Here is a 95,289-nt window from a genome sequence, read left to right as displayed (position 1 = left end):
GCAGATCAGGGGCAGATCAGGGGCAGATCAGGGGCAGATCAGGGGCAGATCAGGGGCAGATCAGGGGCAGATCAGGGGCAGATCAGGGGCAGATCAGAGCAAATCCGGGAGGAAGTGGAGAAGCTGGACATGACGAAGATATAACGGATCGGAAAATAGGCTGGATCCCCCCCCAACGAGAACATCATCAATGACTTGTGATGTACGGTGTTATATCACCTCGTTCAGTCATCATTCCCTGAGAAAGACGGACGATTCCCGGGAAACGCGGGCCCCGATGGGCAAGCTTGTAGTTTATTGCCCAGTGTACAACACAAGATAAAGAAAAAGCTCCTTTTGCAAGCATGCTTACGTTTTCCTCGACCAAACCGGGGGGGGCTACGCGTGTGAGGGGGGTACTACCGCTCAGAAAAGCACCTCTATAATGGAAGCGAGCGCTCACTGTTATCGAAACCCTTTAAGTATCGTGTGAATGGTTTCGTTGTTATTCACGTGGGATCGTGTGTCTGGTGCGTTGGCGAGGCGAGGTCCCGCCGGTAGTCAGTTCCCTGAGACAAGGTAGTACAGTATCAAACGCAGAAGCGTGGTTGTTCGGTTGTTCTGGGCGTCTGACCCTAGGGGGGGAGGGGGAGCATCCCCAGAGCGAACGGCTATCATTGCTACACAGCGTCAAACCGGGGGCATATCTGTATCCGGCCTACTAAACCTTAATCTCTGACCCCGATACACTCTATTGACATGTACAAGTCAATCGTCTCCAGCCCTGGGGCTTGTACGAGTGCAAGGATGGCGCGACAGGGCCTCCTCCACATCCATTTTCCTACCCTCAGATCGCCTTTGGGTCACATTTTGAACCAATCACCGACTCTGCGTGCGGGGATTCCTCCTGCCAACCGCTTGAGATGGGGGCGTTAGGTAATCATTTAGGAGCGATTCCCGGTCTGGTTGGGACGTCTAGGGGGCGATAGGGAACCTTAGGGGTGACGAAGGCGACAAAGCATCTAAGGGGGAGGAACTTGCTGGCCGGAAGGGTGTGAAACTGGTTTCATGAAGTATTGTTCCACGTGGAACACTGCATTGGGCAAACGAATAAGCGTTAGAGTGAGTTCACATTGGAGGTGGTAGATACAGCTCCTCCCCTCCTTGAGTGTGTGGTGATGAGTTTCTAGTACCATCAGTATCGACAGAATTGCAGAGTAGGTGTTCCGTGGCTTAAGAAGCTCTTGTTATATGGTTTGTCTACTCGGCTGACATATCTATGAAGCGTATACCTACCTATCTCCGTACAGACCGGCCTTCGTGTCTACGTCAAAACTCCCTAGATCAGTCATCAACCTGCGCAGTGCTTCGAAGTCGACCTAAATTAGAGAAGGGCAAAGACACAGCGATGCGCGACTGGATGGGAGTCCAGGTACCCGCCGAATAATAGCAATACGCTGACCATGTTCTTTCTGTCAGTAGATTCGCCTGCACTGGCGCAGGTAGCTTGTTGGATAGTGTCTTTAATCAACTGACAATATCAGTAGCCTGGCTGGACTAAAGTCTAAAGTCAGGGATGAAAGCAATGCCGCTATCGCATATGGCTTCATGGTCGCGGAAGGAACTAACTGCCAGGTCCGCTGGCGCGGAATGCTCATGCATCCGTGGATTCTGCGCGGATTGCGCCAACGTACGGGTTTGCGGTAAAGACAGGATTGGTTATCTCGCGTATTGCTGTGGCGCAGCTTATTCTATTTGTCTTGGTGTGACACGTGGGAAGGGCTTTTTACGCTCTCATAGGGAAACTAGCGTGCGTGCGCGTTTCCTCTGTTCTCGAGGTTCAGGTCAAGAGAACCCGATGGGTCGTGGTCCTCTTGTCATTATCAGTTGAATTCGTCCGCCGGTTAAATAATATTAGAAGTAAGCGCTCACGTATTACGCAGTAATATGCTGGTCTGTTTGTTGATCGCGCTATTCCGCGTTGTCTACTGGAAACCTGGATAAGTGCGCGCTTGTTTTTCAGTCCTACAGTAGTGCTATTGGTTCTGGCGTGTGGGGGTGATCGCATGAGGACTGCGGATTGTTCCACGTGAAACAGGCCTCTTCTGGAAACCCAAACTCCGTCAGGCTTATGATCGGGAGAGGCTTGCCATGGATGGCGGATGGATTCTAGCTGCATATAGCTTCCTGAAGCAGGAGGGAGCAGAAACTGAAGTCATCGATGACGAAGACGGTGCATAACTGATGATCTCTGTCACGCCAGCGCAGATCTAGCGGAAGGGCGCATAGCGTTGATCATGCACGGGCGGATGGCTGCCATGGATTGTCCAATGAAGCTTCTCTCCCGGCTAAAATCTGAGATCTGTATGCAATGCTCTTGATGCGAAAGAAGAGAGCCCAACACGCTCTTATGGCGTTTAAACTCAATCGCCGGTCGGAAATGGACATGGCTGTATGAGCAATGAACGTGTTACGGTTGCTGTGCTCTCCGTCCGCAGTACATCTCAGTCCGTAGATATCTGATATGAGAAATTTCCCCTTTGGGGCGGCGTCAGTGTGAATTGATGGCTGGGGCGGGGAATAACGTCCACAGATTGTGGGTAAAAAAATTCTCTGCAAATCTGGGGAGTCTATCCTCTCATTATCACTCTACTCCAGCGGCCAGTCGGCACGCCTCCTGGCGAACGAAGGGGATGAAGATCGTTTAGCGCGCGCCTCATCCGCGGGCCATTTCTGGCAGTAATTTCTGGAATGAAACGGTGCGAGCAGGAGGGCGAATCTGGGAGCATAAATGTTTTTGCTTCTGCCCCCTACAGTCATCAAGTCTGATATGACCAGAGACAAGCCCGACAGCCACCGTTAACCGGCAGGAACAATCATCGCAGTTGCTCAGTCAAGGGAAAAGTCCTGCGTAACATTTTGACCTCCGTCCCTCCAGTGCGTTGTCATTTACCGCCGTGGCCCTCGGCCATTGCCACCGAGATTCCGTCCGGCTAATCCTGATCCCAGTCCCTGCCTCAGTCTTTGCCCCAGTCTCTGCCCCAGCCCCGACCCCGGCACAAACCAATTTACAGAGACCGTTCTAGGCAAGAGGACCCACGTGTCGCAGACGTCTCAACGAACCGGCGCGCTAGGCATAAGTACCTGATGACACTGAATGCTCAGATGTTCTGCCGAAGGACTCGTCTTGGAGGTTGCCAAACGCTTGGGGATCTCTGCAAAAGTCCTGCGCAACTTTGATCTCCATGCCGGGCGATGCAGTGCGTTGCCTTTTGCCGCAGGAGCATTCTGGCTCATTCCGACTTTGAACTGACCAGTTCCGAAGCAAGCGATCGATCTGAGGATGTAAAACAAGTCAGCATCCTGAATCAGGCGGCATCCTTCCTTGTGCTGCCGAACGTCTGCCCGGCGCCTTCTCCCTGGGCAGCCAGGAGAGTTTCGTCGTCAGGGTGGGCGGCGTTCCGTAATCACTAACGTGGGGCAGTGGTGAAGCAAACCTAGTGGATGATGCCGCGCGGACGACAAACCTATGGAATGAAGGGCGCAGACAACGAACGTTCAACGTTCACAAGCAGACGATACAGCCGCGACGACGGACATGCGCGGGACGACCGATCACCGCAGACGAACACCCTCAGAAGACAACCACCCTCTTGCAGGAATCTATCAGGAGAGAGCTGAATCCAGCCAAACCCCTGATGCGCCCCTCACGCCCGCCATTCTGTACTTAAAAGTATGCCGTTATAAAGTGAGCGCACACAAACATATAAAAACTCAATTAATCTTTATGAGGCAATAGTCAGGAATGCTGTGCCTATTTTCTTCAGTACAAACTGCCAGCCGTCACCCATTACAAACCAATCGTCAACACCAATACCGACCGCCAGCTGCCAGCCACCAGCCACCAACCGCCCCCCCCAACTGCCACCCCCCCAACTGCAAACCGCCAATTCTGTCTTCCAGCCGCTCTCTCTCCAGCCCTCGCGACTCACACCCACTCCCGGTGTCGTGCAGCCCCTGTCCCTCTATTGCGGTAAAGTGTTCCCGCCCCTGGAATGTGTTCTGGATCTGGGTCTGTTCATCTCCGCCAGAACGAGCGCACCCCGACACGCCCGACACCACACCCACGCCCACGCCCACGCCGGGCCTCCGCCCGTTTCTCAAACGGCCTCTTCTCTTCCCCCATGCCCGTGAGTCTCCCCATGTCCGACAGCCAGCACGCTACCCAACGCACCCCGTCCAGCGTACGACGTCCCGGGAGCAGGGACAGTTCCGCCCGACGCCCTGTTGCCATCACCATGGGTGATCCAGCCGGCATCGGCCCCGAGATCATTCTGAAGGCGCTGCAGAAAGCGCCTGAAATCGGCCTTCAGGGGCCTTTTGTGGTCTATGGTGACCCCAAGTGGCTTGACGCCATTCCAGAGGCTCTTGCGCCCGATACGGGCCTCCTGGAGGTGGTCTCATGTGCCCATGTTCCTGCAGACCTTCAGGTTGGGCAGATTTCGGCGGCAGGAGGGGACGCTGCCTGGCGTGCCGTGCGTCAGGCGGCGCAGGATGCGATGGCCGGAAAGGTGCGTGCGGTGGTGACGGCTCCGCTCTCCAAGGCCGCAATGAACCTGGCCGGGCACGCGTATCCGGGCCATACCGAGATTCTGGCCGAGGTGGCGGGCAATGTGCCGGTGCGAATGATGCTGGCCAACGAGGAACTGCGTACGGTGCTGGTAAGTATCCACGTGCCGCTGCGCCAGGCCATCGAGAGGCTGACGGTGGCGGGGATCGTCGAAACCATCCGCTTGACCGATGCTTTCCTGCGCCGTACGGGCCTCGAGGCGCCACGGATTGCGGTGGCAGGGATCAATCCGCACGCCGGGGAGGATGGGCTGCTGGGCGATGAGGAGATCCGCATCATTGGCCCCGCGGTTCGCGAGGCGCAGGGCCTGGGCATCGATGCACAGGGGCCATTTCCGCCGGATACGGTGTTCATGCGGGCCCGCGGCTTTGCGCAGTTCGACGTGGTGATCGCCATGTATCACGACCAAGGGCTGATTCCGATGAAGTATCTGGGCGTTGAGGACGGTGTGAACCTGACCGTGGGATTGCCGTTCGTGCGCACAAGTCCCGACCATGGGACTGCCTTCGACATAGCCGGCAAGGGGGTGGCCGATCCATCCAGCATGCTGGCGGCCATGCAGATGGCCGAGCGGCTGACAGCGGGCTGCTGAGCGGCTGGGTCCGGTTCTGCAATCGGCGTTGACACCCCAGCCAGTTTCCGCGCTCAGTGTCGGCCTCCGTGTTCCGCCAGGCGCCGACTCCCATGAAAAAACCGCCGCGTGAAAGCCATCGCGGCGGTTTCGTGAATCTAGGGCAGAACCTGATCCCGGCAGCGAAACCGGGTAAGTCCGATCCCAGGCATTTCGCTCGTGCCCGTGGCCCTGATGGGAGGGCCACAGGCGGGTTCTGGATCAGTGCTTGTTCAGCAGCCCTTCCAGATGCAGGCGGGTCTCGCGCAGCACGGCGGGCAGACGTTCACCCAGGCGGGCAAACAGCTCGTCGTGGTGGGCAAACTCGGCCTTGACCTGTTCCGGATCGACGTAGGTGACCTTTTCGTAGGCGTCCTTGCCGAAGTCCAGGCCATTCCAGTTCAGGTCTTCGTAGTGCGGCGTGGTGCCGAGCACGTGCTCGATGCCACCCTGCTTGCGGCCTTCCAGACGTTCCAGCATCCAGTTCAGCACGCGCATGTTGTCGCCGAAGCCCGGCCAGATGAAGCGGCCGTTGTCGTCGGTACGGAACCAGTTGACACTGAAGATCGGGGGAACCTTGGCTCCCTTGGACTTCAGCCAGTCACCCAGGTTGAGCCAGTGCTGGAAGTAGTCGCCCATGTTGTAGCCGCAGAAGGGCAGCATGGCGAACGGGTCGCGGCGCACCACGCCCTGCTTGCCACCGGCGGCCGCGGTGGTCTCGGAACCCATGGTGGCGGCCAGGTAGACGCCTTCGGTCCAGTTGCGGGTCTGGGTGACGAGGGGGATGGTGTCGGAGCGGCGGCCACCGAAGATGAAGGCGTCGATGGGCACGCCGGCCGGGTCATCCCAGGCCGGGTCGACCGCCGGGTTGTTGGTGGCGGCCACGGTGAAGCGCGAGTTGGCGTGGGCTGCCTTGCGACCGTTCTTGCCGTCGGCCGGCGTCCAGTCGTTGCCCTGCCAGTCGATGACGTGGGCGGGCGGTTCGCTCATGCCTTCCCACCATACGTCGCCATCGTCGGTGAGGGCCACGTTGGTGAACAGCACGTTCTTGTTGAGCGCGGCCATGCAGTTCGGGTTGCTCTTCGCGTTCGTGCCCGGGGCCACGCCGAAGTAGCCGGCTTCGGGGTTGATGGCGAGCAGGCGACCGTTGGCGTCGGGCTTGATCCAGGCGATGTCGTCGCCCAGGGTGGTGACCTTCCAGCCTTCGAAGCCTTTCGGCGGGATCAGCATGGCAAAGTTGGTCTTGCCGCAGGCCGACGGGAAGGCGGCTGCCACGTGGTATTTCTTGCCTTCGGGCGAGGTGACGCCGAGGATGAGCATGTGCTCGGCCAGCCAGCCGGGGTTGCCGTTGCCTTCTTCGGCATGACCCATGGCCGAGGCGATGCGCAGTGCCAGGCATTTCTTGCCGAGCAGGGCGTTGCCGCCGTAGCCCGAACCGTAGGACCAGATCTCGCGGCTTTCGGGGAAGTGCACGATGTACTTTTCATCGTTGCACGGCCAGGTCACTTCTTCCACGCCTTCGGTCAGCGGCATGCCCACGCTGTGCACGGCAGGCACGAACTCGCCGTCGGTGCCCAGCACGTCCCACACGGCCTTGCCCATGCGGGTCATGATGCGCATGCTGGCCACCACATAAGGGGAGTCGGTCAGTTCGATGCCGATCTGCGAGATCTTGCTGCCCAGCGGACCCATCGAGAAGGGCACGACATACATGGTGCGACCCTGCATGCAGCCCTTGAACAGACCCTGCAGCGTGGCGCGCATCTTGGCCGGTTCCATCCAGTTGTTGGTGGGGCCGGCGTCGATTTCCTTCTCGCTGCAGATGAAGGTGCGATCTTCCACCCGGGCCACGTCGGACGGGTTGGAGCGGGCCAGATAGGAACCGGGACGTTTGGCGGGGTTGAGCTTGATCAACGTACCGCGGGCGACCATCTCTTCACACAGACGGTCGTATTCTTCCTGGCTGCCATCTGCCCAGACGACGTTGGCCGGCTGGGTGAGTTCGGCAATCTGCCGCACCCAGTCGATGATGCCGGTGTGCCGTACTTCGGACGGGACGTTGCCGATATCGACAGCCGATGATGTCTTTGTCATGTTGTTTCCTTGTTGTGAAGTTGAAAAACACCAGAACCGGGCTCGGGTGAACGGCGGGTCGGGGCCAACAACGCAGTGCATGCACTGCCGGCACTTCGAACGGGCCGTTCACAGGAATGTCTCCTGAAGCGTGCGATGCACCCGGGCAACCCAGGAGCATGGCGCGCGTCAGACATGACACTGTCTCCATGGAGGGAAGAACGGCAAAGACCGTCCGGCCTTCCGGCGAACCCTCCGCCAGTCCCGTCCGGAAGTCGCTGCCCTTGCGGGCCGCACAACCGGCTTCCGGAACCGTTCGGATGGCTCAGGGTTGATCGTATGCCTTTTGCGAGGTTTTCGCCAACAAGCCCCAACAGTCTGTCGGACGCTTTGACGGCAGGAATGGCAAGTCTCCGCAGGCACGGGTCTGACGATGACACGAATCTCCACACGTTTCTCTGATCCAGTACAAGGAATATGACAGTTGCGTGGGGACAACAGGTTCTGTGGGGCAAGGGAATCCTGATGACTCAGGGCATGGGCAACATTGCGCCCCACCCACTACCCGGAGAGCACGGGCAACATGGCCACCCACCATCCAGAGAGTACGGGCAACATAGCCGCTCACCACTCAGAGGGCACGGACAAGATGCGCTGGTGTGGCCGGGAAATCCTGTCTCACGAGTCACCACCAGAGGACACGGACAACATGGTCGCCAGTCACCCAGAGGGGCGCTTCTGGGCTGTCCCTGACCGTGGGCTACCGGCGTTGCCCAGCTTGCCAGGGCGGCCAGCCTTGTCGCGCAGTGCGCCAGGTCTGCTCACGGCTGGGGCCAGTGGCAAAGGTGCCGTTATTGATGTCAAATCAGGAGTGGATCAGCGGGTGCGCACGCCAGCGTGAATGTCGGCTGATTCACGGGATTACTCGGGCGGCGGGCTGTTGGTGGCCCGTTGCTTCTGCAGATGTGTGTACTTGCTTTCGTGGAATGCGGCGCTTTTTCGTGGAATGTGGCTGCCATTCCGTGGGAGTACGTGCCCTGCCGAGACTGACCTGTGCTGCTGGCATCCGCTGCCATTGGTGGGCCTGTGCTGTTGCCGGCCGACAGGTCTGTACCGTCATCGATGGGGGGGCCTGTGTCGTGACTGATGGGGCTGTGCAGCCGTGAGAATGTTGATGCCGCTGTTCTGCCGTGTGCTGCTCTCCGTTTGCAGTGGCCCCAGGGGCGCTTCAGGGCAGGGGAGGGCGGTGAAAGGGTGGGAGCGGTAGCTGGCTACAGGCCAATTGTGGGTATCCAGATGAAAGTATGTGGGTACTCACCGCTGTATTCAGGTGCAGGCCACGTGGATGTGGGCTGCAGCAGATTTTGTTGAAAACAAGGGGAAAGACGTGACCAGAGAAAACGCCGCCGGCCAGACCGGCACCACGACGCAACCAGGAGCAGGGGAGGGCGCCGGGCGTCCTGCTGCCCAGGATCCGGTGCTGGGCTGCCTGCCCATCGAGGCAGGCCACAGCATCAGTCGCCGCATTCGTGTGGTGAATCCACCGCTGATCCGGGCCTCCAGCGTGGTGTTCGATACCGTGCAGGATGCCGTCGAGATGAGCAACCGCACCGATCAGGGTGAGCTGCATCAGTCCAGCTACGGAACGGCGGGTACCGAAACCACCTATGCACTGATGGACGCGGTGGCCGAACTGGAAGGTGCGCCGCACAAGGTGCGTGCCGCCCTGATGCCGTCGGGACTGGCAGCAATCAGCACGTTGATGTGGGCGTTCACTTCGCCGGGAGACGAGATTCTGGTGACCGATTCGGTCTATGGGCCGGCCAGAACCTTCAATGACACACTGCTGAAGAAGTTCGGTGTGAAGACCATCTACTTCGATCCGCAGGCCACGCCGGACGATCTGGAAAAGTTGGTGAGTCCTCGCACACGTATGGTGTACCTGGAAAGCCCGGGCAGCTATACCTTCGACATCCAGGACACGCCGGCCATCAGTCGCTGGGCGCGCGAGCGCGGCATTCTGACCGCCATCGACAACACCTATGCCTCGCCGCAGCTGGCCCGTCCGTTCGACTGGGGGGTGGACATCTCGGTCCTGGCACTGACCAAGTACTGGAGCGGTCACGCCGATGTGCTGATGGGCGCCGTGGTGGTGCGCGAGGGGCTGTGGCAGCAGCTCTGGTCTGCCGTGCGGCAGCTGGGCATGTGCGTGGGTGGGGACGATGCGTGGCTGATCCTCCGTGGCATGCGCACGCTCAATGCCCGCATGCCGGTACACGAACAGAGCGCGCTGAAGGTGGCCCGCTGGCTGGAGAAGCAGCCGGGCGTTGCAAAAGTGATACACCCGGGACTGGAAAGCCACCCCGGTCACGCGCTGTTCAAGCGCGACTTCCTGGGCAGCAACGGGCTGTTCTCGTTCGAGCTGGAGCCGGTGTCGCAGGAGGCGGTGCAGGCGCTGTGCAATGGCCGGCGCCATTTCCAGTTGGGCTTTTCCTGGGGCGGTTACGAGAGCCTGATCATGCCGGCGTATCTGCGGGGCTGCCGCAGTGTCACGCCGTGGCATGGCGAGCAGCTGGTTCGTATCCACTGCGGCCTGGAGCCGGCCGAAGCGCTGATCGCCGACCTCGATGAAGGGCTGAAGGCGATGCGCGCCGCCAACAGGACCTGATGACGCCTGTTGCCTGGCCGGCAATTCGTGGCTTCCCGTGGCTTCCGGGTGCTGCACCCGGAGCCGCTGGATGCGCGGGGGTGGGCAGGAAAAGCGAGGAAGGGTAGAGAAGGGTAGAGAAAGGGGGGCAGAGAAGGGCCGGCAAAGCCCATTTCGCTCTCCGAACAAGTGAAGTGGTTTTGCGTAAGTATGTGCTTACTGTTGAAAATCAGGCATTTCCGGGGGGCCCTGTCTCACGTCGTTTCTGCTCTGCGCCTCTCTGCTTCAAGTGACGACGTCTTGTCCCAGCGCAGCGCTCGCCGTCTGTCTCCTTCCCGGCAATCTCGCTGTTCATGCACCCCAATGCCAACTATTCACGCGCGGGTGACGGCCAAATTGACGATAATCTGAAGAGCGCGCGGATGCCCGGGTGTTAGACCGTTCCGATGCCGTTTCGATGCAGGGTATCCGCGCCATCTTCTTTCGCAGTGACTGACTGAAGTCAGTGCTTACTCTCAGGGTGACACAATGACAACGCCTTCTGGCCTGCTTCCCCTCGACCAACTGATCAATCAGGATCTGGACGACCTGATCCGCAAGGCCCGTTCGCAGTACGAGGCGCTGGCCGGCAACCACCTCTGGCTGACCGGGGGCGCTGGCTTCCTGGGCTACTACCTGGTGCTCTCCATCGGCCACTGGAACAGGACCGCTCCCGCCGACAGGAAGATTCGCCTGACGGTGCTGGACAACTACGTGCGCGGCATCCCCGCCTGGCTGAAGGAAGCCGAATCCGCCGAAATCCGGCTGCGCAAGCATGATGTGACGCACCCGATTCCGGCCGATCTGGAACCGGCCAACTTCATCATCCATGCGGCGTCCATCGCCTCGCCGATGTACTACCGCAAGTTCCCGCTGGAAACCATCGACGCCAACGTCAACGGTCTGCGCCTGATGCTGGACTATGCGGCCGAACGCAACCAGAAGGAGCCGGGTTCGCTGAAGGGCTTCCTGTTCTTCTCGACCAGCGAGATCTATGGCGATCCGACGCCGGATGCCATTCCCACGCCCGAAACCTATCGTGGCCTGGTGTCGTGCACCGGCCCGCGCGCCTGCTACGACGAGTCCAAGCGTGTGGGCGAGACGCTGTGCGTGCTCTATGCCCAGACGAAGGGGGTGCCGGTGTCGCAGGCCCGTCCGTTCAACAACTATGGTCCCGGCCTGAAGATCACCGACGGCCGTGTGCTGCCCGACTTTGCCCGCGACGTGCTGGCCGGCCGTGACATCGTCATGCTGTCGGATGGTTCGCCCACCCGCACCTTCTGCTACATCACCGATGCGCTGTCGGGCTACCTGCGCGTGCTGGTCAATGGCCGCCGCGGTGAGCCCTACAACATCGGCATCGAAACCCCCGAGATCAGCATGCGCGAGCTGGCCGAACGGGTGCAGAAGCTGGCCCGGGAGCTGTGGGGCTATCAGGGCAAGGTGGTGCACAAGCTCTCCGACGAGGGGGAGGTGTACCTGAAGGACAACCCCAACCGTCGTTGCCCGATCATCACCAAGGCACGCACCGAGCTGGGCTATGCACCGGAAGTGGATGTCGATACCGGCCTGCGCCGCATCCTCAACTGGTATTACTTCAATCGTGACGCAGAGGCTGCATGATGAAAATCTGTGTGGTGGGAACCGGCTACGTCGGTCTGGTGTCGGGAACGGGGCTGGCTTCGGTCGGCCATGAGGTGGCTTGCGTCGATGTGGACGCTGCCAAGGTCGAGCGCATCAACCGCGGCGAGCCGCCGATCCATGAGGAAGGGCTGGAAGCGCTGCTGAAGGCCAACGTCGGCCGCCGGTTGCGTGCAACGACCTCGCTGGCCAGCGCCATGGAAAATGCCGATGTTGCCCTGGTGTGCGTGGGCACGCCCTTCGATGGCAAGCTGATCGACCTCAGCTATGTGCTGCAGGTGGCCCGCGAGATCGGCCAGGTGCTGAAGGATCAGGCCGCGGCTGCAAAAGCCGCCGGGAAGCAGCCGCACTATTGTGTGGTGACGGTCAAGAGCACGGTGGTGCCGGGCACGACTGACACGGTGGTGCGTGAGGCCATCGAGGAAGTGTCGGGTCTGAAGGCCGGCAAGGACTTCGGTCTGGGCATGAATCCGGAGTTTCTGGCCGAAGGTGTGGCCGTCAAGGACTTCCAGGATCCGGACCGGATCGTCGTCGGCGGCATCGACGAGCGCAGCACCGAACAGCTGGCCCGCATGTATGCCACCTTCGAGCAGAAGGGTGTGCCGGTGGTGCGGACCACGCCGCGCACGGCGGAGATGATCAAGTACACCTCCAATTCGTTCATGGCCACGATGATCTCGTTCTCCAACGAGATCGCGCGGATCTGCGACGGCATTGGCGGGCTGGATGCGGCCGAGGTGTTCAAGGGCCTGCACCTGATGAAGCACCTGATCTACCGCGATGCCGACAACAATCTGAAGAAGGCCGGCGCCACTTCCTTCCTGTGGGCGGGCTGCGGCTTTGGCGGCAGCTGCTTCCCGAAGGATGTGAAGGCCATTACCGCGCATGCCCAGCATCGTGGTGTGGACACGCCGATGCTCGACGCCGTGCTGTCCACCAACAAAACGCAGCCCGGACAGATGCTGCGCCTGCTGAAGGAGCAGCTGGGCGACAGCCTGGCCGGCAGGCGGGTGACGGTGCTGGGTGTGGCCTTCAAGCCGGGGACCGACGACGTGCGTGAATCGCCTGCGCTGCCGGTCATTGCCGATCTGGTGAAGGCTGGCGCGAAAGTGACCGCTCACGATCCGATTGCCGTCGAGACCGGTCGCAAGGCACTGGCCGACTACGGGGTGCCGGCCGATGCGGTGAGTTTTGCGCCCTCGCTGGACGCAGCACTGGCGTCGGCCGAGGCCGTGCTGCTGGTGACCAGCTGGCCCGAATACAAGGCCGTGCCGGAGCTGCAGTCCAAGGCCGGGCGCTCGGCAGTACCCCTGGTGGATGGTCGGCGGTATCTGGCGCGCGAGTCATTGCCGGCGTATAGTGGGATTGGGCTGTCGCTGGGGCGTTGAACGGCGGCGGCATCCGGTGCCCGCGCCGTGGTGTTTCATCCATAAGGGAGCTTCATCCTGCAGGCGCCGTGATGTCCCATCTGCTGGGTGTTTCATCTTGCGGGTGCGCCGTGATGTCCATCCGAAAAAGGTGGGCATCCCATCGGGGCCGGGTCTCCGGCCCCGTGGGCCTGAACGGTCACCGTCCAGCAGGCCTGCCAGCGACAGGACAGCTTTGGTTTAGCGGGTAAGTACACACTCTCGTGGTAACCGGCTAATCACGCGGTGTGACTCATGCGGAGTTGCAAGGGCTCCGCAGGGCGGCAGACGCTGGTTCGAGGTCTGCCGCTTTTCATTGCCTTGTTGGCGTGCGTCTGTGGACTCATGCGTTCACGCGCTGGCTGGCCCCAGACGTGTGCTGACAGGGGCGCCTGACAGGGACGCCGTTCCGGGAAGAAAGCTGTGGCCCCGTTCTGACCGGGAAGCTGATGTTGCCGGGAAGCTGATGTTGCGTTTCAGGAAAAAATCTTCTTTCCCAGAGCGCAAAAAACCCGCCGGCACCGGAGGTGGCAGCGGGCTTCGGGACACCCTGGCGGACGGACCGCGAGGGTGCCAGACGGGTGCGAAAGTGCTCAGCCTTCGTCGCCGTCGTGATTGCGGACGACCAGCAGGTCGATGTTGGCACTGCTCAGCAGACGGCGGGTGGCGCTGCCCAGCAGCAGGGCGCTCAGGCCGCCCCGGCCATGCGAGGCCACGACGATCAGGTCGGCTTTCCTGTCTTTGGCAATCTTGATGATGCCGTCGGCCGGTTCGTCGGCAATCTCGAAGGCGGTGTCGGCCGTCAGACCGGCCTTGCCTGCCTTGGCCTGGGCGGCATCGAGCACTTCCTGACCGGCGGTGCGTACCTTCTCGTCATGCTCGTTGGCGGTGAGGTAGTTGTTCGGCACCAAGTCACCCGCATAGAGCGGCGGGGCATAGGGGGCACCGACGTTGGCGATGGTGAGCGCTGCTTTCAGCGTGCTGGCCAAGGCAATGCCGGCATCGACGGCGCGTTCGGACAGGGGGGAACCGTCGGTGGCAATCAGAACATGCTTGTACATGAGAAGGTCTCCTTCAGGCCGGGTTGATGTATCTGCTGACAGCATAGAACACTTTGCCCGCTTTGGGGCATGTTCACCCTGTCATAAAGCAAGGACGTTGCTTTTTGTTAAACCCCCTGACATGGGGCGGCGTACAAAATGGGGCGCGCACCAAACCGGGATCGGCTCAGGCCACAGCCGGCTGGAAGCGGGTGCTGGCGCGCAGACGGTCCTGCAGGGCGGGAGCGCTCATCGGCGGGCAGAACAGGTTGCCCTGCAGGGTGCAGTTGGGCAGGTGTTCCTGCAGGCAGGCAAACTCGTCGGGGCGTTCGATGCCTTCGGCCACGGCATCCAGCTCCAGACCCTCGGCCAGCGCCAGAATGGCGTTGACGATGGCGCGGGAGACGGCCTGATGAGGCAGCCCCTGGATGAAGCTGCGGTCGATCTTGATTTCGTCGAACGGCAGCGTGTGCAGGTAGGTGAGGGACGAGTAGCCGGTGCCGAAGTCATCCAGTGACAGGGCCAGGCCCAGTTCCTTGAGCCGGCCGATCAGCTGGCGCGCATGCTCGCCGTTTTCGACCAGCAGGGTTTCGGTCAGTTCCAGCGTGAGGTGTTCGGGGGGCAGGCCGCTGTCGTCGAGGGCCTGCCGGACGGTGGCCACCAGATCACCCCGCTGGGTCTGGGCGGCTGAAATGTTTACGGCCATCCTGAGCGCGGGCAGGCCGGCGTCCAGCCAGGCGCGGGCCTGCCGGCAGGCTTCCTGCAGGGCCCAGGCACCGATCTCGCTGATCAGGCCGCTGCGTTCGGCCACGGGTACGAAGTGCTCGGGCAGGATCAGTCCCCGGTCGCGGTGGTACCAGCGAATGAGGGCCTCGACGCCGGTGATCTCGAGGGTCCGGCTGCAGACCTTGGGCTGATAGAAGAGCTGCAGCTCGTTGTAGCGGATGGCGTGGCGCAGGTGGTTCTCGAGGGTAATGGCGTTGATGCCCACCCGCTTCTGCGCGGGGTCGAAATACTCGATGCGGTGGCCGCCGCGCCGCTTGGCCACGGCCAGTGCCTGTTCGGCGTGCCGGGTGAGCTGGTTGTGGTCGCTGCCGTGGTCGGGAAACACGGCCAGGCCGATGCTGGCCGAGATGAACAGTTCCCTTCCCTCGATGTGCAGGGGCAGCACCAGGCTGCGCTGCAGTTCCTCCAGTGCCTGTTCGTGAGCCGGTTCACCGGGGCGGCCGGGCAGCAGGGCCATGAAGCGGTCGGCACCGGTGCGGGCCAGCCAAGGGCTGGTGGTGATGGCGGGACGGCGCCGTTCGGGGCCGGTATGGTGGCTGATCACGGCATCCAGCCGCTGGCTGACGGCCTTCAGGAAGGCATCACCCATGTGATGCCCGAGGCCGTCGTTGAGTTGGCGGAAGCGGTCGAGGTCCAGCAGCATCACGGTGTGGGCGGTGGCGCGGGCGCGCAGCACCACTTCCAGCCGGCGCATGAAGCCGCTGCGGTTGGTCAGACCCGTCAGCAGGTCCTGCTTGAGCAGCCGGTCACGATAGATCTTGAGGCTCAGGCACTGGCGCAGCTTCAGGTGCAGGGCGGCTTCGTCGAGGGGCTTGCCCAGGACGTCGGACAGGTTCAGTGCCAGGGCTTCCGGCCAGAGCGGGTTGCGCGAGCCAGGCGTGAGCACGATGACCGACAGCCGCTGCCAGGCCGCCGTGCGGATGGCACGACGCACCCACTGCAGTCGCTCGTCATCCGGACCGTCTACCGACAGGAGCAGCAACGCAAGTGTGGGCTCACTGTCGATGAGTTCGTCGGCCTCTTCCAGACTGTCGGCCACACGCAGGGTGCCCAGATGCTGGGTGTCCAGCACGCGCTGAACCGTGTGCCGGGTGGCGGGGTCGGCGTCGAGCAGCAGGACGGTGTTCTGCTGCTGGATCAGGGCGTCTTCGCTGCGGTTTGCGGCGTTGCCCCCGACACTGATGTGTGCCTCTAGGTTCACCGGGATGAAGGTTGCGTGGCGTTGTCAGTCAACAGGGCAGAGATTACCGCATTTGTGAGAACATTTTTCAGAAATGTTCAAAATTCCGTCATGGCGGAAATATGGGCCACCTGGGGTTGAAACCGCTGCCATGACAGCGGGGTCAGACAGGGGGACCTGCGGGTTACGCACATGTGCAGTTGTGTTCACGGCCAGTGTTTTCCTCAACGACAAGGTGCCTATGGGTCTGAACGACTGCGAAGCCGGGCGGGCAGGTGATCCATTGCGCAAAGGTACTGGCCCGTCGTCCGGGGGAGCCTGGCTTGCCGCAGGGAGTGCCTGAGATGAATACAGCCTGGCATGCATCCAACCATCAGATATCCCTGCCATCAATGTGCCTGGCCTGGCTGGCATCCACCATGTCAGGCGTCCAGCGACTCGGCCTCGGGCTGGTGTTGCACCTGATCATGGCCGGTGTTTCGCGTGCCGTGGCCATGACCGCCCTGTGGTGTCTGCGGGCGGGAAGTGCCCATGGTGGCAGCCGTGGTGGATGCACTGCTTGCGACGACGTGGTCGTGCCGGATGGTGTTGACCGTATGGCCCCCTGTCGTGGTGTGAGTATTCACATGCCTGGAAACCGGCTGTTCATGCAGATGATGGCCAGCCATACTGGCCGCACTGGCTGTGCTGGCGGAGGCGGTGCTGCCGTTCGCGGGGGTGTCGCTGGTGTGGTTGTGGCTGACGGGCGTGTTGCTGGCCATGGAGGTGCTGGCAGCGGCGTGGCTGCCGGTGGCGCCTGCGTGGCTGGCCGTGGTGGTGCCGGGCACTGCGCCATGGCTGCCGGCCGTGGAGACCGGAGCGGTGGTGTGCGTGGCCGCGGCAGCAGTGCTGTCCGCCGGCTGCCCGGTTCTGCTGCCGTGTGCGCCGGTTGCGGCTGATGCCCCGGCGGCTTCGACTGCCGCCTGGCTCTGGGCCTGATGGGTGCGCCAGGCACGTTGCTGGGCCGTGGCCTGCAGGTAGACGACCTGTTCGGCTGCCTCGGCATCGCCGCGATGGATGGCCTTCATCAGGGTGCGGTACTCGGCCATGGACTGACGCAGCCGGTTTTCGGGCAGCGGCATCAGGTTGCGCACCATCTGGAGGAAGTGACCGAGGTCGGTGAGCGAGCGGGTGAGCCAGGGGTTGTTGGCCATGGCCTGCAGCCGGCCGTGGAAGGCGTCGACCGCGCGGTAGTAGTCGAGTTCGCGTACGTCGGTGACGGCCTGCTCGATGCGGGCCAGCTGTTCATCCAGCGCCACGATGTCCTCGGGGATCTGGTGGCGGACGGCCTCGCCGGCACAACGGCTCTGCAGCAGGCCCAGCACGGGGAAGAGGCTCTCGACTTCGGCGGACGACAGCTCGATGACGAAGGCGCCCCGGCCCGGCACCAGCCGTACCAGACCTTCATGGGCCAGCACCTTCAGGGCCTCGCGCAGTGGGGTGCGCGAGGTACCGAGGCGGGCCGACAGGGCCAGTTCGTCGATGCGTTCGCCGGGCTGCAGGCTGCGTTCGTAGATCATCTCGCGCAGGCGGTCGGTGACTTCGATGTGCAGGGACGAGCGGGAGATCTTGTAATTGGCGTCCATGGTCCAGACGGTGGAAGAGACGGGTGACAGGAAAACGCCCGGGAACAGGCACGTGGCGCGCGCCATGGCATGCGGCGCGACGGCGCATGCGAGGCCGTGCCTCCGCCCGGGTATCGGGCAGGCCAGCGGCCATGCTGCGCGCTACTGGCCCAACACACCGACGGGGTCGTGAAAGCGCAATGCGGCACCCTGGCTCCCATGCCTGGGTGATCCAGTGCATCGTCACTTGCGGTCAATGGCCTCGCTACTGTGGACAAATGACGTGTTCTGGCTCATCCCGATTCTGGGCCCAAAGTGCCCGCAGACTTTCGCAGCGGCTCCCGTGAGTGCGGGTGGTTTTCCGGTGAGAATTATGTAACGCCCGTATTGTAACGACCCACGGCATACTGCATGCAGGGCGCACCCCGGGGCGTGGCGATTCAGTCAGGTAATCCGACGGGTAGCCGAAAGAGCAAAAGTGTCCTGTCAGCCTGTGGCCATGGCCGGGGCCGGGGCTGGGGCCAGAGCTGGGGCCAGAGCTGGGCTGGGACTGGGCTGGGGCTGGAACTGGTATGGGAACGGGACCGCGGCCGGCGCGGGGGCGCATGTGTCCATGACGTGCCCTGATGCGGCCGGCCGTCGGCAGGACACATCAGCCAGCCTTTCCGATCCGCCCAAACGGCGCGGCAGGCTCTAGAATGCCGGGATGCTTCCCACACAGACAAACGAATTGCGCCAGCTGCTGGCACAGACCATGGTGGCCATCGGCGTGGATGCCGAACAGGCCGCTGCCGTCGTGCCCTCGCTGGAGCGGCCGCGTCAGGCCGAACATGGTGATCTTGCAACCAATCTGGCCATGCAGCTGGCCAGGGCGCTCAAAAAGCCGCCCCGTGCGGTGGCCGAGTCGCTGGTGGCCGCCCTGATGGCCCTGCCGGGTGCCGCTGCCCTCATCGAACAGGCCGACATCGCCGGCCCGGGCTTCATCAATTTCCGGCTCACCCCGGCGGCACGCCAGCGCGTGGTGCACGAGGTGCTGGCACAGGGCCAGGACTTCGGCCGGCAGCCGGCCAGTGGCCGCAAGGTCATGCTGGAGTTCGTGTCGGCCAATCCCACCGGCCCGCTGCACGTCGGCCATGGCCGGCAGGCGGCGCTGGGCGATGTGCTGGCCCGGCTGATGGCCTCGCAGGGCTGGCAGGTGCACCGCGAGTTCTATTACAACGATGCCGGCGCGCAGATCAACAATCTGGCGCTGTCGGTGCAGGCGCGTGGCCGGGGTCTTTCGCCGGACGATCCGTCCTTCCCGGCCGATGGCTACCGGGGTGACTACATTGTCGAGATCGCGCGGGCCTTCGTCGCGAAGGAAACCGTGCAGGTCGACGGCCAGCCGCCCGAAACCGCCACCGGCAACCTCGATGACCTGGAGGCCGTGCGCCGCTTTGCCGTGGCCTGCCTGCGCCGCGAGCAGGATCTGGATCTGTCGGCCTTTGGCGTGCGTTTCGACAATTACTTCCTCGAATCGTCGCTCTACACCGACGGCAAGGTCGAGGACGCGGTGGCCCGTCTCGTTGCAGGCGGCCATACCTTCGAGCAGGATGGCGCGCTGTGGCTGCGCACCACCGACTATGGCGACGACAAGGATCGCGTCATGCGCAAGTCGGGGGGCGGCTACACCTACTTCGTGCCGGACGTGGCCTACCACCTGAACAAGTGGCAGCGGGGCTTCACGCAGGCCATCAATATCCAGGGGTCCGACCATCACGGTACGGTGGCGCGGGTGCGCGCCGGCCTGCAGGCGCTGGAGGCCGGCATTCCGCAGGGCTACCCCGATTACGTGCTGCACAAGATGGTGCGCGTCGTGCGTGGCGGTCAGGAGGTCAAGATCTCCAAGCGTGCCGGCAGTTACGTCACGCTGCGTGACCTGATCGAATGGTCGGGGGGCGGGGATGAGGTTCGCGGGCGCGATGCCGTGCGCTTCTTCCTCATCTCGCGCAAGGGCGACACCGAGTTCACCTTCGACGTGGACCTGGCCCTGTCGCGTTCGGACGAGAACCCTGTCTATTACATCCAGTATGCCCACGCCCGGATCTGCTCCATTCTGGCGCAGGCCGGCGGTGCCCTGGCCGATGCCGACGAGGCAGTGGCGCTGGCGGCGGCTGCAAAGGCCCCCATCGGGCGACTGGTCGCGCCGTCCGAATATGCGCTGATGGCACGCATGGCGGCCTTCCCGACCCTGCTGGCCGATGCGGCACGGGAGCTTGCGCCGCACCAGCTGGCCTATTATCTGAAGGATCTGGCCGCCGATTTTCACGCCTTCTACAACGCCGAGCGCGTGCGTATCGACGATGCCGCCCTGCAGGAGGCCCGCATGGCCCTGCTGGTGGCCGTGCGCACCGTGCTGCGGTGCGGTATGGCGCTGATCGGCGTTTCGGCGCCGGAACGACTGTGAACGAAGCCGGCCGAGGGAGCCGTTTGATGCAACTTGACCATTCCGACATACAGACCGGTCCACGACGACCTGCCCGGGAAGCGGGCCATGCCGCCATGGGCCTGCCGTGCCAGAACGATGCAGTCACGCATGCCGGCGCCGGCAGGGTACCCATGACGTACACCCGGTCGCATCATGTCTGGCGCGGGCCACGCGCCCAGCAGGGCGGCACCTTTCTGGGCATTTTGCTGGGCCTGATGCTCGGGGCCGGGGCGGCTGCCGGCATTGCCTGGTACATCTACCAGTCGCCGCTGCCGTTCATCACCCCGTCCACCCCCGACAAGGGCAAGGTGGTCCAGTCGGCCCCCGAGGTGCCCTCGCCGGTACCCAGTGTGGACGCTCCCCAGGGCAGCACCCTGCCCGATCCCAACCAGGGCAGCAGCCGCCAGCAGGTCATGCCCCAGCCCGATCCGCGCAACGTGGTGCAGTCACAGGGTGTATCGACCGTGGACGTGGCCGCCGGCGATGACACGGCGGCGCTGGATGCCGCCGCCCCCGTGGCGCCGGCCGACGCCCCTGCGGCAGATGCCGCATCTGCCGCGGCTGCGCCTGCTGCCCGGGGGGGTTTTCTGCTGCAGGCTGGCTCGTTCCGCCGCCAAGCCGATGCCGACCGCCTCAAGGGCAACTTGGCACTGCGCGGGCTGGAAGCCCGGGTGGAATCGGCCGCCGTGGGGGGGCAGACGGTGTACCGGGTACGCATTGGCCCCTATGGTTCGCTCGATCAGGTCAACCAGATTCGTCGCGAGCTGGCGGACGATGGCATCGAGGCCGCCGCCGTGCGCATGCGCTGAACGGCGCCCCGATACATGGTTACGTTTGGCTAACGAACGGTGCCGCCCGCGTACGCATGACGTAAACCGGGCGGTTAAGCTTGCCGTTTGAGCTTTTTTGGCTGCGCACGCACCGGGATGTGCGCAGGGATGTTTGGTTTTCGGCGATGTGGATCTCTCTGCCGCCGTTATCTCGAGGATGGTTCCATGAATCGCAAACAGTTTCTCTCGACCGTTTCCGCTGCCGTTGCGCTGGCGCTGATGCCGCTGGCCGCCCAGGCCGCCGACAACCTGTCCGAGGGCAAGAACTTCAAGACCATGTCCGGTCGCATCGCCTCCGACGTGCCGGCCGGCAAGACCGAGGTCATCGAATTCTTCTGGTATGGCTGCCCGCACTGCTACGCCTTCGAGCCCACCATCTCGGCCTGGAGCAAGAAGGTGCCGGAAGGCGTGGTGTTCCGCCGTGTGCACGTGCCGTTCTTCAGCCGTCCGCACCAGCAGATGTTCTATGCCCTGCAGGCCATCAACCGGGAAGACGAGGAAACCCGCAACGCCATCTTCCAGGCCATCCAGAAAGAGCGCAAGCCCATGCAGAAGCTGGATGAAATGAAGGAAGTGCTGGCCAACGTCAAGGTCGACCCTGCCGCCTTCGAAAACGCCTACAACTCCTTCGGCGTGAAAACCCAGATGCAGCGCGCCAACAAGACCACCACCGCGTGGGGCGTGGATGGTGTGCCGACGCTGGCCGTGGGTGGCCAGTACGTCACCAGTCCGGCCATGGCTGGCTCCAACGAGGCGGCCATCGACGTGCTGAACGCCCTGCTGGCCCGCATCCAGTCGGGCAGCAAGGCCGCCAACTGAGGACCATGCCGCGGTGCCGGGCCATGCCAACCCATCGTCTCCACGCGGGGCTGACGTGAAAACCGCCGAAGCTCCCCGGGTGATGGCCGTGTCCGGCAAATCACCGGCGCCGGATCCTGCCACGCCGGCCGGATTCCCGGCGCCCGATCCGTCGGGGCCGGCCGGATCCCCGATGCACGATCCGTCGGGGCCGGCTGCATCTGCCGGGCAGCCGCGGGCCAGTGCGGGCAAGCGCATCGTCATCACCGGGGCCTCCAGCGGTCTGGGCCGCGCCATGGCCCTGGAACTGGCGGCCCGTTTTCCGGGCTGCACCATGCTGCTGCTCGCGCGCCGTGCCGACCGGCTGGCCGAACTGGCGGCAGAACTGCCCGGCATCCGGGCCATCACCCAGACGGTCGACATCACCGACCACGAGGCCCTGAGCCTGCATGCCGGGCGCTTCGTGGCGGCCCATGGCGCCCCGGACATCGTCATCGCCAACGCGGGCATCAGCGTCGGCACCCTCACCGAAGAGCGCGAGGACCGTGACGTGTTCGCCCGTGTCATGGCCGTCAACGTACAGGGCGTCTACGACAGTTTTGCTCCGTTCCTGGCCAGCATGAAGGCCGCCGGTACCGGCACGCTCGTGGGCATTGCCAGCGTGGCCGGCGTGCGGGGGCTGCCCGGCTCGGGCGCCTACAGTGCCAGCAAGGCCGCCGTGGCCGTCTATCTGGAAAGTCTGCGACTGGAAATGCGCCCCCACGGCGTGTCGGTCGTGACCATCGCCCCGGGATTCATCGATACCGACATGACCCGGATCAACCCCTATCACATGCCCTTCCTGATGCCGGCCGACCGCTTCGCCCGGGCGGCCGTCGACGCCATCGTGGCGCGGCGCCGGCGCGTGGTGATTCCCTGGCAGATGGGCTGGGTGGCCCGGCTGCTGCGGATTCTGCCCTGCTGGCTCTACGACCTCGCGTTTACCGGCGCCGGCCGCAAGCCACGTCAGGCCGAGCAGGCCGAACTTGCCCGGCGGCGCGATGCCGGACCGCACGACAGTGCAGCACAGCGCGGCGCAGCACAGCACGATGCGGGACAGCGCCACGCCGGACGGCACGACACGGAACAGCGCCCTGCAGGACTGCACGACGCAGCAGGGCAGGGCAGAACGCCGGAGCAGCGCCCATGAACACCACCGGAAGGACGCTCGGCGCCGTCACCCTGCTGGCGCTGGGACTCAGTGCCGGCTGCGCCAGCCGCGCCCAGTCGGGCGGCGGCTATTACCTGGATGACGGCCCGGGCCGTCCCGACCCCCAGCGGGTGGCCGCGCTGATGAAACAGCCCGATCCCGTCCCGAAGGATGAACCGCTGCGTGCCCGCGCCAACCGTCCCTACGAGGTGATGGGCCAGAAGTTCGTGCCGATGACCGAACGCAAGCCCTATCGCCAGCAGGGGGTGGCTTCCTGGTACGGCCAGCGCTTCCACGGCAAGAAAACCTCCATCGGCGAAACCTACGACATGTATGGCATGACGGCCGCGCACCCCACGCTGCCGCTGCCCAGCTATGTGCGCGTGACTCGCCTCGACAACGGCCGGTCGGTGGTGGTGCGCGTCAACGACCGCGGCCCCTTCCTGCGCGGCCGGCTGATCGATCTGTCCTACATGGCGGCCAGCAAGCTGGGCTATGTGGGCAATGGCCACACCAATGTGGAAGTGGAGCTGCTCGATCCGGCAGCCGGCAGTACGCGCATGGCGGCGACATCCCCTCAGCCCGTCGCGTTGGACAGCGACATGAGCGGTCGCTCACTTTCATCGAATGGTCCCGCCCTGCAGCCCGTCTCGCTGAAACAGGCGGAGGTGGCGCTGCCTGTCGCGGCCACGGCCGATGCGGCCCCCCTTTCAGCCAGCACACCCGCCCCGGCACAGGAGCAACCGGGGGCGCAGAACCAGCGCCAGGCCCAGTCACCAGACCGGCCCCAGCCCCGATCGACCCCGGCGTCAGTATCCGCCGCCTCTCCGGGGGGGCAGCCCTCCGATACGCCTCCGGATGCCCCACCTGCCGAGGCATCCGCGGCAGCCGAGCCGCCTGCTTCGGAACCATCCCGCGAATTGCGTGCCAGTCCGCAGTCGGCCCGGCCTGCGCAAGGAGGTCACTGGTTTCTGCAGCTGGGCGTCTTCCACCAGCTCGACAATGCCCTGCGCGCCCAGCGCGAGCAGCAGGCGCGCACCACACCTGACGACCCACCGCTGGAGCTGGACCAGCGCGGCGAGAACTACCGCGTTCTGCTCGGCCCCTACCGTGACGAAGCGCAGGCCCGGGCTGCTGCTGCCGACATCGGCGCCCGTACCGGCCACAAGCCGGGCGTGATCCGCCGCTGACATTGGTAAGGGAAGTGGGCACATGCTCACTTCTTTCTGGCCAACTGCGCCTGGTACAGCGCATCGGCCGCATCACCGCTGATGCGCGCTGCCAGTTTGGCTGCCTGCCGGGGGGGCATCGCCTCCGACAGCAGCTGCATGGCCTTGAGTCCCAATGATGTAAGTGAGGACTTGCCGCCTTCGTGTTCCCCATCGGCAGGAGGCCCGAACACCAGCAGTGCGAACTCACCCCGGCGATGATTTTCGTCTGCCGCCAGCCAGTCCGGCAGTGCTGCCAGCGGCATCCGCACGATCTGTTCGAAGCGCTTGGTCAGCTCCCGGCCGATCACCACCTCGCGCCCTGCAGTGCCGTTGGCGGGCAGTGCGCCCGGCAGGCTGCACAGCTCACTGGCCAGCGCCTCGATGCGATGCGGTGCCTCGAACAGCATGAACGCCTGTCCGGAGGCCGCCAGCGTTTCGAGCCGCTCCGCACGCGGCTTCGAGCGCGTGGGCAGAAATCCCTCGAAGAAAAAGCGCCCGCCCGGCAGCCCCGCCGCACTGAGCAGTGTGGTGGCCGCACTGGCGCCCGGCACCGGTACAACCATCAGGCCGGCCTCGTGTGCCGCCGCTACCAGCAGCGCTCCCGGGTCACTGAGACCCGGCGTACCCGCATCCGTGATAAGGGCAATCGATGCGCCGTCGCGGATCAGGTCCAGCAGTCTTCCGGTCTGGCTGGCCTCGTTGTGTGCGTGCAGGGCCAGCGTGCGTGCGTGACCGATACCCAGCGACTGCAGCAGCGGCCGGCTGCTGCGGGTGTCCTCGGCGGCAATCCATGTGGCGGCCCGCAGCGTCCGTGCGGCCCGGTTGCTGATATCTTCGAGGTTTCCGATGGGCGTGGCCACTACATATAATGCAGCGGCAAGCGTTGGATACACAGGGGAAGAACCGTCGGCCGAGTGGACGGTGTGCTCCCCGGAACCGGCAGGGCCGGCTAACTGGCATGAGGGCATGATGCAGCGTCGAGACTGGATGAAGGGGACCCTGGCAACGGCAGGGGCGGTGGCACTGGGCACGACCGGATGGCCCGGACTGGTGCGCGCTGCCGGCGTGGACCGGATCGGACTATTGTTACCCAAGTCCGGCAAGACCTTCGGACGGGCCTCGCAGGCCCTGAAGGCCGGCATCGAGACCGCCTTCAGGCGGCTGCCCTCCGGCTATGCCATCGACATCTACGAAACCGACGAATCGCCCAAACAGCTCACCGCCGCCTATCAGGGCATGCTGCGCCGGGGGACTTCGCTGGTCATCGGGCCGCTCACCCGCAATGGTACGGCTGCACTGGCCGGCTTTGGCGAGGTGCCCATCACCACCCTGGCGCTCAACCAGTTCGAAGGCGACGGCAGTGTGCCCTGGAACGTGCTGGTCTTTTCCATCGGTGCCGAACAGGAAGCCGTACAGGTGGCTGATCTGGCCTTCCAGAACATGCGCAAACAGGCCAGCAGCCGCAAGGCACCGCGGGCCATCATCATCACCGCCGCCAACCAGGTGGGCCGCCGCGCTGCCGCCGTCTTCCATGGCCAGTGGCTTGCCCAGGGCGGCGAGGCCGACCTGCCCATCGAGCTGGAAGAAAGCGCCCTTTACAAATTCCGTGAAGTGGCCAAAAAAGAGCAGGGTGACTTCTACTTCCTGTCCATGGCCTCACATCTGGCCAGGCCGGTGCGCCTGCTCACCGGCAAGGGCAAACCGGCCTTCGGTACCTCGCAGCTCTCCATCGGCGGGCCGGACGCCAACAACCCCATTCCGGAGCTGGACGGTGTGAAACTGGTGGAAATGCCCGGCATCATCCAGCCGCAGAGCTTTGGTGCCCAGGGCTTTGCCGCACCGCCGGATGATTTCAGCCTCGAAATGAAGCGCCTCTACGCCCTGGGCATCGACGCCCTGCGCATCGGCCGCGAAATGTTCAGCGGTGCCACCACCCTCGACATGCAGGGCCTGACCGGCAAGCTGCGTTACGACGGCAGCTATCCCGTCATCGAGCGGACGCTGGTCCCGGCCGAATACCGCAACGGTGTGCCGGTGGCCATCTGAAGTGCAGCAGGCGTGCAGCCGGTACAGGGCTGTGGCAAACCGTTCGGCAGCGGATACTTCAGACAGGTGGGGGGCTTTGCTAAGGTAGCCCTTCCCGCCACGGGCGGCAGATGCCGCCCTTTTTGTGAGTATCCGCAGTGGAAAACGGCGACAATTTCACGAACATGCAACCCGCCCTGCCGAGAAGGCGCCGTGCCGTGGCGGCTGCCGCGATGGCCAAGGCCATGGATACAGCGCTATCGGCTGACCCTGCGCCGCTGCCCCGCCATGCCATGCCGATGTCGGGTGGGCCAGCCATGGCCGTTGCATCGCCTCAAACTCCCCGCCAGCGAGCGGGCCAGAAGGCCGAACGGCGGGCACGGAGCATCCTGGAGCAGGCAGGCCTGGTGTTCATTGCGGCCAACGTGCGCTACAAGCTGGGCGAGATCGACCTCGTCATGCGGGAGGGGCCCATCATCGTGTTCGTCGAGGTACGTGCCCGTGCCTCGCTGGGCTGGGGTGGGGCCGCCGGCAGCATCGATGGCCGCAAGCAGCAGCGCATCATTCGCGCTGCCCAGCTCTGGATGCAGGCGCACTGTGGCAGCCACGGCTGGCCGCCGTGCCGCTTCGATGTCGTGGCCTTCGAGGCCGGCCGGATGAACTGGATACAGCAGGCGTTCTGAAACAGCACTTGCCCGGAGGCGAGTGACGGTCATTTGGCCTCTTTCCACCAGTCCGTCTGTGGCGGCTGGCCGATGCTGAAGACCTCACCCGGCAGCGGCGTGGTCACCTTCATCGGCTGGCCATCGAAGGTGGGCAGTTTGCCATCGGCCGGATGCATCAGCCGCCGGTATTCGGCCATGAAGCGCTCGATGGGTTCGCGCCACTCGTGGAAGGCCAGATCGTACTTGCCCCAGTGAATGGGCAGTACCAGCCGGGCGCGCACATTCAGCGCGGCCTGCACCGACTGCTCGGGCTTCATGTGAATCTGCGCCCAGTTGCCGTTGTAGGCGCCGTTTTCCATCAGCACGATGTCGAACGGCCCGAACTGTTCGCCGATCATGCGGAAGTGTTTGTCGTAGCCGCTGTCGCCGTTGAAGAACAGCGAAAAGCCCGGCGATTTCACCACCCACGAGCCCCACAGCGTTTTGTTGCGCCCGTCGAAGGTGCGGCCACTGAAATGGCGTGACCAGGTCAGTGTCAGCTTCACGTCGCCCAGCCCGGCTGTTTCCAGCTGGTCCATTTCCGTGATCTTCCCGTCGGGAATGCCCCAGCGCTGCAGATGCGCCTTCACACCCAGCGGCACATAGAAGTGCCCCACCTTCGGTGCCAGCTCCCTGATGGCCCGCATGTCCAGATGGTCATAATGGTCATGTGAAATCAGTACGGCATCCAGCGGCGGCAGATTGGGCGGCAGTGTGGGATGTTTCTGCCGGAACGGCTGGCCGCCAAAGGGCAGCGGCGTGGCCCGATAGAACACCGGATCCACCAGAAAACGCTTGCCTGCCGTCTGGAACAGCACCGATGAATGCCCGAACCAGGCCAGCGAGCCATCCTTCAGGGCTGCGGTGTCCAGCGCCCGGCTGGGCAGCGGTTCGGTGGGGTTCTTGCCGGTGGGCGGCAGAAAATAGTTGTTCATCCACGACCACAGCGTCATCGGCTCGCCTTCGCTGGTCTGCAGTGTGGTGGGCGTGAGGTTGTGGAACACCTCGCCGGCAAAGGCCCGGGACTGCTGGATGCGTGCCATGCTGGCCGCATCCGGCGTGCCACCGAACACCGGATTGAACTTCATGTAGGCCCAGTAGATTCCCCACAGGACGAGGGCAAACAGGGTGAGCCATTTGAGGACGGAAAGGATGAAAGTCATTGGGAGCGTGGGGAGGGGAGGAAATATCTGAGGCCATTATAGGAACGGCCACTGACCAGATGGCGATGTTCATTGTTGAATGAGGGTTCAGGACGTATTGACCATTTCCGCCTGTATTGATCATTGCTGACCATATTGAGCATTGCCGGCTGTATTGAGCGTTTCCGCCGTTGACCCTGGGGGTGTTTGATGGACTCATTCGTCCCCGTGCCCTCCCACAGGGCGTGAAGTACCGTCTGTCGTTGCGCGCATGCCACGTATCTGCCCGGCCACGGGACGTGTGATGTCTGCGAAGGCCCGCCCGGCGGGGTGGCTGGCATACTGTCAAGACGTTGTTTTTCAGGAGCCGTTCCATGCCCAACCGCCGCGAATTTCTGGTCACTGCCGCGGGTGTCGCCGCCGCCGGAGCCACTGCTTCCCTCAGCCTGTCCGTACAGGCCCGTGAACAGGACAATCCTGCCGACAATGCCACCGCCATCACCGAGGTCTATGGCGACGGCATGCGGTTGATGGGCGTATCGGTCGAATACCGCCGTCCCGTCAATGCGGCCCAGATCAAGGCGGCGGACTACCGCGTGGAAGGTCGCACCATCCGCGAGGTCTATGTCAGCCGTACGCCCGCGGGTACGCCCTACCGTTCGGGGCGCTATGTGGTCATCGAGCTGAACCCCGACGAAGCCGGTGCCCTGCTGGTGGTCAAGCACCCGCCGGCTGGAAAAGACGCCAGCGCAGCGGCTGGCCAGAACGCAGACGAAGCATCCGGCAATGCTGCCGTCACTGGGGCAGGTAGTGCGTCCGGTGCAGCATCTGGCAACGCTGCCGGTGCCGGAGCGGGCAGTGCGTCCGGTGCCGCATCCGGCAACGCTGCGGGCATCGGGGCAGGCAATGCGTCCGGTACCGCCTCCGGCAATACGGCGGCAGCCGATGCGGGTAAAGGTCCCGGCAATGCCGGCGAAAAACAGGAAGCCGCCCCCACGCTCAAGGCTGCCCGTGCCACGGTGATCGTGGAGCCTTCAAACGGTCAGGGGAGTGCGCAGACGCTCACCACCTCCCGCGCCGTCAACCGTGTGTTCGACGATTTCCAGCACTTCGAATACCGGGATGAAGCCACCGGCAAGACGGTGCGCTACAACCTGTTTGCCCCCCGCAACCGCCGGGCCGGCCAGCGCTATCCGCTGGTGCTGTTCATGCACGATGCGGGCGTGACCGGCAGCAATGTCGAAGCCACGCTCTATCAGGGCGATGGCGCCATTGCCTGGGCGCGGCCCGAGGCCCAGTCGCGCAACCCGTGCTTCGTGCTGGCCCCGCAGTTCGACGAGATCATCGCCGACGACGACAACAGAACCTCCGGCTATCTGGATGCCACCATCAACCTGGTCAGGCAGCTGACCAGTGACCTGCCCATCGACGAAAACCGTATCTACACCACCGGCCAGTCGGGCGGCGGCATGATGTCCATTGCCATGAACATCAAGTATCCAGATTTCTTTGCTGCCTCGTATCTGGTTGCCTGCCAGTGGAATGCCGACCTGATCACGCAGAACATGGCCGGCGTGAAATGGTGGATCACTGTCTCGCAGGATGATGCCAAGGCGTACCCCGGCCAGACGGCCATCGTGGAAAAACTGGCCGAATACGGCGCCAGGGTGGCCCGGGGCGAATGGAATGCCCAGTGGACGCCCGCCGAATTTCTGGCCGCTTTCCGGCGCATGGATGCAAGAGGGGCCAACATCAATTTCGTGTCCTTCACCAAAGGCTCGGTGTTCAAAACGGAAGCGCAGGCCAATGCAGGCGGCGCCTCGGGGCACACGGCCACCTGGCAATACGCGTACGACATCGCCCCGGTGCGCGAATGGATATTCCGCCAGCGCCGGGGGTGACGGTTTCCTGCGATGCTTTTGGGGGCCCATAATGTGTACTGGCCTACCCGTGGAGTGAAGCATGCAGCAGGACAGAATCAGCCCCAGCCTGGTGGCCGCCATCGTGGCTACCGGGCTGATGTCGTTTTCCGGGGTGGTGAGCGAGACGGCCATGAACGTCACCTTTCCCACCCTGATGCGTGAGTTGGGCATCGGCACTTCCACCGTGCAATGGCTCACCACCGGGTATCTGCTGGCATTGGCCCTGGTGGTGCCGCTGTCGTCCTTTCTGAAGCGGCGCCATACACTGAAGGCGCTGTTTCTGGTGGCCAACCTGCTGTTTCTGGGCGCCACCGTGCTGTGCGCGCTGGCACCCCACTTTTCGGTGCTGCTGGCCGGGCGGCTGATACAGGGGGCCGCCACCGGTATTGCGTTGCCCCTGATGTTCAACATCATTCTGGGGCAGGCACCGGCCAGCCGGCTGGGCCTGCTGATGGGGGTGGGCTCGCTGATCACCGCCATGGCGCCGGCCGTGGGTCCGGTACTGGGCGGCGTGATCGTCGACAGCTATGGCTGGCGCGTGATTTTCTGGATGCTGGTGCCGGTGCTGCTGCTGTCGCTGGGGCTGGGTGTGAAAACGGTACGCCAGCCAGCATCCGGATCCGTTGCACAGGGCACGCAGCAGACAGCATCTCACCACGAGGGCAACGAAGCGGCCAGCGCGGCCGAAAACGGGGCTTTTTCCGTGGCCGATTACGCCCTGCTGGTGGTGGGATTTTCTGCCTTCATTTTCGCCACCGAGCAGGCTGCCTCGCATGGCTGGATGAGTTCCGTGGTGGGCGGGCTGTTTGGCCTGAGTGCCCTGTCGCTCGCACAGTTCTGCCGCCGTTCTGCGCGCAGTGAAACGCCCCTGATCCGGCTGGAGGTGTTCGGACGCGAGGCCTTTGTGTTCAGCCTGGCGTTCATCCTGCTGATCCAGTTCTGCGTGCTGTCACTGGGGTATCTGATTCCCAACTATTCCCAGCTGGTGGATGGCCAGTCGGCACGCGTGGCGGGCATGCTGCTGCTGCCGGGGTGTGTCGTGGGGGCGCTGATGGCGCCCTTTGCCGGCCGGCTGCTTGACCGGCTGGGTGCGCCACGGCCGGTTCTGGGGGGTACGGTGGTGATCATCGTGTCGCTTGCGCTGTTTGCCGTATATGGCCTGCAGCTCACCACCGTGCTGTTCATGGGCTTCTATACGCTGTATGCAACGGGCCAGGGGCTGGCCGTGGGCAACATGATGACCGATGGGCTGCGCCAGCTGCCCGCAGATCTTTCGGCCGACGGCAATGCCGTGCTCAACACGCTGCAGCAGCTCTCGGGGGCCGTGGGCACCTCGGTGGCTGCCAGCATCGTGGCCGGTACCCAGGCACATTATCCGCAAAGCCTGGCCGAGGGCACCCGCCATGGCAGCCAGTATGCCTTCGTGCTGCTGCTGGTGCTGGCCGTCCTGGCGCTGCTCAGCGCATGGCGCGCCTTTTCGGCGGTGCGCGCACGAAGCGCTTAGCGTCCTTGGCGCCTGTCGTGGGCTCATGTCCCTGCGAACCCCCCTGCAGGGCGTGCAGGACAAGGCGACCGTGCCGCAGAATCCTTTGATGGCTTCAAGGCACGGCCAACACAGTCATGCGTGCCCAAAAGGGCTTTCCCAGGGCTGGCCCCGAATCCGCGCGCTGTTGGGGAAGGCCACGGCATGTCAGTGCCTGGTGCCCGTACCGGCGTCCAGCCGCTGCAACGCGTCGATGGCATCCTTTTCACCCGTCGCGGCGGCCTTGCGATACCAGCCGATGGCCGTGCCGGTATTGCGCGGCACACCCTTGCCGGATTCGTACAGCCGGCCCAGTGCCGTCATGGCCGGTGCCGCAATCAGGTCGCCGCGTTGCGCCGATGTCTCGTACCACTTCACGGCCTGTGCCATGTCCTGTGACGTGCCCGTGCCGTTTTCGTACATCAGCCCCAGCCAGCACTGCGAGGTGATGTCCCCACGGTCTGCGGCCGCCTGAAAGGCGTTGAACGCCCTGTCCGGACTGGCCTGAACGCCCTGACCATTCAGATACATCAGGCCGATGTAGCGCTGCGCCTTGAGGTGGCCGGCTGCGTCGGCCTGTTCGAAAAGGGGTAGCGCCCTTGCATAATCCCCTGCGTCGTACGCCGCAATGCCGGCATCCAGCAGTGCGCGGGCCTTCTGTTTCTGCGGATCATCGGGCTGCTGCGAGGCGGGCGGAGTCGCATGCACCGCCTTGACCCCGTCTGCAGCAACGGGTGTGCAGGAGGGCGCACTGGCTTCCGTGGTGTCGGGCCCCGCGGCGTTCGCATGGATGCCCGGCTGGTCTGCTTCGCTGGCCGACTGGGTTGCGGACGGCGGGGCGCTCAGTACCTGCGGCTTCGAATTGAGCATGACGGCGTGCCGGGAACAGGCGCCCAGCAGGAGCAGCACGGCGCAGCAGATGAACGAACGGGCAGGGTGATGTGATGTGTGAAACATCGGAAGCCTCCATCGGAGAAAGGGTGCTGCCAGCGCTGCCCTGCCGGCAGGGCAGCCAGCCTTGCCTGCGTGGTGTGCCCCGTCGGCACATGGCGGGGCCGGTGTGGGGGCGAATGGATCCATGATCCGCTCTGACGGGCAGCGTGGGGACAACAGGTTCCGGACATGCGTCCATGGTAGCGCCATCATGGGCCTGACCGGACTAGAATTCCCCGCCCGGCAGCCTGCTCCCGGTATTCCACCATCCGCCGAACCGTTTCCATGAGCGTCTTCAACAACCTGATCCAGATCGCCCGCACCCACAAGGCCCGCCTCGTGGGCACCTTTTCGCTGGTGCTGGCCGAAAACCTGTTGCTCGTGACCTACCCGGTTCTGGGGGGCTTTGCCATCAATGGGGTGCTGGAGGGCAACCTCTGGAAGGCACTCGGCTATGCGGGCGTGGTGCTGGTCATGTGGACGGTGGGGTCGGCCCGGCGCGCGGTGGATACCCGCACCTTCACACGCATCTATGCCGAGATGGTGGTGCCGGTCATTCTGCGGCAGCGTGCCGATGGGGAGCGTGTGTCCACCATTTCTGCCCGTGCAGCCCTGTCGCGCGAGCTGGTGGACTTCTTCGAACAGCACCTGCCGACGCTGCTCACCTCCACCATTACGGTGCTGGGGGCGGTGGTCATGCTGCTGATCATCGAATTCTGGTCCGGCGTGACCAGTCTGGTCATCCTGCTGGTGTTCATGGGGGTGGTGCCCCGCTACTCGCGGGTGAATGACCGGCTCTACTTCAGGCTCAACAACCGGCTCGAACGTGATGTGCACGTCATCGAGCATTACGACAGCCGTCTGCTGACGAAGCACTATGGCCTGCTGTCACGCCTGCGGGTGAAAATTTCGAACCGGGAAGCCATCAGTTATGCCGTGATTGGCGTGACACTGGCCATGCTGTTTGGCATCACGCTGGGCATGCTGACGCTGCGCGGTCACGCCGATGCCGGCCATCTGTACGCGGTGGTCAGCTATCTGTGGTCCTTTGCCATGAGCATCGATGATGCGCCGCACCTGCTCGAAGAGTTCTCGAAAATCCGCGACATCAGCGAGCGGGTGCGGGTGGAGGACTGACGGGGCTTCCCTGCACCATCAGCATCGACAGCACCACGAACGCGGTGATCACTACCGACATCGTGCCTGGTGTTCCTGTGGAGAATGCTGCCAGCAGCAACGAGGAAACCATGCCGCTGCCGTACTGCAGGGCGCCCATCAGCGCGGCGGCGCTGCCGGCACTCTGGCTGTCCACACTGGCCAGCGAGGCTGCGTTGCAGCAGGCGGCGATGATGCCGTTCATGCTGAATACCGCAAAGATGGGCAGCACGATGCCCCACAGGCTGCCCATGCCCGTCAGCGCAAATGCCGACAGCAGCAGGGCGGCCGCGGCCGCAATGCGGGTGGACACCTTCAGCATCTGTGCCAGACTGCAGCGCTGCAGCAGCCGGCGATTGGCGGCACTGAGCGCCACCACGCCCAGAATGTTCACCCCGAACAGGGGGCCGTACCAGTTGCTGTCCAGCCCGAAGTATGTGAGGTACACAAAGGGTGAGCCGGCAATGAATGCGTAGATTGCCACATAGAAAAAGGTCACGCACAGCGTGGTGCGCATGTAGGCCCGGTTGCGCAGCAGAGGCCCGTAGGCCCGAAAGGCCGACGCGAGTGAACCCGTGGCCCGCTTTTCGGCAGGCAGCGTTTCGGGCAGGCGGCAGGCCGCCAGGAACATCACCACACCAATGGCCGTCAGCAGCCAGAAATTGGCCTGCCAGCCGCTCACCTTCAGCAGCAGCCCGCCCAGCATCGGGCCGAGGATGGGGGCGATGGCCATGATCATCACCAGCGTGGACAGCATGCGGGCCGCTTCCTGGGGACCGTAGAGATCGCGGATCATCGTGCGCGACAGCATGGGGCCCACACAGGCACCCAGTGCCTGGAAGAAGCGCCAGAGCACCAGCGTGTCCATCGACTGCGCCAGTGCACAGCCCACCGAGCCGATGATGAACAGCACGATGCCGATGAAGAGCGGCAGCCTGCGCCCGATGCGGTCGGCCACCGGCCCCCAGAACAGCTGCCCGATGGCAAACCCGACCACGAAGCCCGTGATGGTCAGCTCGGCGTTGCCATGCAGCGCCGCCTCCATGGCCGGCAGTGCCGGCAGGTAGATGTCGGTGGACAGCGAGGTGATCGCCATCAGGGCGCCGAGAATAATCAGGAAGAACGGGGATTCGGGGTGAAGCGGGGTGAGGCGCATGTTTCCGTGGACCGGACTGGAAGAAGCGGCTGTGGGTAATCTGCTTCAGGTGTGCTAGTGTGGGAGTCAGCGTATGTTATGTGTTCATAACACAATCTGGTGATTCGTGGGAGTTTCCTGTGAGCCGTCTGACCACCAACATAACGGAGCAGCAGCACGAGAGCCTGAAGGCAATGGCCGACCTGCAGGGGAAAACGGTCGAACGGCATGTGCCCGAGCGCCTGTTTCCGGGAGATGTGGGCGCAGATCAGGCATGGCAGGATCTGCAGACTCTGTTAAGGCGGCGCGTCAGCAACACCCGTGCCGGCAGGATCTCGTCCAGAAGCGTTGCCCAGATTCTGGATGAAGAGCATGGCGGAGCGACATGAAAGAAAACCTCAACGACCTGCGCGCATTTCTCGTCGTGGCCCAGCAGGGCAGCTTCACGAAGGCCGCGCGGCAGATGGGGGTCTCGCCCTCGGCACTCAGCCACAGCATCCGGGGCGTGGAAGAACGGCTGCAGGTCAAGCTCTTCAACCGCACCACGCGCAGCGTGTCCACTACCGACGCGGGTGAGCGCCTGTATCAGCGGTTGCTGCCGCTGTTCGACGGGATCGACCGTGAGGTGGACGCACTGAGCGAGGTGCGTGATGCCGTGCGCGGCAAGGTGCGCATCAATGGCACACGCCATGTGTTCGATCACGTGCTGCGGGAACGGATTGGCCGCTTCGTGCAGACGCACCCCGAAATCGAGGTCGAGCTGATGGGAGATTCGCGCTTCGTGGACATCGTGGCCGACCGTTTCGATTTTGGCATCCGGCTGGGTGACGATGTGGAGAAGGACATGATTGCGGTCCGGGTGTCGCCGGACATGCGCATGTGCGTGGTGGCAACACCCGCGTATCTGACTGCACACGGTACCCCGCAGACACCGGCCGATCTCGTCCACCACGAATGCATCCGCATGCTGCTGGCCGATGGCAGCGCACTGGTCTGGGAATTTGCCGATCCGGCCCAGCCGGGACGGGTGGCGAAGGTGCAGCCGCAGGGGCGCCTTGCCTCCAATCTGGAGGGTTGCCTGCGGTCGGCGCTGCAGCACGGCCAGGGGCTGCTGTGGACGCCGCAGGATACGGTGGCGGACCTGCTGGCAGCCGGTGAGGTGGTGTCGGTGCTGGAAGACTGGGCCATTTCCTACCCCGGCTACCACCTGTACTACCCCAACCGTCATCACCAGTCGCCGGTGTTCCGGGCGGTGGTGGAAGCGCTTCGGTATGCGGGCTGAGCGTGGTCTCCGTTCAGCTGTCTTTGGGGCTGTTTGCGCGGGAAACGCTGCGGGCCGCATGCTCAATGGGCAGAATGGTCGCCGTAGCATCGCCATGATTGTTGAATGTGGCTCATCAGTTCATTGAGATGACGGCCGTTTATCTGCCGGCCACCACTGCCTACAATGACGGAACGTTGCTGCCGCGACGCCGGCAGGGTCTGATTTCAGGAGAAAGAACAGATGCAGTACGTGAAGTTTGGCCATACCGGCATGGATGTGTCCCGCATTTGCCTGGGCATGATGAGCTTTGGCAAGCCGGGCAGCGAAAACGGGCTCTTTCCGTGGGCGAAGACCTTCGATGAAGGCAAGGACATCTTCCGGCGGGCCATCGATCTGGGCATCAACTACTTCGATACCGCCAATGTCTACCAGATGGGTTCCAGTGAGGAGATCACGGGCCGCTTCATCCGGGAGTTCGGCCTGAACCGGGACGAGATCGTCGTGGCCACCAAGGTGCATTTCCCGATGCGCCCGGACCGGCCCAATGGGGGCGGTTCATCACGCAAGAACATTCTGGCCGAAATCGATCACTCGCTGCGTCGCCTGCAGCTGGATTATGTGGACGTTTACCAGATTCACCGCCTGGACCACGAAACGCCCATGGAAGAGATCATGGAAGCGCTGCATGATGTGGTGAAGAGCGGCAAGGCCCGCTATATTGGCGCTTCCACCATCTTTGCCTGGCAGCTGGAGCGCATGCAGAACATCGCCGAGCGCCATGGCTGGACGAAGTTTGCCTCCCTGCAGCCGCAGTACAACCTCATCTACCGCGAAGAAGAGCGGGAAATCCTGCCGCTGTGCCGCGACCGGAAAATGGCGGTGGTGCCGTGGAGCCCGCTGGCCGGCGGCCGCTGCTCCCGGCCGTGGGGCACGCAGACCGAACGTTCGAAAATCGATGGCGTCTCGCCGATGGTCTGGCAGTCCACCGAAGCGGTGGACAAACCGGTAGTCGACACCCTGGAGCGCGTCGCGAAGGAACGTGGCAGGTCGATGGCCCAGGAAGCGCTGGCGTGGATGCTGAACAAGCCGGAAATCACGGCGCCCATCGTGGGGGCCACGTCCGTGAAGCACATCGAGGAAGCCGTGGCTGCGCTCGACATCCGGCTGGATGAAGACGAGGTGAAGGCGCTGGAAGCGCCGTACGTGCCCCACGTGAAAACGGGGATGTTCTGACGGACCGGGGCCGATGCTGCCGCGGTGCGGCATCGGCCCCGTCTTCTGTATTCATTGAGCCTTCCCGCCCGGCTCTGTGAGGAAGCGGCGGATACGCTCCTGTAGATGGTTCTCTGGCTGCCCGGGTACCGGGACGTTACGCCAGAACCGGATAGTCCGTATACCCATGCTCGCCACCCCCGAACATGGTGCCGCGATCCGGCTGGTTCAGCTCGGCTCCCAGCTCGAAACGGCGCGGCAGGTCCGGGTTGGCCAGGAAGGTGGCGCCGAAGGCCACCAGGTCGGCATTGCCGGCTTCCAGCTCGGCCTCGGCCGAGTCGCGTGTATAGCCGGTGCCGGCAATCAGCGTTTTGCTGATCAGCGGGCGGAACAGTGCCAGCTCATCGCCCTGCGGGTAGTGCGGCAGCAGCGGGAACATCGGCGCGCGCTTCATCAGCTTGACAAATGAGAAGTCCAGACCGTCCAGCTCCTTCAGAAGATGGGTGTAGGTGGCCACCGGATCGTCGAACGCAATGCCGGCATACGGATGCAGCGGGCTGATCTTGATGCCCACCCGGTCACCGCCCACGGCATCGATGATCGCGCGCATCGCCTCCAGCGTGAAACGGGCCTTGCTGGCAATGCTGCCGCCGTACTCGTCCGTGCGCTGGTTGGTGGAATCCGACAGGAACTGCTGGGGCAGGTAGCCATTGGCGGCGTGCAGCTCCACGCCGTCGAAGCCGGCGCGCATGGCGTTGCTGGCTGCGGTGCCGTAGTCGGCAATGGTCTGGCGGATTTCTTCCACCGTCATGGCTTGGGGCACTTCGAAGTCTTTCGGACCCTGTGACGTGAAGTGCTGCATGCCTTCGATTTTCACGGCAGACGGTGCCGAGGGCAGTTTGCCGTTCCGTTCTACCGAGTGCGAGACCCGGCCCGTGTGCCAGAGCTGGGCGTAGATGAGCCCTCCTTTGGCATGCACGGCGTCGGTCACCTGCTTCCAGGCGGCAATCTGTTCCGCCGTGTAGAGGCCCGGCGTGAGCGGGCTGCCGATGGCGTCCGGCGAGATGTTGATGGCTTCCGAGATGATCAGGCCGGCCGAGGCGCGCTGTGCATAGTATTCGACCGTCAGCGGGCCGACCACGCCGCTGGTGTCGGCGCGGCTGCGGGTCATGGCGGCCATGACCATGTGGTTCCTGAGCGCGTAGGGGCCGAGGGTGGTGGGTTCGAGCAGTTTCATGCGTGTGTCCTGTTGTGTGGGCGCCGACCGTGTGCTGGGTTCAGGGGCAACTTGCGGCGGCGCGGGTTGAAGGAGGCAAGCGGTGTGGACGGACCACAGCGGCGGTGTGCCGGGGGCCTACAGTGCCAACAGTCTGGGGCTGCTGCAGCGGGTTGCTGCACAGGGTATGGGCATTGCGCTGCTGCCGGAAATTGGCGTACGCAAGGACGTAGAGGCAGGCCGGCTGCAGCGTGTGCTGCCGGACTGGGCTGGCAGTACGGTGCCCGTTCATGCGCTGACGGCCACGCGGCTGCTGCCGGCCAGAACCCGGGCGTTCATCGATTTCATGAAGGAAAACGCGCAGAATCCTGACTGATTCAGAAAGCAGTCATCTGGGCTGAAGTGGCGGATCAGCAACTGGCCGACGGTCCATGAATCCTTTCAGGAGCAGCGCTTGCCATCGTAGGAGTTTCGTTGTCCGGGACGCTTTCTGCTGGAGCAGGTGGCTGTGTTCCTGCCTGGTGCGCTGGTGGTATGGGCTGTGGATGATGCCGGCAATGGCCGGCTGGTGCTTCTGGTTACGGCCATCATGACGGTGGCGATGGCCGCGAGCATTGTCCGTTTTGAGCGCCGATACGTTGCCGCTCAGCCCGGCAGTGCATCATAGTCGGCCATGGGCACCGCTTCGAAGAACTCGGTGGCCCCGGCCGTGATGGCCACGTGGCTGAACCAGCTGTCCTTCGTGGCGCCGTGCCAGTTCTTCACGCCTTTGGGTGTGATGACCACATCGCCTGGTTTCATCGCCCGGGCTGGCTGGCCTTCTTCCTGATACCACCCTTCGCCCGCAACGGCGATCAGGATCTGGTAACCATCGGTATGCACATGCCAGTTGTTGCGACAGCCCGGCTCGAAGCTGACATTGGCCACGGCGACCGGAATGTCCGGGTTGGCAGCCAGCATGCTCAGGTAGCTTTGTCCCACGAAGGAGCGGGCGTATTTGTCGTTCTTCTCGCCAAACGGGAATATGCCGTGTTTGACCTGTTGCTCGCTGTTCATGGCTGTTCCTCCTTGTCCGTATAGATCTGTTTGGCCAGATTGAAGGCCGACCAGGCTTTGGGCCAGCCCACGTAGAAGGCCAGATGGGTAATGACCTCGGCAATTTCTGCCTGGGTGATGCCATTTTGCCTGCCGATGCGCAGGTGGGCGGGGAGCTGTTCGAAATTGCCGCCCGAAATCAGTGCGGAAATGGTGATGAGACTGCGCGTGCGGGGCGCCAGCTCCTGCTCGCGCGACCAGACCTGTCCGAACAGGATATCATCATTCAGTTCGGCGAACTTGGGGGCGAAGTCACCCAGCCGGTCGCGGCCAGCCGTTTGTTTCTGGGACATGAGGCTTTCCTCCATGGGATTGGGGAGCTGGGCTTGCAGATGTTTCTGGGTGCCCGCTTCGCTTTTGGGTTGCAACGGGTCTCCACAGGTTGCCTGTGGACGCTCGCCGGATATACGGGGCAAGATAGCATGAGCTTCGGCCCGTATCCATTGATGTCACTTCAGTCTGGACAGCCATTGCCGGACCTGTGCGCGGCTTTCCTCGGCTTTTGTGCCTTCCATGACGAACAGGATGCCATCGCGCTCGCGCCCGCCCTGAAGGGACAGACCCGGAGTCACACGACAGCCCTTGCACAGGCGGTTGATCTCTTCGAAGCCGCTGCCCACGCCGTAGCCGGCATGGGTGTTGAAGGGTGCCACGGTCTTGCCCTTCAGATCATGGCTGGCCAGAAAGCTGCGGATCGGTGGCGGCAGCTGCATGCCCCAGGTGGGAAAACCAATGAATACCCGGTTGAACTGCTGCAGGTTGTCGATGCGGGTTCTGAGAGGAGGCAGATAGCCGCTTTCATCCTCCATCTGCACCTGCGCTACGGTGGCCCGATAATTTTCGGGGTAGGGCTTCTGCAGTTCCAGGGCCACCAGTTCTCCGCCAGTTTCCGTCTGGATCATGCGTGCCACGGCCTCGGTGTTGTGGCTGCGGCTCAGGTAGACGATCAGATCTTTGGCAAAGGCCGATGGCATGACGAATACGGAACAGCCCAGGGCAACGAGGACGCCGCACAGCATGGAAGCCGTGCGGCTGATGAAGCTGGAGTTGAAGGGCTTTCTCATCGGTCGAGCTTTTTCGTGTGCAGCCAGCTGGCCAGATGGTCGGCAACCTCGACGTTGTTCAGGTCGGCCATGGGAAAATGGGTGTTGCCCCGAATGCCCGCGTCGGGCAGGTGAACGACGGTGGCGTCGCCTCCGTGCCGGTTCACGACATCTGCCCACTGCCGGGCCAGGGCCAGGCGGATGCGCCACTGGTCCTCTCCCTGAACATCGGAGGGCTTGTCCCTGATGTTGTCACCAAAGTAGATGACGATGGGCATTTTCGTCAGGTGCGCGAAGTCTTCACGACTGACACGGGCGGGCGGAATGTCGCCAAACTTGCTCTGGATGGTGGGCGGTACTTCGCCTTCGGGGAAGGGGAAGTTTCCGGGCTCGTAGGCGACGATGGCCTTGACGTGTTTCGGGCTCTTGATGCCGGCAAACCAGCCGACGATGCCGCCCTGTGAATGGGTGACCAGCACGCCATCGCCAATGCGGTCGAACAGGGCCTGCAGACTGTCGGAAATGACGCCCGTGTCGAAGGGGGCCGTGTTGGGGGTCATCTGCCGGAAGAACTGGTCCAGCGATGCGCTGTCCTGCGGGAAGGCCACCCCCTTGAAGAAGTTGGGCCAGACGCCGACGCGGAACTGCGCAAACCAGAACTGGTCATCGGGTGTGGCGGGAATGGTTCCATCTACCGTACTGCGACCGGACCAGCCGCGGCGGGGCTGATCCACCAGATAGACCGGATAGCGTTTGCGCAGAAAGATGTTCTGGAAGCCCTCGCGGCCATCCGGTGTGGTCTGCCAGGTACGTATGGACTGGCCGGCGCCGTGCAGGAAGACGAGCGGCAGCTTTCGGGGCTCTGCGGGTATCTGGTAGAACACGGTGGCGTGATCGCCATGCAGGGTCTGGCCGCCGGCCTTGATGGATGCCCGGAAAACGTCCATGAAATCGTTGCCCGATTTGCCTTTGACGATGTCCGGTGTGCCGGTGTAGGTGCCCGGGCTGGTGACGACCTTGCCGCCTGTGGCAAAGCTGCCTTGTTCTTCGATGATCAGGGGAGAAGCCATGGACGCTCCGGAAAGGGTGGCTGCCAGCAGGGCGGCAGTGAGTTTCAGCCGAGTTTTCATGGGGTGATTTCAGGGTGGGTGGATCGGGTATCGGGGCCGTCCAGCACGCGCTGTGCCTTGCCCCTGATTCACCGGTTATCGCAGGTTCCGGTCGAAGAAATCCGTCAGCTTTTCACTGATCTGCTTCACGTACTCGGGCTTCCAGTAGGTTTCGATGTGGGTGGCGCCGGGTACCCTGAACAGTTCCTTGTTATCCGTACCGGTGGCGTTGGCGAACACTTCCTCGGTCATGTAGAGCGAGTCGGCCTTTTCGCCGGCAATCATCAGCAGTGGCTGGTTGATCAGGTCGACGTTGGTGTTCACGTCGAATTCCATCAGGTCGGCCAGGCTGCTGACGGTGCTGTTGGTTTTCGAGTTCGGGTGATAGTGGGTGTCGGCGTAGTATTCGTAGCCCTGCCGGTACAGGTCCACCTCGATGGCGGCTACCTGCTCGGGCGTCATGCCGGCGCCGAATTCGGGGGTGTACTGCACTTCGCCGGTGCGCGCTTCGAGGGCACGGGCCTCGGCGGCCTTGGCCAGGCGTTCCTGAATGGAGTCCTTCTGGCTGCGCATGTAGCTATTGCGCCGGGCATCCCCGGTGTTGAACATGCTGATGGTGGCGATGGACCGAAAACGCTTGTCGGTCTGCGCAGCCTTGATGGAATAGCCGCCACCGCCGCAAACTCCCAGCAGGCCCAGACGGCTGGCATCGGCTCCGGCGTACTGGGTGATGAAATCGGCTGCTGCGCGGATGTCCTCGATGCGGTTCTGCGGCTTGTCGGTGTAGCGTGGCGTGCCGCCGCTGCCGCCCTGATATGCAGCGTCGAAGGCGATGGTGATATAACCCTGCTCGGCAAACTTCTGGGCATAAAGACCCGAGACCTGCTCCTTCACGCCCCCGTTGGGGTGGGCCACCACGATGACGGGGTATTTCTTTTGGGGGTCGTAACCGGCAGGTGTGTAGACATTGGCCACCACATCGATACCGGTCTGGTGCTGGGTGTATTTCACCGGATGGATGTTTACCTTGCCGGGCTCGTTTGCCGTGATGGCATCGGCATAGGTGAGGGTGAAGGGGTTGTTCTGGTAGTTTGAAGCCATGGCTGTACTCCCCAGGGTTGCAGTCAGAAGAAAGGATGAAAGGATGGCCTTGGAACGGCTGAACATGTGCACGGGCCAGTGTGAGTGGACGGGGCGTGCATTTTGTTGTCGCTGCACCCTGCGGGACAAGCCCCAGAGCAGGGTTGCCGTCGTGAAAAAATATCATCGGCCGAAGGCCGGGCTGCTGGTTTCCTGTCGCACCGTGATGTCATGGCGCGCCAGCGAGCGCCTGTGATTCCGGGCGTAAATAGTGGATCAGCGTCTGCGCTGCAAGTGTCCGGTGCCGGTTTCTGGGGTAGTACAGCGCCATGGGCGGATAGGTGAACCGCTGCTCATGCAGGATTTCGGTGAGCAGGCCCTGGTGGATTTCCGCCTCCACGGCGTATCGTGGAATCCACGCAATGCCCAGTCCATCCAGGGCGGCCTGTTTGACCATGGTGGTGTTGTTGAAGCTCAGCGAGGCGGGTACCGTGACGCGGATGAGCTGGCCCTCCTGGATGAACTCCCATGCGGTGATGCGACTGAAGGCGTCGAAGGCCGGCACGATGCAGCGGTGGCGGGTCAGTTCCTGCGGCGAAGTTGGCAGCCCGAAGCGGCTGAAGTAGTCGTCGGATGCCACCACGGCCATCGGGCGTTCGCCGGACAGCTGGAGGGCCACCATGTCCTGGGCGACGTGGTTGATGGGCCGTACCCCGAAGTCGAAACCTTCGGTGACCATGTCCACCATGTTGTTGTCGATGATCACCTCGATGTTCACATCCGGGTGATCATGCAGAAAACGCCGCATGGCGGGATACAGAAAGTGCCAGGCCGGGTTTTCTGCGCTGTTGATGCGCAACCGGCCGCTGACGGTCTGGCTGAAATCATCCAGCGCATCGACGCCGCGCTGGATGCTGTCGAACTGGGGGCGATGTGTTCGAACAGCTGCTGCCCCGCCTCGGTGGGGGACATGGCCCGTGTCGTGCGGTTGATCAGCCGGATGCCCAGCCGTTTTTCCAGCTCGGCCATGCGGTGGCTGAGTGCCGAGGGCTGGACGTTCAGCACCCGGGCGGCCCGGCTGTAGTTACCCTGCCGGATGACCTGGGTGAAGGCGTAGAGATCGTTGAAATTCCGGTTGTCAGTCATGCGCCGCGGGTGAGGGAGCGTTTAGATCCCGGGAAGGGCCACGCATTATGGCATGCAGGGCCGGCGGTGCATCTGGCCGGACGGAACCAACAGCTGTGAGAAAAACTCAGGACTATCTGCTCAGCATGCCCTGGATCGCCTGGTCCAGGTCCTGACGGTACTGTTCGCTTTCTGCACTGTCGGGGACGACGGATTCGAACGCGTGCACACGGCCGGCGACGACCTCCAGCTGCGCGGGTACGCCGGCGGTGGCCGACGCCATGCTGGATCGTCTGCTGCCACAGGCGCGGCGGATTGTGCTCAAGGGGGAGTCACTGCCCGCTGCGCGGGCACGGAAAACGCCTCCATCTGCCAATCAGAGCTGACGCTTTCCCGGAGGCAATGGGGGGCTGAAAGGCCCCCCGGATCAGGCAATCGTACAATTTGCCTGGCAGGCAATGTCTCTGACCACTCGACATCGGTCACGATGACCGGACTGGGCGGTCACGATGCCGGAATCGCTGGTCACGATCATCGGAATATGCACACTTTTCGACCTTCCGTCTCTACCCAAAACAGGCTATCCGTGGCATAGTGAATAGCTCACTCCATGCCCCCATCATGACAACACAAACCATATTTGATCCGCTCCTGTCCATCTACGACAGCGCAGAAGAGGAAGCCGAACACACCGCCTGGCTGCGTGCCAAGCTGCAGGCGAGCATCGATGACCCACGCCCATCGATCACGCACGAAGAGGTGGAACGACGAATGACCCTGCGTCTGGCCCGCCTTTACGAGCAGCACGCAGCCAAAGAGTCATCCTGATGTGGACGGTCATCTGGCGTGAATACATGGCCAGCGTACCGGGTTCATGGCCAACCGAGGTGGTGATGTTGTGCGTGCCCACCCTGTCGTAATCGGCGATCTGTCCCGGCTGGATGCCCAGTTCGAAGATGTTGAAGATGGGGGGCGTGCCGGCTGCAGGGGCGGCGCCGGACGTGTGGGAGGCGTCGGGCGTGGGGGCGGCCTGGAGATTCATGGTGATCAGGCTCGCCATCGCGAGCGCGGCTATTTTGAACAGATTCATGCGTGCCTGTCGGGAATGGGATTCGTGAACTCGCGTGCTGCTGGGGGCTGCAGGCCGGCAGGGAGGAGGCGAACGCGCGGACAGCATGGGTTGCGTACCAGCCGGATGCCGACAGGGATACGTGGAGAATGCGGGGTGAGGTCAGAGCTTGAGCAGCCGTTCGGCATTGCCGTGCGCAATCATCGCCTTTTCGGTGTCGGGGACGGGCAGGCTGTCGATGAACGCGCGGGCGCCGTCGAGGCTCTGGTAGGGGTAGTCCAGCGAGTACAGGATGCGCTCTGCGCCCATCAGGTCGTGGATGAAGCGGAAATGCGGCAGCGTCAGCATGCCACTGGGGGTGACCCAGACCTGTTCGCGGAAGGTCTGGGTGATGCTGCGGGCAAGGCCCGAGGCTTCCTGCGGAATGCTGTCGTCCAGCCGCTGCAGATAGAAAGGCAGCATTTCACCCCAGTGACCGCTGATGACCTGCAGCTTCGGGTTGCGGTCGAATGCGCCGGACAGGATGAGGCGCAGCAGATGGATGCCGGCCTCGTTGTGCCAGCCCCAGCCGAACATGGACAGCCGCGCCGTCAGTTCGGCTGAAAACCCGCCGTAGTATGCCTGCTGCACGGCAGGCACCGGAATACCGGGGTGCAGATACAGCAGTACGTCCAGGGCATCGAAGGCGGCCAGCAGTCCGGCATACTCCGGTGCATCCAGAAAACCTTCGGCGGGGCGGCCGTTGATGAGTGCACCCTTCAGTCCCAGCTGCTGCACGGCGCGCTCCAGTTCCTTCACGGCCAGTGCGGGCTGGCTCCATGGCAGGGTGGCAAAGGCCGCAAATCGGGTGGGGCGGGCGGCTACCGTGGCGGCCAGCCGGTCATTGGCCGCCTGCGCCAGCGACAGTTCCTGCTCCGCCGGGGCAAATTGCGGAAAGCCCCCCAGCGACAGCACCTGCATGTCCACGCCGGCTGCGTCCATGTCGGCCAGGCGCTCCTGCTCCCAGTCCATGCCCTTGCGGGTGGAATCGGTATTGGCAATGACCTGCGGGCGGCTGCGGTCCGGGTTGTTGCCGTCCTTCACGGTGCTGCCCCAGCCGGGCAGGAAGGGGGCTGCCTTCAGGGCAGCGGGCATGGAAGCCCCGGCCGTGGCCGGGTCGAGGATGTGTTCTTCGAGGCAGATGAGTTTCATGGGAGAAGCAGACGGTTGATCAGACTTCCTGCCGGGTCGGCCGGAAGATGATTTCGTTCACGTCCACGTCTTCGGGCTGGCTGATGGCAAACAGCACGCAGCGGGCAAAGCTGGAGGCCGGAATTTCGTTTTTCTCGTAGAAATTCTGCATGGCACCCGAGGCCATTTCGGAGGAGGAACCGTGTTTCAGTTCGCTGGCCACGGCACCGGGTGACAGGATGGTGGAGCGGATGTTGTAGGGCTTGACTTCCTTGCGCATCGACTCGGAAATGGCGCGCACGGCCGTCTTGCTGGCGGCGTAGACGGCGCAGAGCGGCCCCCAGACGTGACCGGCCACGGAGGAGACGTTGATGATCTGGCCGCTCTTCTGTGCTTTCATGGTGGGGAGCACGGCGGCGATGCCGTACAGCACGCCCTTGATGTTGATGTCGATGATCTGGTTCCACTCATCGACCTTCAGCTCTTCCAGCAGTGACAGCGGCATGACACCGGCATTGTTGAGCAGCACGTCGATGCGGCCGTAGAGCTTGAGCGCCCGGTCGGCCAGGGCCTGTACCTGTTTCAGGTCGGCCACGTCGGTCTGCACGCAATGGTCGTGGCCGATGCCCAGTTCGTCGGCCAGCGCATGCAGACGATCCAGACGGCGGGCGCCCAGAATGACCCTGGCCCCGGCCTTGACCAGGTGACGGGCGGTTTCGGCGCCCAGGCCCGACGAGGCACCGGTGATGATGACAACCTTGTTCTGTACGTTTTCCATGAGTATTCCGTGTGGTGGTGGGAGTAAGGGACGGACGCCGGCCCTCATGCAGGGGCTGGTGCCGGCCATCATGCTGGCAGGGCCAGACGCTGGCCTGCTTGTGCTGAGGCCGGTGCCCGGCCTGCATGCCGTTCCTGTGGCCGCTGGAAGCGGGGATGTTCTGGCGCGCTTGTGTGGCGGCCGGGAGTGAGGATACTTCGGCGAGGTCATGTGCCGGGAGGATGGCGCCGAAGATGATGGGGGGATTATGGGCGTTCGATTGCCTGAAGCCAATTTACCCTGTCTTCAAGCACTGTTAGCGTCAGGGAAACAATGGAGGGTCTTGTCCAGCCCTGATGGGGCCTGCTCCATCGGGCGCATGTGACGGAGGCTGTTTGTTTCCCTGGGGGAAATCATGAATTTCTGTTTCCTGAATCTGTCCGGAATGCGCGAAATCCTAGAATGTCAGCCTTTCCGCAAGGCGGGTCGCGTGTTGCCATGGTCCGGTGGCTTGCGGCAGGGCCTGTCGGGGATGTACAGGCCCATGACATGCTCCGCGCCCGGCTTTTCCGGTCGGGGCGTTCGCCCTCCATTGTCATGAACAACGCTCTCTACAACCAGATCCGCATCTTCCAGGCCATTGCGCAGGAAGGAGGCATTACGGCTGCGTCGCGCAAGCTGGAGATCACTCCACCCTCGGTGAGCAAGGCACTGAAGCTGCTGGAGCAGCAGGTGGGGCTGCCGCTGTTTCTGCGTTCGACACGGCGGGTGGAGCTGACCGATGCGGGCCGGGCGCTGCTGGAACGCACGACCGACGCGGTACAGTCGTTGCAGTGGGCGGTGGAAAGCGTGCGCAGCAGCAACATGGCGCCCGCGGGGCTGGTGCGGGTGACGATGTCGCGCTTTGCCTATCAGTTGATCTTCCGCCCGTTGATGGCCGAATTCTGCCGACAGCATCCGCAGGTGCAGCTGGAGCTGTCCATCTACGATGGCACCATCCACATTCTGGACGAGGGCTTCGATCTGGGCATCCGCTTTGGCAACACGCTGGAGGATGGGGTGGTGGCGCGCCGGCTGCTGGCGCCGTTCCGGGAGGGGCTGTATGTGTCGCAGGCGTATGTGGACCGGCACGGGGTGCCACAGCGGCCTCGGGACCTGCACCGGCATGTGCTGATCGGTTACCGGTTCATCACGGCCAACCGCGTGCTGCCGCTGATCCTGCAGGAGGACGGACAGGACCTGACGGTGGAGATGCCCTTCCAGCTGATGAGCAACGACATCGAGGTGATGGCTGACGGCATCCGCGACGGGCTGGGCATTGGCCGGATTTTCGAGCCCATCCGGGCACTGCAGCCTGATCGCGACAGTTTTTTGCCGGTGCTGGAGCGCTGGTGGAAGACGTATCCCGGCGTGTATCTGTACCACCTGCAGCATGCGCAGAAGCAGCGGCGGGTGCAGGCACTGATCGATTTTCTGGTGGCGAGGCTGACGGTGTGAACGGCGTGGCAATGTCATCTGCCGGATGGCCGTGGCATTTCCAGATTATTCGGTGATACCCCATTCAGTGGTACGGTCACGAATCATGACGTGTGCAATGATGCGGTGCGAACCGCGAACCGCGAACCGCGAACCGCGAACCTCGGGCTGAGGGCTGAGGGCTGAGGGCTGTGTGGGCTGTTGGGCTGTGGGTTGAGTGCGGGGATGGGGTGCCGCATAATGACAGGCTGGGAAACCTTTCGCGAGACCATCGTTCATGAAATCCACCCCCCTGTATGCCACACTGGCCAGCGGCGCACTGCTGCTGGGTACGCCGTTCACCCAGGTGCTTGCCGCTGATGCCGACCCGGCGCAGCAATGCGCAGCGCTCAGGGATGTGCCGCTCTATCACACCACCCTCACGCGTGCCGAATGGGTGGCCGATGGCACCATTGCGGCTGATCCCAACTCGGCCTTCACGGGCACCACGGTGCGTGATATGAAGGCGGGGCCGCATTGTCTTGTGCAGGGCGAGATCGAGCCGCGCACCGGGGTGGATGGCAAGCACTATGGCATCAACTTCCAGCTGCGCCTGCCGAAGGACTGGAATGGCAAGTTCCTGTTCCAGGGTGGTGGCGGTGCCAACGGGTTTGTGGCACCTGCGCTGGGCAGCATTCCGGTACAGGCCAGCTCGGCCACGCCGGCGCTGCTGCGAGGCTATGCGGTGGTGAGCATGGACAGTGGTCATCAGGGCACCACGCCCAACCTGCCGGCGGTGTTCGATGTGGCCTTCGCGGCCGATCAGCAGGCACGGCTGGATTATGCCTATGCCGCCATCGGCAAGGTAACGGAACGGGCCAAGCAGCTGGTGCAGGCCAACTACCGGTCGGCGCCGAAGCACAGCTACTACATGGGCTGCTCGACCGGCGGACGTGAATCGATGATTGCAGCGCAGCGTTATCCGAACGAATTCGACGGCGTGGTGGTGGGCAATGCGGCCTTCCGGCTGTCGCGTGCCACGCTGGGCGCCACCTGGACCTATCAGCATCTGATGGCGGCGGCTCCAAAGAATGCGCAGGGACAGAAGATTCTGGCCAACGCACTGTCGCAGAAGGATCTGGACGCCGTGGTCAAGGGGGTGCTGAAGCGCTGTGATGCGAAGGATGGCGTGGCCGATGGCATCGTCAATGCCTGGGAATCGTGCGACTTCAAACCGGAGATGGTGCAGAAGGAAATCGGCGCGAAGAAGGTGGCGTTGCTGAAGGCCATTTTCGGCGGGGCGAAGAACAGCCGTGGTGAGGCGTTGTATGCTGGCTTTCCGTTCGATACGGCCCTGACCGAGACGAGCTGGCGCGAGTGGTGGCTGGGTACGGATGCCTCGGTACCAGTCAATACGTCCAACAACATCCTGAGCATTCCGTTGCTGACCAACTACTTCATGCAGCCCTACAGCACCACACGCGATCCGCTGAAATTCGACTTCGATCGTGATGTGGCCAGCACGCTGAACACCCGCGGGCTGAATGATGGCGACAGCCCCAACCTGAAGACCTTCAAGGCCAATGGAGGACGGATGATCATCTTCGACGGAGTGTCGGACCCGATCTTCTCGGCTTTCGACCAGCGTGACTGGTACCGGGCCATGCACGAGACCACGGGCGATGCCCAGTCGTTTGCGCGCCTGTTCATCGTGCCGGGCATGACACACTGCGGTGGCGGCAGGGCACTGGATGACTTCGATCCGCTGACGGCGCTGGAGCAGTGGCGTGAAGAGGGCAAGGCGCCCGCGCACCTGCTGGCGAAGGGTGAGGCCTTCCCGGGCAAGTCGCAGCCGATCTGCGCGTATCCGACGGTGACCACCTATGTGGGCGGGGATGTGAACCGGCCGGAGAGCTATGCCTGCAAATGAGTCTCCGTGCAGCATAATTTCTGAATTAGAAATTATAAAGTTCCATGTTATGAATTTACACGGAATGATCTGATCCCTAGAATGCCTTTCATCGAACGACGGGCCGGACGCGGGCACGGGCTCCGGCATGCAGCCGGGCCGGTGCACATGACGGGGCCATCCGGGGGCGCGGCACGCTTCCCGGTGCGCCGGTCCGGTTCGCCCGGTGGCAATGGGTGCCCCGGGCACCCCCCTCCGATACACAGGTACGATCATGATGAAACGGCAATTCCTCAAAACCACCCTGATGGCCGCCGCCCTGGCCGCCACGTTCAGCACCTCGGCCATGGCCGACATCCGCGTGAAACCGATGAAAGGAGTTCAGAGAGTGAAAGTGACACAGCAATGGGACAAGACCTTCCCGCAGAGCAGCCAGGTGGAGCACCAGAAGGTGCAGTTCCGCAACCGCTACGGCATCACGGTGGTGGGCGACCTTTACATGCCGAAAGGTGCAAAGGGCAAACTGCCGGCGCTGGTGCTGAGTGGCCCGTTTGGTGCCGTGAAGGAGCAGTCCAGCGGCCTGCACGCGCAGGAGATGGCCAAACGCGGCTTCGTGGCGCTGGCCTTCGATCCGTCCTTTACCGGTGAGAGTGGCGGCGAGGTGCGGGATGTGGCTTCGCCCGACATCTTTACCGAGGATTTCAGCGCCGCGGTGGACTATCTGGGCCTGCAGTCCTTCGTGGACCGCGAGCGGATCGGTGTGCTGGCCATCTGCGGGCTGACTGGCATGGGCATCACGGCGGCTACGGCGGACTCGCGCATCAAGTCGGTGGCGGTGACGGCCATGTACGACATGTCGCGCAGCATGAGCAAGGGATATCAGGACTACTACACGCCGGAACAGCGGGAAAAACTGGTGGACCACATCAGCCAGCAGCGCTGGAAGGATGCGGAGAACGGTACCTTTGCTCCGGGCTGGCACGAGCTGGGCTTTGACGACAAGGGCAACGTGATGACCGGCCCGACGCTGTTCCCGAAGGAAGGCAAGCTGCCGGAAGGAATGCCGGAATTCGTCTACCGCTTCTTCGACTACTACAAGACGCCGCGTGGCTACCACCCGCGTTCGATCAATTCGAACGGCGCCTGGACGGCCACCACGCCGATGGCCTTCTTCGCGTTCAACCTGATGGACAACCTGGACAAATACCACCGGCCGCTGCTGCTGGTGACGGGCGACCGGGCACATTCGCGCTACTACTCGGAAACGGTGTACGAGAAGGCCAACCAGCCGAAGGAGCTGGTGGTGGTGAAGGATGCCGACCATGTGGACCTGTACGACAACCGCGAGAAAATCCCGTTCGATAAATTCGAGCAGTTCTTCAGGAAAACCCTGAAATGATGGAGGCGCACTGACGCTGTGGTTTTGACCGGTCTGCACCCCGTGCAATGGCCGGGAACAGTAGGGACAGGCAGCTGCGATGGCCATGATGCCGGGAGAGGTCCGGGGTCATGGCCGTTTTGTCGTGTCATGAACGGTTGGGGGCGGCCAGTCGCTCCTGAAGCAATGCGGCCAGGGTGTCGAACACCACCTTGACGCGCAGCGGGGTGACGGTGCGCTGGGGACGGTAGACGTAGACAGGCCATGCGGTTCGGGGCAGGTCGGGCAGCAGTTCCACCAGCTCGCCATTTTCCAGATACGGGCGGCACAGCCAGTCGAGCAGCAGCACGGCAGCCCGTCCCGAGCGGGCGATCTGCAGCTGGGTGGATATTTCGTTGGAGACGCAGACGGGTTTGCGGGGCAGGAACTGCAGCTCGCGGTTGAGGTACCAGTTCTGCGGCCGGCCGGTGTTGGCGTCGATGCTGGCGGCCAGTGGCCAGTGCTGCTGCAGCGCCTGCCAGTCGGCTGGCTGGCCATGCCGTTTCACCAGTTCCGGGGTGGCCACGATGTGTTCCCGCACCTCACCCACCTTGCGCACGATGAAGCGGTTGTCGGCCGGCATGCCGATGCGCACGCCCAGGTCTATCTGCTGGTCCACCACGTTCAGGCGGGCCGTGTCCTTGCGCCAGTCGATCACCAGCTCGGGATAGGGCTGCAGCCGTTCCAGCAGGGTGAGCAGGAAGGTGTCTTCATCCGGCAGATCGGGGACGGTCACGCGCACCAGGCCGGCGACGGCCTCGGCCTGCTGTTTTTTGCCAGGCGTGAACAGGCGCTCGCTGTCTTCCAGCAGCTGGATGGCCTGTGGCAGGAACTGCTGGCCGAATTCCGTGAGATTGACCTGGCGGGTGTTGCGCTGAAAGAGCGGCTCACCCAGCCAGGCTTCCAGTTCGGCGATCACCCGGCTGACCACCGGCGGCGATACGGCCAGGCGGCTGGCGGTTTCCTTGAACTGCAGGGTCTCGGCCAGGGAGCAGAAGACTTTCAGGGCTTCGAAGCGGTTGTTCATGGCTGTGCGGGGGAGGGCCTGCCGGCGGGGAAGAAGCGGCGTACACTGCCTGGCTGCGCGCCAGGCTCCAGGCGAGCACCGATGATCCGCGCTCATCGATCCCGCACGAGGAGGTGATGGCCGGGATGCGCGAACGCATCGCCCGAATCAAGGCACGCAAGAGCATGCAAAGTGCCTGAGCCGCCGCACATTTCATGGCGTCCGGCAGCCCGGGAATACCTGGCCGCCATCATTGACCGTTTTTGCGGCGTGAAAGGGATACGCAAGAGAAAAGATGCAACGCCCATCGCAGTGTGTGGTTCCGCGATGGGCGTTGTTCGATGTCTGCCGGAATCTGCGCAGCTTACCGGCAGGTAAAGCTGTTCAGCTTCCCGGGAATGCCCCCCGTGTAAGTGGCCACTTTCGGCCAGGCGCAGAGCGGCATCTGCTTGTTGGGGAAGGCCTTGCCCTGGGCGACGAGGTAGTCGGGGGCGCGGTCGTTGTTGTGCCAGTTTTCCAGTGCGGTGAGCGGGTCGAAGTCATTGAAGGCGTTGCCGCCGCCGCAGTGGTTCATGCCCGGCACCATGAAGAGGCGGGAGAAGTCCTGGGCCTTCGGGGTGTCGGCCTGCATCTGTTTGAACCAGTTGCGCTGGTCCATGGCGGAAAAGACCGGGTCGGATACGCCGGTGATGATGATCAGCCGGCCACCGTTCTTGCGGAAGGTGGAGAGGTCGGTGCTGATGGCGTCGTTGAGGGCGCCGGTCTGGTAGGTTTTGGAGGTGTCGCGGTCGAAGTCGAACTTCGTGAGATCGAAGGCCGGGTTGAATGGCGTCATGAAATACTGGGTAAGCGAGCCGCCGCCGAGGATGACGTTGTTGGCGTTGGGTTTGGCCGTTTGCGAGTCACCCAGTTTCCACTGGCGCCAGTTGGGCTGGTTGATGCCGCTGTCGTAGAACCAGCCGCTGTAGATGGGTTCGCCGTGGCTGTTTTTTGCGCCGCCGAAGATGGCTTTCAGGGCTTGCACCTTGGCGGCGGGGAGGCACTGGGGCAGAGGCGCATCATTGGCTGCGGTTTGTGAGCCTGCGCTCACTTTCGATGTGCCGGCGCTGGAGCCCGTCGTGCTGGTGCTGTGCTGGCGGGTATGGCTTTTTGGGCCAGCGGCAGTGCCGCCGTGCGGGGCGGCGTGTGCCTTTCCGGCTGTCTGTGTGGCTGGTGTGGTCTTGAGGTTGTCGGCGAGGCTGCCGGTGGCGTTGTCTTCGGCGCACTGCAGCACGGCCGGGTCGAAGTCACAGCGCTCCCAGGCGTTGATGACGCCATCCTTCAGGCCGTCCTTGGCATCACATTTCTCTGTCACCGCCTTGGAGACGAGGTCCAGGTCCTGCTGGGTCAGCGCATTGGCGAGGATCTTCTGGCCGTGGGCATTCGGTGGGGCGATGGCCATCAGCTGCTGGGTGTCCCATACCTCGGCTACCGCGGCGCGCGAGAGGCGAAAGCCCGGGTTGGCGGCGATGACACCGTCGAACTCCAGCGGGTAGCGCTGGGCAGCGATCATGGCTTCACGGCCGCCGTTGGAGCAGCCCATGAAGTAGCTGTGGCGGGGGCTGGCCTGATAGAACTGCATGACCAGCTTCCTGGCCACGGCCGTGACCTTGCCGGTGGACTGGTAGGCAAAGTCCAGCCGCGCCTGCTGGTCGGCGCCGAAGTCGGGCGTGGGGGTGGGGTGGCCGCCGTCCATGGACACGACGGCATAGCCGCGCTTGAGCGCCGGGGTGGCCGTGGTCTGCTGGAAGGGGATGTTGCCCACGGCAGGTGCCACGAAGCCGTCGACGCCACCGCCGCCCTGGAAGAGGAAGGCCTTGTTCCATTGTTCCGGCAGGCGCAGCTGGAAGCGCGTGCCGTAGTGCTTGCCGTCGGCTCCGGTGCGGGCACCGATCTCGCCCTCGATGACACAGTGAGCGCCCACTTGCTGGGATGCGGCCTGCCCGCCGGTGAAGGCGGCCATGCTGTCGGCTTCGATGCCGCCCGTGGACCAGCTGGTGCTGGTGATGCGGGTACCGCCAATGTGCATGCTCTTGAGTTCCGCGCAGCGCTGGGACGGGCTGTCGGTCAGGGCGGCGGCCGGGCTGGTGTCGCGGGATGTGGCGGCGGCGAGCAGCTGCGGGGTGGTGGCAGCGGCAAGGGGGACGTCCTGGGCGTTCTGGACGGCCGGCAGGCTGCTGGTGGCGCGGGCAGCCGTGGCCGCTGCCGGGTGAGGGGCGGCGTGAACGTTGAGAGGAACCGCGGCGGCTAGCGGGGTGGCCATCAGCAGGGCCACGTGCAGGGGACGCAGCAGCGGGGCTGGGTGGCAGGGGCGGAGCTTCATGGTCGGTGGCTCTGGAAAACGGGAGAGAGCCTCAACTGTAGCGCGGATTGCCGGACCGCGCCGCACTGCCGGGATTATGGAGGCCCCTGCCGGAAATGGATGCGCAGCCGGGTACGAAAGGATGAAAACAGACTGTCTGCCTTTCGGCACGCCGGGCACGCCGGGCACGCCGGGGTGACGGCGGCCCTGACCTGCGCTGATCGGGTGTGCAAAAGGAGATGTTCGCGTGAGAGAGGGGCGGATCGTTCAGGGCCTGTGATCGGCCAGCGTCCGGATGTCACGGATTTCCAGCACCGGCCGCGGAAAGCCCTGCCGGGTTGCGTTGAGCATGGCCTGGCCGACCAGCGCCGTGGTCAGGATGTGATTGGGGAACAGGGTGCGCACCAGGGGGAAGAAGGGCTTCATCAGCGTGTAGAACAGCTGATAGTTGCCCTGTTTGGAGCGGATGCCACCGAGCGGCTGGATGATGCCCGGGCGGAAGGCGAAGAAACGATGCAACCCGAGCGCCTGGATGTCGTGTTCGGCCATGCCCAGCACACGCTTCCACATGGTGTCGCTGTTGAGGTCGGACCCGGCGCCGGTGATGAACACGAAGGTGAGGTGCGGGTTGGCGTCCTTCAGCTTGCGGGCCACCGACAGGGGCAGGTCGTGCATGAGGGCGGTGTACTCGGCCTCGGTCTTGCCGCTGGAGCTGGCGCCCAGGCAGTAGAAGCAGGCGTCGAAGTCCGACAGCGACGACAGGTCGGCCAGCGCCATGTCGGGTACCTGCAGGGTGTGCAGACGCGGATCCTGCTGGGGCGGGGCTGTACGGCCGACGGCAACGATATGGGTCACATCCTTTGCCTTCAGGCATTCGGTGAGGACGCCCTGGCCGACCATGCCGGTGGCGCCGAAGAGGAGGATTTTCATGGGTGGGGGGCGGTGGATCAGTGTGGCGGAAGAAGGGATGCGGATGCTGGATGGGTGAGGGCAAACAGGTCCATGATGCGCGCTGGCCATGCTGTCTGTTGAACAGCAGGGGGCATTTGGACATTAACACGCTTCTGCCTGTGACGATCCTTATGCCCTGTAACGGTACTGCCAGAGGGAGCGATACGGGCGGCAGAGGGGGCAGACTCCCGGTGTGGCCGCATGATACGGACGTTTGAAATTGCCGGGAGTGAAAGTAGCCGGTTGGCGGCTGTCACATGCCGTACGGGAGGAGGCGTTGGTCATGCAAAACGGCCTTGCATAGGATGGCTGGACATCCGTTTCCACCTTTCGGATACACCATGGCAATCATGTCCAGACATCCTGCTTCGAAAATGGCCTTTGCAGGCCTTGTAGCGGTCGTTACGGCCTCGATCTCCGCCTGCGGGGGGGGGCTGATGACGGCTCCGGATCCCATTCAGTAGCGAAAAAAATCAATTCCGAATCCGTACGAAAACTGTACGAAAGCTGCCCTGAAGTACATAACAGCACGCAAATCAGTTTCCTGTCATGCGCGGCAGGAACCTACAAGGGCACGGATGTGCGGACTGGTGCTGAGTGCACCACCATTTTGACCGAAACGGGTCAGGTGTCGTTCATCAACGGCGCCAAGACGATCAGGACCTTCGATCTGGTCGCTGATTTTGCCTATCACATGGACAAGACCAAGAGTGGTCCATGGGTCTTCCATCTGGAAGGCAAGAACAAAGAGCCCATTTTTTTCATGAGTCGGAGGCTCAAGATCAGCATGGATGTCGATACACGGTATGGCCGCTATCTCGACATCATTCAGAAGAACACGGACCCCGTTTACGGCTCGGACCTGGACGCGACCTGCCGTATCACCTTCTGAGTTTGTTCCTGTCTGCGCGTTTTCTGTCATCTCCGATACAGGCTACAGAAAACTCGCCGGATGATCCGCTCCCCCATTTTTCTTCACCCATCCAACAATCCATGTTGCTCCTTGCGCAGCGTCGCACAGGGCCGCATGTCACACGCGAGTGTTCTCATGATCATCAAGCAATCACATCATTTTACGAAAAAAGCGGGGGCGCTGGCCGTGTCGGCGCTGCTCGTCTCCCTGCTGGCAGCCTGCGGCAGCGGTTCACGGGAAGGCTATGAATATGCCTCCCTGCCGCCGGGGTACAGCAACAGCAAGAACCAGGTGGCACAGAATGGCGACGGCCAGAGTGCGTCTGACGAGAGCAGGGGGCAGCAGTCCGGTAATCAGGCTGGCGTCAACCAGCCGATTGCCGTGAGCCCCTCTGCGCAGGAATCCAGCAAGTTGTCGGAGGAAGAGCTGGCAAAGATCCGCAAGGAAGCGCTGGAGCTGGCGGTGAACAATTACCGCGCCAGCTTCCCCACCGTGACTGATCCGAACAAGAAGGAAGAGCTGAAGATGGTCGTGGTGGGCCTGGATGATGCGACGTTGTTGAAGGCCGCACCCGAGATCAAGGAAAAGTACGTGTCCCTGTACGGGGATACGGTTTATGACTACTACCGGAGTACGTGCCCTATCGAGAATGGTCAGGACAAGAGTGCTGTCTACCGCTGCGTGGCGGGCCTGTATTACGGCAAAACGGCCGAAGGTGAAGTTTGCTATACGTCCATCAAGCTGGACGGCGAAATTCGCCATGTGTCCGGCAACAAGGTGGTGACGGCCTTTACCAACAATCAGCCACTGGAGTTCGTACGGGCTGACGTGGGCGGCAACATGGCGCTGGTGTTCAACAGCCGCAAGTCCTATACCGTGAAGAATGAAGTGGTTGGCCAGCGCGTGGTGTTCCGGATGCAAAGTGACAAGGACAACATCGAAATTTTCCAGCAGAACACCGACAAGGATCCGGCCACAGGTGACGAGATGAACAGCACCTGCGTGATCAAGGTGCGCAATCCTGCCGCGACGGCAGATTCCGGTACATCCGGCGGTGGCACGGCACAGCCCGTGCAGCCGGCCGGCGATACATCGAACAACGGTCAGAATGGCCGCTGATCCGGAAAAAAGCGAAAGCCCTGCGGAGTGTGATCCTGCAGGGCTTTCGCGTGTCTGGGTACCGGGTTTTACTGCGCGGTGCCGCTGGTGATGTTGGCCCGCTTCCCGTCCGGCCGGTCGGTGCCGAGGATGCGCGACAGCTCGGCGTCGGAAACATACTCGAACAGCGTGACCACCTTGGAGACGCCCGATACCTGCGAGGCGACGATGGCGGCGCGCTGGCCCTCCTCGCGGGTGACCACGCCCATCAGGTACACCACGTTGCGTTCGGTGACGACCTTGATGGCGCTGGCGGTGAGGTTGCGTTCACGCACGAAGCCGGCCTTGACGCGGGCGGTGAGGGAGGAGTCGCGGGTGCTGGCGGCGAAGTCCTCCACCGGCTTGATCTCGATTTCGTTGTAGATGTCCTTGATGTTGGGGACACGTGAACGGACGACTTCTTCGGCGACCTGGCGCGTTTCTTCGGAGTCGACCTGGCCGGTGAGCAGCACGCGGCGGTTGAAGCTGGTGATGCCCACGGAAACCATCGGATCCTTGTTGACGGTTTCGTTGAGCACGCGGGCGCCCCGCAGCTCGATGGTTTCGTCTTCGGTCTGGGCGCCGATGGAGCGGCGGTCCAGAACGGCGGCAGTGCCGATGGCGGCGCCGGTGACGGCCAGGCCGAAGCAGCCACTGAGGCTGAGGGTGGCGGCGAGCACGGCGGCAGATACGAGTCGGCGCGAAAGGGCGCTGGGCTGGCTCATTGGGGCATTCTCCATGACGTTGGCCCCATTATAGAAAGGCTGCGGGGCTTTTGACCGTTGGCAGGACAGCCTTTGTGGTGGCGGCATCGAAACGTTGCGCGCTGGATGGCTTCCGCCACGGGCCGACAGGTGGTTTGAGCTGACTGATGGATGGTATGTTCTGTTGCGTGATGGCCACAGTGTGTGGGTTTCCGACGGCAGGGAGTGCGCCGGAAAGCGACAGGGCCATGCTGCAGGTTGCCGGGGCCGGTTACATCGTGCCCGGGCACCTGCGCAGGGAGTCTCGTCGGCACATGGCCGGGGCAGGCGCGGCAGCGAATGATGAGCCCATGATTCGCCCCAGGGGGTGCCGGAACGACCTGAATGCATGACACGGGCCTGTCTCAGGTGTCCGGAGGCGTTGTCCCTGTCTGGGCATCTGCTGCGGGCAGCGTGACCTCGACGCACAGGCCATGGGGGAAGTGCCGGGCGTCGTGCAGCTGCAGTTCACCCCCGAGGTTCTGGATGAGGGTCCGGACGATGGAGAGCCCCAGGCCGGAGCCCTGCTGGCCGGTGCCGAGCACGCGGTAGAAGGGGTCGAGGACGCGGCTGCGTTCGTCGGCGGGGATGCCGGGGCCGTTGTCTTCGACGCCGATGAGTACCCGGCCGGCGCGGGCCTCGGTCCAGAGGTCGATCTGGCCGCCTTCGGGGGTGTAGCGGATGGCGTTGTCGACGAGGTTGCGCAGCAGGGTGTAGAGGCTGAGGTCGTCGGCCTGGACGCAGGGCATCCCGGTCTGGCGGGGGGCGGGCTGGCCCGTCGGAATCGTACGGCTCCGCGCGGCCGGCGTGGTGGGTGGGCTTGCCAGGGGAAGGGAGGGAGAGGCGGTGTGTGCGCTCTCCGGAACGCTGCCATGGGGCGCTGGCGTTTCGAGGAGACCGAGGTTGATCTGCTTGCGGTCGGCCAGGGGGAGCAGGTCTTCCAGGATGCGGTGCAGGACGGGGATGACGGGCGTGCGGGGGGCAGTCGGCGTGCGTTTGCCGGACGGTTGGGTGCTGTCTGGCGTGTGCCGTGTGTCGGGATCGTGCCGGGTACTCCCGGCATGCTGCGCGTTCTGGGCGCGGGCCAGGCTCAGCAGCTGGTCGAGCAGGTGGCGGTTGCGGTCGAGGCCGGCGCGCAGGGTGCCGAGGCGTTCGGCGGCTTCCGCCGACATGGGGGCGGCCTGCAGGCGTTCGGCCTGCAGCGACAGGGCGGCCAGGGGCGAGCGCAGTTCGTGGGCGGCGTCGGCCACGAAGCGGCGCTGCTGGGTCATGGCGGCTTCGGTGCGGCCCAGCAGGCGGTTGATGGCGGTGACGAAGGGCAGCAGCTCACTGGGCAGGTTCTGATGGGGCAGGGGCTGCAGGTCGTTGTCGGGGCGCTGGTCTACCGTGCGGGCAAGCGCAGCCAGTGGACGCAGCATCAGGTGCAGGATGAGCAGGACCAGGCCCAGCAGCAGGGGCACGAGCAGGGCAACGGGCAGGGCGGCGTAGAGGGCGCTGTTGCGGGCGATTTCGTCACGGATGCGGGTGTCCTGGGCAACGGCAACACGCTGGTTGCCCTTGCCGTGGATGTAGACGCGATATCCGTTGCCCCGGTGGCTGATGAGGTGGTAGCCGTTCTTCAGATCGCTGGACAGTGGCAGGCAGAGGGTGTCGCCGTTTTTGCTGGCGTTCTGCCGGTGACGGGGCTTCTTGTCCAGGCGCAGGGCGGCCGGTGCGGCGTCGGCTGGGGGGGTATTTGCGGCATCCGTGGTATGGGGCTGGGGGGATGGCTGGGTGTCATCATCATCGTCATCGTCATCGTCATCGTCATCGTCGGGTTCCCGGTCACGGTTCTGCGCGTGTTCATGTGCGTGCGCCTCGTCGCCAGCCGGTGTATCGGTGCTGGAGGGCAGGCGCTGGACGATCAGGCCTTCTTCGTCGTCGTCGGTGAGGGCGCAGCCCTGGGCGGGCAGGTTGATGAGCGGGGTGCCGCTGCGCGGCTGGACGAGGCGGGCCGCCTGTTCGAGCACTTCATCCTGGAAGTCATGGACTTCGTCGAGGGTGGCGTGCCATGACAGGACGCCGGCACCGGTGCCCACCAGAAGGACGGCCAGCGAGATGCCCCCGGCCAGGCGAAAGCGCAGGGAATGCAGGGGGAGGGACAGGCGCCGCTGGGGGCTGTCGTCGTGCATGCTGGTGGGGCCGGGCATGGTGATGCAGGATGTTGGGGTGGGACAGGGATACACCCGGCTGTGGTGGATGTATCAGGCGTGGGGCATCTGGTACAGGCCGGAAGCGGGTTATTGGCGCAGGCTGGGGCTGGATCGTGCCGGGCGTGCCGGTACGCTTCAGCGCGTGTGATGGGCTCTCAGTCCTGCTTCGTGACCATCCAGCCGGCACCGCGGATGTTGCGGATGGCGTCGCTGCCGAGCTTCTTGCGCAGGCCATGGATGAGGAATTCGATGGCGTTGCTTTCCACTTCCTGGCCCCAGCCGTAGATGCGGTCTTCGAGGTCGGCGCGCGAGAGGATGGCGCCGGGGCGCTGCATGAGGGCGTGCAGCAGGGCGAACTCGCGGTTGGACAGGCGCACGGCGGGTTGCCCCTGGCGGCTGGCCTCGTGGGTGGCCGGGTCCAGGGTGAGCAGGGCGCTGCTGAGGATGGGCGTGGCCTGGCCGCCCTGGCGACGCAGTACGGCGCGCATGCGGGCCAGCAGTTCACTGATCTCGAAGGGCTTGAGGATGTAGTCATCGGCACCGGCGTCCAGCCCGGCGATGCGGTCGTCCAGGGCGTCGCGGGCGGTGACGATGAGCACCGGCAGGGTGGTGGGCTGGCTGCGGATGCTGCGCAGTACCTCCAGGCCGTCGCGGCCGGGCAGGCCGAGGTCCAGCAGGACGAGGTCGTAGTGCTGGGTGCGCAGGGCCGTGAGGGCGCTGTTGCCATCCTTCACCCAGTCGGCTGCCCAGGAGGCATCGTTCAGGGCGCCGTGGACGGCGTTGCCGATCATGGGGTCATCTTCGACGAGGAGGACGCGCATGGTGCAGGGGAGATTTGGGGTCGGAGCGGGGGGATGTACGTGCGGGGTCAGCTGCGGCAGGCGGGATGGCCTGCGGTTGCACCATGGTGCGCCGGACAGGGCTTGCCTGTGTCCGGAGCGGCTCAGTAGTCGGCCCGGTCGGGATGATCCTCCATGACCTGGCCGCTCTGGGCGTCGATGGTGAGTTCGCGCAGTTCGCCGGTGGGCAGCAGGGTTTCGATGACGTAACGGGGTGTGCCGCGTGCGCCGTCGAAGTCGGCATTCAGTGCCTTGCTGCCCGGATGCTGCTGCTGGGCGGTGATGATGGCCTGTTTCAGGGAGATCTGCAGGGATGGGGCAGAGGTGATGCGGGGACCCTGGGCCTTGTCGCGGATGACTTCGCCCGTGATGGGATCGATGCGTACCTTGAAGACATGGTTGCTGGTGGTGACGACCCGCACGTCGTAGTCCATGGTGTCATCCTTGTGGCCGTCGAGATCGGCATCGAGGGCGATGCTGCCCGGATGGACCTTGAGCGCGGTGTCGATGGCCTGTTCGATGCTGACCTTGACGTGCTTCGATGCGGCGATGTCACGGATGTCGGCAGCAAGGCTGGTGCCGGCGCCAGCCAGCAGGGCTGCCGCGACCAGCGCGTGCAGGGCGTTACGGTTCATGAAACTCCCCTTGGGAAAATCCTGAAACAGGTTCGTCCGGAGCGTGTCACGAACAGGATCATGACGCGTGCCGGGAACGGCAAAAAGTTCAAGACTAACCCAGAGGCGTATGTGGGGTACGTCAGATCCGTAACGATGTAGCGAGCTGGTGAACGGGCGCGACAGCCCGGACCGGTGGCCGTCCCTGCCTGCGTGGCGCCTTGCCGGCGCAGGGCTGGGGCCGGCACGGGGACGAATGAGTCCCTGACATGCTCAAGGGGATGGCCCCGCATCCCGGGAATCCGGCAGTTCAACCCATTGCGTCCATGACACGCGCAAGGGGAAGCCCCTTCCCGTGAAGGGGCGGCGGAACCGGTGGCCGGCGGGCTGCCCGGGATCAGTCGTCCAGGTAGTTGGCCACGACCTTGCCACTCTGGCCGTCGATGCGGACCTTGTGGATCTGGTTGTTGCCGGTGGCGATGTCGAACTCGTAGTCGGCGGTGCCATCCTTGCGGCCTTCCAGCTCGGCCTGGAGTACCTTGCCACCCTGATGCTGCTGCAGGGCGGTCTCCAGTGCCTGTTCGAGGCTGATGGTGGGGTTGGGCACCGGCTTGTTGCGCTGGCCGTGGGCGCGGTCGGCGGTGACGTTGCCGCTCTGCGGATCGACGATGACCTTGAAGACCTGGTTGTCGGCGGTGACGAGCTTGATCTTGTACTCGGCGGTGCCGTTCTTGTGGGCATCGAAGTCGGCGTCGATGACACGGGCGCCGGCGTGTTTCTGCTGGGCCGCGGTGATGGCCTGCTGCAGGGTCACCCTGGCCTGACCGAGGGCAGCGATGTCCTGCGCATCGGAGGCAAAAACGGGGGCGGCAGCGCCGGCAGCGATGGCGGAGGCGGCCAGCAGGGAGATGAGGGTGCGTTTGTTCATGGTCGTTTCCTTTGAGTCCGAGAGGTTGGCGGCGCAGGGGCAACCGGGTGGTTGTGGGACGGTTTCCCGAAGGTTGTGGCCCGGTGTTCTGCATCGGTGCGGCAGCGTTGCTGCTGTCGACGGAATGCATTCTGCGCGGGCAGACTTAGTGGCAGGTTAGGAAACGGCGGGCTGGCAAAATTATTGTGAACGATTGAAAAACGGGGTGTTCGTGGCCACGCATGACCCTGTATGCGGGGTGTGGCCCGGAGGGGTTATACGCGGTTATACATGCATATACTTCTGTATAAAAGGGTATAGGTACCTGCCGGGCAGGCATTGCCGCCCGGCGAAAAGAGGGCTCAGGCGGTTTTCTGTTCGCTGTTGCGCACAGCTTCTTCAGCCTGCATGTCCGCGTGGTACGAACTGCGCACCATGGCACCGACGGCTGCGTGCTGGAAGCCCATTTCGTAGGCCTTTTCCTCGAACATTTTGAACGTTTCGGGGGTGACGTAGCGCTCGACCGGCAGGTGGTGGCGGGTGGGCGCCAGGTACTGGCCGATGGTGAGGCGGTCGATGTCGTGTTCGCGCATGTCGCGCATGACCTGCAGGATTTCCTCGTCCGTTTCGCCCAGGCCCACCATCAGGCCCGATTTGCTGGGCACGCCGGGTCGGCGGATCTTGAAGTCCTTCAGCAGCTTGAGCGAGTGTTCGTAGCTGGCGCCGGGGCGGGCCTGTTTGTACAGGCGGGGCACGGTTTCGAGGTTGTGGTTCATCACGTCGGGCGGCATGGCGTCCAGAATGTCCAGTGCCTTGTCCAGACGGCCGCGGAAGTCGGGTACCAGAATCTCGATCTGGGTGAGCGGCGACTGGCGGCGGATTTCGCGGATGCAGTTGGCGTAGTGGCCGGCGCCCCCGTCGCGCAGGTCGTCGCGGTCGACCGAGGTGATGACGACGTACTTCAGGCGCAGCGCCTTGACGCTCTGGGCGAGGTTGTGGGGTTCTTCCTGGTCCAGCGGGTCGGGGCGGCCGTGGCCCACGTCACAGAACGGACAGCGGCGGGTGCATTTGTCACCCATGATCATGAAGGAGGCGGTGCCCTTGCCGAAGCATTCGCCGATGTTGGGGCAGGAGGCTTCCTCGCAGACGGTGTGCAGTTTGTGATCCCGCAGGATCTCCTTCATTTCGTAGTAGCGGCTGCCGAGCTTGGGGGTCTGTTTGCGGATCCACTCGGGTTTGCGCAGCATGTCCTTGATCGGGATGATCTTGATGGGAATGCGTGCGGTCTTGGCTTCGCCCTTCTGCTTGATGCGGGGATCGGCCACCGGGGCGGCGGCGGCCTGATTGGCCGTGGCACGGGCACTGGCCGACGCGGTGCTGCCGGCGGGGGCCGTGCCGGTCTGGGTAGCGGCCGGGGTGGTTGTGGCCGCAGCCGGACGTTCGAGCGCAACGGTCATGGTGTCGGGCCGGGTGGTGGCTGCGCTGCTGGTGACGCTGTTGCCGTTGCCGTTGCTGGAGCCATTGCCGGTGGCGGCCGGGCGTGCCGGCGGGGTGATGGCGGCGCCCCAGGCCGGGATGGTGTCCTGCGGGGTCTGGCCGGTGGCCGGCTGGCTGCGGGCGTGAGCGCCGTGGCCGTGCGGTGTGCTGTCGGGTTCGAGGGTGACGGGAACGACGGGCGGACGCTGCGGCTTGCTGGCAGTCAGGGGGCTGTCGGTCAGGTTCATCGGGAATATCCTTCAATGGCTTGAATGAGCGCGTGGCCCAGATCGAGCGCCAGGGCGTCGAGATCGATGTCTGCAGGGCTGGCCGATTCGCGGTGGATGTCGGTCATCTGCAGGTTCTGGAAGCCGCAGGGGTTGATGCGCGAGAACGGGGCCAGATCCATCTGGGCGTTGAGGGCCAGGCCGTGGTAGGAGAAACCGTGGCTGGCCTTGAGGCCGATGGAGGCAATCTTGGCCACGCCGGGGGCGGGCCGGGCGTGGCGGGCATGGGGGCGCGGGGCCGGTGGGGGCACCACGGCGAGATGGGGGTGGTGGCCTGTGCCGGCTGCGATGGAAGATGTCGTTCCGGCGGAGGGGCCGGTCGATGCGGCAGTGGGCGCAGGGGGGGGGCGGGCGATGCTGCCAGCTTCACCGGAGGCGCCGGCATGGGCCATGCCAGTGATCGTGCTGGCTCCGCTGTTGCGAAGTGCACCGTTGGGGCCGGTGGCGCTGCCGGTGCAGGCTGCTTTGGCGGGGCTGGTCACCTGTGCAGAACCTGCCATGGGCAGGCCCGCGCTGCCCGAACAGGCCTGCAGGGCCTCGAAGGGCTGGACAAAGGCCTGGGCCGGATGGCGGGGCAGGACGTAGATGCCGGGGGCGCCGGCCTGGCGGATGGCGGTGACGCCGTAGTGCATCAGGCACTGGATGAGGGCGTTCTCGATGCGTTCGACTAGGACACGGATGCCCAGTTTGCGGGTGCGCAGGTCCAGCATCAGGTAGGCCATGATCTGGCCCGGGCCGTGGTAGGTGATCTGCCCGCCCCGTTCGGTGGGGACGACGGGGATGTCGCCGGGATCGAGGAGGTGCCCGGGCTGGCTGTTCATGCCCAGGGTGAAGACGGGCGGGTGCTGCATCAGCCAGATTTCGTCACCGGCGGTGGCGGCGTCGTGCAGTTCGGGCCAGTTGAGGCACAGTGCCGGGCGGGTGAGGCTGGTGGGGCTGTCTGCAGCAGGTGCCGCGCCGGCTGCAGAGGGGGTACAGGGGGCATGTGACCACGAGCGCCCGGAGCCCACGAGGGTGAGGTGGGGGCGTCCGCCGGTGCCGGTGGCGTTGCCCGCGCGGCGTGCCGGTACCACGGGAGGCCGGGCAGCCTGGCGGGCGGCCGTCCATTGGCGCATGCGGGTGAGGGCTTCGGTATAGGGCACGGTGCCCAGCAGGCGCAGGCGGATGGGAGGGGCAGCAGTCATTGAAAATGGGCCGTGAAACGGGGCTGCTTCCGTCGGGACGGCGGGGCGTGTTGGATAAGAACCCGGGGATAGCCGGGAATGATAGCCGGTACAACGAACCCGGGGACGCTGTGGTGGGCCAGCCGGGCAGCGTATCAGATTCAGTCACCAGCCACAGTAGGGAAAGCCCTGATGGTGGCCGCTGGCGGGGCGGCCGTGGCAGTGCCCGGTTTGCACCGGCGCGAACGTTCCGTCGGGGACGAAAGGTTCGCGGGGCGTATTGTGCGCAACCCGGGGCACGGGGTTCTGCGCTGGATCAAATGAGGTACGAAACTTTCGGGCTGGCCGACAGTTCGCGATAGAGGGCATCGAGCTGTTCGCGTGACTGGGCGGTGAAGGTGGCGGTCAGCGACAGGTAGGCGCCTCCCTTCGATTCGCGGGCCTCCAGGCTGGACGGGTCGAAGTCCGGAACATGTCTGGCGATGACGCCGGCGACGAAGGGGGTGAAGTCGGCCTCGTTCTTGCCCATGACCTTGATGGGGAACTCCATGGGGAATTCCATCGGGTCGACGGCACTGGGTTCGATGCGCTCACCCTCGTTGGTGAGGTGGCCGGGGTGATGGGGAGGCTGGGGATGGGTGTGATCGGTCATGGGGTTCGGGGGAAAGCATGGAAGCAGCCTGGCACGGCTGTCAGGCGGTGGTCTGACGGGACTCGGCCTTGGCCTGCTGGTAGGCCGCAAACAGTTTCTGGAAGATGGGGCCGGGGGTGCCGTTTCCAACCGGTTTGCCATCCAGCCGGGTGATGGGCTGGACTTCCTTGGTGGCGGCAGTGAGCAGCAGTTCGTCGGCGTGACGGACTTCGGATTCAGGAATGCGGCGGATGTCGAAGGGGATGCCGCACCGGGCGGCGAGGTCTTCCATCAGCGCGTAGCGCACGCCTTCGAGGATGAGGTTGTCGTGCGGCGGGGCGATGAGCGTGCCGTCGCGGACGACCCAGATGTTGGAGGCGGCGCCTTCGGTGAGGTAGCCGTCACGGAACAGGATGGCTTCCTTGGCGTGGGCATCGAGTGCGCTCTGGCGGGCCAGGATGTTGCCCAGCAGCGAGATGGACTTGATGTCGCAGTGCAGCCAGCGTTCGTCGGGCAGGCTGATGGCGCTCATGCCGTTGCCGATGTTCTCGGGCGTGGGGGGCACGAAGGGGTTGGTCATGGCGAACACGGTGGGCGTGATGCCCTGCGGGAAGCCGTGGTCGCGCTTTGCCACGCCGCGGGTGACGTGCAGGTAGACCATCTGGTTGGGCCACTGGGGATGGCGTTCGACCAGTTCACGCACGAGGGCGCTCCAGCCGGCCTGGTCCATTGGCGGGTCGATGCGGATCTGGGTCAGGCAGCGCTTGAGGCGGGTCAGGTGCTGGGCCAGACGGAAGGGGTGACCTTCGTAGACGGGGACGACATCATAGATGCCGTCACCGAAGATGAAACCCCGGTCGAGTACCGGGATGCGCGCTTCGGACAGCGGCAGGTATTCACCATTGAGATAGACGGTCTGTTCTTCGGCCACGGCGGGCTCCCTGTTGGCAAGAGAAAGGGATGATTCTAGAGCGTGCCGCGGATTTGTTTGTTCGCTTCAGCGCCGGCCTGGAAGCCTTGAACAGAACGGCACGTCGTACGCCGTCAGGACTCGCTCCTTTGCAGGGAAGGGGGCGCTGGCATGTCCTTGTGTGCCGCCGGGGCCGGACACAAAAAACCTCGCGGCGTACGGACGGTACGGGCGCGAGGTGTGGCGGGGGGCGTGTCAGGGGCGCCGTTTACTTGACCCAGAGCCGGATGGTGTCCCAGGTGCTCTTGAACCAGCCGGCCGTTTCGACGGTTTCCAGCGCGATGAGCGGACGCTCGGCAATGACGGTCTCGCCCAGGCGGATGCGCAGGGTGCCGATGCGCTGGCCAGCGTGGATGGGGGCGATCAGGGGTTCGGTGCGCTCGATTTCACCCTTGATGTTGCCGATCTGGGCGCGCGGGGCGGTGATCAGCACGTCGTCGGCAAACCCGGCCGAGACGGTGGGCTGCTGGCCCTTCCAGACGGGGTGGTTGCCGACGGGCTGGTTCTTGCGGTAGAGCTGCAGGGCTTCGAAGTTCTGGAAGCCGTAGTTGAGCAGCTTCTGCGATTCGGTGGCGCGGGTGGCATCGGAGCTGGCGCCCAGCAGCACGGACAGGATGCGGCGCGAGAACTGGCTGCCCTGCGGGTCGGTGGCGTTTTTCTGTTCGCGGTGGGCGGAGGCCACCAGACAGTAGCCGGCGGCGTCGGTGAAGCCGGTTTTCATGCCGTCGACGGACGGGTCGATGGCCAGCAGGCGGTTGCGGTTGGGCTGGCGCACGCCGTTGAAGGTGTATTCACGTTCGGAGTACAGCCGGTAGTACTGCGGAAATTCCTTGATGATGCGGGTGGCCAGTACGGCCATGTCACGCGCCGACGAGTAGTGGTCGGGGGCGGGCAGACCGGAGGCGTTGACGAAGTGCGAGTTCTTCATGCCGAGGCGGCGGGTCTCGGCGTTCATCTGTTCGGCAAACTGCTCCTCGCTGCCGGCCACGGCTTCGGCCAGGATGATGGCGGCGTCGTTGCCGGACTGGATGATCAGGCCGTGCAGCAGTTCATCGACGGTGGCGGGACTGCGCGGGTCGACGAACATGCGCGAGCCGGCCGACTTGTAGGCGCGGTTGGATACCGGCGGCCGGGCGTCGGGCTTGAGGGTGCCGTCGCGCAGGGCCTCGAACACCACGTAGGCGGTCATCAGCTTGGTCAGCGACGCCGGCTCGACGCGCTCGTCGGGGGTCTGGCTGTAGAGCACCGTGTTGGTGGTGACATCGAACAGGAACCACGAACGGGCGGCGATATCGGGCGGCGGCACACTGGCGCTCTGGGCAACGGCTGGGCCCGTCAGGGCGGCCAGTCCCAGGCTGGTGCCCAGCAGCAGGGCCGACAGGGCACGGCGCAGCATGGGGCCGGGTGATGAGCGACGCATGGGTGGGATGTCAGGCGCATGGATCGAAGCCATGGCCGGTGGACAGTGCATGCCGTTCGCCGGTGCAGTGGAACGGGGGGAGGGCTGGCGCTGCGGGGCCGCAGGGGGGAGGATGAAGGTGGGCACGGACGGGAAAGGTCAGAGCGGGCCGTGGCGGCGCACGCGGGTGGCGATGCGATGGGCGGCCGCCGGGTTCTTGCGCTGGCCGACCAGGTTGATGAGTTCGCGCAGGACGTGGCGCAGGACGTGCAGGTTGACGCAGTCCTGGACACGGGCCTCGAGCACGGAGGCGTCGGGCCCCAGTTCGGCTTCGAAGGCGCCATGCAGGGCACGCTTGATGGCCTGCAGCTTGAGTTCGGTCTGCGGGTCGGTGGGGGCGGCGTCGTGCCGGGCGATGCCGGTGAGCGCGATCATGTCACGCGAGATGAGTTCCTTCAGTGCCTCGGGCAGGTCGGCCGGGCGGACGATGGCGGGCATTTCGCCCAGCGAGCGCCGGCCGTCGAGCAGGTTGAGCAGCCGCCGCGCCGGCGTGGACATGATGCGGCGCGGGTTCTTGATCGTCTGCATGCCGGTTTCGGTGAGGGAGAATACCATGCGCGGGTTGGGCTGGTCTCGCCCGTCACCCAGGGCCAGATGAATGGCGCGCAGGCGCGCCGAGGGGATGCGCGACGCCGTCCAGGAGCGGGGCGGCTCCCAGCTGTCGGGGTCCGTGTGGCGGACCGGTTCAAGTCTGGCGATTTTGGGCGCGGGCATCGTCACTCACCGGGCCGGAAAACCGGCCCTCTCTGCGCATTGCGCAGATTTGGTTACGTTATGCCAATAATGATAACGTGCCTGCGCCGTTGATTCATCTATGGTTTGCCGTAAATTGGTTTCATTTGCTTACAAAACCACAGTCTCGTAAATCGAGACGATCCGTTCAGGCAGCGCGGGCCTGCCGGGTGGTTTCGGCCGGCAGCAGGTCGGCAAAGGCCGGGGTGAGACGCTGCAGTTCGGCTTCCGACTGGCAGGATTCGATGCGGTCGATCATCAGCGTGCTGAGGCGGCCGATCTGCTGCAGGAACAGGATGCGGGCCTGGGCGCGCTGGCGGGCCAGACGGACGGCGGCCTCTTTGGCCGGATCGATGGGGCGAGTCTCGCCGGCATGGGGCCTGGCGGTGTGTGCTTCGGCCGTACGTGTCCCGGCTGTGCGGACTGTCGGGGTGTGGTCTGCCCGGGTGTGGTCTGCCGTGGTGTGCCTTGTTGCGATGCCGCTTGCCATGTCGTGGCCTGCTGCGCCGTGGGGGGCGGCCGTGGCGCTGGTGCGCTTGGCTGCGATGCTGTCTGCCGTGCCGTGGCCTGCTGCGCCATGTGCGGCGGCCGTACGTGTGCTGCTTGCGGGGGCTTCCCCGACACGGGTCCGGACGACCGGAATGGCGGCTTCGGGCACCGGCTGGGCAGGGGCGGCCTCGACCGGGCACTCGACGGTGGAGCGGCGCACGAGCTTGCGGCGCTCCAGTTCGATGAGGGCCTCGGGCAGCCAGGCTTCGTCGATCATGCTGCGCAGGCCGTCGATGGTCTGCGGCTCTTCGAAGAGCATCAGCAGGCGGGTGGCGTTGGGCGACAGCACGACGCCGGGGTCGCGCAGCTGGGCGCTGCCGGCCGCGGTGCGTTCGAAGCTGAGTACGGTGCGGGTGGCAGGCGCAACGGCTGCCGTGCGGGCGCCGGCAGGGGCGGTGTTGCCCGCTGCAGGGCGCACTGCAGCGATGGGGGCAGGTTTGTCCGTTGCAGACATGCCGGCTGCGACGGGAGCGGGCTTGCCCGCAGCAGGAATACCGGCCGGGGCTGGGGATGTTCTTCCTGCTGCCGGACGTGTGGCCGCGGATTTGCCGGCAGCACGGGCCGTGGTGGCGGCCGTCAGCGTGGCGGCCCTGGCGGCGGCCTGGGCTGCCTGGACAGCGTTCGGGGAAGAGGGCGTCCGGCCGGCAGTGGCCGGACGTTCGATCAGCGTGGTGTCAGACATGTGTTCCTGCCAGGTGTCGCAGAATCAGCGATTTCAGTTGCGGCAGCCGGCCATGGAAGAAGTGGCCGACGCCCGGAACGACGACGACGGAAAGCTGTTGTGGACGGGCCCAGTCCAGCACGCTGGCGAGCGGCACCACGTCGTCCTCCTCGCCATGCACGACCAGCGTGTCGGCCGGCACGGCCTGCACGTCGAAGCGCGAGACGGCCGGGCCGACGAACACCATCGGCCGGTGTTCGACCGGGTGGCTGGCCAGGCGCTGCATGAGGCGGGACTGCACGAAGGTGCCGAACGAGAACCCGGCCAGTACCAGGGGTACCGGGCGCGGCAGCGCGGCGGCACTCTCGTGGGCCAGCGCCTGCGTCAGAACGGCTTCCATGTCATCGGTTTCGCCGTTGCCATGATCGAATTCACCTGCGCTTTCGCCCACGCCCCGGAAGTTGGGCCGCCAGCAGATGGCACCCTGCTGCAGCAGCGCCCGGGCAATGGTCTGGGCCACCTTGTTGTTCATGGTGCCCCCCTGCAGCGGGTGCGGATGCGCAATCAGTGCCAGCAGTCGCGGCTGGGCCGGCACATCGAGCGAGCACTCGATGGGGCCGACGGGACCGGGGATGGACAGGACGCGGGTGGATGGATTCATGGCAAACGGTGTGGTGGCAGCGGGTTGAAGGCCGCCCCCGTGGAAACCATTGTGTGAGTCAGGCCGTGGGACCGTTCACGCTGGCCGCCGGCCGGGGGCGTCTGGCCGATGAGGTGGGGGCTTCGATGACAAAAAAGTACAGCACCGCCAGCGGCCATGTGGCGGCGATGGTACGCAGCAGCCCCCGGAATCCGGGGGTGGCCATGCGCATCCAGGTGGTGAGGGTGCGCCGTGCCAGCAGCGGCTGCAGGTCGGGATCGACCGGGATGAGCAGCGCCAGGCAGCAGATGAACACGACCAGCACGATGGCGAGCTGGCGCTGGCGGGTGTCACTGCAGCGCATCAGGGGGCGCAGCAGCAGGGCCGTCAGCGCCAGACCGGCCAGCAGCACGGGCAGCTGCAGGGCAAACTGGTCGGCCCCGATGTAGATGTGCAGGGCCGCCGTGATGCGCAGGACGAGTGCGGCGGCCAGCAGGCCCAGCCACAGGAGCAGGCGGTTGCGGGGTGTTTCGACGCAGCGCATGACCAGCAGCGCCAGCAGCAGCACCGAGGCGGCGGTGAGCAGGGTGCTGGCCATCGGCAGGGTGGCGTCGGGTAGCAGGTGGGTGAGGCGCTCGAAGGGCAGGAAGACGGACAGCAGCCCTTCGCCCGGCCAGGGGGTGAGGGGGCCGGTGGCCAGCAGCAGGGGCTGGGGCACGGCCTGACTGGCCAGCCAGAGCACGAGGAGTACGGCGACAAAGCGGCGAAGCTTGTGCTCACTTTCACGGCCGAAGACGAGAGAGGCCGCGCGGTCGCGCAGCGCGCGCAGCGGTGCGCAGGTGGTGACCAGCACGACCACCAGGGCACCCAGGACGGCGCCGAACCCGTTGGTGGCCAGATCGACCAGCGAGGGAACCCGTGGCAGCCAGGACTGCAGCGACTCCATGATGAAGGAGAGCAGCGTGCAGCCGGCGGAGGTGATCAGGACGACTGCCGGCAGCGTGAAGCGCCCCTGCAGCTGCCGGGCGGTGAGATAGCCAAAGCCGGCGTAGGCGCCGATGTTGACGATCAGGTCCCCCCACGAATAGTTGAGCCGGTGGTACGCAAACAGCCACGAGAATGTGCCCGGCCGGCGCAGGCTCCATTCGCCAAACGGATAGAGGGACAGGTAGAGAATGGCAACGAAGGCCATCAGCCAGAGCACGGGGTGGGCCGTGGCCCGGGTGTCTGGCCGGGTAGGGTCTGGGCGCATGGGGAAGGTTATAACATGGAAGCCGTGCGGCGGACCCGCCGGTACCGCTTTCATCAACGTGCTGTGGGCCGTGCAGGCATACTGTGCCTGTCCTGCAGCTGTGGCATGGACCAGTAAAAGTGGTTACGGGTCCGGCAGGTGTGAGCACGGCAGGTGCGGCAGATGGGTGTGGCAGGTCAGTCTGGCGGGCGGGCGCGTCAGGCCCGTGCAACAGGCTGCAGCGGACTGATACGGCAGGTCGGTGCGGCAGAAGAGCCAGGAGAAGGCCATGGATACACGCTGGCAGGATGAATACGCGGGGGGGCGGCAGGATGGGCACCTGTGGGTGGAGTGGGTGGACAGCATCGGTTCCACCAACCAGACGCTGATGCAGCGTGAGGTGCTGGTGCCGGAGGGCGATACGGCGCCGGATGCGGCCGGCAATCCACGGGGGCCGGTGGCCGTCTGGCTGATGGCCGGCGAGCAGACGCAGGGCCGCGGGCGCCGGGGCAAGGTCTGGTGCTCGCGGCCCGGACAGGCCATGACGGCCTCGTTCGGCTGCGAGCTGGCGGCTGGCCAGCTGATGTCGCCCGGGCTGGTGCCGCTGGTGGCAGGTATCGTGGTTGCCGAGTTTCTGGGCATGCTGGGCGCGTTGGTGAAGATCAAGTGGCCCAACGACCTCTGCCTGCTGCAGGACGATCCGGCCCGGCCGCTGGTCAAGGTGGGCGGGATTCTGTGTGAGATGCGCAGTCGCAGTACGGGCAGCCGGCTGGTGATCGGCTGCGGGCTGAACCTGTTCGGGCTGCCGGGTGGGCTGGATGCCGACCAGCCGGTTGGCGCGGTGTTCGGCCATGGATCGACTGGCCGGGCAGACGCTGGCGACGGCCCGGATTCCCGGTTACATGATCCGGCGTCAAGGCTGGCCGGAACGGATGCCGGTCCTGACGATGCCCTACTGGCCCGGGTGATGCTGGGCGTGGGGCAGGCCCTGCTGGGCGGGGTGGAACAGCTGGTTACCAGCGGTTTCGAGCCTTTCATGTCGCGCTGGCAGCAGCTGGACGTGCTGGCCGGACGGCCTGTGCGTGTGCACCATGCCGATGGCAGCCGGGATGCGGTGGCGCTGGGCATCGATGCGGCGGGTGGCCTGCAGGTGCGCTATGAGGACGGGGCCGGGGCGGAGAGTCTGGCCACACTGACGGCCGAGCAGGTCAGCATCCGGCCGCGGGGATGATGTGGGGGCTTGATGTGGGGTACTCATGGCAGCGTTCCGGGGCCTCATGGCCGCGCTCCGGGTGCTCCCGGCCCTGCACGGGCGCTGGCGCGCGGGCGCGTCAATGCGCACACCCCCGGTCGGCGCGGGCTTGAAGCGGCCGGGGTGATCCGCTAAGCTGCGATGATCTTACCGCGACCGACCTTCATGTCCTCCCTGCTCGAAGATCCTCCTCTTCCCGCCCGCCGGCGCACCCTGGGCCACTACCTGCTGCCCGCGCTGGTGCTGCTCAACGTGCTTCTGATGCTGTCGCTGCTGGGCGTGCTGCCGCCGCTGTTCGGTGATCAGCCCGATCCGGGCCGCATGGAGCGTCAGATCGACGCCGGGCGGGTGAAGGTGCTGCCGGCCGCCGGGCAGGAGGGTGACCGGCGTGATGCCCGGCCGGGACCGGCGCCGGGGCCTGGCGCGCGCTGACACTCAGTCGGTGAACAGCGTCACCATGCCGGCGTGGTGATGATGGAAGTCGTGGAACAGCTCGGCCTCGCTCTGGTAGCCCACCATCGGGAAGGCGCCCAGCGGGGTCAGCGCCTGGCGTACCCGGAACAGCTCGTCTGCCAGACTCGGGAAAATCGCCGGCACACGGTGACGGCTGCTGATGTACAGCGCACCGCGCACGTTCCGTCCTTCGCGCAGGATGTCCTCGCACAGCAGGCCCAGCACGCGGCCCAGTTCCCCGCGGGCGTGTTCCGGGTCGTAGGTGCAGAAGCGCACCCGGCCGGTACGGGGCAGCTCGGCGCCTTCTTCCAGCTTCAGGCAGAGCGCGCCACTGAGCGGTTCCACGTCTTCCAGTGAAGTCAGCTCGAAGTCGGCCAGATTGTCCATCTGCTGCCGGTTGTTCTGGCTGATGGCCACCCGGACCGGCTCGTACACGCCGGCGTCCACCAGCATCTCCGGTGCGTTGTTGAGTGCCTGCAGCAGCTCGGCGGGACGGTTGCCCGGCTTGACCAGATAGTCGCTGTCGAGTACGGACTTGGCGCCCTTGCCGTCCAGCTCCATGATTACGTTGTCGTGCGTCTCGGTGATCTGGTGCGGTTCACCCATCGGCTGGAAGGCGGTGGCCATGCGCACATGCACGCGGGAACCACTGTCCACCCGGAAGGCCACGCCGCCCAGCAGGCCGGCGGCATTCGATTCCTGGCCGGTGAATACGGGCATCACCCGGCCGGGGCCGGGGCGTCCGGTCAGACCCCCGAACAGGAACCCGCTGCCCAGCAGTGCCGAGATGTGGCGCAGGGTCTCGCGTGCCTCGGTGCGGCCCACGTGGCCACTCACCAGTGCCGTCCACCAGGGCGTGCTCCGGTCGAGCAGGTCCAGTCGCGGCAGGGGTGACACCTCGGAGAAGAAGCGGATGCTGCCGCCCGGGAAGGTACCGAGCATCACGGCGATGCCGGGCACATCCTCGTATGCAGCGTGGCCGGCAATCACCCCGGGTGAGGCCGTGCCGACCCAGCGCTTGACACCGGTGACGGTGCGCAGGGCATGGGCAATGGCTCCCGCATGGGCATGCAGGGAACTGTGCAGGTAGATGAAACCCAGCTCCTCGGCGTCGAGGGGCAGGGGGGGGACGGGGGTGGCGCTCAGCTGAAGGGCAATGCTTTCGACACTGTCCACCCAGGCCGGTTCTGCGGCATGGGCAAACCGGAACGGTTGCTGAAACACCTGCTCGAGGGCTGCCATGGCGAATTTCCTGCGTTTCGATTCTTCATTGTCGCGGGGGCAGCCCCGGCCGGTCGCGTGCTGCCGGGCGAATGGGCGATCGGGGCGGATGGATGGCCAGGTCAGTTCTGCCTGTGCATGAATGTCCTGTCAGCCCGGATCAGGAGCCCGCACAGGGTTCAAGGCCCCTGGGCACGAACCCGGCCGGATTCTGCAAAGGCCTCTCAGGCCACGGTCTGCTGCTCGATGGCGCCGAACAGCGACTGGCCACGGGCATCGGCCATGTCGATACGGATGCGGTCGCCGGGCTGCAGGAAGGCCGGGCCGGGCTGGGTACTGTTTTCCAGACGGCGACGGGCGCGGGCCTCCAGCACCGAGGTCCAGCCGCTGTCGGGGTCGGCGTTGCTGACCGGGCCGGAGGTGAGCAGGCAGCCGGCGCCCACCGGGGTCTGGCGGGCCAGCGCCGCCAGCAGCTGCCGGAATCCGAAGCGCATGTCGGTCCCGCAGTCGATCCGTCCCGTGGAACGTCCGTTGAGGCGGCAGTGCAGCGGCCGGTGGATGCGGCCATCACGCCAGTCTTCGCCCAGCTCGTCCTGTGTGATCAGCACCGGCGCCAGTGCCAGACCACGGTCCCGGCTGCGTTCGCGGCTGACCGGTTCGCTGTCGGGATGGATGCGCCAGGCGCTGGCCAGACCGAGCAGCAGCAGGTGGCGGTCGGCGTCGTCTTCTTCCAGGTCGATGGGCAGATCACCGCAGATGGCCACCAGTTGTGCACTGAAATCCAGTCCACCCCGGGCGGCCGCGGCGGCGGCTGCGGCCTGACGTGCTGCTGCATCAGGGGCGTCGGTGCGGCCAGTGCCCGTGGCAGTCCCGGCCGGGACGCCTTTGGCGGCCGCGCTGGTGCCGGATGGGGCTTCACCCTCCGCCGTGCGGCGGCCTTCCTGTTCGCCGGCTTCGTCCTCGTCCGGCCGGGTGGCGGGCTGCCCCAGCGGAAAGCGCAGCGACACCATGCCGTGGCCGGGCAACAGCACGTGCGAGGGCGCCACGCGCAGGGGCACCATGTCGTCGGGCAGTGGCCCGGTCTGGCTGGTCAGGGCGGCTTTCTGCAGGCGTTTCTCGTGGCTGGGCCAGGCCTGCGCCTCCACCCGCTGGAAGGCGCGCGGCAGCGGTGCCATGTATTCGGCCGGGTCGAAGGGGAAGCTGTTGGCCACCTTGCCGTGGTTGAGGGCGTCGTACAGGTCCTGCAGCTGGGGGGCCATGAAGGCCCAGTCGTCGAGGGCGCGCTGCAGGGTGCCGGTGATCTGGTCGGCCATCACGGCGTGCTTGAGGTCGCGGGAGACGACGACCAGCTGGCCGTCACGGGAATCGTCCTTGCGGGTGGCGAGTTTCATGGCAGGGCGTGAAAGGAAAGGGGGTGAGCCCGGCGGGCGTGCCCGCCCGGCGCGAACGGGCCGGCAGGGGCATGCGCCGGTCGCTGCGGGGACACGCAGACCGGGAAAGGGGGTATTGTGGCCCAGACCGGGCTGCAACCGTATCGGGAGCGTGGTTGTTGATGCGGTACTGCCGTCTGCCCTGTTTGGGTGGGCTGCCCGGCTGGATGTGCTGCTCCTGCTTCGTTGCTGGTCCCGAATCCGTGTGCCGGTGTGTCAGCCTTCTTCCTGTCCTGTCCTGTCCTGTCCTGTCCTGTCCTGTCTTGTCCTTTGTCCTGAGTCCTGTGTCGGCCCGCAGGGTGCCAGGAGCGTTATGGCCTGACATGGACCCGTGCGCCCTCGTGCGGGGGCGACTGGCTGGATGTCGCAGCCGGATGCCTGGCCTGATCCTCGCGCATTCCTGTGCAGGGGCGAATGAGTCCATGACACGCTCCAGGATGACCCGTCGTGCATGTCGTGATGACCATCCCCGGGACTGGCGGTTCCCTGCACGTGCAGGGGCATCGGCTGTCGTGGGGGCGTGTGCAGCGGGTACCATTGAGGGGCCTCTGCAAAAGTCTGCGAGTGCGTTGGACCCAGGATCGGGATGAACCCGGAAGACACCATTTACCGGCAATGGCAGGGCCATTGACGGCAAATGACAACACACGGGGTCGCCCGGACATGGAAATCAGCGTGACGCAGGGCATTTGCGGGGGGGGCTCTGAAAATGGCACGCCGGACCGGGTGTGCATGGTGGGACGCCCGCGCCCTGTCGCGGATGTTCCTGTCTTCCTTCCGACTTTCATCGTGGGTGCAAGGGTCTGGCCGGCTGCCGGTTGGCAGCGGGCGGGGCTGTTTTGGGCACCCCTGTGCGATATGGCTTTTCCCAAAGGACCTCCCAAACCTTCCTCTGCCCTGACCTTCTGGCTGGCCGTGGCCGCCGCGGCGGTGGCCCTGCTGCTGCTGTGGGGCTGGCAGGCCGGCATGCTCAACCAGGCGGGCAACTTCGTGAAGGGGCTGTTCTCGCCCGCGCAGTTCGACAGCTACAAGCGTGCTGGCGGGGCGGAAGAAACGAGCCGTGCCGTGCAGGAGGCCGATGACGCCCGCCGCCGGACGGAGCAGGAACGCAAGGCTGCCGAAGACCGTGCTGCCGCCGAGAGGAACGAGGCGGAAGACCAGGCCGACGCCGAAAAGGAAGCCGCACAGAAAGCCGCTGAAGAGAAGGCGGCCGCCGAGAAGGCCGAAGCCGATCGTCTGGCTGCCGAGCTGGCTGCCATCGAAGAAACGGCGCGCAAGGAGGCCGAGGCCGCCGCCGGCCGTGGCACCGAAGCTGGCGCACAGCCGGACGCCGGCAGGAAGAAACCGCGCCTGAAGCGGGCACCGGTCAATGCCAGCGAGGCGGCCATCAACCGCGAGATTGCCCGCAGCTTCCCGCTGGCCCAGGTACGCAAGTACTTCAACCTGCAGGAGCAGGCACGGCGTACCGTGATCACCGTCGACAACCTGTCGCGCGAGCACGTGCCCTCGCAGATGCGGGTGGCGCGCGGCGTGCCCGGTCTGCTGCGCGTGAAGAAGGAAGGCGACACGATCACGCTGGATGAGGCCAATTACGCGCGTTATGCGCCCATCATCGGCTACGTGGAAAAGCTCAACGTCACGAAACTGGCCCGCCTGTACGCGAAGTTCTACCCGCTGTTGCAGCACACCTACGAGAACACGGGCTTTCCGGGCGAGCGCTTCCAGGACCGCATGCTGGCAGCCATCGACGACATGCTGGCGGCGCCCCGTGTCAATGGGCCGATCCGGCTGGTGCAGCCGAAGGTGCTGTATCGCTTCGAGTCCGACAAACTGGAAAACCTGTCGGCCGGCCAGAAGATCATGATCCGGGTCGGCCCCGAAAATGCCGCCCGCCTGCGCCGGGTGCTGGCCCGCCTGCGCGGTGCCATTGCGGCCCAGGATCCGGACCTGCAGGACGAGCCCTGACGGCTGCGCCTGCGCTGGCCATCAAAAACCCCGCATATCCTTCCATGCAGGCGGAAGGATATGCGGGGCTCTATTTAAGGGCGCTACATCTGGTCAGGGCTGCGCTTGCGAAGGCCGTCAAAAATACCCCGCGTTTCCTTCCAACGGTGGGAGGGGAATGCGGGGTTCTTTTTACAGGTGGCACATCTGGCAGGGGCTGCTCATGACGGGGCGTGTGCGGCCCCGTGCCCCTGGGGAGATCAGTCCTGCGCTGCCCCCAGATTGCCCCCGGCACGCCCACCCCGGCCGCCGCGGCTGCGACGGCGGGCGCCATTGCCAGAGCCGGCCGGACGGGCGCCCGGTTCGGCTGCCCGGGAGGCCGTCCGGCCCCGGCCCTCGCCCTGGAAGGCTGCACCCCCGTGGCCACGGCCTTCACCCTGGGAGGAGGCGCTCCGGCTGCTGCGGCCGTCAGCCGGTGCAGCAGCGCCAGGGGTGCGGCCGGCACCCGTGGTGGCCGGACGAGGCTGACCCTGGCCACGCCCCTGTGGTGCCCGGCCACCCCGGCGCTGGCCCGGGGGCAGCGGCGGACGGTCGTTGATGTCGTCGGCCGAATCGCCCGGCTGGGCTTGCCAGCCGGTGAAGCCTTCCACCTCCACGCGTGGGATCTGGCGCTTGATCAGCCGTTCGATGCCGGTCAGCAGCTTCATTTCCTCGCGGTCGACCAGCGACACGGCCGTGCCTTCACGTCCGGCCCGGCCGGTACGGCCGATGCGGTGCACGTAGTCTTCCGGCACGTTGGGCAGCTCGAAATTGACCACGTGCGGCAGCTCGTCGATGTCCAGGCCACGGGCGGCGATGTCGGTGGCCACCAGTACGGGCAGCGAGCCATCCTTGAAGCGCGACAGTGCCCGGGTGCGGGCCCCCTGGCTCTTGTTGCCGTGGATGGCCATGGCCTCGATGCCGTCCTTGCCCAGCTGCTCGGCCAGGCGGTTGGCGCCATGCTTGGTCCGGGTGAAGACCAGCACCTGCGTCCAGCGGCGCGAGCCGATCAGGTACGACAGCAGCGCCCGCTTGCGTGTCCTGGGCACCAGATGGGCGCTCTGGTCCACCAGCTCGGAGGCGGTGTTGCGCGGCGCCACGTCCACCTCGGCCGGGCTGTCGAGCAGGCCATGGGCCAACGAGCGGATTTCTGGCGAGAAGGTGGCAGAAAACAGCAGGTTCTGGCGTTTTGCCGGCAGTTTGGCAATGACACGGCGGATGTCGTGGATGAAGCCCATGTCCAGCATGCGGTCGGCCTCGTCCAGCACGAAGATCTCGATGCCCGACAGGTCCACCGTGCCCTGCTGCACATGGTCGAGCAGCCGGCCCGGCGTGGCCACCAGAATGTCCACCGGCTGGCGCAGCGCCTGGATCTGCGGATTGATGCTCACGCCGCCGAAGATCAGCACCGAACGGATGCGGGTGTATCTGGCATAGGCCTCCACCGACTCGGCCACCTGGGCCGTCAGCTCGCGCGTCGGCGTGAGGATCAGACAGCGGGGACGGCCCGGCTTGCGGCCCTGCGCCGGTTTTTCGAGCAGGCGCTGCAGGATGGGCAGCGTGAAGCCGGCGGTCTTGCCGGTACCGGTCTGGGCGGCGGCCAGCAGATCGCGGCCGGTGAGCACCACGGGAATGGCTTTGGCCTGGATGGGGGTGGGGCGGGTATAGCCCACGTCGTCCAGCGCACGCAGGAGCGTATCGGCCAGACCCAGGCTGGAAAAGGTTGCTTCAGTATTCAAATCGTTGCTCCAGCCCCGCGGTTCCGGATGCACCGGCTGGCGCACGGAAGGGGCCGTTTGGATAAGGGAGGAGTTGGGGGAGAAGGCGGGTTTTTGATGGGGCGGCCGCTCTGCACGTGGCTGGCAACGGCATGGATACGTTCCGGCCGGCATGCCGTGGCATGGCCCGCATCATCTGCGCCTGTGTCGGGATGGCTGGTTGAGGCCCGGTACGGGCCTCGTCGGAAACAGGTAAGCGGCAGGAGGAATGAGAGAGAAAGAGACTGGCAGAAGGCAGCCCGGCAGCGCACCTTGTCAGTCTACGGATTCGGGAGCAGCGTGGGGATGACTGAGCCCATGACGCGTTCCAAACCCACCATTATAGAGCGTGTCCCGGATCTGTTCGAGCCCGCGCAGCCCCACAAGGGATACCAGGGGGACACTGTGCCCCCTTTGTGTCCCCTTTATGGTGATTCTGTGGTGAATATGCAGCGGCTGCCTGCCGCTGGAGCGAGCTGCCTGTGCCGGCAGATGAAGCCGGCAGGGCGCTGCCTTGCCTGGCCAGACGGCCGCCATCCTTGCCTGCGTGGCGTCCTGTCAGCACATGGCCGGGGGCCAGCGTGGGGGCGATTGAGTCCCATGACACGCACTGCATCACCCCGAACATGGGAGCCAAAGTGCCGCAGGACTTTTGCAGAGGTTCCTGCAGGCAGACGAGGCCGGCAGGGCGCTGCCACTCACAGGAAAATGTTCAGAAAGCCCCCAACCAGACTCAGGAACAGCACCAGCAGGATCAGAAAGCCGATTGCCATGGCCAGTCCCTTCACGACGGCGAACGGCCAGTGCAGGATGCCCCTGGTTTTGAGTGGCTGAGGGACGGGCACGACCGGGCGCCGTGCGTGGGGGGCAGCCGGTGCCGCAGCCTGCGTGCGCCGGGGTCTTGCACCCTCTGGTGCAATGCCTTTACCCGAACCCGAACCCGAACCCGAACCCGAACCCGAACCCGAACCCGAACCCGAACCCGAACCCGAACCCGAACCCGAACCCGAACCCGAACCCAAACCCGAACCCAAACCCGAACCCAAACCCGAACCCGAACCCGAACCCGAACCCGAACCCGAACCCGAATCCGAATCCGAACTCAGGCCAGAACTCAGGCCCGGCCCGGTGCCTGACGCCGGACCCGTGTTCATGCGGGTACCCGCATCGGTACGGGTATCGGCTTCGGCAGCGGCATGGGGGCTGGCGCCGTCATCAGCCGCGATACCGGCAGCAGCACTGACCCAGGCAGCAGGGGCACCGGTCCAGGCCGGGGCACCGGCAGCAGGGCCTGGGTTCTCCGGGCGGACGTGCGATTCGTCCGGCCTGTCACCCGACGCCGGTTCATCCCCACGTCCCGGGCCACCGGAGGTGCCTGGGCCGCCGGGACCATCATCGCCGCCGGGGTTGTCACCGTCGCCAGTGCCGGCATACCCCTGAGCCACCACGCGCTGCCAGCCCCAGCGGATCCACTTCAGTACCGAGAAGGCCAGCCACAGGGCCCACGCCAGCATCATTACCCGGTAGGCCGTCAGCGAGACCGTGATGGCCCAGCCGGATTCGGGCCGGTCGGCAAAGCGGTCCTGGTACCAGTTCAGATTCAGGTGCGTCGAGCCGTTGCCTGTCACCAGCAGGTCCGGATAACCCAGCAGCGAGGTCTTGATGGTGCTGAACAGCACGGCCAGTGCCGCAAACGACAGCAGGCCGAGCAGCCAGGGGACCAGTGTCTTCAATGTGCGGCCACGCTGCTGCGTGACCGGTGTGAGACGATGGGGATTGATCAGACCGTCTGCACGGGCCATGCGCTGGACCAGCCAAGTGCGACGGGGCAGCCAGGCCAGGGCGAAGAACCAGCCGGCCACGAGCAGGGCGCCGAGCAGCGACATCGGCGCCACGCCCAGCAGCAGCAACAGCCAGCCCACCCGGCCCAGTGGCATGTCCCGCACCCGGCCGAAGACCATCGCGCCGGCCACCAGCAGCAGGAACAGCCCCCAGAAGCGGACCGCCGGACCCAGGTCCGGTCCGCCCGTCAGCAGCACCACCCGGCTGGGCGGCAGCGAGAGGCGGGTCACGGCGTTCACGCCCGGCAGCGGTAGCGACAGGGCCTGTGTCCGGAAGTGGTTGAAGATGCCGTCGGTGCCCACCGGCTGGCGCCAGCGCAGCGTCAGCTCGTGGCTGCCGGGCAGCACGGGCAGGTCCACCGTCTGGCCGCTGACCTGCAGGGGCACGTTGGTCCCGTCCAGCGCCAGTTCCAGGAGAACGGCCCGCTCGGGCAGCTGTACCCGCTGGGTGCCGGCCAGACTGGCGCGCAGCACCAGCGTGCTCTTGACCAGCGTACTCTGCGCACCCGGTGTCACTTCGGTCTGCTCGCTTTCCAGTGTCAGTGTCGGCCCGGCAATGGCCACGGGCTGCAGGGCGCGCACGTGAAGCGTCTCGCCCGGCCAGGGGGTCCAGCGGGGAAGCAGCCGGCCACCCTGTACATACTGGGTGGGTGGCACGCCCTGCCAGTGCAGATGCCAGGTGGGGCCGTAGCGCATCGACCAGGTCTCGATCTGGTTCTGCGCGGGCAGTGCCCGCCAGTCGAAGGCGGGGCTGATCGGGAGTGTGCTTTCCACCACCATCTCGCGCAGCAGGCCCAGCGACAGCTCGGCCACGCCGTCACGCACCGTCACCCGCTCGTCGTTCACCGACTCGCCCGGCAGCAGCGCAAAGCGCACGCGCACCGGTGCCTGACTGACGGACCGGCGGCTGATGCGCGTCACCATCCGCCAGCGCTCGTCCATCATCAGCGTGCGGTCCACCTGCACGAAGCCGGGCAGGGCGTCGGGCACGTGGGTCAGCACCTGAATGGCGGTGCCGGCCTGACGCTGCGCCTGGCGGGACAGCGTCAGCACGCCTTCCTGCGGAATGCCCTGGGCGTTCAGTCCCTCGGCTGTCCACGGAGCGCTTTCGATCTGCAGCATGCCGGGGGTCGAGGGCAGCGGCAGCCGGATGCTGGTGCCTTGGCCCAGGGGCCCCTGCAGTTGCACGGTATGAATGCCGGCCGGTACCAGTGCCCACAGCAGGCCATCTTCATCGCGCCGCGTGGTGGCCGGCTGGCCGTCGAGCAGTATTGTGTCCACCCGCCAGTTGTCGGCGGTGTCGTGGGCCGGCAGCGGTACCTGTACCAGCGCCTGCGCGTGCACCAGCAGCAGCAGCGTCATGCGGTCGGTGCCGGCCTGCACGCGCATCTGGGCCAGGGCCGAACAGCGTGGGGCGCAGGCAGGGGCCGGATACAGATGATCGCGGATGGCCTGCAGCTCGCTGGCCCTGTAGCCACTTCGTGCGCTGTCCGCAGTCCGCGACTCACCATCGTCTGCAGCCCGGGCGTCATCGTTACTGGCCAGACCGGTGAACATCAGGCCCGCCAGCAGCAGGGCGGCCAGGCCCGGGGGTGTACCCATTCCTGCCGGAGGCCGCCGTCCACCAGGCAGTGCCCGGAACAGGAACCAGAGGCTGCCGAACAGCACCAGCAGGCGCACCAGTTTCAGCACACGTGTGCCCCAGGGCGAGAGCAGATGCAGCGACACGGTCTGGTCGGGCTGCACATCGCCATGCAGGGTCAGCGTGTGGGCATTCCACGACCAGGCCGGCTCGCCCGGACCGGTCTGCACAGGCATGGCCGGGCGTTGCTGCGCAGCCCGGTTCAGGGTATCCCGGGGGCCGGGAGCACCCTGCAGATGCCCCCCGGCCTTCCCGGCGACGGACAGGGAGCGGTTGCGCGCCGCCTCATCTGCTGCACCGGTGCCGGCCATCTCAACGGTATCCATGGCCGCCAGGGAGGTGGCTGCTTCCGTCCCGTCATCGTCGGCCATGTCATCCGCATGGGCACTGCGCGTCTTGCGCACGGTGTGCCGGGCGCGCGAATCCCCGAAACTCGACGAGAGATAGTCGGAACTGCCGTCCCAGGCCTGATGGTGCTCCAGCACCGGATAGATCATCATCCGGATCTCGGCGGCGGCAAAGGGCAGCAGCACGAGCAGCATCACCATGGCCAGCAGCTGGCCAATGCCCCGCAGCCACGATTCTGCAGGCGAACCCCGCCGCGCCAGCCGCAGGCAGCCCAGCATCACCAGCAGCCCGATCAGCAGGAAGCAGGCCAGTTCCAGGTCGTACCAGCTCAGCAGGGCGGCCAGCATCACCACCGTGGCCGGCAGCGGCCGCAGCAGCTGGAACGCAGCCAGGCTGATCAGCAGCATGAAGAAGAAGTCGTACAGCCGCCAGCGTGAAGTCCAGGTGGGCGGATACACCTCGTCCGTGCCGGAGGCCGACAGCAGCATCCAGCCCGGGGGCAGCTGCAGCTGCGCCTCCATGCCCGTCAGCACCGTGTTCCAGCCATTGGCCGGCAGCATCGTGGCCGGGAAGGCGCTGGCAGGTGTGTCGAGGCGCGACAGCGTCGTGAGCGCCAGCTTCTGCCGGCGGATTTCCACGCCGGGTTCCCCGGGGGGCACCTGGGTGGACGTACCCGGGGTTTTGCGGCCGGTATTGCCGGTTCCCGTGTTTGCCGGTGCTGCATCGTTTGCCGCCGCATCGAGGGTGTCCGCAGCGTGACCGGTTGTGATGCCGTCGGGCTGTGCGACGGGTGTCCTGGCTTCCTGAGCACGGGAGGTCGAAGCGTCCTGCTCATCCGCCGGCAGCGTCCCGATGGGCAGGGCCGCCTGCGGCCCGCGTGCATGGCCGAGCCGGGCGGGTCCCTGCTGCTGCAGTCGCCAGGGGGTGGACATCGTACCGCTCAGTTCGTCCTTCTGTGTCATGCCCTGGCCGTCGAAGTCCAGCCACCAGGTGCGCTTGAGGGCAATCTCGCCGGATGCCGGATTCTGCTGACCGCGGGTCTGTGTCACCAGCCGGAAGGTGTCGCTGTGCGCCACCTGCCAGGCCGGCAGATGCTTCCAGGCTGCCGGCACATGGGCCTGCTGGGCATCCACCGCCCGCACACCTTCCACCTGCACCACGTGCAGGTCGTTGTGATCGACCCACGACCATACTTCCGTATCCGGTGCATCGGCCGGCAGTTTCAGTTCCGTGGCCGGCGCCATCTGCAGCGCCTCCACCTCCAGATGCCAGGTGCCGGGCCGCAGCTGTGCCTGCAACCGTCCATCCGGATAGAGCCGGGCGGGAATGTCACTGGTGAGCCGCTGGGGCACCGTGCCGGCCAGCAGTGCGGCGGGCAGATTCACCTCGCGCGGCAGACCGGCCACGTTCAGCTCGAAATGCGTGGTGATGCGGCGCGGGATGGTGTCGTCGATGCGCCGGCGAATGAGGGTGGTCAGCGTATTGCTGACGGCCTCCGGCGCACTGGCGCTACGCCGCTCCTTCAGCCACACGCGCTGGTTGGCATCCAGCACGGGCTGCACGGTCTGTCCATTGGCCGTGATCGACAGCAGCCCTGTCTGTGGCGGTACCCGCACCAGTTGCGGCGGATGCGAAAAGGTGATCTGCCCGCTCAGGACATGCTGGCCGGCGGACAGCCACACCCGGGGGATGAGCGTTCTCCGGGAGGCATGGTCCTCCGCAGCACCGCCACTCGCCGCAGCACCACCGCTTGCCGCCGGACTGCCGATGGCTGTGATGGCCAGTTGCTGTCCACGCTGGTTGCGTACCTCCACCGGCCAGCTGCCGGTCTCGCCGGGCAGTGACACGGCGGTGGGCGCCCCATAGACCGTCACCACCTGCACGAAGCGTGCCTGGCGGCCGTCGATATCCAGCGTCAGCCGCTCGGGCCAGACACAGGCGCGCGGCGAATCCGGATCTGCCGCGCCCGGGCAGGCCAGCATCTCGTGTCCCTGCATGGCCCAGGGAACCCATTCCTGCAGCGCGCTGGGGATGTCGCCGGTGCGGGGAGCCGGTGCTGCCGGTGGCTGGGATATGGTGAGGGCGGTTGCGGTGGGGGCTGGCCTGTGTGCCTGGCCTGCATGGGAGAGCGTGGCTGAGGCAGGATGGGACTGGCCCATGGCGGCGGGCGCCGTCTGGACGGCCGGCAGTGTCAGGGGCAGGCAGACGGCCAGCAGGCGCAGCAGGCGGGTTTTCGGACCAGCAGACATGGAATCCCCTCGGTGTGAACGCGTGTTCCCGGAAGCACAGATCGCCGCGCCGGCAGCAGGCCGGGCGGATGCCTGTTCATCATGCGCCCATTCAGCGTGGGCGTCGCGTCTGCGGGGATGGACGGGGTGCGGATGTTGCCGGGAGGGGACGGTGGGACAGGGGCCGTTCGTGGGCGGAATTGCTCCACCGCGGATGTCTCAGTGCGGGGACGAACAGGTCCGTACCATGGCTCTCAGGATTCCCGGGCAGGCGGGTGCTGGTCTAGCGCAGACTGGCCCCGTTCCGTGAGGCGGTAGCGTTGCAGGCGACTGGCTGGCTTGAACGTAGTGGAGCAAGCCGATGAACCGTCTTGCGATTTCCCTTTTTGGGAAGTAAGATGCCGGGAGCTTATTTTTGGCGACGTCAGAGCATGCGGATCGTGGGTTTGGACATTCTCGATGCATTCAGGAAGAAGCATGCCGATGCACGGCGGCCGCTGAATGCCTGGCAAACGGATGTCGAATATTCGACATGGCTGTCGCCACAGGATATCAAGGACAAATATGCAAGCGTGGACTTTCTGTCCGGCAACCGGGCCATATTCAACATCAAGGGGAATGCCTATCGCCTTGTCGTGGCAGTCAGGTATCGCAATGGACTTGTGGTGATCGACTGGGTGGGAACCCATGCCGAGTATTCCAAACAAAATTTTCGGGATTGAGGATGCTTTCCGGAAAGGGTGACAGATATGGAAGTGAAGATCATCAAGACTCAGGCGGAGCATGACGATGCCATGGCCCGGTTGAAGGCGCTGATGGCGCTCGACCCGCCGCCGGATTCGCCAGAAGAGAACGAGCTGGAACTGCTTGCGCTGGTGATCGAGGATTACGAGACCAGAACGATTCCGCCTGTCGTGCCTGACCCCGTCGAACAGATCCTGTTCCGGATGGATCAGATGGGACTTTCCCGCAAGGACATGATTCCGTACTTTGGATCGATTTCAAAGGTTTCGGAGGTTCTCTCACGCAAACGTCCTCTCTCACTGTCCATGATCCGCCGTCTCAATGAAGGACTGGGCATTCCGGCAGCCGTCCTGATTCAGGATGCCGCCGGCAGACATGGGGAAAGGTATGCCGACGGGTCCGCGTCGCCGGAGGCCCTGCCCCGGGAGCTGGCATAAGGGGGGTGAACACGCAGATGTCATGCCTTGCATAAGGAGTGAGAGAGTTCTGCACGGCACGAATGCAGGGCTGGCCCAAAGGGGGCTGCGCGGTTGCCGGAATGAAGGAAGGTTTCAGCAAGAGGTGACAGATGCTGCCCCAAAAAGGGGAGCAGCGCGGGAACGCATGCGGTCCCGGCATGCTCTGGACCGGGCGGCATCGCCCGGTCCCGAGGGGGCTGCCTCAGTCGTGCGCGTGCGGCTTGCTGATATCCACCCGTTTGGTGCCGATCTGCATTGCCAGTGTGGCGCTGAGCGAGTTCTCGTGGCACTGCTTCTGGTTGGCAAACGGTGTCTTGTGCTTGACCTTGACCTTCCAGAAACCTTCCACCAGCGGAATGATGTTCACCTTGCCTTCCTTGTCGGTCTTGCCCGAGAAGATCTGCGGCTCGCGGTGATCGTGCGTGGCTTCTTCGTCCATCAGGGCAATGGTGTCTGCCGTGGCGGTGACGATTTCATCGGCCAGCGGCTTGCCCTGGAACAGGATGCGCACCGGGAAGAGCTTGCCCACCTTCGCTGAATTGGGGTTGGCCAGTGGCACGATTTCCAGTTCCTGGCCGATGGGGCGGCTGATCGCTTCCAGATTCTCGCCGCCGTCCACCACCACGATGCTCTTGCCGAACATCTGCGCCTGCTGGCAGGCCACGGCGGTCGGGTTTTTCGTCAGGTCGCCCTGAGCCCACTTGTCATCGGCAAATTCCGACCAGAAGGTTGGCCGGTAGTTGGCGGTGAGCACATAGCTGCCCTTGGTCAGCTGGCTTTCGGACACGTACTGATAGTTCTTGCCCTGCTGGACCAGATCCTTCCTTGTGCCATCGGGCGAGGTGATGTGCAGTGGTTCGAAGATGTGCAGCCGGTCGGCCGGAATTTCATCCGGGTACGGAAAGTCATGGCTGTAGGACAGGTCGGCCTTCAGCGTCTCGGAGGGCGAGAGTGTTGCGGGGGCAGTCACCCACAGATCGTGCGCCTGGGCCAGCGAGGCGGTGCAGAGCAGGGAAGCGACAAGGAGTTTCTTCATGGCTTTCTTTCTCGGTCAGAGGGGTGTGGTCTGAAACGGGGCAGACGGACGCCTGCCGTGCCATGATACAGTGTAACGGATGCGTGTGGTGCAAATGATCCGCCCAAAAATCAGGGGATAGTCGGAGCAGGCTGGCAGGCCATTCGGGTCTTGATGGTCGATAGATTGATGTTTCGCAAAAAATATAAACTATGTTGATCGATCGCAAATCATGACTCGTCATACATCATGATTCATCTCGGAATCAGTGCATGCTTTGTGCAGCACGATATGCTGTGCCTCGATGATTCTGCGAAACCTCTCCTGCGTTGTGGCCCAGTCGACGATATCGACCTTCCAGGGCAGGTCGGACGATGAGAATGCATCCGTCAGCTCTGCCAGAATATCCAATGAAAGGGGCTGCTGGGTGATGATGGCCAGATCCAGATCCGAATAGGGCTTGCTTGTGCCCTTCATACGAGATCCGAAAACCCACACCTCATGCCGGGGAACGTGTGTTCGCAGAATGTCGAGCACGATGGACTTCTGTTCCGGAGTCAGGTCAAGTGTCATTCGATGCCTGCGCGCAGTCGTTGCAGCAGATGGGCTGCTTCCCGCTGGAATGCCGGAATGCCCTTCACGACTTCGATGGCCACTTCTTCGTCATAGGTGTGGCTGGTTCTGGAGCGCATCTCCCGATACTTCCGCCATGCCGGCCAGTCACCCAGCAGCAGGCCGCGCTCGTTGCCCGTACGAATCATGTCCTGAAACGCCATGCCATCAAACTCTGCCGGGTTTGCGGATGTCAGTTCGAGAAAGCGCCGGAGCATCTTGTGGCTGATTTCGTAGGTGAACTCGAAACGCTGGATCAGCCCGTCCCGGATCTGGATATCGGAGACATCCCGCTGGTAGCGCGTCCAGCCCTCATCCAGCCGGGCGATGGCATTGTCCAGTGGGGTCAGGTCGAGTTGAATGCTGCTCATGGGATTCCTCGTCCTGGGTTGTCCATTTTCACTCCTTCCCGCACGCATGTCGCAATGCATCCAGCACTGCATACATCTGCGCACTGCCGTGGGTGGCGCCCGGGTACTCGGTCATCGACAAATCCAGTTCCGGTAGTGCCTCGTGCATGTGCTGCGCAAAGCGGTGCACACGGTCCACCTGGGCACGATTTTTCAGCATCTGCGCGCGCTGGCTGTCGGGGGCGATGCGGGGGGCGTGCTTCTGCTCGTACTCGCCGATGCTCAGCCGCAACCGGGGCAGGGCTGGCGTGGCATGGCTGGTGTCCGGGGAGGTGCTTTCGCGAACTGTCGTGTGGCCCTTTTCCGAATCAGACTTGCTGCCCGGGACAGTGGCCGGGAGGGCAACCGGGCTGCCGCCAGCCGGTTTGCCGGTCAGTGCCGCCCGCATGCGCGTCACGAAGGCGTCGCGCTCCTTCAGGACATACTCGTCGTGCCACCACAGTGACGGGCTGGAGGCAATGTAGCACTGGAAGGCGTCGGGTTGCGTGAACAGCGTGTGCAGCGTGAAGAGGCCGCCAAAGGAGTGGCCAAACAGGCTCTGGCTTTGTGGATCGATGGGGAACCGCTGCGCAAGGGCCGGCTGCAGTTCCTGCTTCAGGAAGGCCAGAAAACGGTCGGCACCGCCCTGGATACGGCCGCGCGGATCGTGGCTGGCGCTGCCGTCGGGAACGGGGGGTGTGTAATCGTCCACCCGGGCATCGGTATTGAGCCAGGCCCCGTCGCTGTAGCCCACCCCCACGATCAGCATGGGCTCGACGCCATTTTCGCCGGTGCGTGTGGTCAGTGCATGCGCGGCCATGGCCGCCACCGCAAACAGGGTGTCGCCGTCGAGCGTGTAGAACACCGGGTAGCCGCTTTCCGGGGCCGGGCCGGTGATGGTGGTCTGGATGCGGTAGCGGCGGCCGGTGTGGCTGGAGGTGATCCAGTGCTGTTCGCTGGTGGGCAGAATGGCCGGGCCACTGCCGGTGAGCGTGCCGTGGGGATGGGGGCTGTCGTTACCGGGTACCGGAAGGGGGGACAGCCCGGGGCTGGCGGGACGATGGGCAGATGGCGTGCTGGACCCCACAGTCCGGACAGTGTGGCCGGCAGATTGCGTGGACTTGCCAGGCGGGGTGGATTCTGCTGGAGGGAGGGATGTCTGAGCCATGGCGGACGAAACAGATGAGGGGGAAACCGTTTCCCCATGGGCCGTCGTGCCGGTGAGCAGCAGTGTGGCCAGCAGCGGGAAGCAGCGCCCGGCGCGGGGCAGGGGTGAACGAGTGAGCATTGCCCGATCATAGAGCATGACACGCCGGTTGCGTGGGCGAGCGTGGCGCGGAACGCCGGGCGGGGCCTGCCGGTCGCAGCGCCATGTTGGAAACCCGACCGGGGCTTGCTATGCTGCGGGCTGTGTCTGTCATGTCAACCCGTTTCCTTCGGGGCAAGCCCGCATGATCCCTCTCGATCACGATACCGAGCACGCAGTCCGGCACTTTCTGGACCGGATTGCCCACGATTACGACATGGCCGGTGCCATTGTCTACGGCAGTCGTGCGCGTGGTGATCATCAGCCCGACAGTGATGCGGATGTGGCTGTGCTGCTTCGGGGAAAACCGCAGCGGCTTCTGCCTACCAAGCTGGACATGGCTGATGTTGCGTTCGATGTGCTGCTGGAGACCGGTATTCTCGTGTCGCCCCTGCCGGTGTGGCTGGAAGAGTGGGAGCACCCGGAGGGGTATTCGAACCCGGCCTTGCTGCGCAACATCGACCAGGAAGGGGTCAGGTTGTGACAGAACCTTTTCAAATGACCAGCCCAACAGGGCCGACACAGGAGACCCCCATGCCCACCTTCACCGAAGAAGCCTGGACCCGCAACGAAGCGTTGTTCCAGAAAACCCTCGCCATGCCGTTCAATCGCGAACTGGCTGACGGCACCCTGTCGGCCGAGCGCTTCCGGCACTACATGATCCAGGACGCGCACTATCTGGTGGCCTTCGGCCGGGCGCTGGCGGTGGCCGCGGCGCGGGCCGATGACGCCGACACGATGGTGCAGCTGGCCGAGGCTGCGCAGGAGGCGGTGGTGGCCGAGCGCGAGCTGCATGGAGGCTTCATGCAGCAGTTCGGCGTCACGCCCAAACAGTTTGCGGCGGTGCCGCTCTCGCCCAGCGCCGAGCACTACACGAGCTTCCTGCTGGCCACGGCCTGGGGTGCACCCTGGCCGGTGGCCATGGCGGCGCTGCTGCCCTGCTTCTGGATCTACGCGGAGGTGGGGCGCGACGCGGTGGGTCGCAGCGTACCGGGCAATCCGTGGCAGGCGTGGGTGGATACCTACGCCGACGAGCATTTTCACGGGTTGGTCACGCGCATGCGTGCCACCATCGACCGCATCGCGGCGGCATCCACGCCGGCCGTGCGGGACCAGATGCACGCAGCCTACACCCAGGCCGCGCGGCTGGAATGGATGTTCTGGGACGCCGCCTATCGCCTCGAACAGTGGCCGGTCTGACGTGACGCTGCCCTGCTGCCTTGTCCCGCACGCCCAAAGGGGGGCGCGGGGATGAATGAATCCATGACACGCTCTGACGGGGCGCATGTGTTGCCCGGCTCCATATCGGGCTCCCGGGTGAGACACCGGGGTCATGGAGCCGGGCAATTTGCCTGAATCACGACGAGGCCAGCTTCACCCCGTTCTCCTTCAGCGCCTCGTGGATGGCCACGCACAGCTCGCTGCGGATGGCGCCGATGCGGTCGGCGCGTGCCGTCCAGGCAAACAGCTTGAACTGCAGGGCGCTGCTGCCGAAGTCGATGAACTGGGCGTTGGGTACCGGGGTGGCCAGAATGTCGTCGTGGCCCCGTGCCACCTCGGTCAGCAGCTTGATGACGGCGGCCGGGTCGCTTTCGTAGTCCACGCCCAGGGCGATCTCGATGCGGCGCTGGTTGTCCGACAGGGTCCAGTTCACCACCTGGTTGGCGATCAGCTGCGAGTTCGGCACGATCACGTCCGCGCCCGCCCCGGTGCGCAGGATGCTGGCACGAATGCCGATGCGCTTGACCTTGCCGCTCTGGCCGGCCATGTCCACCGAATCACCCACGCGGATCGGACGTTCGAACAGCACGATCAGGCCCGACACGAAGTTGTTGACGATGCTCTGCAAGCCGAAACCGACCCCGACACCGACCGCGCTGGCGAAGATGGTGAAGCGGTCGAGGCTGATGCCGGTGGAGGCGATGGCCAGCAGCAGGCCCCCGATCCAGATGGCATAGTTGAGCACGCTGTTGAGTGCGTACGGGATGCCGGGAGGCAGCATCACGCGGGTGAACACCTCCCGGTCCAGGATGTAGCGCATCAGCTGCGACAGCTTCATGGTCAGCCACAGCACCACGCCGAAGCGCAGGATGTCGGCCAGCGACACCGAAACCTGTCCGATGTGCACCGGGGTGGACAGCGTGGCGGCCACCCAGTCGGTGAACGGTGAGAGCAGCATCATCTGCTCGAGCGTGAAGGCGGCCCACATCAGTGCCGCCACCCAGTGAATGATGCGGCGAAGCCGGGCCTCGATCAGCGCGCCATCATCGTTCAGCATCTTCAGCCGGTTCAGCGGACGCAGGTTGCCGGCCAGGCGCAGCAGGCTCAGCAGTACCAGCACCCCGGCCAGCAGGATCACGCCCGCAAACAGCGAGTTCAGGGTCGCCTGACTGACGAAGCGTGCCAGTCGGGTGAAGCCCAGCAGGTCGCTGCCCAGCGCGGTGGCGCAGCCAGCCAGCACCGTGTTGATCACATAGCCGGTCAGGCGCAGCTGCCGGGTTTCTTCCGTGCTGCTGCCGCTGCTGGCCGAGGCATTGTCGTCTTCCGGTGGCAGGGCCTCGCTCGATACCGTTTCGTTCTCGGCGGCGGCCTCGGCCCGCGCCTGCAGGAAGGCGCGGCGCCGGCGTCGCTGCAGATGCACCAGCAGGGCCACCGTCACGAACATCTGGCTCTGGAAGAAGAGACGCTCCCACGCCGCGTCGAACCGGAGAATCTCGGGCGCCTGGTTGAAGGCGTACATGGCCAGCAGCCAGTACAGATAGGTGGCCAGCGATTTCTCCACCACCTTGCGCAGCAGCAGCACGGTGGGCAGCAGGGCCACCAGCCCCAGCACCAGATTGAGGGCGCCGGGCGGATAGGGCAGCAGCACGGCGGCCAGCCCGACCGTCATCAGGACCGAGACCGACAGCGGATCGGCCAGCAGCCAGCGCACCGAGCGCAGCACGGGCTGTTCGCTGGACTTGGCGGCCACCTTCGGCCGCAGGTAGTAGAGCGTGGCGTAGCAGACGATCAGGCAGATCAGTAGACAGGCCGTGCGGGTGCGGTGCGAACGCAGGTAGTCGGCAATGGAACGTCCGTCGGCGCGAAGGCGTGCCACGCCGGTGAGGGTCGTGATATCCCGGCCATTGTCCAGATTGGCGGCGCCGTAGACGGACGGGCTGTCGGGCTTGAACAGCGAATCGATGGAGTTGGTCAGCGTGTTCTTGAGCAGTGTCTGCTCGGAAGCGATGGTGGCCTGCAGCTTGCTGCTCTGGGCCTGCAGGTCGAAGATGCCGCTGCGTACCTTGTTGGCGCTGCGCCGGGTGTCCTGGATGAGATTGAGCACTTCCTGGATGCGGGTGCGGATGACCTGCGGGGCCGAGCTGATCTCGTCGGCGTCCTGCGTGGCGGTCCAGGTCTTTTCCATGCGGCCCAGGCGGGCAAAGTCTTCCTGCAGCGACTCGGCGCCCTGGGTGAGCTGCCGGTCGATGGCGGTGACGTCCGACTGCAGCTTGCCCCACGTGGGTTCGATGTCGCGCATGCGACGCTGGCTGTCCGAGTCCATCGCCAGGTGGCTGAGAGCACGGGTGTCGGTGGCGT

The 95,289-nt window shown here is 64.7% G+C and carries 76 protein-coding genes and 3 pseudogenes (1 of these 79 only partly in view); 32 read left to right on the top strand and 47 right to left on the bottom strand.

Features of this window, described 5'->3' with window-relative positions:
• Positions 1 to 4,163: 4,163 nt before the first annotated feature.
• The gene (gene pdxA / locus EHV23_RS09655; RefSeq protein ID WP_420813054.1) at positions 4,164 to 5,201 is read left to right on the top strand and encodes a 4-hydroxythreonine-4-phosphate dehydrogenase PdxA; all 1,038 of its coding nucleotides are present in this window, start codon (positions 4,164 to 4,166) and stop codon (positions 5,199 to 5,201) included.
• A gap of 240 nt (positions 5,202 to 5,441) precedes the next feature.
• Here pdxA and EHV23_RS09650 read toward each other — a convergent pair whose 3' ends face one another.
• A complete protein-coding gene (locus EHV23_RS09650; RefSeq protein ID WP_125095886.1) occupies positions 5,442 to 7,313 on the bottom strand; it encodes a phosphoenolpyruvate carboxykinase (GTP) in 1,872 nt (623 codons plus the stop codon).
• 1,366 nt (positions 7,314 to 8,679) lie between these two features.
• On the opposite strand from EHV23_RS09650, the gene metC reads away from it, so the two are divergent.
• The 3 genes from metC to EHV23_RS09635 all read left to right on the top strand — a co-directional run bounded on the left by metC (position 8,680) and on the right by EHV23_RS09635 (position 13,007).
• On the top strand, positions 8,680 to 9,960 hold the full coding sequence (metC, locus tag EHV23_RS09645; RefSeq protein WP_158615912.1) for a cystathionine beta-lyase: 1,281 nt from the start codon (positions 8,680 to 8,682) through the stop codon (positions 9,958 to 9,960).
• Between the two features lie 507 nt (positions 9,961 to 10,467).
• Positions 10,468 to 11,601 (top strand): NAD-dependent epimerase/dehydratase family protein, encoded by a 1,134-nt coding sequence (locus EHV23_RS09640; RefSeq protein ID WP_125095884.1) that lies wholly within the window; start codon positions 10,468 to 10,470, stop codon positions 11,599 to 11,601.
• Positions 11,598 to 13,007 carry a UDP-glucose dehydrogenase family protein gene (locus EHV23_RS09635; RefSeq protein WP_203228961.1) on the top strand — a complete coding sequence of 470 codons (1,410 nt, stop codon included), beginning with the start codon at positions 11,598 to 11,600 and terminating at the stop codon, positions 13,005 to 13,007. Before EHV23_RS09640 ends, EHV23_RS09635 begins: the two co-directional genes overlap by 4 nt.
• Before the next feature lie 611 nt (positions 13,008 to 13,618).
• On the opposite strand, the gene EHV23_RS09630 is transcribed toward EHV23_RS09635, so the two are convergent.
• The 3 genes from EHV23_RS09630 to EHV23_RS09620 form a co-directional block, all read right to left on the bottom strand.
• Entirely contained in the window at positions 13,619 to 14,086 is a 468-nt protein-coding gene (locus tag EHV23_RS09630) for a universal stress protein (protein WP_158615911.1), read from the bottom strand.
• 166 nt (positions 14,087 to 14,252) lie between these two features.
• On the bottom strand, positions 14,253 to 16,052 hold the full coding sequence (locus EHV23_RS09625; protein ID WP_125095882.1) for a putative bifunctional diguanylate cyclase/phosphodiesterase: 1,800 nt from the start codon (positions 16,050 to 16,052) through the stop codon (positions 14,253 to 14,255).
• Positions 16,053 to 16,453: 401 nt separating this feature from the next.
• Positions 16,454 to 17,722 carry a GntR family transcriptional regulator gene (locus tag EHV23_RS09620; protein ID WP_125095881.1) on the bottom strand — a complete coding sequence of 423 codons (1,269 nt, stop codon included), beginning with the start codon at positions 17,720 to 17,722 and terminating at the stop codon, positions 16,454 to 16,456.
• Between the two features lie 619 nt (positions 17,723 to 18,341).
• On the opposite strand from EHV23_RS09620, the gene argS reads away from it, so the two are divergent.
• The 5 genes and pseudogenes from argS (at position 18,342) to EHV23_RS09595 (ending at position 24,109) form a co-directional block, all read left to right on the top strand.
• A complete protein-coding gene (gene argS, locus EHV23_RS09615; RefSeq protein WP_125095880.1) occupies positions 18,342 to 20,081 on the top strand; it encodes an arginine--tRNA ligase in 1,740 nt (579 codons plus the stop codon).
• A gap of 152 nt (positions 20,082 to 20,233) precedes the next feature.
• Positions 20,234 to 20,911 carry an SPOR domain-containing protein gene (locus tag EHV23_RS09610; protein WP_158615910.1) on the top strand — a complete coding sequence of 226 codons (678 nt, stop codon included), beginning with the start codon at positions 20,234 to 20,236 and terminating at the stop codon, positions 20,909 to 20,911.
• A 186-nt stretch (positions 20,912 to 21,097) separates the two neighbouring features.
• Positions 21,098 to 21,751 (top strand): thiol:disulfide interchange protein DsbA/DsbL, encoded by a 654-nt coding sequence (locus tag EHV23_RS09605; RefSeq protein WP_158615909.1) that lies wholly within the window; start codon positions 21,098 to 21,100, stop codon positions 21,749 to 21,751.
• Positions 21,752 to 21,923: 172 nt separating this feature from the next.
• Positions 21,924 to 22,736 (top strand): annotated as a pseudogene (locus tag EHV23_RS09600) (SDR family oxidoreductase); the annotation flags it as partial.
• Between the two features lie 179 nt (positions 22,737 to 22,915).
• Positions 22,916 to 24,109 (top strand): septal ring lytic transglycosylase RlpA family protein, encoded by a 1,194-nt coding sequence (locus EHV23_RS09595; protein ID WP_125095877.1) that lies wholly within the window; start codon positions 22,916 to 22,918, stop codon positions 24,107 to 24,109.
• Between the two features lie 26 nt (positions 24,110 to 24,135).
• Here EHV23_RS09595 and rsmI read toward each other — a convergent pair whose 3' ends face one another.
• A complete protein-coding gene (rsmI, locus tag EHV23_RS09590) occupies positions 24,136 to 24,990 on the bottom strand; it encodes a 16S rRNA (cytidine(1402)-2'-O)-methyltransferase (RefSeq protein WP_238990414.1) in 855 nt (284 codons plus the stop codon).
• A gap of 106 nt (positions 24,991 to 25,096) precedes the next feature.
• Between rsmI and EHV23_RS09585 the strand changes: the two genes are divergently transcribed.
• A complete protein-coding gene (locus EHV23_RS09585; protein ID WP_158615908.1) occupies positions 25,097 to 26,176 on the top strand; it encodes a penicillin-binding protein activator in 1,080 nt (359 codons plus the stop codon).
• Positions 26,177 to 26,472: 296 nt separating this feature from the next.
• Entirely contained in the window at positions 26,473 to 26,838 is a 366-nt protein-coding gene (locus EHV23_RS09580; RefSeq protein ID WP_125095874.1) for a YraN family protein, read from the top strand.
• Positions 26,839 to 26,867: 29 nt separating this feature from the next.
• Here EHV23_RS09580 and EHV23_RS09575 read toward each other — a convergent pair whose 3' ends face one another.
• A complete protein-coding gene (locus tag EHV23_RS09575; RefSeq protein ID WP_125095873.1) occupies positions 26,868 to 28,022 on the bottom strand; it encodes an MBL fold metallo-hydrolase in 1,155 nt (384 codons plus the stop codon).
• A gap of 353 nt (positions 28,023 to 28,375) precedes the next feature.
• On the opposite strand from EHV23_RS09575, the gene EHV23_RS09570 reads away from it, so the two are divergent.
• Together EHV23_RS09570 and EHV23_RS09565 are read left to right on the top strand one after the other, a co-directional pair.
• Positions 28,376 to 29,902 (top strand): Tat pathway signal protein, encoded by a 1,527-nt coding sequence (locus EHV23_RS09570; RefSeq protein WP_158615907.1) that lies wholly within the window; start codon positions 28,376 to 28,378, stop codon positions 29,900 to 29,902.
• Positions 29,903 to 29,963: 61 nt separating this feature from the next.
• On the top strand, positions 29,964 to 31,427 hold the full coding sequence (locus EHV23_RS09565; RefSeq protein ID WP_125095872.1) for an MFS transporter: 1,464 nt from the start codon (positions 29,964 to 29,966) through the stop codon (positions 31,425 to 31,427).
• A gap of 186 nt (positions 31,428 to 31,613) precedes the next feature.
• Here EHV23_RS09565 and EHV23_RS09560 read toward each other — a convergent pair whose 3' ends face one another.
• Entirely contained in the window at positions 31,614 to 32,402 is a 789-nt protein-coding gene (locus EHV23_RS09560; protein ID WP_158615906.1) for a tetratricopeptide repeat protein, read from the bottom strand.
• Positions 32,403 to 32,663: 261 nt separating this feature from the next.
• Here EHV23_RS09560 and EHV23_RS09555 point away from each other — a divergent pair, with 261 nt between their 5' ends.
• Positions 32,664 to 33,515: an ABC transporter six-transmembrane domain-containing protein gene (locus EHV23_RS09555; protein ID WP_125095870.1), complete on the top strand. Its 852-nt coding sequence runs from the start codon at positions 32,664 to 32,666 to the stop codon at positions 33,513 to 33,515.
• Here the strand turns inward: EHV23_RS09555 and EHV23_RS09550 are convergent.
• Positions 33,487 to 34,689, bottom strand: coding sequence for a multidrug effflux MFS transporter (locus EHV23_RS09550; RefSeq protein WP_125095869.1), 1,203 nt, complete (start codon positions 34,687 to 34,689; stop codon positions 33,487 to 33,489). The genes EHV23_RS09555 and EHV23_RS09550 overlap by 29 nt on opposite strands.
• Positions 34,690 to 34,808: 119 nt before the next feature.
• On the opposite strand from EHV23_RS09550, the gene EHV23_RS09545 reads away from it, so the two are divergent.
• From EHV23_RS09545 to EHV23_RS09535, 3 genes are all read left to right on the top strand, one after another.
• On the top strand, positions 34,809 to 35,057 hold the full coding sequence (locus EHV23_RS09545) for an antitoxin (RefSeq protein ID WP_125095868.1): 249 nt from the start codon (positions 34,809 to 34,811) through the stop codon (positions 35,055 to 35,057).
• Positions 35,054 to 35,950 (top strand): LysR family transcriptional regulator, encoded by an 897-nt coding sequence (locus EHV23_RS09540; protein WP_125095867.1) that lies wholly within the window; start codon positions 35,054 to 35,056, stop codon positions 35,948 to 35,950. The genes EHV23_RS09545 and EHV23_RS09540 overlap by 4 nt, the downstream gene beginning before the upstream one ends.
• A 222-nt stretch (positions 35,951 to 36,172) precedes the next feature.
• Positions 36,173 to 37,165, top strand: a complete 993-nt coding sequence (locus EHV23_RS09535) for an aldo/keto reductase (protein ID WP_125095866.1) — start codon at positions 36,173 to 36,175, stop codon at positions 37,163 to 37,165.
• A gap of 136 nt (positions 37,166 to 37,301) precedes the next feature.
• On the opposite strand, the gene EHV23_RS09530 is transcribed toward EHV23_RS09535, so the two are convergent.
• Positions 37,302 to 38,381 (bottom strand): alkene reductase, encoded by a 1,080-nt coding sequence (locus tag EHV23_RS09530; protein WP_125095865.1) that lies wholly within the window; start codon positions 38,379 to 38,381, stop codon positions 37,302 to 37,304.
• A gap of 82 nt (positions 38,382 to 38,463) precedes the next feature.
• On the opposite strand from EHV23_RS09530, the gene EHV23_RS09525 reads away from it, so the two are divergent.
• The gene (locus EHV23_RS09525) at positions 38,464 to 38,736 is read left to right on the top strand and encodes a LysR substrate-binding domain-containing protein (RefSeq protein ID WP_125095864.1); all 273 of its coding nucleotides are present in this window, start codon (positions 38,464 to 38,466) and stop codon (positions 38,734 to 38,736) included.
• A gap of 269 nt (positions 38,737 to 39,005) precedes the next feature.
• On the opposite strand, the gene EHV23_RS09520 is transcribed toward EHV23_RS09525, so the two are convergent.
• From EHV23_RS09520 to EHV23_RS15245, 8 genes are all read right to left on the bottom strand, one after another.
• A complete protein-coding gene (locus tag EHV23_RS09520; RefSeq protein ID WP_005671856.1) occupies positions 39,006 to 39,416 on the bottom strand; it encodes a cupin domain-containing protein in 411 nt (136 codons plus the stop codon).
• The gene (locus EHV23_RS09515; protein ID WP_125095863.1) at positions 39,413 to 39,748 is read right to left on the bottom strand and encodes a carboxymuconolactone decarboxylase family protein; all 336 of its coding nucleotides are present in this window, start codon (positions 39,746 to 39,748) and stop codon (positions 39,413 to 39,415) included. Before EHV23_RS09515 ends, EHV23_RS09520 begins: the two co-directional genes overlap by 4 nt.
• Positions 39,749 to 39,904: 156 nt before the next feature.
• On the bottom strand, positions 39,905 to 40,519 hold the full coding sequence (locus EHV23_RS09510; protein ID WP_203228959.1) for a flavodoxin family protein: 615 nt from the start codon (positions 40,517 to 40,519) through the stop codon (positions 39,905 to 39,907).
• Positions 40,516 to 41,628, bottom strand: coding sequence for an alpha/beta hydrolase (locus EHV23_RS09505; RefSeq protein WP_125095862.1), 1,113 nt, complete (start codon positions 41,626 to 41,628; stop codon positions 40,516 to 40,518). The genes EHV23_RS09510 and EHV23_RS09505 overlap by 4 nt, the downstream gene beginning before the upstream one ends.
• Positions 41,629 to 41,703: 75 nt before the next feature.
• Positions 41,704 to 42,708, bottom strand: a complete 1,005-nt coding sequence (locus tag EHV23_RS09500; RefSeq protein WP_125095861.1) for an alpha/beta hydrolase — start codon at positions 42,706 to 42,708, stop codon at positions 41,704 to 41,706.
• Between the two features lie 208 nt (positions 42,709 to 42,916).
• The gene (locus EHV23_RS09495) at positions 42,917 to 43,546 is read right to left on the bottom strand and encodes a LysR substrate-binding domain-containing protein (RefSeq protein WP_158615905.1); all 630 of its coding nucleotides are present in this window, start codon (positions 43,544 to 43,546) and stop codon (positions 42,917 to 42,919) included.
• Positions 43,462 to 43,833: a LysR family transcriptional regulator gene (locus EHV23_RS09490; protein WP_125095859.1), complete on the bottom strand. Its 372-nt coding sequence runs from the start codon at positions 43,831 to 43,833 to the stop codon at positions 43,462 to 43,464. The genes EHV23_RS09495 and EHV23_RS09490 overlap by 85 nt, the downstream gene beginning before the upstream one ends.
• 112 nt (positions 43,834 to 43,945) lie before the next feature.
• On the bottom strand, positions 43,946 to 44,095 hold the full coding sequence (locus EHV23_RS15245) for a hypothetical protein (RefSeq protein WP_158615904.1): 150 nt from the start codon (positions 44,093 to 44,095) through the stop codon (positions 43,946 to 43,948).
• Between the two features lie 338 nt (positions 44,096 to 44,433).
• Between EHV23_RS15245 and relB (EHV23_RS16505) the strand changes: the two genes are divergently transcribed.
• Positions 44,434 to 44,640: a type II toxin-antitoxin system RelB family antitoxin gene (relB, locus tag EHV23_RS16505; RefSeq protein ID WP_125095858.1), complete on the top strand. Its 207-nt coding sequence runs from the start codon at positions 44,434 to 44,436 to the stop codon at positions 44,638 to 44,640.
• Here relB (EHV23_RS16505) and EHV23_RS15240 read toward each other — a convergent pair.
• The 3 genes from EHV23_RS15240 to EHV23_RS09475 form a co-directional block, all read right to left on the bottom strand.
• Positions 44,558 to 44,902, bottom strand: coding sequence for a hypothetical protein (locus EHV23_RS15240; RefSeq protein WP_158615903.1), 345 nt, complete (start codon positions 44,900 to 44,902; stop codon positions 44,558 to 44,560). The two genes, relB (EHV23_RS16505) and EHV23_RS15240, sit on opposite strands and share 83 nt — an antisense overlap.
• A 141-nt stretch (positions 44,903 to 45,043) precedes the next feature.
• Positions 45,044 to 46,072: an amidohydrolase family protein gene (locus tag EHV23_RS09480; RefSeq protein ID WP_125095857.1), complete on the bottom strand. Its 1,029-nt coding sequence runs from the start codon at positions 46,070 to 46,072 to the stop codon at positions 45,044 to 45,046.
• A 19-nt stretch (positions 46,073 to 46,091) separates the two neighbouring features.
• Positions 46,092 to 46,829, bottom strand: coding sequence for an SDR family oxidoreductase (locus EHV23_RS09475; RefSeq protein ID WP_125095856.1), 738 nt, complete (start codon positions 46,827 to 46,829; stop codon positions 46,092 to 46,094).
• Positions 46,830 to 47,405: 576 nt separating this feature from the next.
• Between EHV23_RS09475 and EHV23_RS09470 the strand changes: the two genes are divergently transcribed.
• The 3 genes from EHV23_RS09470 (at position 47,406) to EHV23_RS09460 (ending at position 51,571) form a co-directional block, all read left to right on the top strand.
• Entirely contained in the window at positions 47,406 to 48,305 is a 900-nt protein-coding gene (locus tag EHV23_RS09470) for a LysR family transcriptional regulator (RefSeq protein WP_125095855.1), read from the top strand.
• Between the two features lie 256 nt (positions 48,306 to 48,561).
• A complete protein-coding gene (locus EHV23_RS09465; protein ID WP_125095854.1) occupies positions 48,562 to 50,193 on the top strand; it encodes a tannase/feruloyl esterase family alpha/beta hydrolase in 1,632 nt (543 codons plus the stop codon).
• Positions 50,194 to 50,446: 253 nt separating this feature from the next.
• Complete coding sequence (locus tag EHV23_RS09460) at positions 50,447 to 51,571, top strand: alpha/beta hydrolase (protein WP_203228958.1); 1,125 nt, start codon at positions 50,447 to 50,449, stop codon at positions 51,569 to 51,571.
• A 127-nt stretch (positions 51,572 to 51,698) separates the two neighbouring features.
• Here the strand turns inward: EHV23_RS09460 and EHV23_RS09455 are convergent, their stop codons facing one another.
• Positions 51,699 to 52,616 carry a LysR family transcriptional regulator gene (locus EHV23_RS09455; protein WP_125095853.1) on the bottom strand — a complete coding sequence of 306 codons (918 nt, stop codon included), beginning with the start codon at positions 52,614 to 52,616 and terminating at the stop codon, positions 51,699 to 51,701.
• A 2-nt stretch (positions 52,617 to 52,618) separates the two neighbouring features.
• Between EHV23_RS09455 and relB (EHV23_RS16500) the strand changes: the two genes are divergently transcribed.
• Positions 52,619 to 52,795 carry a type II toxin-antitoxin system RelB family antitoxin gene (relB, locus tag EHV23_RS16500; protein WP_125096794.1) on the top strand — a complete coding sequence of 59 codons (177 nt, stop codon included), beginning with the start codon at positions 52,619 to 52,621 and terminating at the stop codon, positions 52,793 to 52,795.
• A gap of 164 nt (positions 52,796 to 52,959) precedes the next feature.
• On the opposite strand, the gene EHV23_RS09445 is transcribed toward relB (EHV23_RS16500), so the two are convergent.
• On the bottom strand, positions 52,960 to 54,957 hold the full coding sequence (locus EHV23_RS09445; RefSeq protein WP_125095852.1) for a tannase/feruloyl esterase family alpha/beta hydrolase: 1,998 nt from the start codon (positions 54,955 to 54,957) through the stop codon (positions 52,960 to 52,962).
• A gap of 246 nt (positions 54,958 to 55,203) precedes the next feature.
• Positions 55,204 to 55,866 carry a Rossmann-fold NAD(P)-binding domain-containing protein gene (locus tag EHV23_RS09440; protein WP_125095851.1) on the bottom strand — a complete coding sequence of 221 codons (663 nt, stop codon included), beginning with the start codon at positions 55,864 to 55,866 and terminating at the stop codon, positions 55,204 to 55,206.
• Positions 55,867 to 56,515: 649 nt separating this feature from the next.
• On the opposite strand from EHV23_RS09440, the gene EHV23_RS09435 reads away from it, so the two are divergent.
• Together EHV23_RS09435 and EHV23_RS09430 are read left to right on the top strand one after the other, a co-directional pair.
• Positions 56,516 to 56,779 (top strand): hypothetical protein, encoded by a 264-nt coding sequence (locus EHV23_RS09435; RefSeq protein ID WP_125095850.1) that lies wholly within the window; start codon positions 56,516 to 56,518, stop codon positions 56,777 to 56,779.
• 156 nt (positions 56,780 to 56,935) lie between these two features.
• Positions 56,936 to 57,919 carry a hypothetical protein gene (locus EHV23_RS09430; protein WP_125095849.1) on the top strand — a complete coding sequence of 328 codons (984 nt, stop codon included), beginning with the start codon at positions 56,936 to 56,938 and terminating at the stop codon, positions 57,917 to 57,919.
• Positions 57,920 to 57,987: 68 nt separating this feature from the next.
• Here the strand turns inward: EHV23_RS09430 and EHV23_RS15235 are convergent, their stop codons facing one another.
• The 15 genes and pseudogenes from EHV23_RS15235 to EHV23_RS09360 form a co-directional block, all read right to left on the bottom strand.
• Positions 57,988 to 58,662, bottom strand: coding sequence for a BON domain-containing protein (locus EHV23_RS15235; RefSeq protein WP_158615902.1), 675 nt, complete (start codon positions 58,660 to 58,662; stop codon positions 57,988 to 57,990).
• A 383-nt stretch (positions 58,663 to 59,045) separates the two neighbouring features.
• Positions 59,046 to 60,869, bottom strand: coding sequence for a sensor histidine kinase (locus EHV23_RS16115; RefSeq protein ID WP_125095847.1), 1,824 nt, complete (start codon positions 60,867 to 60,869; stop codon positions 59,046 to 59,048).
• A 158-nt stretch (positions 60,870 to 61,027) separates the two neighbouring features.
• Positions 61,028 to 61,693: a response regulator transcription factor gene (locus EHV23_RS09415; RefSeq protein WP_125095846.1), complete on the bottom strand. Its 666-nt coding sequence runs from the start codon at positions 61,691 to 61,693 to the stop codon at positions 61,028 to 61,030.
• Between the two features lie 122 nt (positions 61,694 to 61,815).
• A complete protein-coding gene (locus tag EHV23_RS09410; protein ID WP_125095845.1) occupies positions 61,816 to 62,346 on the bottom strand; it encodes a PepSY domain-containing protein in 531 nt (176 codons plus the stop codon).
• Between the two features lie 376 nt (positions 62,347 to 62,722).
• Entirely contained in the window at positions 62,723 to 63,253 is a 531-nt protein-coding gene (locus EHV23_RS09405) for a PepSY domain-containing protein (RefSeq protein WP_125095844.1), read from the bottom strand.
• A 341-nt stretch (positions 63,254 to 63,594) separates the two neighbouring features.
• On the bottom strand, positions 63,595 to 64,557 hold the full coding sequence (gene lipA, locus EHV23_RS09400; RefSeq protein WP_125096793.1) for a lipoyl synthase: 963 nt from the start codon (positions 64,555 to 64,557) through the stop codon (positions 63,595 to 63,597).
• 521 nt (positions 64,558 to 65,078) lie between these two features.
• A pseudogene (locus EHV23_RS16635) lies at positions 65,079 to 65,189 on the bottom strand (lipoyl(octanoyl) transferase LipB); the annotation flags it as partial.
• A gap of 384 nt (positions 65,190 to 65,573) precedes the next feature.
• Positions 65,574 to 65,873, bottom strand: a pseudogene (lipB, locus tag EHV23_RS16105) (lipoyl(octanoyl) transferase LipB); the annotation flags it as partial.
• Between the two features lie 601 nt (positions 65,874 to 66,474).
• Positions 66,475 to 66,810, bottom strand: a complete 336-nt coding sequence (locus EHV23_RS09390) for a YbeD family protein (RefSeq protein ID WP_420813052.1) — start codon at positions 66,808 to 66,810, stop codon at positions 66,475 to 66,477.
• 40 nt (positions 66,811 to 66,850) lie between these two features.
• Positions 66,851 to 67,720: a D-amino acid aminotransferase gene (locus EHV23_RS09385; protein ID WP_125095843.1), complete on the bottom strand. Its 870-nt coding sequence runs from the start codon at positions 67,718 to 67,720 to the stop codon at positions 66,851 to 66,853.
• A gap of 247 nt (positions 67,721 to 67,967) precedes the next feature.
• On the bottom strand, positions 67,968 to 69,179 hold the full coding sequence (locus tag EHV23_RS09380) for a D-alanyl-D-alanine carboxypeptidase family protein (RefSeq protein WP_420813051.1): 1,212 nt from the start codon (positions 69,177 to 69,179) through the stop codon (positions 67,968 to 67,970).
• A 138-nt stretch (positions 69,180 to 69,317) separates the two neighbouring features.
• On the bottom strand, positions 69,318 to 69,932 hold the full coding sequence (locus EHV23_RS09375; RefSeq protein WP_125095842.1) for a hypothetical protein: 615 nt from the start codon (positions 69,930 to 69,932) through the stop codon (positions 69,318 to 69,320).
• Between the two features lie 166 nt (positions 69,933 to 70,098).
• Positions 70,099 to 71,181 (bottom strand): hypothetical protein, encoded by a 1,083-nt coding sequence (locus EHV23_RS09370; RefSeq protein WP_125095841.1) that lies wholly within the window; start codon positions 71,179 to 71,181, stop codon positions 70,099 to 70,101.
• On the bottom strand, positions 71,174 to 71,821 hold the full coding sequence (locus tag EHV23_RS09365; RefSeq protein ID WP_125095840.1) for an alpha/beta hydrolase: 648 nt from the start codon (positions 71,819 to 71,821) through the stop codon (positions 71,174 to 71,176). Before EHV23_RS09365 ends, EHV23_RS09370 begins: the two co-directional genes overlap by 8 nt.
• A 58-nt stretch (positions 71,822 to 71,879) precedes the next feature.
• Positions 71,880 to 73,052 (bottom strand): VanZ family protein, encoded by a 1,173-nt coding sequence (locus EHV23_RS09360; protein ID WP_125095839.1) that lies wholly within the window; start codon positions 73,050 to 73,052, stop codon positions 71,880 to 71,882.
• Positions 73,053 to 73,320: 268 nt separating this feature from the next.
• On the opposite strand from EHV23_RS09360, the gene EHV23_RS09355 reads away from it, so the two are divergent.
• Positions 73,321 to 74,262, top strand: a complete 942-nt coding sequence (locus tag EHV23_RS09355; protein WP_125095838.1) for a biotin--[acetyl-CoA-carboxylase] ligase — start codon at positions 73,321 to 73,323, stop codon at positions 74,260 to 74,262.
• A gap of 186 nt (positions 74,263 to 74,448) precedes the next feature.
• A complete protein-coding gene (locus EHV23_RS09350; RefSeq protein ID WP_125095837.1) occupies positions 74,449 to 74,715 on the top strand; it encodes a hypothetical protein in 267 nt (88 codons plus the stop codon).
• A 3-nt stretch (positions 74,716 to 74,718) separates the two neighbouring features.
• Here EHV23_RS09350 and EHV23_RS09345 read toward each other — a convergent pair whose 3' ends face one another.
• Positions 74,719 to 75,978: an FIST N-terminal domain-containing protein gene (locus EHV23_RS09345; RefSeq protein ID WP_125095836.1), complete on the bottom strand. Its 1,260-nt coding sequence runs from the start codon at positions 75,976 to 75,978 to the stop codon at positions 74,719 to 74,721.
• 203 nt (positions 75,979 to 76,181) lie between these two features.
• On the bottom strand, positions 76,182 to 77,348 hold the full coding sequence (locus tag EHV23_RS09340) for a fumarylacetoacetate hydrolase family protein (protein WP_125095835.1): 1,167 nt from the start codon (positions 77,346 to 77,348) through the stop codon (positions 76,182 to 76,184).
• 897 nt (positions 77,349 to 78,245) lie between these two features.
• Here EHV23_RS09340 and EHV23_RS09335 point away from each other — a divergent pair.
• On the top strand, positions 78,246 to 79,352 hold the full coding sequence (locus EHV23_RS09335; RefSeq protein WP_158615901.1) for a DUF3014 domain-containing protein: 1,107 nt from the start codon (positions 78,246 to 78,248) through the stop codon (positions 79,350 to 79,352).
• A gap of 239 nt (positions 79,353 to 79,591) precedes the next feature.
• On the opposite strand, the gene EHV23_RS09330 is transcribed toward EHV23_RS09335, so the two are convergent.
• Both EHV23_RS09330 and EHV23_RS09325 read right to left on the bottom strand, forming a co-directional pair.
• Positions 79,592 to 81,109 carry a DEAD/DEAH box helicase gene (locus tag EHV23_RS09330; RefSeq protein ID WP_125095833.1) on the bottom strand — a complete coding sequence of 506 codons (1,518 nt, stop codon included), beginning with the start codon at positions 81,107 to 81,109 and terminating at the stop codon, positions 79,592 to 79,594.
• A gap of 716 nt (positions 81,110 to 81,825) precedes the next feature.
• Positions 81,826 to 87,207: a hypothetical protein gene (locus EHV23_RS09325; protein ID WP_125095832.1), complete on the bottom strand. Its 5,382-nt coding sequence runs from the start codon at positions 87,205 to 87,207 to the stop codon at positions 81,826 to 81,828.
• Between the two features lie 419 nt (positions 87,208 to 87,626).
• Here EHV23_RS09325 and EHV23_RS09320 point away from each other — a divergent pair, with 419 nt between their 5' ends.
• Complete coding sequence (locus tag EHV23_RS09320; RefSeq protein ID WP_238990413.1) at positions 87,627 to 87,908, top strand: type II toxin-antitoxin system HigB family toxin; 282 nt, start codon at positions 87,627 to 87,629, stop codon at positions 87,906 to 87,908.
• Positions 87,909 to 87,935: 27 nt separating this feature from the next.
• Positions 87,936 to 88,367 carry a helix-turn-helix domain-containing protein gene (locus EHV23_RS09315; RefSeq protein ID WP_238990412.1) on the top strand — a complete coding sequence of 144 codons (432 nt, stop codon included), beginning with the start codon at positions 87,936 to 87,938 and terminating at the stop codon, positions 88,365 to 88,367.
• Positions 88,368 to 88,590: 223 nt separating this feature from the next.
• Here the strand turns inward: EHV23_RS09315 and EHV23_RS09310 are convergent, their stop codons facing one another.
• The 4 genes from EHV23_RS09310 to EHV23_RS09295 all read right to left on the bottom strand — a co-directional run bounded on the left by EHV23_RS09310 (position 88,591) and on the right by EHV23_RS09295 (position 91,692).
• Positions 88,591 to 89,424 carry a DUF4198 domain-containing protein gene (locus EHV23_RS09310; RefSeq protein WP_125095830.1) on the bottom strand — a complete coding sequence of 278 codons (834 nt, stop codon included), beginning with the start codon at positions 89,422 to 89,424 and terminating at the stop codon, positions 88,591 to 88,593.
• A gap of 219 nt (positions 89,425 to 89,643) precedes the next feature.
• A complete protein-coding gene (locus tag EHV23_RS09305; protein ID WP_125095829.1) occupies positions 89,644 to 89,976 on the bottom strand; it encodes a nucleotidyltransferase family protein in 333 nt (110 codons plus the stop codon).
• Positions 89,973 to 90,386 (bottom strand): nucleotidyltransferase substrate binding protein, encoded by a 414-nt coding sequence (locus EHV23_RS09300; RefSeq protein ID WP_125095828.1) that lies wholly within the window; start codon positions 90,384 to 90,386, stop codon positions 89,973 to 89,975. The genes EHV23_RS09305 and EHV23_RS09300 overlap by 4 nt, the downstream gene beginning before the upstream one ends.
• 28 nt (positions 90,387 to 90,414) lie before the next feature.
• Positions 90,415 to 91,692, bottom strand: a complete 1,278-nt coding sequence (locus tag EHV23_RS09295) for an alpha/beta hydrolase (RefSeq protein ID WP_158615900.1) — start codon at positions 91,690 to 91,692, stop codon at positions 90,415 to 90,417.
• Between the two features lie 163 nt (positions 91,693 to 91,855).
• On the opposite strand from EHV23_RS09295, the gene EHV23_RS09290 reads away from it, so the two are divergent.
• Positions 91,856 to 92,194 (top strand): nucleotidyltransferase domain-containing protein, encoded by a 339-nt coding sequence (locus tag EHV23_RS09290; protein ID WP_125095826.1) that lies wholly within the window; start codon positions 91,856 to 91,858, stop codon positions 92,192 to 92,194.
• 50 nt (positions 92,195 to 92,244) lie between these two features.
• The gene (tenA, locus tag EHV23_RS09285; protein WP_125095825.1) at positions 92,245 to 92,910 is read left to right on the top strand and encodes a thiaminase II; all 666 of its coding nucleotides are present in this window, start codon (positions 92,245 to 92,247) and stop codon (positions 92,908 to 92,910) included.
• A gap of 157 nt (positions 92,911 to 93,067) precedes the next feature.
• Here the strand turns inward: tenA and EHV23_RS09280 are convergent, their stop codons facing one another.
• On the bottom strand, positions 93,068 to 95,289 hold the 3' portion of the coding sequence (locus tag EHV23_RS09280) for a mechanosensitive ion channel family protein (RefSeq protein WP_125095824.1). Its footprint extends 397 nt past the window's final position; the window shows 2,222 of its 2,619 coding nt (coding positions 398-2,619); the start codon falls outside the window, past its right edge; it ends in the stop codon at positions 93,068 to 93,070.

Origin of the sequence: Lautropia dentalis (assembly GCF_003892345.1) — a bacterium.
GTDB lineage: Bacteria > Pseudomonadota > Gammaproteobacteria > Burkholderiales > Burkholderiaceae_E > Lautropia > Lautropia dentalis.
The sequence above is the reverse complement of the archived record's forward strand: the minus strand, read 5'-3'. Positions and strand labels throughout refer to the sequence as shown.

What these genes read in the sequence shown, in the direction of transcription:
- pdxA (WP_420813054.1), top strand. Translation starts at nt 4,164, where the DNA reads ATGCCCGTGAGTCTCCCCATGTCCGACAGCCAGCACGCTACCCAACGC.
- EHV23_RS09650 (WP_125095886.1), bottom strand. Translation starts at nt 7,313, where the DNA reads ATGACAAAGACATCATCGGCTGTCGATATCGGCAACGTCCCGTCCGAA.
- EHV23_RS09640 (WP_125095884.1), top strand. Translation starts at nt 10,468, where the DNA reads ATGACAACGCCTTCTGGCCTGCTTCCCCTCGACCAACTGATCAATCAG.
- EHV23_RS09635 (WP_203228961.1), top strand. Translation starts at nt 11,598, where the DNA reads ATGATGAAAATCTGTGTGGTGGGAACCGGCTACGTCGGTCTGGTGTCG.
- EHV23_RS09630 (WP_158615911.1), bottom strand. Translation starts at nt 14,086, where the DNA reads ATGTACAAGCATGTTCTGATTGCCACCGACGGTTCCCCCCTGTCCGAA.
- EHV23_RS09620 (WP_125095881.1), bottom strand. Translation starts at nt 17,722, where the DNA reads ATGGCGCGCGCCACGTGCCTGTTCCCGGGCGTTTTCCTGTCACCCGTC.
- argS (WP_125095880.1), top strand. Translation starts at nt 18,342, where the DNA reads ATGCTTCCCACACAGACAAACGAATTGCGCCAGCTGCTGGCACAGACC.
- EHV23_RS09610 (WP_158615910.1), top strand. Translation starts at nt 20,234, where the DNA reads ATGACGTACACCCGGTCGCATCATGTCTGGCGCGGGCCACGCGCCCAG.
- EHV23_RS09605 (WP_158615909.1), top strand. Translation starts at nt 21,098, where the DNA reads ATGAATCGCAAACAGTTTCTCTCGACCGTTTCCGCTGCCGTTGCGCTG.
- EHV23_RS09595 (WP_125095877.1), top strand. Translation starts at nt 22,916, where the DNA reads ATGAACACCACCGGAAGGACGCTCGGCGCCGTCACCCTGCTGGCGCTG.
- EHV23_RS09585 (WP_158615908.1), top strand. Translation starts at nt 25,097, where the DNA reads ATGATGCAGCGTCGAGACTGGATGAAGGGGACCCTGGCAACGGCAGGG.
- EHV23_RS09580 (WP_125095874.1), top strand. Translation starts at nt 26,473, where the DNA reads ATGGCCGTTGCATCGCCTCAAACTCCCCGCCAGCGAGCGGGCCAGAAG.
- EHV23_RS09575 (WP_125095873.1), bottom strand. Translation starts at nt 28,022, where the DNA reads ATGACTTTCATCCTTTCCGTCCTCAAATGGCTCACCCTGTTTGCCCTC.
- EHV23_RS09570 (WP_158615907.1), top strand. Translation starts at nt 28,376, where the DNA reads ATGCCCAACCGCCGCGAATTTCTGGTCACTGCCGCGGGTGTCGCCGCC.
- EHV23_RS09565 (WP_125095872.1), top strand. Translation starts at nt 29,964, where the DNA reads ATGCAGCAGGACAGAATCAGCCCCAGCCTGGTGGCCGCCATCGTGGCT.
- EHV23_RS09560 (WP_158615906.1), bottom strand. Translation starts at nt 32,402, where the DNA reads ATGTTTCACACATCACATCACCCTGCCCGTTCGTTCATCTGCTGCGCC.
- EHV23_RS09555 (WP_125095870.1), top strand. Translation starts at nt 32,664, where the DNA reads ATGAGCGTCTTCAACAACCTGATCCAGATCGCCCGCACCCACAAGGCC.
- EHV23_RS09550 (WP_125095869.1), bottom strand. Translation starts at nt 34,689, where the DNA reads ATGCGCCTCACCCCGCTTCACCCCGAATCCCCGTTCTTCCTGATTATT.
- EHV23_RS09540 (WP_125095867.1), top strand. Translation starts at nt 35,054, where the DNA reads ATGAAAGAAAACCTCAACGACCTGCGCGCATTTCTCGTCGTGGCCCAG.
- EHV23_RS09535 (WP_125095866.1), top strand. Translation starts at nt 36,173, where the DNA reads ATGCAGTACGTGAAGTTTGGCCATACCGGCATGGATGTGTCCCGCATT.
- EHV23_RS09530 (WP_125095865.1), bottom strand. Translation starts at nt 38,381, where the DNA reads ATGAAACTGCTCGAACCCACCACCCTCGGCCCCTACGCGCTCAGGAAC.
- EHV23_RS09520 (WP_005671856.1), bottom strand. Translation starts at nt 39,416, where the DNA reads ATGAACAGCGAGCAACAGGTCAAACACGGCATATTCCCGTTTGGCGAG.
- EHV23_RS09515 (WP_125095863.1), bottom strand. Translation starts at nt 39,748, where the DNA reads ATGTCCCAGAAACAAACGGCTGGCCGCGACCGGCTGGGTGACTTCGCC.
- EHV23_RS09510 (WP_203228959.1), bottom strand. Translation starts at nt 40,519, where the DNA reads ATGAGAAAGCCCTTCAACTCCAGCTTCATCAGCCGCACGGCTTCCATG.
- EHV23_RS09505 (WP_125095862.1), bottom strand. Translation starts at nt 41,628, where the DNA reads ATGAAAACTCGGCTGAAACTCACTGCCGCCCTGCTGGCAGCCACCCTT.
- EHV23_RS09500 (WP_125095861.1), bottom strand. Translation starts at nt 42,708, where the DNA reads ATGGCTTCAAACTACCAGAACAACCCCTTCACCCTCACCTATGCCGAT.
- EHV23_RS09490 (WP_125095859.1), bottom strand. Translation starts at nt 43,833, where the DNA reads ATGACTGACAACCGGAATTTCAACGATCTCTACGCCTTCACCCAGGTC.
- EHV23_RS15245 (WP_158615904.1), bottom strand. Translation starts at nt 44,095, where the DNA reads ATGGCGTCGGCCACCGCCGGCGTACCCGCGCAGCTGGAGGTCGTCGCC.
- relB (WP_125095858.1), top strand. Translation starts at nt 44,434, where the DNA reads ATGACAACACAAACCATATTTGATCCGCTCCTGTCCATCTACGACAGC.
- EHV23_RS15240 (WP_158615903.1), bottom strand. Translation starts at nt 44,902, where the DNA reads ATGAATCTGTTCAAAATAGCCGCGCTCGCGATGGCGAGCCTGATCACC.
- EHV23_RS09480 (WP_125095857.1), bottom strand. Translation starts at nt 46,072, where the DNA reads ATGAAACTCATCTGCCTCGAAGAACACATCCTCGACCCGGCCACGGCC.
- EHV23_RS09475 (WP_125095856.1), bottom strand. Translation starts at nt 46,829, where the DNA reads ATGGAAAACGTACAGAACAAGGTTGTCATCATCACCGGTGCCTCGTCG.
- EHV23_RS09470 (WP_125095855.1), top strand. Translation starts at nt 47,406, where the DNA reads ATGAACAACGCTCTCTACAACCAGATCCGCATCTTCCAGGCCATTGCG.
- EHV23_RS09465 (WP_125095854.1), top strand. Translation starts at nt 48,562, where the DNA reads ATGAAATCCACCCCCCTGTATGCCACACTGGCCAGCGGCGCACTGCTG.
- EHV23_RS09460 (WP_203228958.1), top strand. Translation starts at nt 50,447, where the DNA reads ATGATGAAACGGCAATTCCTCAAAACCACCCTGATGGCCGCCGCCCTG.
- EHV23_RS09455 (WP_125095853.1), bottom strand. Translation starts at nt 52,616, where the DNA reads ATGAACAACCGCTTCGAAGCCCTGAAAGTCTTCTGCTCCCTGGCCGAG.
- EHV23_RS09445 (WP_125095852.1), bottom strand. Translation starts at nt 54,957, where the DNA reads ATGAAGCTCCGCCCCTGCCACCCAGCCCCGCTGCTGCGTCCCCTGCAC.
- EHV23_RS09440 (WP_125095851.1), bottom strand. Translation starts at nt 55,866, where the DNA reads ATGAAAATCCTCCTCTTCGGCGCCACCGGCATGGTCGGCCAGGGCGTC.
- EHV23_RS09430 (WP_125095849.1), top strand. Translation starts at nt 56,936, where the DNA reads ATGATCATCAAGCAATCACATCATTTTACGAAAAAAGCGGGGGCGCTG.
- EHV23_RS15235 (WP_158615902.1), bottom strand. Translation starts at nt 58,662, where the DNA reads ATGAGCCAGCCCAGCGCCCTTTCGCGCCGACTCGTATCTGCCGCCGTG.
- EHV23_RS16115 (WP_125095847.1), bottom strand. Translation starts at nt 60,869, where the DNA reads ATGCCCGGCCCCACCAGCATGCACGACGACAGCCCCCAGCGGCGCCTG.
- EHV23_RS09415 (WP_125095846.1), bottom strand. Translation starts at nt 61,693, where the DNA reads ATGCGCGTCCTCCTCGTCGAAGATGACCCCATGATCGGCAACGCCGTC.
- EHV23_RS09410 (WP_125095845.1), bottom strand. Translation starts at nt 62,346, where the DNA reads ATGAACCGTAACGCCCTGCACGCGCTGGTCGCGGCAGCCCTGCTGGCT.
- EHV23_RS09405 (WP_125095844.1), bottom strand. Translation starts at nt 63,253, where the DNA reads ATGAACAAACGCACCCTCATCTCCCTGCTGGCCGCCTCCGCCATCGCT.
- EHV23_RS09390 (WP_420813052.1), bottom strand. Translation starts at nt 66,810, where the DNA reads ATGACCGATCACACCCATCCCCAGCCTCCCCATCACCCCGGCCACCTC.
- EHV23_RS09380 (WP_420813051.1), bottom strand. Translation starts at nt 69,179, where the DNA reads ATGCGTCGCTCATCACCCGGCCCCATGCTGCGCCGTGCCCTGTCGGCC.
- EHV23_RS09375 (WP_125095842.1), bottom strand. Translation starts at nt 69,932, where the DNA reads ATGCCCGCGCCCAAAATCGCCAGACTTGAACCGGTCCGCCACACGGAC.
- EHV23_RS09370 (WP_125095841.1), bottom strand. Translation starts at nt 71,181, where the DNA reads ATGTCTGACACCACGCTGATCGAACGTCCGGCCACTGCCGGCCGGACG.
- EHV23_RS09365 (WP_125095840.1), bottom strand. Translation starts at nt 71,821, where the DNA reads ATGAATCCATCCACCCGCGTCCTGTCCATCCCCGGTCCCGTCGGCCCC.
- EHV23_RS09360 (WP_125095839.1), bottom strand. Translation starts at nt 73,052, where the DNA reads ATGCGCCCAGACCCTACCCGGCCAGACACCCGGGCCACGGCCCACCCC.
- EHV23_RS09355 (WP_125095838.1), top strand. Translation starts at nt 73,321, where the DNA reads ATGGATACACGCTGGCAGGATGAATACGCGGGGGGGCGGCAGGATGGG.
- EHV23_RS09350 (WP_125095837.1), top strand. Translation starts at nt 74,449, where the DNA reads ATGTCCTCCCTGCTCGAAGATCCTCCTCTTCCCGCCCGCCGGCGCACC.
- EHV23_RS09345 (WP_125095836.1), bottom strand. Translation starts at nt 75,978, where the DNA reads ATGGCAGCCCTCGAGCAGGTGTTTCAGCAACCGTTCCGGTTTGCCCAT.
- EHV23_RS09340 (WP_125095835.1), bottom strand. Translation starts at nt 77,348, where the DNA reads ATGAAACTCGCCACCCGCAAGGACGATTCCCGTGACGGCCAGCTGGTC.
- EHV23_RS09335 (WP_158615901.1), top strand. Translation starts at nt 78,246, where the DNA reads ATGGCTTTTCCCAAAGGACCTCCCAAACCTTCCTCTGCCCTGACCTTC.
- EHV23_RS09325 (WP_125095832.1), bottom strand. Translation starts at nt 87,207, where the DNA reads ATGTCTGCTGGTCCGAAAACCCGCCTGCTGCGCCTGCTGGCCGTCTGC.
- EHV23_RS09315 (WP_238990412.1), top strand. Translation starts at nt 87,936, where the DNA reads ATGGAAGTGAAGATCATCAAGACTCAGGCGGAGCATGACGATGCCATG.
- EHV23_RS09310 (WP_125095830.1), bottom strand. Translation starts at nt 89,424, where the DNA reads ATGAAGAAACTCCTTGTCGCTTCCCTGCTCTGCACCGCCTCGCTGGCC.
- EHV23_RS09305 (WP_125095829.1), bottom strand. Translation starts at nt 89,976, where the DNA reads ATGACACTTGACCTGACTCCGGAACAGAAGTCCATCGTGCTCGACATT.
- EHV23_RS09300 (WP_125095828.1), bottom strand. Translation starts at nt 90,386, where the DNA reads ATGAGCAGCATTCAACTCGACCTGACCCCACTGGACAATGCCATCGCC.
- EHV23_RS09295 (WP_158615900.1), bottom strand. Translation starts at nt 91,692, where the DNA reads ATGCTCACTCGTTCACCCCTGCCCCGCGCCGGGCGCTGCTTCCCGCTG.
- EHV23_RS09290 (WP_125095826.1), top strand. Translation starts at nt 91,856, where the DNA reads ATGATCCCTCTCGATCACGATACCGAGCACGCAGTCCGGCACTTTCTG.
- tenA (WP_125095825.1), top strand. Translation starts at nt 92,245, where the DNA reads ATGCCCACCTTCACCGAAGAAGCCTGGACCCGCAACGAAGCGTTGTTC.